Annotated in this window: 89 protein-coding genes and 3 pseudogenes (1 of these 92 only partly in view); 43 read left to right on the top strand and 49 right to left on the bottom strand. The window is 73.1% G+C overall.

Annotated elements, in window-relative coordinates:
* Nucleotides 1-1503: the 5' portion of a DEAD/DEAH box helicase gene (locus ACZ7HQ_RS16210; RefSeq protein ID WP_470989722.1), read on the bottom strand. 1011 nt of this gene lie to the left of the window's left edge; the window shows 1503 of its 2514 coding nt (coding positions 1-1503); its start codon is at nucleotides 1501-1503; the stop codon falls past the left edge of the window.
* 145 nt (nucleotides 1504-1648) lie between these two features.
* Between ACZ7HQ_RS16210 and ACZ7HQ_RS16215 the strand changes: the two genes are divergently transcribed.
* Nucleotides 1649-2443, top strand: coding sequence for a metal-dependent hydrolase (locus tag ACZ7HQ_RS16215; protein ID WP_470989724.1), 795 nt, complete (start codon nucleotides 1649-1651; stop codon nucleotides 2441-2443).
* Between the two features lie 35 nt (nucleotides 2444-2478).
* Here ACZ7HQ_RS16215 and ACZ7HQ_RS16220 read toward each other — a convergent pair whose 3' ends face one another.
* The 4 genes from ACZ7HQ_RS16220 to ACZ7HQ_RS16235 form a co-directional block, all read right to left on the bottom strand.
* Nucleotides 2479-2742, bottom strand: a complete 264-nt coding sequence (locus ACZ7HQ_RS16220; RefSeq protein ID WP_470989727.1) for a type B 50S ribosomal protein L31 — start codon at nucleotides 2740-2742, stop codon at nucleotides 2479-2481.
* 18 nt (nucleotides 2743-2760) lie between these two features.
* Entirely contained in the window at nucleotides 2761-3231 is a 471-nt protein-coding gene (locus tag ACZ7HQ_RS16225; protein WP_470989732.1) for a DUF5709 domain-containing protein, read from the bottom strand.
* 627 nt (nucleotides 3232-3858) lie between these two features.
* On the bottom strand, nucleotides 3859-5646 hold the full coding sequence (locus ACZ7HQ_RS16230; protein ID WP_470989736.1) for an ABC transporter ATP-binding protein: 1788 nt from the start codon (nucleotides 5644-5646) through the stop codon (nucleotides 3859-3861).
* The gene (locus ACZ7HQ_RS16235; protein ID WP_470989738.1) at nucleotides 5643-7448 is read right to left on the bottom strand and encodes an ABC transporter ATP-binding protein; all 1806 of its coding nucleotides are present in this window, start codon (nucleotides 7446-7448) and stop codon (nucleotides 5643-5645) included. Before ACZ7HQ_RS16235 ends, ACZ7HQ_RS16230 begins: the two co-directional genes overlap by 4 nt.
* Before the next feature lie 503 nt (nucleotides 7449-7951).
* On the opposite strand from ACZ7HQ_RS16235, the gene ACZ7HQ_RS16240 reads away from it, so the two are divergent.
* Nucleotides 7952-8470, top strand: a complete 519-nt coding sequence (locus tag ACZ7HQ_RS16240; protein WP_470989740.1) for a hypothetical protein — start codon at nucleotides 7952-7954, stop codon at nucleotides 8468-8470.
* Here ACZ7HQ_RS16240 and ACZ7HQ_RS16245 read toward each other — a convergent pair.
* Nucleotides 8467-10488: an N-acetylmuramoyl-L-alanine amidase gene (locus tag ACZ7HQ_RS16245; RefSeq protein ID WP_470989743.1), complete on the bottom strand. Its 2022-nt coding sequence runs from the start codon at nucleotides 10486-10488 to the stop codon at nucleotides 8467-8469. The two genes, ACZ7HQ_RS16240 and ACZ7HQ_RS16245, sit on opposite strands and share 4 nt — an antisense overlap.
* Before the next feature lie 159 nt (nucleotides 10489-10647).
* Complete coding sequence (locus ACZ7HQ_RS16250) at nucleotides 10648-12165, bottom strand: M1 family metallopeptidase (RefSeq protein ID WP_470989746.1); 1518 nt, start codon at nucleotides 12163-12165, stop codon at nucleotides 10648-10650.
* 164 nt (nucleotides 12166-12329) lie between these two features.
* Between ACZ7HQ_RS16250 and ACZ7HQ_RS16255 the strand changes: the two genes are divergently transcribed.
* The gene (locus tag ACZ7HQ_RS16255; RefSeq protein WP_470989749.1) at nucleotides 12330-13940 is read left to right on the top strand and encodes a peptide-N4-asparagine amidase; all 1611 of its coding nucleotides are present in this window, start codon (nucleotides 12330-12332) and stop codon (nucleotides 13938-13940) included.
* Nucleotides 13941-14025: 85 nt separating this feature from the next.
* Here the strand turns inward: ACZ7HQ_RS16255 and ACZ7HQ_RS16260 are convergent, their stop codons facing one another.
* A complete protein-coding gene (locus tag ACZ7HQ_RS16260; RefSeq protein WP_470989752.1) occupies nucleotides 14026-14475 on the bottom strand; it encodes a MarR family winged helix-turn-helix transcriptional regulator in 450 nt (149 codons plus the stop codon).
* Nucleotides 14476-14588: 113 nt separating this feature from the next.
* On the opposite strand from ACZ7HQ_RS16260, the gene ACZ7HQ_RS16265 reads away from it, so the two are divergent.
* Nucleotides 14589-16397 carry an ABC transporter ATP-binding protein gene (locus ACZ7HQ_RS16265; RefSeq protein ID WP_470989755.1) on the top strand — a complete coding sequence of 603 codons (1809 nt, stop codon included), beginning with the start codon at nucleotides 14589-14591 and terminating at the stop codon, nucleotides 16395-16397.
* Nucleotides 16398-16529: 132 nt separating this feature from the next.
* Nucleotides 16530-17435, top strand: a complete 906-nt coding sequence (gene mltG, locus ACZ7HQ_RS16270; protein ID WP_470989758.1) for an endolytic transglycosylase MltG — start codon at nucleotides 16530-16532, stop codon at nucleotides 17433-17435.
* A 12-nt stretch (nucleotides 17436-17447) separates the two neighbouring features.
* On the opposite strand, the gene ACZ7HQ_RS16275 is transcribed toward mltG, so the two are convergent.
* From ACZ7HQ_RS16275 to ACZ7HQ_RS16295, 5 genes are all read right to left on the bottom strand, one after another.
* A complete protein-coding gene (locus tag ACZ7HQ_RS16275) occupies nucleotides 17448-18524 on the bottom strand; it encodes an FAD-dependent oxidoreductase (protein WP_470989761.1) in 1077 nt (358 codons plus the stop codon).
* A gap of 73 nt (nucleotides 18525-18597) precedes the next feature.
* Nucleotides 18598-19611, bottom strand: a complete 1014-nt coding sequence (locus ACZ7HQ_RS16280) for an ABC transporter substrate-binding protein (protein ID WP_470989764.1) — start codon at nucleotides 19609-19611, stop codon at nucleotides 18598-18600.
* Between the two features lie 73 nt (nucleotides 19612-19684).
* Entirely contained in the window at nucleotides 19685-20431 is a 747-nt protein-coding gene (locus ACZ7HQ_RS16285) for an ABC transporter ATP-binding protein (RefSeq protein WP_470989767.1), read from the bottom strand.
* Nucleotides 20404-21306, bottom strand: coding sequence for an ABC transporter permease (locus tag ACZ7HQ_RS16290; RefSeq protein WP_470989770.1), 903 nt, complete (start codon nucleotides 21304-21306; stop codon nucleotides 20404-20406). The genes ACZ7HQ_RS16285 and ACZ7HQ_RS16290 overlap by 28 nt, the downstream gene beginning before the upstream one ends.
* A gap of 131 nt (nucleotides 21307-21437) precedes the next feature.
* Nucleotides 21438-21596 carry a putative leader peptide gene (locus ACZ7HQ_RS16295; protein WP_470989775.1) on the bottom strand — a complete coding sequence of 53 codons (159 nt, stop codon included), beginning with the start codon at nucleotides 21594-21596 and terminating at the stop codon, nucleotides 21438-21440.
* Between the two features lie 46 nt (nucleotides 21597-21642).
* Here ACZ7HQ_RS16295 and ACZ7HQ_RS16300 point away from each other — a divergent pair, with 46 nt between their 5' ends.
* Nucleotides 21643-22065, top strand: coding sequence for a secondary thiamine-phosphate synthase enzyme YjbQ (locus ACZ7HQ_RS16300; protein WP_470989778.1), 423 nt, complete (start codon nucleotides 21643-21645; stop codon nucleotides 22063-22065).
* A gap of 60 nt (nucleotides 22066-22125) precedes the next feature.
* On the opposite strand, the gene ACZ7HQ_RS16305 is transcribed toward ACZ7HQ_RS16300, so the two are convergent.
* Both ACZ7HQ_RS16305 and ACZ7HQ_RS16310 read right to left on the bottom strand, forming a co-directional pair.
* Nucleotides 22126-23313 (bottom strand): cytochrome P450, encoded by a 1188-nt coding sequence (locus tag ACZ7HQ_RS16305; protein ID WP_470989781.1) that lies wholly within the window; start codon nucleotides 23311-23313, stop codon nucleotides 22126-22128.
* A 265-nt stretch (nucleotides 23314-23578) separates the two neighbouring features.
* Entirely contained in the window at nucleotides 23579-23980 is a 402-nt protein-coding gene (locus ACZ7HQ_RS16310) for a DUF5997 family protein (RefSeq protein ID WP_470989784.1), read from the bottom strand.
* A gap of 82 nt (nucleotides 23981-24062) precedes the next feature.
* Here ACZ7HQ_RS16310 and ACZ7HQ_RS16315 point away from each other — a divergent pair, with 82 nt between their 5' ends.
* Nucleotides 24063-24836 (top strand): LysR family substrate-binding domain-containing protein, encoded by a 774-nt coding sequence (locus tag ACZ7HQ_RS16315; RefSeq protein WP_470989787.1) that lies wholly within the window; start codon nucleotides 24063-24065, stop codon nucleotides 24834-24836.
* A gap of 37 nt (nucleotides 24837-24873) precedes the next feature.
* Here the strand turns inward: ACZ7HQ_RS16315 and ACZ7HQ_RS16320 are convergent, their stop codons facing one another.
* Entirely contained in the window at nucleotides 24874-26337 is a 1464-nt protein-coding gene (locus ACZ7HQ_RS16320) for an MFS transporter (RefSeq protein ID WP_470989790.1), read from the bottom strand.
* Nucleotides 26338-26628: 291 nt separating this feature from the next.
* Entirely contained in the window at nucleotides 26629-27105 is a 477-nt protein-coding gene (locus ACZ7HQ_RS16325) for an Lrp/AsnC family transcriptional regulator (protein ID WP_470989793.1), read from the bottom strand.
* 229 nt (nucleotides 27106-27334) lie between these two features.
* Here ACZ7HQ_RS16325 and ACZ7HQ_RS16330 point away from each other — a divergent pair, with 229 nt between their 5' ends.
* Nucleotides 27335-28825, top strand: coding sequence for an FUSC family protein (locus ACZ7HQ_RS16330; RefSeq protein ID WP_470989795.1), 1491 nt, complete (start codon nucleotides 27335-27337; stop codon nucleotides 28823-28825).
* Between the two features lie 247 nt (nucleotides 28826-29072).
* Nucleotides 29073-30110, top strand: a complete 1038-nt coding sequence (locus ACZ7HQ_RS16335) for a lactonase family protein (RefSeq protein WP_470989798.1) — start codon at nucleotides 29073-29075, stop codon at nucleotides 30108-30110.
* Nucleotides 30111-30208: 98 nt separating this feature from the next.
* Here ACZ7HQ_RS16335 and ACZ7HQ_RS16340 read toward each other — a convergent pair whose 3' ends face one another.
* The 4 genes from ACZ7HQ_RS16340 to ACZ7HQ_RS16355 all read right to left on the bottom strand — a co-directional run bounded on the left by ACZ7HQ_RS16340 (nucleotide 30209) and on the right by ACZ7HQ_RS16355 (nucleotide 34493).
* On the bottom strand, nucleotides 30209-31135 hold the full coding sequence (locus ACZ7HQ_RS16340) for a sirohydrochlorin chelatase (RefSeq protein ID WP_470989801.1): 927 nt from the start codon (nucleotides 31133-31135) through the stop codon (nucleotides 30209-30211).
* Nucleotides 31136-31380: 245 nt separating this feature from the next.
* Nucleotides 31381-32355 carry an N-acetylglucosamine kinase gene (locus ACZ7HQ_RS16345; RefSeq protein WP_470989803.1) on the bottom strand — a complete coding sequence of 325 codons (975 nt, stop codon included), beginning with the start codon at nucleotides 32353-32355 and terminating at the stop codon, nucleotides 31381-31383.
* Nucleotides 32352-33029 (bottom strand): uracil-DNA glycosylase, encoded by a 678-nt coding sequence (locus ACZ7HQ_RS16350; RefSeq protein ID WP_470989806.1) that lies wholly within the window; start codon nucleotides 33027-33029, stop codon nucleotides 32352-32354. The genes ACZ7HQ_RS16345 and ACZ7HQ_RS16350 overlap by 4 nt, the downstream gene beginning before the upstream one ends.
* Before the next feature lie 375 nt (nucleotides 33030-33404).
* Nucleotides 33405-34493: a WD40/YVTN/BNR-like repeat-containing protein gene (locus tag ACZ7HQ_RS16355; protein WP_470989809.1), complete on the bottom strand. Its 1089-nt coding sequence runs from the start codon at nucleotides 34491-34493 to the stop codon at nucleotides 33405-33407.
* Between the two features lie 288 nt (nucleotides 34494-34781).
* Here ACZ7HQ_RS16355 and ACZ7HQ_RS16360 point away from each other — a divergent pair, with 288 nt between their 5' ends.
* A complete protein-coding gene (locus tag ACZ7HQ_RS16360) occupies nucleotides 34782-35372 on the top strand; it encodes an Rv1733c family protein (protein ID WP_470989812.1) in 591 nt (196 codons plus the stop codon).
* Between the two features lie 150 nt (nucleotides 35373-35522).
* Here ACZ7HQ_RS16360 and ACZ7HQ_RS16365 read toward each other — a convergent pair whose 3' ends face one another.
* Together ACZ7HQ_RS16365 and ACZ7HQ_RS16370 are read right to left on the bottom strand one after the other, a co-directional pair.
* Nucleotides 35523-37505 carry a HEAT repeat domain-containing protein gene (locus ACZ7HQ_RS16365; protein WP_470989815.1) on the bottom strand — a complete coding sequence of 661 codons (1983 nt, stop codon included), beginning with the start codon at nucleotides 37503-37505 and terminating at the stop codon, nucleotides 35523-35525.
* A gap of 167 nt (nucleotides 37506-37672) precedes the next feature.
* Nucleotides 37673-39358 (bottom strand): acyl-CoA dehydrogenase family protein, encoded by a 1686-nt coding sequence (locus ACZ7HQ_RS16370; protein ID WP_470989818.1) that lies wholly within the window; start codon nucleotides 39356-39358, stop codon nucleotides 37673-37675.
* Between the two features lie 72 nt (nucleotides 39359-39430).
* Between ACZ7HQ_RS16370 and ACZ7HQ_RS16375 the strand changes: the two genes are divergently transcribed.
* From ACZ7HQ_RS16375 to ACZ7HQ_RS16390, 4 genes are read left to right on the top strand one after another with little or no spacing between them, the layout of a single operon-like run.
* On the top strand, nucleotides 39431-40189 hold the full coding sequence (locus ACZ7HQ_RS16375; protein WP_470989820.1) for a PaaX family transcriptional regulator C-terminal domain-containing protein: 759 nt from the start codon (nucleotides 39431-39433) through the stop codon (nucleotides 40187-40189).
* Nucleotides 40186-40953, top strand: coding sequence for a DUF6221 family protein (locus tag ACZ7HQ_RS16380; protein ID WP_470989822.1), 768 nt, complete (start codon nucleotides 40186-40188; stop codon nucleotides 40951-40953). The genes ACZ7HQ_RS16375 and ACZ7HQ_RS16380 overlap by 4 nt, the downstream gene beginning before the upstream one ends.
* Nucleotides 40863-41633, top strand: coding sequence for a hypothetical protein (locus ACZ7HQ_RS16385; protein ID WP_470989825.1), 771 nt, complete (start codon nucleotides 40863-40865; stop codon nucleotides 41631-41633). Before ACZ7HQ_RS16380 ends, ACZ7HQ_RS16385 begins: the two co-directional genes overlap by 91 nt.
* Before the next feature lie 8 nt (nucleotides 41634-41641).
* Nucleotides 41642-45952 (top strand): HAD-IC family P-type ATPase, encoded by a 4311-nt coding sequence (locus ACZ7HQ_RS16390; RefSeq protein WP_470989827.1) that lies wholly within the window; start codon nucleotides 41642-41644, stop codon nucleotides 45950-45952.
* A 453-nt stretch (nucleotides 45953-46405) separates the two neighbouring features.
* On the opposite strand, the gene ACZ7HQ_RS16395 is transcribed toward ACZ7HQ_RS16390, so the two are convergent.
* A complete protein-coding gene (locus ACZ7HQ_RS16395) occupies nucleotides 46406-47485 on the bottom strand; it encodes an NADH:flavin oxidoreductase/NADH oxidase (RefSeq protein WP_470989829.1) in 1080 nt (359 codons plus the stop codon).
* 131 nt (nucleotides 47486-47616) lie between these two features.
* Here ACZ7HQ_RS16395 and ACZ7HQ_RS16400 point away from each other — a divergent pair, with 131 nt between their 5' ends.
* Complete coding sequence (locus ACZ7HQ_RS16400) at nucleotides 47617-47973, top strand: ArsR/SmtB family transcription factor (protein ID WP_470989831.1); 357 nt, start codon at nucleotides 47617-47619, stop codon at nucleotides 47971-47973.
* Here ACZ7HQ_RS16400 and ACZ7HQ_RS16405 read toward each other — a convergent pair.
* Both ACZ7HQ_RS16405 and ACZ7HQ_RS16410 read right to left on the bottom strand, forming a co-directional pair.
* Complete coding sequence (locus ACZ7HQ_RS16405) at nucleotides 47890-49281, bottom strand: nucleobase:cation symporter-2 family protein (protein WP_470989833.1); 1392 nt, start codon at nucleotides 49279-49281, stop codon at nucleotides 47890-47892. The genes ACZ7HQ_RS16400 and ACZ7HQ_RS16405 overlap by 84 nt on opposite strands.
* Before the next feature lie 127 nt (nucleotides 49282-49408).
* Nucleotides 49409-50743, bottom strand: coding sequence for an FAD-dependent oxidoreductase (locus ACZ7HQ_RS16410; protein ID WP_470989835.1), 1335 nt, complete (start codon nucleotides 50741-50743; stop codon nucleotides 49409-49411).
* Between the two features lie 201 nt (nucleotides 50744-50944).
* Between ACZ7HQ_RS16410 and ACZ7HQ_RS16415 the strand changes: the two are divergent.
* Together ACZ7HQ_RS16415 and ACZ7HQ_RS16420 are read left to right on the top strand one after the other, a co-directional pair.
* Nucleotides 50945-51172, top strand: a pseudogene (locus ACZ7HQ_RS16415) (DUF6214 family protein); the annotation flags it as partial.
* A gap of 474 nt (nucleotides 51173-51646) precedes the next feature.
* A pseudogene (locus ACZ7HQ_RS16420) lies at nucleotides 51647-51928 on the top strand (DUF6214 family protein); the annotation flags it as partial.
* Between the two features lie 17 nt (nucleotides 51929-51945).
* Here the strand turns inward: ACZ7HQ_RS16420 and ACZ7HQ_RS16425 are convergent.
* The 5 genes from ACZ7HQ_RS16425 to ACZ7HQ_RS16445 all read right to left on the bottom strand — a co-directional run bounded on the left by ACZ7HQ_RS16425 (nucleotide 51946) and on the right by ACZ7HQ_RS16445 (nucleotide 55964).
* Complete coding sequence (locus ACZ7HQ_RS16425; protein ID WP_470989838.1) at nucleotides 51946-52614, bottom strand: TetR/AcrR family transcriptional regulator; 669 nt, start codon at nucleotides 52612-52614, stop codon at nucleotides 51946-51948.
* Nucleotides 52615-52788: 174 nt separating this feature from the next.
* A complete protein-coding gene (locus ACZ7HQ_RS16430; RefSeq protein ID WP_470989842.1) occupies nucleotides 52789-53478 on the bottom strand; it encodes an HAD family hydrolase in 690 nt (229 codons plus the stop codon).
* Nucleotides 53479-53568: 90 nt separating this feature from the next.
* A complete protein-coding gene (locus ACZ7HQ_RS16435) occupies nucleotides 53569-54273 on the bottom strand; it encodes a phosphatase PAP2 family protein (protein ID WP_470989844.1) in 705 nt (234 codons plus the stop codon).
* A 74-nt stretch (nucleotides 54274-54347) separates the two neighbouring features.
* Nucleotides 54348-55283: a M56 family metallopeptidase gene (locus tag ACZ7HQ_RS16440; protein WP_470989847.1), complete on the bottom strand. Its 936-nt coding sequence runs from the start codon at nucleotides 55281-55283 to the stop codon at nucleotides 54348-54350.
* Between the two features lie 123 nt (nucleotides 55284-55406).
* Nucleotides 55407-55964: a DUF5134 domain-containing protein gene (locus ACZ7HQ_RS16445; RefSeq protein ID WP_470989850.1), complete on the bottom strand. Its 558-nt coding sequence runs from the start codon at nucleotides 55962-55964 to the stop codon at nucleotides 55407-55409.
* A 187-nt stretch (nucleotides 55965-56151) separates the two neighbouring features.
* Here ACZ7HQ_RS16445 and ACZ7HQ_RS16450 point away from each other — a divergent pair, with 187 nt between their 5' ends.
* Both ACZ7HQ_RS16450 and ACZ7HQ_RS16455 read left to right on the top strand, forming a co-directional pair.
* Nucleotides 56152-57867, top strand: coding sequence for an FUSC family protein (locus tag ACZ7HQ_RS16450; RefSeq protein ID WP_470989853.1), 1716 nt, complete (start codon nucleotides 56152-56154; stop codon nucleotides 57865-57867).
* Entirely contained in the window at nucleotides 57864-58508 is a 645-nt protein-coding gene (locus ACZ7HQ_RS16455) for a MarR family winged helix-turn-helix transcriptional regulator (RefSeq protein WP_470989856.1), read from the top strand. Before ACZ7HQ_RS16450 ends, ACZ7HQ_RS16455 begins: the two co-directional genes overlap by 4 nt.
* A gap of 55 nt (nucleotides 58509-58563) precedes the next feature.
* Here the strand turns inward: ACZ7HQ_RS16455 and ACZ7HQ_RS16460 are convergent.
* Nucleotides 58564-58644 (bottom strand): annotated as a pseudogene (locus ACZ7HQ_RS16460) (VOC family protein); the annotation flags it as partial.
* 121 nt (nucleotides 58645-58765) lie between these two features.
* Here ACZ7HQ_RS16460 and ACZ7HQ_RS16465 point away from each other — a divergent pair.
* Nucleotides 58766-59638 carry a class I SAM-dependent methyltransferase gene (locus ACZ7HQ_RS16465; RefSeq protein WP_470989859.1) on the top strand — a complete coding sequence of 291 codons (873 nt, stop codon included), beginning with the start codon at nucleotides 58766-58768 and terminating at the stop codon, nucleotides 59636-59638.
* Here ACZ7HQ_RS16465 and ACZ7HQ_RS16470 read toward each other — a convergent pair.
* Nucleotides 59635-60027, bottom strand: a complete 393-nt coding sequence (locus ACZ7HQ_RS16470) for a VOC family protein (protein ID WP_470989862.1) — start codon at nucleotides 60025-60027, stop codon at nucleotides 59635-59637. The genes ACZ7HQ_RS16465 and ACZ7HQ_RS16470 overlap by 4 nt on opposite strands.
* Nucleotides 60028-60098: 71 nt before the next feature.
* Here ACZ7HQ_RS16470 and ACZ7HQ_RS16475 point away from each other — a divergent pair, with 71 nt between their 5' ends.
* On the top strand, nucleotides 60099-60638 hold the full coding sequence (locus ACZ7HQ_RS16475; RefSeq protein ID WP_470989865.1) for a GNAT family N-acetyltransferase: 540 nt from the start codon (nucleotides 60099-60101) through the stop codon (nucleotides 60636-60638).
* A gap of 22 nt (nucleotides 60639-60660) precedes the next feature.
* Here ACZ7HQ_RS16475 and ACZ7HQ_RS16480 read toward each other — a convergent pair whose 3' ends face one another.
* A complete protein-coding gene (locus tag ACZ7HQ_RS16480; protein ID WP_470989869.1) occupies nucleotides 60661-61344 on the bottom strand; it encodes a glycerophosphodiester phosphodiesterase in 684 nt (227 codons plus the stop codon).
* A gap of 393 nt (nucleotides 61345-61737) precedes the next feature.
* Here ACZ7HQ_RS16480 and ACZ7HQ_RS16485 point away from each other — a divergent pair, with 393 nt between their 5' ends.
* From ACZ7HQ_RS16485 to ACZ7HQ_RS16500, 4 genes are all read left to right on the top strand, one after another.
* Nucleotides 61738-63135 carry a DUF6421 family protein gene (locus tag ACZ7HQ_RS16485; RefSeq protein WP_470989872.1) on the top strand — a complete coding sequence of 466 codons (1398 nt, stop codon included), beginning with the start codon at nucleotides 61738-61740 and terminating at the stop codon, nucleotides 63133-63135.
* Nucleotides 63136-63194: 59 nt separating this feature from the next.
* Nucleotides 63195-63950 (top strand): SDR family NAD(P)-dependent oxidoreductase, encoded by a 756-nt coding sequence (locus tag ACZ7HQ_RS16490; protein WP_470989875.1) that lies wholly within the window; start codon nucleotides 63195-63197, stop codon nucleotides 63948-63950.
* Nucleotides 63947-65017 carry a threonine aldolase family protein gene (locus tag ACZ7HQ_RS16495; RefSeq protein ID WP_470989877.1) on the top strand — a complete coding sequence of 357 codons (1071 nt, stop codon included), beginning with the start codon at nucleotides 63947-63949 and terminating at the stop codon, nucleotides 65015-65017. Before ACZ7HQ_RS16490 ends, ACZ7HQ_RS16495 begins: the two co-directional genes overlap by 4 nt.
* A gap of 78 nt (nucleotides 65018-65095) precedes the next feature.
* Complete coding sequence (locus ACZ7HQ_RS16500) at nucleotides 65096-65689, top strand: transglutaminase-like domain-containing protein (protein ID WP_470989880.1); 594 nt, start codon at nucleotides 65096-65098, stop codon at nucleotides 65687-65689.
* Here the strand turns inward: ACZ7HQ_RS16500 and ACZ7HQ_RS16505 are convergent.
* Genes ACZ7HQ_RS16505 through ACZ7HQ_RS16515 form a run of 3 tightly spaced genes read right to left on the bottom strand, consistent with a single transcriptional unit; the run spans nucleotide 65656 to nucleotide 69269 of the window.
* On the bottom strand, nucleotides 65656-66645 hold the full coding sequence (locus ACZ7HQ_RS16505; RefSeq protein ID WP_470989882.1) for an NAD-dependent epimerase/dehydratase family protein: 990 nt from the start codon (nucleotides 66643-66645) through the stop codon (nucleotides 65656-65658). The two genes, ACZ7HQ_RS16500 and ACZ7HQ_RS16505, sit on opposite strands and share 34 nt — an antisense overlap.
* Entirely contained in the window at nucleotides 66642-68336 is a 1695-nt protein-coding gene (locus tag ACZ7HQ_RS16510) for an AMP-binding protein (RefSeq protein ID WP_470989885.1), read from the bottom strand. The genes ACZ7HQ_RS16505 and ACZ7HQ_RS16510 overlap by 4 nt, the downstream gene beginning before the upstream one ends.
* A 3-nt stretch (nucleotides 68337-68339) precedes the next feature.
* Entirely contained in the window at nucleotides 68340-69269 is a 930-nt protein-coding gene (locus ACZ7HQ_RS16515) for an alpha/beta fold hydrolase (protein ID WP_470989888.1), read from the bottom strand.
* Between the two features lie 227 nt (nucleotides 69270-69496).
* Between ACZ7HQ_RS16515 and ACZ7HQ_RS16520 the strand changes: the two genes are divergently transcribed.
* The 4 genes from ACZ7HQ_RS16520 to ACZ7HQ_RS16535 all read left to right on the top strand — a co-directional run bounded on the left by ACZ7HQ_RS16520 (nucleotide 69497) and on the right by ACZ7HQ_RS16535 (nucleotide 73310).
* Nucleotides 69497-70522 carry a 3-oxoacyl-ACP synthase III family protein gene (locus tag ACZ7HQ_RS16520; protein WP_470989891.1) on the top strand — a complete coding sequence of 342 codons (1026 nt, stop codon included), beginning with the start codon at nucleotides 69497-69499 and terminating at the stop codon, nucleotides 70520-70522.
* A gap of 44 nt (nucleotides 70523-70566) precedes the next feature.
* Nucleotides 70567-70821, top strand: a complete 255-nt coding sequence (locus tag ACZ7HQ_RS16525) for an acyl carrier protein (protein ID WP_470989894.1) — start codon at nucleotides 70567-70569, stop codon at nucleotides 70819-70821.
* The gene (locus ACZ7HQ_RS16530) at nucleotides 70818-72038 is read left to right on the top strand and encodes a beta-ketoacyl-[acyl-carrier-protein] synthase family protein (RefSeq protein ID WP_470989897.1); all 1221 of its coding nucleotides are present in this window, start codon (nucleotides 70818-70820) and stop codon (nucleotides 72036-72038) included. Before ACZ7HQ_RS16525 ends, ACZ7HQ_RS16530 begins: the two co-directional genes overlap by 4 nt.
* Nucleotides 72039-72374: 336 nt before the next feature.
* On the top strand, nucleotides 72375-73310 hold the full coding sequence (locus ACZ7HQ_RS16535) for a hypothetical protein (RefSeq protein WP_470989900.1): 936 nt from the start codon (nucleotides 72375-72377) through the stop codon (nucleotides 73308-73310).
* Between the two features lie 48 nt (nucleotides 73311-73358).
* On the opposite strand, the gene ACZ7HQ_RS16540 is transcribed toward ACZ7HQ_RS16535, so the two are convergent.
* From ACZ7HQ_RS16540 to ACZ7HQ_RS16550, 3 genes are all read right to left on the bottom strand, one after another.
* The gene (locus ACZ7HQ_RS16540; protein ID WP_470989902.1) at nucleotides 73359-74282 is read right to left on the bottom strand and encodes a hypothetical protein; all 924 of its coding nucleotides are present in this window, start codon (nucleotides 74280-74282) and stop codon (nucleotides 73359-73361) included.
* A 210-nt stretch (nucleotides 74283-74492) separates the two neighbouring features.
* Nucleotides 74493-75221: a lysophospholipid acyltransferase family protein gene (locus tag ACZ7HQ_RS16545; protein WP_470989905.1), complete on the bottom strand. Its 729-nt coding sequence runs from the start codon at nucleotides 75219-75221 to the stop codon at nucleotides 74493-74495.
* A gap of 187 nt (nucleotides 75222-75408) precedes the next feature.
* Entirely contained in the window at nucleotides 75409-75837 is a 429-nt protein-coding gene (locus tag ACZ7HQ_RS16550; protein ID WP_470989907.1) for a DUF4395 domain-containing protein, read from the bottom strand.
* Nucleotides 75838-75912: 75 nt separating this feature from the next.
* Between ACZ7HQ_RS16550 and ACZ7HQ_RS16555 the strand changes: the two genes are divergently transcribed.
* The 6 genes from ACZ7HQ_RS16555 (at nucleotide 75913) to ACZ7HQ_RS16580 (ending at nucleotide 80546) form a co-directional block, all read left to right on the top strand.
* Nucleotides 75913-76326: a TlpA family protein disulfide reductase gene (locus ACZ7HQ_RS16555; RefSeq protein ID WP_470990685.1), complete on the top strand. Its 414-nt coding sequence runs from the start codon at nucleotides 75913-75915 to the stop codon at nucleotides 76324-76326.
* An 83-nt stretch (nucleotides 76327-76409) separates the two neighbouring features.
* Nucleotides 76410-76490 (top strand): putative leader peptide, encoded by an 81-nt coding sequence (locus tag ACZ7HQ_RS16560; protein WP_470990687.1) that lies wholly within the window; start codon nucleotides 76410-76412, stop codon nucleotides 76488-76490.
* A 44-nt stretch (nucleotides 76491-76534) separates the two neighbouring features.
* Nucleotides 76535-77044, top strand: coding sequence for a flavin reductase family protein (locus ACZ7HQ_RS16565; RefSeq protein WP_470989909.1), 510 nt, complete (start codon nucleotides 76535-76537; stop codon nucleotides 77042-77044).
* 218 nt (nucleotides 77045-77262) lie between these two features.
* Nucleotides 77263-78048, top strand: a complete 786-nt coding sequence (locus tag ACZ7HQ_RS16570; RefSeq protein WP_470989912.1) for an electron transfer flavoprotein subunit beta/FixA family protein — start codon at nucleotides 77263-77265, stop codon at nucleotides 78046-78048.
* A 54-nt stretch (nucleotides 78049-78102) separates the two neighbouring features.
* Nucleotides 78103-79065, top strand: coding sequence for an electron transfer flavoprotein subunit alpha/FixB family protein (locus tag ACZ7HQ_RS16575; RefSeq protein ID WP_470989914.1), 963 nt, complete (start codon nucleotides 78103-78105; stop codon nucleotides 79063-79065).
* A gap of 182 nt (nucleotides 79066-79247) precedes the next feature.
* The gene (locus tag ACZ7HQ_RS16580) at nucleotides 79248-80546 is read left to right on the top strand and encodes a DUF6986 family protein (protein ID WP_470989917.1); all 1299 of its coding nucleotides are present in this window, start codon (nucleotides 79248-79250) and stop codon (nucleotides 80544-80546) included.
* A gap of 113 nt (nucleotides 80547-80659) precedes the next feature.
* On the opposite strand, the gene ACZ7HQ_RS16585 is transcribed toward ACZ7HQ_RS16580, so the two are convergent.
* Together ACZ7HQ_RS16585 and ACZ7HQ_RS16590 are read right to left on the bottom strand one after the other, a co-directional pair.
* Nucleotides 80660-81421, bottom strand: coding sequence for a hypothetical protein (locus ACZ7HQ_RS16585; protein ID WP_470989920.1), 762 nt, complete (start codon nucleotides 81419-81421; stop codon nucleotides 80660-80662).
* Nucleotides 81422-81428: 7 nt separating this feature from the next.
* Nucleotides 81429-82478 (bottom strand): LacI family DNA-binding transcriptional regulator, encoded by a 1050-nt coding sequence (locus ACZ7HQ_RS16590; protein ID WP_470989923.1) that lies wholly within the window; start codon nucleotides 82476-82478, stop codon nucleotides 81429-81431.
* Nucleotides 82479-82696: 218 nt separating this feature from the next.
* Here ACZ7HQ_RS16590 and ACZ7HQ_RS16595 point away from each other — a divergent pair, with 218 nt between their 5' ends.
* Nucleotides 82697-83647, top strand: a complete 951-nt coding sequence (locus tag ACZ7HQ_RS16595; RefSeq protein WP_470989926.1) for an ROK family protein — start codon at nucleotides 82697-82699, stop codon at nucleotides 83645-83647.
* Between the two features lie 203 nt (nucleotides 83648-83850).
* Here the strand turns inward: ACZ7HQ_RS16595 and ACZ7HQ_RS16600 are convergent, their stop codons facing one another.
* The 3 genes from ACZ7HQ_RS16600 to ACZ7HQ_RS16610 form a co-directional block, all read right to left on the bottom strand.
* Nucleotides 83851-85872 (bottom strand): NPCBM/NEW2 domain-containing protein, encoded by a 2022-nt coding sequence (locus ACZ7HQ_RS16600; RefSeq protein WP_470989929.1) that lies wholly within the window; start codon nucleotides 85870-85872, stop codon nucleotides 83851-83853.
* 226 nt (nucleotides 85873-86098) lie between these two features.
* Nucleotides 86099-86866 carry a maleylpyruvate isomerase family mycothiol-dependent enzyme gene (locus ACZ7HQ_RS16605; RefSeq protein ID WP_470989933.1) on the bottom strand — a complete coding sequence of 256 codons (768 nt, stop codon included), beginning with the start codon at nucleotides 86864-86866 and terminating at the stop codon, nucleotides 86099-86101.
* Nucleotides 86863-87216 (bottom strand): hypothetical protein, encoded by a 354-nt coding sequence (locus ACZ7HQ_RS16610; protein WP_470989935.1) that lies wholly within the window; start codon nucleotides 87214-87216, stop codon nucleotides 86863-86865. Before ACZ7HQ_RS16610 ends, ACZ7HQ_RS16605 begins: the two co-directional genes overlap by 4 nt.
* A 253-nt stretch (nucleotides 87217-87469) precedes the next feature.
* Here ACZ7HQ_RS16610 and ACZ7HQ_RS16615 point away from each other — a divergent pair, with 253 nt between their 5' ends.
* The 3 genes from ACZ7HQ_RS16615 to ACZ7HQ_RS16625 all read left to right on the top strand — a co-directional run bounded on the left by ACZ7HQ_RS16615 (nucleotide 87470) and on the right by ACZ7HQ_RS16625 (nucleotide 88977).
* Entirely contained in the window at nucleotides 87470-87598 is a 129-nt protein-coding gene (locus ACZ7HQ_RS16615; RefSeq protein WP_470989937.1) for a hypothetical protein, read from the top strand.
* Nucleotides 87595-87786 (top strand): hypothetical protein, encoded by a 192-nt coding sequence (locus ACZ7HQ_RS16620; RefSeq protein ID WP_470989939.1) that lies wholly within the window; start codon nucleotides 87595-87597, stop codon nucleotides 87784-87786. The genes ACZ7HQ_RS16615 and ACZ7HQ_RS16620 overlap by 4 nt, the downstream gene beginning before the upstream one ends.
* 147 nt (nucleotides 87787-87933) lie before the next feature.
* Entirely contained in the window at nucleotides 87934-88977 is a 1044-nt protein-coding gene (locus ACZ7HQ_RS16625) for an NUDIX hydrolase (RefSeq protein WP_470989941.1), read from the top strand.
* A gap of 316 nt (nucleotides 88978-89293) precedes the next feature.
* Here ACZ7HQ_RS16625 and ACZ7HQ_RS16630 read toward each other — a convergent pair whose 3' ends face one another.
* Nucleotides 89294-89998, bottom strand: a complete 705-nt coding sequence (locus ACZ7HQ_RS16630) for an MBL fold metallo-hydrolase (protein WP_470989943.1) — start codon at nucleotides 89996-89998, stop codon at nucleotides 89294-89296.
* A gap of 227 nt (nucleotides 89999-90225) precedes the next feature.
* Nucleotides 90226-91581, bottom strand: coding sequence for a M20/M25/M40 family metallo-hydrolase (locus tag ACZ7HQ_RS16635; protein WP_470989945.1), 1356 nt, complete (start codon nucleotides 91579-91581; stop codon nucleotides 90226-90228).
* 131 nt (nucleotides 91582-91712) lie between these two features.
* On the opposite strand from ACZ7HQ_RS16635, the gene ACZ7HQ_RS16640 reads away from it, so the two are divergent.
* Nucleotides 91713-92954, top strand: coding sequence for a geranylgeranyl reductase family protein (locus ACZ7HQ_RS16640; RefSeq protein ID WP_470989947.1), 1242 nt, complete (start codon nucleotides 91713-91715; stop codon nucleotides 92952-92954).
* Nucleotides 92955-93308: 354 nt separating this feature from the next.
* Here the strand turns inward: ACZ7HQ_RS16640 and ACZ7HQ_RS16645 are convergent, their stop codons facing one another.
* Nucleotides 93309-93758 carry a nitroreductase family deazaflavin-dependent oxidoreductase gene (locus ACZ7HQ_RS16645; protein ID WP_470989949.1) on the bottom strand — a complete coding sequence of 150 codons (450 nt, stop codon included), beginning with the start codon at nucleotides 93756-93758 and terminating at the stop codon, nucleotides 93309-93311.
* Between the two features lie 125 nt (nucleotides 93759-93883).
* Between ACZ7HQ_RS16645 and ACZ7HQ_RS16650 the strand changes: the two genes are divergently transcribed.
* From ACZ7HQ_RS16650 to ACZ7HQ_RS16660, 3 genes are all read left to right on the top strand, one after another.
* Entirely contained in the window at nucleotides 93884-94570 is a 687-nt protein-coding gene (locus ACZ7HQ_RS16650) for a TetR/AcrR family transcriptional regulator (RefSeq protein WP_470989952.1), read from the top strand.
* Nucleotides 94571-94723: 153 nt separating this feature from the next.
* Nucleotides 94724-95938, top strand: coding sequence for a sensor histidine kinase (locus ACZ7HQ_RS16655; RefSeq protein WP_470989954.1), 1215 nt, complete (start codon nucleotides 94724-94726; stop codon nucleotides 95936-95938).
* Nucleotides 95935-96600 carry a response regulator gene (locus ACZ7HQ_RS16660; RefSeq protein WP_470989957.1) on the top strand — a complete coding sequence of 222 codons (666 nt, stop codon included), beginning with the start codon at nucleotides 95935-95937 and terminating at the stop codon, nucleotides 96598-96600. The genes ACZ7HQ_RS16655 and ACZ7HQ_RS16660 overlap by 4 nt, the downstream gene beginning before the upstream one ends.
* Here ACZ7HQ_RS16660 and ACZ7HQ_RS16665 read toward each other — a convergent pair.
* A complete protein-coding gene (locus tag ACZ7HQ_RS16665; RefSeq protein ID WP_470989959.1) occupies nucleotides 96561-96845 on the bottom strand; it encodes a DUF6332 family protein in 285 nt (94 codons plus the stop codon). The two genes, ACZ7HQ_RS16660 and ACZ7HQ_RS16665, sit on opposite strands and share 40 nt — an antisense overlap.
* Between the last annotated feature and the right edge of the window lie 104 nt (nucleotides 96846-96949).

A 96949-nucleotide genomic window follows, 5' to 3' on the forward strand; every position in this document is an offset into this window, starting at 1 on the left:
CGTGAGCCGGACGATGCGGCCCTCGGCGTCGGGCTTGTCGAGCTTCTCCACGATCCCGCCGTCGAGCAGCGAGCGGTAGATGGCGATCGCACGGCGGATGTGCCTCAGTTGCTGCCTGCGCGGTTCGTGGTTGTCCTCAAGAAGGTGGCGCATCGCCTCGAACGCGTTGCCCGGGCGCGCGATCACCGACAGCAGCATCGTGTGCGTCACCCGGAAACGCGAGGTCAGCGGCTCAGGTTCCGACTCGATCAGCTTCTGGAAGGTGTTCTCCGTCCAGCCGACGAAGCCCTCCGGCGCCTTCTTGCGCACCACCTTGCGCCGCTTCTTGGGGTCGTCGCCCGCCTTCGCCAGCGCCTTCTCGTTCTCGATCACATGCTCCGGGGCCTGCGCGACGACGAGGCCCGCCGTGTCGAAACCGGCCCGGCCGGCCCGGCCCGCGATCTGGTGGAACTCCCGGGCCCGCAGCGTGCGCACCCGGCTGCCGTCGTACTTGGTCAGCGCCGTGAACAGCACCGTACGGATGGGCACGTTGACGCCAACGCCGAGCGTGTCCGTGCCGCAGATGACCTTCAGCAGACCGGCCTGGGCGAGCTTCTCCACCAGACGCCGGTACTTGGGCAGCATGCCGGCGTGGTGGACGCCGATGCCGTGCCGGACGTACCGGGAGAGGTTGCGTCCGAACTTGGTGGTGAAGCGGAAGTTGCCGATCAGCTCGGCGATCTGGTCCTTCTCCTCGCGCGTGCACATGTTGATGCTCATCAGCGCCTGCGCCCGCTCCACCGCCTGCGCCTGCGTGAAGTGCACGATGTACACCGGTGCCTGCTTGCTCTCCAGCAGGTCGGTGAGCGTCTCCGTGAGCGGCGTGAGTTCGTACTCATAGGAGAGAGGCACCGGACGGGTCGCCGAGCGGACCACCGAGGTGGGCTTGCCGGTGCGGCGGGTGAGGTCCTTCTCGAAGAAGGACACATCACCCAAAGTGGCCGACATCAGGATGAACTGCGCCTGGGGCAGCTCCAGCAGCGGGATCTGCCAGGCCCAGCCGCGGTCGCCCTCCGCGTAGAAGTGGAACTCGTCCATGACGACCTGGCCGACGTCCGCGTCCTTGCCGTCCCGCAGCGCGATCGACGCCAGCACCTCGGCGGTGCAGCAGATCACGGGTGCGTCGGCGTTCACGGAGGCGTCGCCGGTGAGCATGCCGACGTTCTCGGTGCCGAAGAGTTTGCACAGCTCGAAGAACTTCTCCGACACCAGCGCCTTGATCGGCGCCGTGTAGAAGGTGACCTCGTCCCGGGCCAGGGCGGCGAAGTGTGCGCCGGCCGCGATCATGCTCTTGCCGGAGCCGGTGGGCGTCGAGACGATCACGTTCGCCCCGGAGACCACCTCGATCAGCGCCTCCTCCTGATGCGGGTAGAGGGTGAGGCCGCGCTCCTGCGCCCACGACTCGAAGGCTTCGTACAGGGCATCGGGGTCGGCGGTCGGCGGCAGCTGATCGATGAGGGTCACGCCCCCATCTTGCCTGTCCTTGTCCCCGAGAAGGGAATCGGCTGCGGACACGAAGATCACGGCCGCTACGCTGTGTCGCCGGCGCATGATCAGCGCACCAGGTCAACTGGACAGCGGCACACGAGGAATGGGGCGGGAAGCGGCCATGATGGGACCAGCACACTCACTGTCGGGGGCCGCGGCCTGGCTCGGCGTCGGGGCGGCCGCCGCCGCAGCCGGGCGGCCCATGCCCTGGCCGGTCCTGCTCGTCGGCGCTCTGATCTGTGCCGGTGCCGCCCTCGCCCCCGACCTCGATCACAAGGCGGCGACCATCTCCCGCGCCTTCGGGCCGCTCTCGCGCTGGATCTGCGAGATCGTGGACAAGCTGTCGTACGCCGTCTACAAGGCGACCAGGATGAAGGGCGACCCGCGCCGCTCGGGCGGCCACCGTACGCTGACGCACACCTGGGTGTGGGCGGTCCTGATCGGCGCCGGCTGCTCGGCGGCGGCGATCACGGGGGGCCGCTGGGCGGTGCTGGCGATCCTGTTCGCGCACATGGTGCTGGCGATCGAGGGCCTGCTGTGGCGCGCGGCGCGCGGCTCCAGCAGCGATGTCCTGGTCTGGCTGCTGGCGGCGACCAGCGCATGGATTCTCGCCGGCATCCTCGACAAGCCGGGCAACGGCTCCGACTGGCTGTTCACCGCGCCCGGCCAGGAGTACCTGTGGCTCGGTCTGCCGATCGTGCTCGGCGCCCTGGTGCACGACCTCGGGGACGCGCTGACGGTGTCGGGCTGCCCGATCCTGTGGCCGATCCCGGTGGGCCGCAAGCGCTGGTATCCCTTGGGGCCGCCGAAGGTCATGCGGTTCCGCGCCGGAAGCTGGGTGGAGCTGAAGGTACTGATGCCCGTCTTCATGCTGCTCGGCGGCGTGGGCTGCGCGGCGGCCCTCAACGTGATCTGAGGCGTCCCACACCCGGCCCGAGGCACCGCTCCGGGTCAGGTCGCGTCGCCTGCGTCGGCTCCGCCGTACCGGCGCTCGAAGCGGGCGATGCGGCCCTCGGTGTCGACGGTACGGGCCCTGCCCGTGTAGAAGGGGTGGCTCTCGGAGGAGATCTCCACGTCGATCACCGGGTAGGTCCGGCCGTCGTCCCACTCGATGGTCTGCTCGCTCTGCGCGGTCGAGCGGGTCAGAAACGCGTAGCCGGCGGCACGGTCACGGAAGACCACGGGGTGGTAGCCGGGGTGTTCGTCCTGCGGCATGGCGGCTCCTCGCGCGGGTCAGCCGGACAGGGAATCCTCGTCGACGATGTGCATCGCGGCCTCCTCCGCGGAGGCGGCGGCGCCGTCGATGCCGACGTCGGTGGCGACGAGGGCGGCCTCCTCGTCCTCGTGCGCTCCCTCGTCCGGGGCCACCAGCCTGCCGGAGCGAAGGTGGCCGACCTCGTTGTCCAGGAGTTCCCCGTCGGTTCCGGTGCAGTCACCGAGGCCGTCGTCCTCGGGCGTTGCCAGGTCGGGCAGCTCCTCGGCGAGCCGCTGGTCGAGCGTCTCGCCCGCCTGGCGTTCGGCCGCCGTGACCCCGCGGTGCTCCACCGCCCAGGGGCGCTCGGGAGGGGACCAGCCGCGGTCCAGCGGGTCGTTGACGCCGTCGAAGTCCAGTGTGTCCTCGACGTCGAGCACCCCCGAGTCCTCCCGGATCTCCGAGGGATCGGGCTGGTAGACGTCGTCCCCCCAGCCGTCGGCGCTGTCCACGAGTACCTCCAGGTGGTGAGGACGGCCGGGTGCCACCGCACGGGGTGGCGGGCCGTCGGCACGCACGGCACGGGTGTCGCACGCCGCGGACCGGGTGGCTTCACGGCGTTCCCCGAGCCTGTGCCCTTCTCCAGCCTTCCACCCCTGCTCGGGAGCGCGCAACGGCACGGACGCCGGTCAGGTCCCGCACTCGTGCACCAGCACCCGGCAGACGCCACCGAGCGCACGCCGCCCCCGGCCTGGCCGCCCCGAACGCCGGCGAATGCCACCGGCCGCTCCACCCGAACGCCGGTAGTCCCCGCCGCCCGCCGACCCGCCGTGGCCCGGCTGTCGCGAGCGCCGGTGCAGCAGCACGTCGGCGCTCTCACGGGTGGGGGACAGGGCCGGTCCTGCCCGGATGCGGCTGGCCTTGGGAAGAGGCCGGGAACAGCCACGCTGCCCCGACCCCCGACCCCCGACCCCCGGCCCCGGACCCCCGACCGCCGAGGCCGCAGCGCCTTCTGGCGGCGGCCGGCCACGGGCGGGTGGGGCGGGGTGACCGGTGCCACGGCGGGGTGGGGCGCGGTGATCCATGCCGCGGGCGGGCCCCACGCTGCAGTACCGGTCCTCCGTGTGCGCGGCAGGTTCTCAGCCGTGCCAGGACCGCCACAGCGCGGCGTACGCGCCGTCCGCGGCGACCAACTCGTCATGGCTGCCCAGCTCACTGATGCGGCCGTTCTCCACGACGGCGATCACGTCGGCGTCATGGGCGGTGTGCAGACGGTGGGCGATGGCCACCACGGTGCGGCCGTCCAGCACGCGGGCCAGGGAGCGTTCCAGATGCCGGGCCGCGCGGGGGTCGAGCAGCGAGGTCGCCTCGTCCAGGACCAGCGTGTGCGGATCGGCGAGCACCAGCCGGGCCAGCGCGATCTGCTGGGCCTGCGCCGGGGTCAGCGCGAGTCCGCCGGAGCCGACCTCCGTGTCCAGGCCGTCGTCCAGCGCCCGCGCCCAGGCGTCCGCGTCGACCGCGCCCAGGGCCGCCCACAGCTCGGCGTCCGTGGCACCGGCGCGGGCCAGCCGGAGGTTGTCGCGCAGGGAGCCCACGAAGACGTGGTGCTCCTGGTTGACGAGCGCGACGTGCGAGCGGACGCGTTCCGCCGGCATCCGGGACAGCTCCGTGCCGCCCAGGGTGATCCGGCCGTCCCGCGGGGCGTAGATCCCGGCGAGCAGCCTGCCGAGGGTGGACTTGCCCGCGCCCGACGGGCCGACCAGGGCCAGCCGGGTGCCCGGGGCGACCTGCAGGGACACCTTGCGCAGGACGTCGACGCCCTCGCGGTAGCCGAAGTGCACCCGGTCGGCGTGCACGTCCCGCCCGTCCGGCGCCAGCGAGGTGTCCCCGGCGTCGGGTTCGATGTCCCGCACCCCGACCAGGCGGGCCAGCGACACCTGGGCGACCTGCACTTCGTCGTACCAGCGCAGGATCAGGTTCACCGGGTCGACGAGCATCTGCGCGACGAGGGCGCCCGTGGTCAGCTGACCCACCCCGATCCAGCCGTGCAGGACGAACACGCCGCCGACCATGAGGACCGAGCCCAGCACGATGACGTGCACGGCGTTGATGACCGGGAAGAGCACGGACCGCAGCCAGAGCGTGTACCGCTCCCACGCCGTCCACTCCTTGATGCGCCGCTCCGACAGGGCGACGCGGCGGGCGCCGAGCCGGTGCGCCTCGATCGTGTGGCCCGCGTCCACCGTCTCGGCGAGCGCGGCGGCGACGGCCGCGTACCCGGCGGCCTCGGAGCGGTAGCCGGAGGGCGCCCGCTTGAAGTACCAGCGGCACCCGGCCACGAGCACCGGCACGGCGAGCAGCACGGCGGCCGCCAGCGGCGGTGCCGTCACCACGAGCCCGCCGAGCAGCAGCAGCGCCCACACGACACCGATGGCCAGCTGTGGGACGGCTTCGCGCATCGCGTTGGCCAGGCGGTCGATGTCGGTGGTGATGCGGGAGAGCAGGTCACCGGTACCCGCCCGCTCCAGGACGCCCGGCGGCAGTCCGACCGACCGGACGAGGAAGTCCTCGCGCAGGTCGGCCAGCATCCGCTCGCCGAGCATCGCGCCCCGCAGCCGCACCTGTCGTACGAACACGGTCTGCACGGCGAGTGCGAGCACGAACAGCCCGGCGGTCAGGCCGAGATGGAGCTCCCGGGCCCCGGCCCCGTCCGACACTCGCTCGACCAGGCCGCCGAGCAGGTACGGACCCATCATGGAGGCGATCACGGCCACCGTGTTGACCGCGATGAGCAGCAGGAACGCCCGGCGATGCCGGCGGAACAGCTCGGTCACGTAGGCGCGCACCGTCGCGGCCGCGCCCACGGGCAGGGTGGTGGCGGTCGTCGGGGCCGCCGGGTCGTACGCCGGCGGCGCAACGCCGATCATGCGCTCTCCTCGATCTCTTCCAGTTCCTGCCGCGCGCCCACCAGGGCAGCCTCGTCGGCCGCGGCCAGTTCCTCGTCCGTCTCCCGCGTGACCACGGCCCGGTACCGCGGCTCGCTGTCGACCAGCTCGCGGTGCACGCCGACCGCCACGGCCTCACCCTCGTGGACCAGCACGACCCGGTCCGCATGGTCGAGCAGCAGAGGTGAGGAGGTGAACACCACGGTCGTGCGTCCCGAGCGAAGCCGGCGCAGCCCTTCCGCGATCCGTGCCTCGGTGTGCGAGTCGACCGCGGAGGTCGGCTCGTCCAGCACCAGCACCTCCGGGTCGGTGATCAGTGACCGGGCCAGCGCGAGCCGCTGGCGCTGGCCACCGGACAGGGAGCGCCCGCGCTCGGTGATGCGGGCGTCCATCGGGTCCGCGGCGTCCAGCGATCCCTGGACGAGCGCGTCCAGGACGTCGCCGCACTGCGCGGCGTCCAGCGCGGCCGCGGCCCGTACGGTTCCGGCGGCAGGGACGTCGAGCAGTTCGCGCAGGGTTCCGGACAGCAGGACCGGGTCTTTGTCCTGGACGAGGACGGCGGTACGGGCGCTGTCCAGCGGTAGTTCGTCCAGGGGCACCCCGCCGAGCAGCACGGAGCGGCCCGGCTCGGTCGGGTGGCCGCCCAGCCGTTCCGCGAGCCGGCCCGCCGCGTCCGGGTCGCCGCAGACCACGGCGGTGAGACGGCCGGCGGGAGCCAGCAGGCCGGTGACGGGGTCGTACAGGTCGCCGCCCGGCACCTCCGGCCCGCGGGTGCCCCCGGTGGCCGTGGAGCGCTCCAGCGACAGCACGCGGGCCGCCCGTTTGGCCGACGGACGGGAGAAGGAGTACGCCATGGCGATCTCTTCGAAGTGCCGCAGCGGATAGTTCAGGATCATGACCGCGCTGTACACGGTGACGAGTTCGCCGACCGTGATCCGGCCCTGACGGGCCAGGTGGATGCCGTGCCAGACGACGGCGATGAGCAGCAGTCCGGGCAGCAGCACCTGGATGGCGGAGATCGCCGACCACATCCGGGCGCTGCGCACCGCGGCGTGCCGTACCTCCTGCGAGGCCTGGCGGTAGCGGTCGAGGAACAGTTCCTCGCCGCCGATGCCGCGCAGCACCCGCAGTCCGGCGACCGTGTCCGAGGCCAGCTCGGTGGCCCGGCCCGCCTTCTCACGCTGCACGTCGGCGCGGCGTGTCGCCCGGGGCAGCAGCGGAAGCACCGCGAGGGCCACCGCGGGCAGCCCGACGGCGACGACGACGCCGAGGGCGGGCTGGTAGACGAGGAGGCCGGCACAGACCACGACGACGGTCAACGCGGCCGCGGTGAACCGGGAGACGGCCTCCACGAACCAGCCGATCTTCTCGACGTCCCCGGTGGAGACGGCCACCACCTCGCCGGCGGCCACCCGCCGGGTCAGGGCGGACCCCAGCTGGGCGGCCTTGCGGGCCAGCAGTTGCTGGACGCGCGCGGCGGCGGTGATCCAGTTGGTGACGGCGGCCCGGTGCAGGAAGGTGTCGCCCAGGGCGATGCCCGTGCCGCACAGCAGCATCAGACCACCCGTCAGGGCGAGCCGGGTGGCGGAGTGGTCGACGACCGCCTGGACGGCGAGTCCGACGCAGAAGGGCAGGGCCGAGACGGAGATGAAGTGCAACAGGCCCCACGCGAGCGACTTCAGCTGTCCGCCCAGCTGGTTCCGCCAGAGCCACCACAGGAATCGGGGGCCCGAACGCGCGTCGGGGACGCCCGGATCGGAGTACGGAAGGTCTTGAATCTGCATGACGTCCCAGTGGCTCGTGTCAGGGGAGGGGGAAGCGACGATGAGTGCTGACAAGCCGTGACAGGTTCGCGTCGCTGAGTGGTGAATTTCAAACGGTTTTCCTCGACTCCATCCGAATCCACCGGCTTCCAGCCAAGGGAGCCAAGAGCCCGCGGCCCCGGCGCAGGGGGCGTCTCGGGTGGTCGATCACCCGACTCGGTGAATGCCCGGAAGATCACACAATCGGCCGATGTGCGCTGCCAGCATGGTCCGGTGCACATCGAGAACGACAGCGTGCGGCAGCATGTGAGGGTTGTGGCGGTGGCCTTCGGCGCGCTCCTCGCGACCCTCGCCGCCTGTGGCGGCCCCGCCTCCGGTCCGGCCCGCACGGGCGGCGCCCCCGCGCCTGGCGGCCGGATCACGCAGAGCCCGAGGGCGACCTCGGCCCCCACGGCCGGCCCGACCCGTGTCCCGGTGTCGGCGTCCGCCTGCACCGGCGGATCCCCGCCGACTCCCGCCAGATCGTGGCCGTCTACGGAAAGGGCGCGAACTCCGCCGAGTCCAGAGTGGTGCTGTACCTCCGGCGTGGTGCCGAGTGGCACCCGGTGGGCAGCTGGCCCGCCCACAACGGGCGGCACGGCTGGACCACCGACCACCACGAGGGAGACCAGCGCAGCCCGGTCGGTGTCTTCACCCTCTCCGACGCGGGCGGTGTCCTCCCCGACCCGGGTGCCCGGCTGCCGTACGATCACGACGTGGGCGCCTATACGCCCCCGGCCGGCTGGGACCAGGCGCACCAGCACGACTTCGACTACGTCATCGCCATCGACTACAACCGCCTTCCGGGCACCCCGCCGCGCGACACCGGCCGCCCCGGGGGCAAAGACAAGGGTGGCGGCATCTGGTTGCACATGGACCACGGCAGTGGCACCTCGGCCTGCGTCAGCGTCTCCCGGCAGGCCATGGAGTTCCTGCTGCGCACGCTCGACCCGGCAAGCGATCCGGTCGTGGTGATGGGGGACCGGGCGGAACTGGCCGGCTAACTCCCGGCCGGGAGACCCTGCTGCGGCGCCGGCGGCGGCCCTGCGGCGGCCGGGGCGCTCTCGACGACGTCCACGTCGCTCGCCCGGACGTAGCCGAGCCGGTGGCCGAACTGGATCTCGTAATACCCCTCGTGGCCCTCCACCACCGGCTCGGGCGAGTCGACGATGGACGACCGGGGGATGTACGAGCTGCGGACGAAGTCCTGGGTCACGTACCGCTGGTCCGCCCGGAACCGGTAGGGCAGCGGGGATGCGGGCTCCGCCTCCACGCCCTCGGGGTAGGCGTCCTCTTCGGGGAGGGCACGCCCGTACACCGGGACCTCGTCCAGGCCCTCCTTCGGTGTCACCATCCGGCCGCTCGCACCGACGGCCGTCGGGTTCTTCTGCGGGTTCTTGAACCATGCCTTGTTGCCCTGGAACCAGATCGCCGTCCAGTCGCCGCTGCGGTCGGCGACGGCGAAGGTCTGGCCGGCGGAGACGCGTGAGCCCAGGTCGTTGGCGTCCTCCGTGGACGGGTCGCCGTCGGGTTTGCGGCCGGGGTCCTGGATCAGCGGGGCGTTGTCGTCCGGTCGTGTGTGCAGGCGTACGGCGCTGGAGCCGTGCGCCGGACACAGCCGGCCGTCGCCCTTGCAGCCGGTGAACCGGGGCTTGTGGGTGGCGTAGTCCGGCAGAATCGTCACCATGTCGCTGTCCGGACCGGCGGTGGCCCGCAGCGGCGCGCCGAGCAGGTCGAAGTAGTGCCGCCAGTCCCAGAAGGGACCGGGGTCGTCGTGCATGTCGGGAATGCTGTCGGCGGTCGGCGACGGCACGTTGTCATGGCCGATGATGTGCTGCCGGTCTAGCGGGACCTGGTACTTGTTCGCGAGATAGCGCACCAGGCGCGCCGAGGCCCGGTACATCGGTTCCGTGAACCACTTGCCGGGCTGGGTGAGGAAGCCCTCGTGCTCGATGCCGATCGAGCGGGCGTTCACGAACTGGTTGCCGGAGTGCCAGGCTTCGTCCTTGGTCCGCACGTGCTGGGTGACGTGGCCGTCGCTGGAGCGGATCGAGTAGTGCCAGGACGCCTCCGTGGGATCCTGCACCGTCTTGAACATGTTCGGCAGATACGCCTCCGTGTCGTGGATGACGATGTAGTCGATCTTCTGGTCGATGGGCCGGTTGCCGAGGTCGTGGTTGCCGTAGTCGCCGTCCTCGTCGATCTCCTCGTACGGCGCGCTGAGCCAGTCGCAGGCCAGCTCCGCGGGGCACTCGACCTGCTTGGGCCGCGGGGGAGCCTGGGTGCGGGGGACGCGGGGGCGTACGCCGGGGCTGGCGGCGAGGGTGACGTCCTCTCCTTCGGCGGTGGTGCGGTGTGCTCCCTTGCGGATCACGTCGAACACGTCGTTCGCGTACGCCGTGGCCGCCGTGATGTCACGGGTGCCGGGGTAGTGCTGCACCGCCTCCCACCAGTCCGCCGGGTTGTTGCTGAGGGGCTTGCCGAGCTGGCGTTGGGTGGCCGCGAGGAGTGCCGCGCCGCCGCGGATGTTGGCGGTCGGGTCCGTCCGCAGGCGTTCGGCCGGGACGTCGATCAGGCGCGCGGCACGGTCCAGGTCCGCGGGCTGCACGGTGTGGCCGGGCGAAGGGACGGCCTCGGGAGCGGTGGGGGCCCCGGCCGCCCCCGCGCGCGGCCGGGTGTCGGCGCCGTGCTGGGCCGAGGGACCGGCCGCCACTGCGGGGGCCTCGGTGCGGCTGTTGTCCACCAGGTGCATCGGCCCGTAGCCGCCTGCGACGCTGGGAGCGCCCGGATGGGTGTCCCAGCGCGTCTGCATGTAGGACACGCTCATGAGGACGCTGCGCGGCACGTGGAACTCACGGGCGGCCTCCGCGAAGGTGTTCTGCAGCCGCTGGTCCGGTGTGTCGTCGTCGGCCAGCGGGATGAGCAGCAGCGGCACCAGCACCGCCGCCGACGCGATCACGCAGGCCGTCCGGCGGCACTCGCGAAAGGAGTTGGGAACACGTGGGGCGGCCGGTCTTCTCATTGCACGGTTCTCCAGACATGTCGTCACCACCAGAACACAGGGAGTTGTCCTGGACGCCACCCCTGGTACGTTTCCGTGCCTTTCGCGCCGTGTCGCGCCAAGCGTCACCGGGGTGGCCGAGCGGCCGGGCAGGGGCCACTCGGTCGGCGGCGTGCCGGCTCACTCCTCGACCGGGTCCACCTGCCAGTCTGGGTGGCCCGGCATGGGCGGGGTGTGCGGCCCGTACAGCCACGGGGTCAGGAACGGGCTCAGGTCCTCACCCGAGACCCGCGACGCGAGGGCGATGAAGTCCCGGGTGCCGGCCGCCCGGCCCTGATATGCCGTCACCCAGGAGCGCTCGATCCTGCCGAAGGTCTCCGCGCCGACCTTCTCCCGCAGGGCGTACAGCACCAGCGCCGAGCCGTCGTAGCGCATCACCTTGAACAGCGTCGGCTCGGTGGGCTCGGCGGGGGCCCCCTCGTCGTGCCGCCACTGGTCGTGCTGGGCGTAGGCCGCCCGCATCGCGTCCTCCAGGTTGATGCCGCCGTGCTCGGCGGAGTACAGGCGTTCGTAGAAACGGGCGTGACCCTCGCTCAGCCACAGGTCGGACCAGCGCCGGATGGCGACGCTGTCACCCGTCCAGTGGTGGGTCAGCTCGTGCACGAGGTTGCGCTCGGCGTTCATCCGGTCTCTCAGCAGGTCGTCCTTCGGTACGAGGGACAGCGACTGCGTCTCCAGGGCCACTGGCAGGTCGGTGGCCCCGACCAGCACGCCGTAGCGGTGGAACGGGTACGGGCCGAGCCGCTGTTCCAGCCATGCGAGATGCTCCGGGGTCAGCGAGCGGAAGTCCTTCGTGTCGCCGACGAGGTCGTCCGGGACCACGTCCCGGACGGGCAGTCCGCGCGGGCCGGTGCCGTCCACGAACGTGAACTTCCCGATCGCCATCTGGACCAGCTGTGCCGCGATCGGCTGCTCGGAGTCGTAGGTCCACCTGACGCGTCCGTCGGGTCGCCGGACGGTGCCGACGAGCCGGCCGTTGGCCGCCGCGCTGACACCGGGCGGGGTGGTGATGTGGAAGGTGACGGGCGCCCGCAGGCTCGGGTGGTCGTCCGCCGGAAAGATCAGTTTCGCGCCGTCGGGCTGGGCGCAGACCAACGTGCCGTCGGCTGTGGGCACCCAGCCGTAGTCCTGGATCGCGTCGCCGCGGTGCCGGCTCAGCGTCGGGTCGGCGGTGTAGCCGACGCGGACGGTGAAGGTGCTGCCGAGCGGGATGGGCCGCGCGGGGGTGATGACGAGTTCGTCGCCGTGACGCACGGCGGTGGCCGGTGTGCCGTCCACCGTGACCTGGTGCAGTGTGTTGCCCGCGAAGTCGAGGTCGAAGCGGGACAGGGACTGGGTGGCGGTGGCGCTGATGGTGGCGCCGGCCGTGAACGGCGTCCGTGGCGCCCGCCAGTCGAAGTCGAGCGTGTAGTGGCGGACCGTGTAGCCGCCGTTGCCGGCGAGCGGCATGAGCGGGTCGCCGATGCCGGGCGCGCCGGGGGAGGGCGCCGGGCCGGCGGAGGCGGTCGGGCCGGGAGCGGGCGAGCCGTGCGTTCCGTGCGAGACCAGGGCGGCGCACGCGGCGGTACCGGTGGCGGCACCGGCCAGGGCCAGGACGAGGGCTGCGCGAAAGGTGCGAGGGGTGCGCATGATCTCCATGACCGCACTATGTCAGCGAGATGTGCTTATAGCATCAAATGTTCCGCTGTGTGCGCGAGCTGGGTGGTGGGCCGGTGTGCGCTCCGGCCCGACCGATGCGCACCGCGGGTGTCGTCCGATCTCCTCGTTGCGGTCGGAGGTCAACTCCCCGTAGAACACGGGCCATGAGAAGATGGATAGTCATGTCCATGCTCGCCGGAGTGACCCTCCTGGCGAGCGCGCTCTTCGGTACCGGAGCCGCCGCCGCCCGGGCGGCCGACGTTCCGCCCGAGTTCGGCACCGACTGGCACGACCCGGTCACCGCGGCACCTCCCGTCGACCGGCCGCACACCACGTCCTGTCAGGTCACCCTCGCCGACGCACAGTTCCGTGACTTCACGCCCTACCGGGGTGCGTACATCCCGCCCCGGGGCTGCGGCGACCACTGGAGCAAGGTCGTGCTGCGGCTCGACGGCAAGGTGAAGGGGCGTCAGTACGACCGGCTCGGCTATCTGCACGTCGGAGGGGTCGAGATCCTGCGCACCTCCACACCGGAACCCTCGCCCGACGGCATCGCATGGCACGTCGAGAAGGACGTCACCCGCTACAGCGACACCTTCCGCAGCCCGCAGGACGTCGAGATGCTGATCGGCAACACCGTGGACGACACCTACACCGGCGTCATCGATGTCCACGTCACCCTGACCTTCTACGCCGGCCGTCCCGCACAGCGGACCCCCGACCGCGTACTCACCCTGGCCGACACGCCCGACGGCACGACCCTCACCACACCGCGCAACAGCGAGCGGATCGTCGCCGAGGTCTACGCGACCGGTTCGGGCGGCGGCTGCGAGGAGTTCTGGTACCTGACGGTGGCCGATCCGGCGTCGTACTCCTGCAAGGCCGACCACGGGCCCTACCGCGAGGTGCAGATCAAGGTCGACGGCCGGCTCGCCGGAATCGCCGCGCCGTTCCCGAACGTCTGGACCGGCGGCTGGTCCAACCCCTTCCTCTGGTACGTCCTCCCGGCGCCGGGCGCCTTCGACGTCCGGCCGATCACCTATGACCTCACCCCCTTCGCGGGCCTGCTCAACGACGGCCGCCCGCACCGCGTCGACGTCTCCGTGGTCGGCGTGCCCGCGGGCCAGTCGGGCTGGAGCGCGCCGGTGAACATCCTGGTCTGGCAGGACGCGCACCGCGCCCAGGTCACCGGCGAGTTGACCGCGGACCGGGCGACGGACCTCGCCAACTCCTCGACCTACACGCAGGGTTCGGAGAACCGTGTGACCACCGACGCCGGACACCGGCTCACCGTCTCCGGATACCTCGACACCTCGCACGGCCGCGTGACCACCACCGTCACCCGGACGCTCGCCAACACCTCCGTCCACCGCTGGACCGACGGCGAGAACACGGACGGACTGGAGGCGACCTGGTCCGACGACCAGACGGTCGGCGTCGCCGGGCACGGGCCGGAGCGGACGACACGCACGCACCGGACGTACACCATGAACGGCGCGACGACCATCGGCGCGGACGACCGGCTGCGCACCGTACTGACGCTCGGCGACCGTGCGACGGCCGTGGAACTGCTGGGCGGCCGGCGCACCACGTGGTCGCGGCTCGACGACACCTACAGCGGCGACGCGGCGTACACGATCAACGTCCCGCGCGACCAGCGGCACGCGGTCGGCACGTCGAGCGAGCGCTATCGGCTGTACGGCGCCGACGGCTGCTACGACCATTCGCTGACCACGGTTCAGGGCGTGCTGACCGAGGACCGCGAGCGCTGTTGAGCCCGGCGACACCGCATACCGGAGGGCCGTGCACCGAGGGCGGTGTGCGGCCCGCCGCGTTGTTCGCCCGGCCCCTGCGCGGTGTTCAGCAGCGCTGGGTGCCGTCCCCCTCGATGAGTGTGTCCAGCAGCACGCCGAGCACCTCGCGCTCCTTCTCCGTCAGCGGCGCGAGGATCTCCTCGGCCGCCGAGCGGCGTGCGCCGCGCAGCTCGCTCAGGGTCGAGTGCCCCTCGCTCGTCAGCTCGATCCGCGTCACCCGCCGGTTCGCCGGGTCCGGCACCCGCCGTACCTTCCCGCTCGCCTCCAGGCCGTCGACCAGCGTCGTCACCGCGCGCGGCACCACCTCGAGGCGCTCGGCGAGGTCGGCCATCCGTGGCGGCGAGGTGTAGTGCGCGAGGGTGCGCAGCAGCCGGGACTGGGCCGGCGTCACGCCCAGGTCGTTCCGTTCCAGGTGGCGCTTCTGGATGCGGTGCACCCGGCGGGTCAGCCGCAGCAACTGCTCGGCGAGCAGGCCGTCGGGATCGGGGGTGGTCATGCGGGAACAATATCAGGATGCCGTTCATTGTGAGTATAGGTAACAATGAGCTATGATCCGTTCGTCATCGTCGGCCGATCCTGGCCGGCGCCCGTTCACCTCCGTAGGAGCCCATGCATCCCGACCGTGAAACGTCCTGGACCCCGCCTGCCGACGCCAAGGAACAGCCCCGGCAGGTGCGCCGCATCCTGAAGCTCTTCCGCCCCTACCGCGGCCGGCTGGCGATCGTCGGCCTGCTGGTCGGCGCGTCCTCCCTGGTCTCGGTGGCCACACCGTTCCTGCTCAAGGAGACCCTGGACGTCGCCATCCCCAGGGGCCGCACCGGTCTGCTCAGCCTGCTCGCACTCGGCATGATCCTCAGCGCCGTCCTCTCCAGCGTCTTCGGCGTGCTGCAGACGCTGATCTCGACGACCGTCGGCCAGCGCGTCATGCATGACCTGCGCACCGCCGTCTACGGCCGGCTGCAGCGCATGTCGCTCGCCTTCTTCACACGCACGCGCACCGGCGAGGTGCAGTCCCGGATCGCCAACGACATCGGCGGCATGCAGGCCACCGTCACCTCCACCGCCACCTCCCTGGTCTCCAACGCCACCAGCGTCGTCGCCACGATCGTCGCGATGGTCGCCCTCGACTGGCGGCTCACGATCGTCTCGCTGCTCCTGCTGCCGGTGTTCGTGTGGATCAGCCGCCGCGTCGGCAACGAACGCAAGAAGATCACCACCCAGCGGCAGAAGCAGATGGCGGCGATGGCCGCCACCGTCACCGAGTCGCTCTCGGTCAGCGGCATCCTCCTGGGCCGCACCATGGGCCGCTCCGACTCGCTGACCGCGTCCTTCGCGGAGGAGTCGGAGCGTCTGGTCGGCCTGGAGGTCCGGGTGAACATGGCCGGCCGCTGGCGCATGGCCGTGATCACGATCGTCATGGCGGCGATGCCCGCCGTCATCTACTGGACCGCAGGTCTCGCCCTCCAGCTCGGCGGCCCGAAGGTCTCGCTCGGCACCATCGTCGCCTTCGTCTCGCTCCAGCAGGGACTCTTCCGCCCGGCCGTGAGCCTGCTGGCGACCGGCGTCCAGATCCAGACCTCGCTCGCCCTCTTCCAGCGCATCTTCGAGTACCTGGACCTGCCCGTCGACATCACCGAGCGCGAGCAGCCCGTCCACCTCGACCAGGTCAAGGGCGAAGTCCGCTTCGAGGACGTCGAGTTCCGCTACGACAACGACGACAGAACCCGGCCCGTCCTCGACGGCATCGACGTGACCGTGCCCGCGGGCGGCAGCCTCGCCGTCGTCGGTCCCACCGGCGCCGGCAAGTCCACGCTCGGCTACCTGGTGCCCCGCCTCTACGACGTCACCGGCGGTCGCGTCACCCTGGACGGAGTCGACGTCCGGGACCTCGACTTCGACACCCTCGCCCGCGCGGTCGGTGTCGTCTCGCAGGAGACCTACCTCTTCCACGCCTCCGTCGCCGACAACCTCCGCTTCGCCAAGCCGGACGCCACCGACGAGGAACTGCAGGCGGCGGCCAGGGCGGCGCAGATACACGACCACATAGCCGCGCTCCCCGACGGCTACGACACAGTCGTCGGCGAACGCGGCCACCGCTTCTCCGGCGGTGAGAAGCAGCGCCTCGCCATAGCCCGCACCATCCTGCGCGATCCGCCGGTCCTCATCCTCGACGAGGCGACCAGCGCGCTCGACACCCGTACGGAAGCCGCCGTCCAGGAGGCGATCGACGCCCTGTCGGCCGACCGCACGACGATCACCATCGCGCACCGCCTGTCCACGATCCGTGGCGCCGACCAGATCGTGGTCCTCGACTCCGGACGGGTCGCCGAACGCGGCAGTCACGAGGAACTGCTGGAACGGGACGGGCGCTACGCCGCGCTGGTACGGCGTGACGCGCAACTCGAGCCCACGAGCTGAGCGGTCCGGAAACCACGACCTGAGCGGGCTGGAACGCCCGAGCCGGGCGGCGCCGTGACCGACGAGCCGACGCTGTGACCGACAACTGAATATGTGCCGGGTTTATGGCGATATACGTATTACCGTGCCCGCATGCAGACGAAGATTCCGCCACGGGGCACGATGCGACTGACACGCAGGGGCAGACTCGCCTTCCTCGCGGCCGGCGCCGTCGTGGTCGGTACCGCCGTGGCGGTGCCGCTGCTGACGCTGGACAGCCGCCCCCCGGAGGCACCACCGCCCACCGCGCTGGTCGTCCCGGAGGGCTGGCGCTCGAGCCAGGTGTACGACGCCATCGACAACGCCCTCAGGCTGCCACCGGGCACCACGCGCAAGTCCATCGGAAAGGCGGGCCTGAGGCTGCCGGGCCAGGCCGCCGGCAACCCCGAGGGCTATCTCTTCCCGGCGACGTATCGCATCGACAAGGGGGCGACGCCCGAGTCACTGCTGCGCTCCATGGTCGACACCGCCAACAACGAGTTCAACGCGGCACCGGTCGCGGCCGGGGCGCAGCGCAACGCGATGAACGTCTACCAGGCCGTCACCATCGCCAGCATCGTGCAGGCAGAGGCCGCGACGCCGGTGGACATGGGCAAGGTCGCCCGGGTCGTCCTCAACCGGCTGGAGCGCGGAATGCCGCTGCAGATGGACTCGACGATCAACTACGCGCTGAACCGCAGCACCCTCCGCACCAGCCAGGACGACACCGCTGTCGACAGCCCGTACAACTCCTACCAGCGCATGGGGCTGCCGCCCACGCCGATCGACAACCCAGGGGAGGAGGCGATGCGCGCCGCGCTCAACCCGACGCCCGGCGACTGGCTGTACTTCGTCACGGTCAAGCCGGGAGACACCCGCTTCACCTCCGACTACGCGACGCACACGCGCAACGTGGCGGAATTCAACGCCCTGCACCAGGCCACGGGGACCGGGCAGGCACAGACGCCGAATCCGAGCCCGGGCGGATCCGCGGCCTTCCCGCAGCTTTCGGTGCGCTGAGCGGGCCGACGGTCACGCGGCGACCTGTTCCCCGGCCAGCAGCCGCCCGATGTCCCGGACGGCCGCGCGGCCTGCCCGGTTGGCGCCGATGGTGCTGGCCGAGGGGCCGTAGCCGACGAGGTGGACGCGCGGATCCGCCACCGCCCGGGTGCCGTCGACCCGGATCCCGCCGCCCGGCTCGCGCAGCCGCAGCGGACGGAGGTGGCCCAGTGCGGCCCGGAACCCGGTCGCCCAGAGGATCACGTCGGCGTCGACCTGCCGTCCGTCGTTCCACGCCACGCCGTCCGCGGTGATCCGGTCGAACATCGGCTGCCGGTCCAGGACGCCGTCCGCGAGGCCCTGTCGGACGGTGTCGTTGAGGGGCAGCCCGGTGACCGAGACGACACTGCGCGGTGGCAGGCCCTGGCGCACCCGTTCCTCCACCAGTGCGACGGCCGCCCGACCGGCCTCCTGGTCGAAGGGCCCCTCGCGGAAAACGGGAGGCCGCCGGGTGACCCAGGTGGTCGCGGCCGCGTACGGTGCCAGCTCCAGCAGGTGCTGGGTGCCCGAGGCGCCACCGCCCACGACCACGACCCGCTGCCCCGCGAACTCCTCCGGGCCGGCGTACTGCGCGGTGTGCAACTGCCGTCCGCGGAAGGTCTCCTGACCGGGACAGCGGGGCCAGAACGGCCGTTCCCAGGTGCCGGTCGCGTTGATCAGGGCCCGCGTCGACCAGGTGCCGGCCGACGTCTCCACGAGCAGCCGCCCGCCGTCCCCCTCCCGCACGACCCGTACGTCGACGGGCCGGCGCACGCGCAGGCCGAAGGTGCGCTCGTACCGGTCGAAGTACTCAGCGATCACCTCCGCCGAGGGCCGCGCGGGATCGGCGTCCGTCAGTTCCATGCCGGGCAGGGCGTGCATCCCGTGCACCTTGCCGTACGTCAGCGAGGGCCACCGGAACTGCCAGGCGCCGCCCGGCGCGGGGGCGCGGTCGAGGACCACGAAGTCGCGGTCTTGCCCGAAGCCGGCGCGCAGCAGGTGATAGGCGCTGGACAGCCCCGCCTGACCAGCGCCGATGACGACGACCTCGACCTCGCGTGATGCGTTCACGCATGTGCCAACCGGGAATCCGGCGCGGATCTTCCCGGGGCCCCGGGGGAGCTGCGAGGAGGCCCTCCGCTCCTCAGCCCTTGGCCGGGGTGGTGGACGGCGGCAGCTTGCCGTTGAAGCGTGTGTCCACGAAGTCGGCGAAGTCCACCTTCCTCGGTATGAGCTTCAGCGCGGTGAAGGCGTCGGCGATGTGCTGCTCGGAGGCGACCAGCGGCTTGTCGACGGCGACCGCGACCCGGGTGGAGTTCGACCGCTTCACCGAGGCCAGCGCCACGTCGTACGGCAGGCCGGTGTCCTTCGCCCACACCCTGGCCCACTCCTGCTGATGGCCGTAGACCCAGACCTGGGCCCTGCGCAGCCGGGCCAGGTAGTCCTTGACGGCGGCGGCCTTCTCCGGGTCCTTGAGCGCGGAGGGCGCGGCGACCTGGAAGGTGAGCCCGTTGGTGATGCCGTCACCCGTGGTCAGCACGCGGCCCTGCTTGGTCTGCAGGATCTGGGAGGTGTACGGGTCCCAGACCGCCCATGCGTCGACCTTGCCGGAGGTGAACGCGGCGAGGGCGTCGGCTGGCTGGAGGTACTTGACGTGGACGTCGGTCAGGCTCAGCCCGGCCGCCTTGAGCGAGGCGAGGAGCTGGTAGTGCGCCGACGAACCCTGCGCCACGGCGATGGACCTGCCCTTGAGCTGCCTCGGCTCGGTCAGCCTGGAGCGGTTGGGCACCAGGATGGCGTCGCCCTTGGAGGTGCCGTGCCAGGCGGCCACGACGGAGATCTTCGAGCCGGCGCCGGCCGCGAAGACGGGCGGGGTGTTGCCCACACCGCCGATGTCGACGGCTCCGGCGTTGACGGCCTCCAGCAGCGGCGGGCCGGAGGTGAAGGTGGACCACTTGATCTTGTAGTCGAGGTTCTTGAGTTCGCCGGCGGCGCGCAGGACGGCCTCGGAACCGCCCTTCTGGTCGCCGACGTCGAGGGTGACGGAGCCCTTCCCGTCGGTGTCCGTGCCGATGCCGGCGGACGAGTTCCCGCCGCAGGCGGTGAGCAGGAGCGCGAGTGGGAGAAGCAGCGCGGCGGGGACGAGGCGTCGTCGCATGACGGTTCCGTTCATGTGCGGGAGAGGGGAACGTTCGGGCAGGTCGGCAAGGATCGGCAAGGATCGGGAAGGTTCAGGCGGCTTCGGCGGCGGTGTTGACGCCGAGCCGTTCCAGCAGGCCGGCGCGGAGGGCGGCGAAGCGGGGGCCGGTGATGTCGCGTGGCCGGTCGAGGTCGATGCGCTGCTCGTGAGCGATCCGGCCGCCGTCCATCACCAGCACGCGGTCGGCGAGCAGTACGGCCTCCTCGACGTCGTGGGTGACCAGCAGCACGGCGCAGCCGCGACGCTGCCACACCTCCCCGACCAGGCGCTGTGCCCTGATCCGGGTGAGCGCATCGAGGGCGCCGAACGGCTCGTCGAGCAGCAGCAGATCAGGCTCGCGCACCAGGGCGCGGGCGAGGGAGGCGCGCTGCGCCTCGCCGCCGGAGAGGGTCTTCGGCCAGGCGTCGATCCGGTGACCGAGGCCGACCTCGTCCAACGCCCGCTCGGCGGCGACGCGTTCGGGCTTTCCGGGCAGGCCCAGGAGCACGTTGCGCCAGACCTTCTTCCAGGGCATGAGCCGGGGCGCCTGGAAGGCGACGGCCCTGCGGCGCGGGACCAGCGCGGTTCCCCGGATGTCGCGGTCGAGTCCGGCGAGGATGCGCAGCAGCGTCGACTTGCCGCAGCCGCTGCGGCCGAGCAGCGCGACGAACTCGCCGGGAGCGATGTCGAGTCGGAGGTCGTCGATGACGGCACGGCCGTCGAAGGAGCGGGTCAGCCCCTCGACATGTACAGCCGTGGCCGGCTTGGCGGTCACCGCCCGGTGAACGTCGGTCGCCATTGCAGCAGCAGCCTTTCGAGGGAGCGGACGATGAAGTCGGCGAGCAGGCCGAGGAAGGCGTAGACGATCAGGCAGACCACGATCACGTCGGTCCGCAGGAAGTCCCGGGCCTGCACCATGAGGAAGCCGATGCCCGCGTCGGCGTTGACCTGTTCGGCGAAGACCAGCGCGAGCCAGGCGATGCCGAGCGAGTAGCGCAGCCCCGTGAGCGCCCCGGGCAGGGCACCCGGCAGCACGACGTGCCGTACCAGACCCCACCGGGAGAGCCCCAACGACTCCCCGGCCTCGATGAGTTGGGAGTCGACCCCGCGGATCCCGGCATAGACGTTGAGATAGAGCGGGAAGGTCACGCCGAGTGTGATGATGGCGATCTTCGGGGCCTCGCCGATGCCGAACCAGATGATGAACAGCGGGATGAGACCGACGAACGGCACCGTCCGCAGCATCTGCACCGGTGCGTCCACCAGATCCTCGCCCACCCTGAACAGCCCTGAGACCAGGGCCAGTCCGGTGCCGATCACCGTTCCGAACAGCAGCCCGAACGCGACGCGCTGCAGCGAGGTCCCCATGGCCGACGGCAGTGAACCGTCACTGACCAGATCCCAGCCCACCTGCGCGATCCGGCCGGGCGAGGCGAGTACACCCGCCGCCAGCACACCCGTGGCACTGAGCAGTTGCCACAGGGCGAGCAGCAGGATCGGGCCCGCGGTACGGCGCAGCCAGCGGGGGACGCGGAGGCGGCGGGAGGAGGCGGGGACGACGGGCTGGAGGTCGAAGGGAAGGGCGTCCGAATGCCCTGTCCCGGTGGCCCTGGACTTGGATATACCGGAAATATCCGGATCAGGCGCGCTGGGTAGGGCATGGCTGATGCTCATGGATGCTCCGCGGGGAGGAGAGCGGCGTGCGGGAAGATGCGACTCGGTGGCGCCGACGCCATGCCCGCGTCAACGGCAGAGGACGGCTGAGACGGCGGGAGCCTGGGAAGTCAGCGAGAGGGAAAAGGGCGTCAGCAGCCGCGACGACACGCGGCGGAGGCCACCCGCAGCAGGTCGATGTGACCGCGCGTGGTGAGCAGGGCTGTACGCAACATGCGGCCGAACGTAGTCAGGCCGCCGCCCACGGTCAACAGCGTCTCGCAGAGTGGACCGCGCGTCTCAGGAGTCATCCGCGCCGGAGCGTGTGAAACCCGGCGTATGGGTCAGGATGGGGGCATGCCAGATGCCTTCACCACCCGAATGCTGAACGTCTCCACCGGATCCCGCGAACGGGTCGTCGACCTCACCGCCGACTGCGAGGACTTCCTGCGGCAGGCGGCGGCCGACCGCGACGGGCTGCTCAACATCTTCGTCCCGCACGCCACCGCCGGAATCGCCGTCATCGAGACCGGCGCCGGCAGCGACGACGACCTTCTCGCCGCCCTGCACACCCTGCTGCCCGCCGACGACCGCTGGCAGCATCGCCACGGCAGCCCCGGCCACGGCCGCGACCACGTCCTCCCGGCCATCGTCCCGCCCCACGCGACCCTCCCGGTCATCGCCGGCCGCCTGGAACTGGGCACGTGGCAGTCGGTGTGCCTGGTCGACACGAACAGGGACAATGCCGAGCGTCAGGTGCGGCTGAGCTTCTTCGGCTGACGCGTACGACGGAGCCGGCAGCGAGGGTGCGGCGCGACGCCGGCCTGACGGGGCGTCGAGTCAGCGCCGCGCCGGTACGTCCCAGAGGACGCGCAGCACAGGGGGCTTGCGGAAGACCAGGCCTCGGGGCGCGGCGGGCGAGGACGTGTCGAGCCGCAGGCCCGGCAGGCGGTCGAGGAGCGCGAGGACGCAGGCGCGGGTTTCCAGTCGGGCGAGGTGGGCGCCCAGACAGAAGTGTGGGCCGTGCGCGAAGGCCAACTGGAGGCGGTTGTTGCTCCGCCGCAGGTCGAAACTGTCGGGTTCTTCGAAGACATCGGGGTCGCGGTTCGCGCCGGCGAGGGAGACGACCACCAGATCACCACGCCGGACCTCGGCCTCGCCGATCCTCACGTCGGCGGTGGCGTAGCGGTCCACCACCGCCGCGGCGGGTTCCAGGCGGAGCGATTCCTCGATCGCCGCGTCGACCAGGCTCGGATCGGCACGCACCAGAGCGAGTTGATCCGGGTGCGCCAGCAGGTGCAGTACGACGTTGGCGATCATGCCCTCGGTGGTCTCGATGCCGCCGAACATCAGCACGGCGGCGTCGGCTACCACCTCCGGCAGCTTCAGGCGCCCGGTTCCGGCCGCCGCGACCAGCAGCGACGCATGGCTTCCTGCGGCGACCGTCGCCTCGACGCTTCCTCGCAGCTGGTCGAACGCCGCCGACCCGGCGGGGTTCGCCGACAGCCCGGCGGTGATGTCGCAGACCGCGCTCACGATGGCGTCATACCAGGACAGCACCGCCTCGGCGTCCGCGTCGACCAGGCCCAGCGCCTCGGCGACGACGGCGACGGCCAGCGGCCCGGCCACCTCACGGCGCAGTTCGGCGCTGCCACGCGGCCGGATGCCCGCCACGAGCCGGGCGGCTTCCCCTTCCACGAACCCGGTGAACCGGTCGTCCACGTCTTGCCTGCGGAACGGGTCGGTGAAGGGATCGCGATGCCGTCTGTGCTCGGCACCTTCCAGGGAGAGCATGCTCGGACCGACCACCTGGGCGGTGGAGAAGCGGGGGTCGTCCACCGTGAAGGCCGCCGCGTCGCGCATCACGCGCAGTGCGAGATCACGCCGGGTCACCAGCCAGCCGCCCAGCACGGGTAGCCACGAAACCGGTTCGCGGGAGCGCAGCAGGGCCAACCGCGGGTGAGGGTCCTCCTCCAGCTCCGTGAGCGTGGTCGTGGAACCGAGCGGAAACCGGCGCGCTGTCACCATGGAAGCTGTCCCCTGTCCCGTTCCCGGAATTCCGGCCGCGCACGGGGTCACGGCCCATTGGGCTCATCGTCGCGGATGGGCCGGCCGCAGATGAAACACGGGCGACGGGGAGAGCGCGGCAGGCCGCGTCGCCGATCAGACCGGCGCCGGGGTGCGCCGCCTGCCCCCTCCGGCAGGGCAGGCCACTGACAGCGCCCCCCGGTGAGGCCGGAGGGCGCGGTGGAAGAACGGCTCTGGTGAGCGGTTCTCCGAGGAACCGGGAAGCTCACTCGCGCCCGGCGGCGCGATCCTGCTTCTCCTTCTTCAGCTGCTTGATCCGCGCGCCTTCCTTGCGGACCTCGGCCTGCGTGGCGCGCTCCTTCTCCAGCCACTCGGGCCGCTCCTGCTTGAGCACCTCGATCTGCTCGGTGGTCAGCGGCTCGGTGACCCCGCCGCGCGCGAGACCTGCGATGGACACGCCGAGCTTCGCGGCGACCACCGGACGCGGGTGGGGGCCGTTGAGCCGCAGCTCGCTCAGCCACTCCGGCGGGTTCGCCTGCAGCTCGTTCAGTTCGGCGCGCGAAATGACGCCCTCCTGGAACGAGGCGGGGGTGGCGGGGAGGTACACACCCAGCTTCTTTGCCGCGGTCGCGGGCTTCATCGTCTGGGTGCTCTGCTGCGAACTCATGAGGTCAAGGGTATCGGCCGCCTGCCCGACGGCCGACCACGGCCGGTGCCGGCCAGTCCGCCACGGCCGGTAACCTGGCCTGGTGACAGGCTCGGAGGAATCACCGTCGTTCCGGCTCGCATACGTTCCCGGAGTGACGCCCGCCAAATGGGTGAGGATCTGGAACGAGCGCCTGCCGGACATCCCGCTCACCCTCGACCAGGTCCCGGCCGCCGAGGCACCCGGGGTGCTGCGCGCGGGTGACGCCGACGCGGGCATCGTCCGGCTCCCCGTGGACCGCACGTACTTCAGCGCGATCCCCCTCTACACCGAGACCACGGTGGTCGTCGTCCCCAAGGACCACCTGATCACGGCCGTGGACGAGGTCGAGCTCGCCGACCTCGCCGAGGAAGTGCTGCTGCACCCCCTGGACGACGTCTTCGGCTGGGACGCCCCGCCCGGCGAGCCCGCCTTCGAGCGCCCCGCGACGACGGAGGACGCGATCGAGCTGGTGGCCGCGAACATCGGCCTCCTCGTCGTACCGCAGTCCCTGGCCCGCCTGTACCACCGCAAGGACCTCACCTACCGCCCGGTCACCGACGCCCCTCAGTCGAGCGTCGCCCTGTCCTGGCCGGAGGAGGCCACCACCGATCTGGTGGAGGACTTCATCGGTATCGTCCGCGGCCGCACCGCCAACAGCACCCGGGGCCGTACCAGGCCCCCGGCCGACGCACCGGCCGAGCAGAAGCGGAAGCGTTCCGAACCGGGCGGCACCCGGCAGAAGCCGGCGGCGAAGTCCACGGGCCGCACGGCACGCGCCCGTGCGGCGGGCGGCAAGCAGACACCCCAGCGGGGCAAGCCGCGCCGGAGGTCGTGAGGGCGACGGCGTGCCGCCATCGCCCAGCCGCCACCACCTAAGCCTCCTGCCGTGCCGTCGGCCTCGACTGCTCGGACTGCGGAAGGCTCCGTCGTTCCCGCAGGTCGGCGAAGGCCAGGCAGAGGGCCAGCAGGATGATGCCGACACAGGTCAGCAGGCCGTACTGGAGTGCGGCGCCGGGGTCGCCGTGATTGGCCAGGTGCGCGAAGAACACCGAGCCCACCACCGCGACGCCGGCCGCGGAGCCGACGCGCTGCCCGGTCTGCAGCACCCCGCCCGCCGCCCCGGCACGCCGAACCGGCACGAGGGACAGGGTCAGCGTGGTGTTCGGCGAGGTGGTCAGGCCCGAACCGATCCCCGCGAGCAGCAGCGGGAGCGCGGCAGCCCAGGCAACGCCCCGGCCCGGCACCCAGTGCACGGCCGCGACGACGCCGAGAACGCCCACCGTCACCGTGCACAGCCCGGCGATGACGAGCCTGCGCCCGAAGCGCACGACCATGCGGCCGCCGGCCGCGGCACCCACCGCCGTGCCCGTCGCGAAGGGCATGGACGACAGCCCCGCCGCCAGCGCGCTGTAGCCCATGCCGTTCTGCAGGAAGAGCGTGTAGACGAAGAACAGCGTCGTGAAACCGCCGAAGTACACCAGGCTCAGCAGCGCACCGAGCGAGAAGGAGCGCAGGGTGAAGAGCCGCAGGTCGACCAGGGGAGCCTTGTCGCGGCGTGTCTGGCGCAGCTCCCAGGCCCAGAACGCGGCCAGCAGCCCGGCGCCCGCCGGCAGCAGAGCCCACTTCAGCCGCCCGTGCCACTGCTGCTCCTGGACGAGGGGCAGCATCAGGGCGAGCACACCCGCGCCCAGCAGCAGGACACCCGGCACGTCGAAGTACTCCCGCCTGCCCGGTGCGCCGGGGAAGCGGGGCAGCAGCCGTAGCGCCGCGCAGAAGGCGGCGACCCCGATGGGCAGGTTGACGTAGAACACCGAGCGCCAGCCGTCGTCCCCGCTGGACGCGTGGATCAGCAGGCCGCCCGCCAGCGGGCCGAGGGCCGTGGAGAGGCCGATGGTGGCGCCCATCATGCCGAACGCGCGGGCCCGTTCCGCGCCGTGGAACATCTGCTGGATGAGCCCCGTGGTCTGCGGCGCGAGCATGCCGGCCGACGCCCCCTGGACCAGTCGGAAGAACACCAGCCAGGCCGGATCGGAGGCCAGCCCGCAGGCCGCCGAGGCGAGCGTGAACAGGGCGAGTCCGGTCAGGAAGGTCTGGCGCTGCCCGCGCAGGTCGCCGAGCCGTCCCGCCGGGACCAGGACCAGGCCGAAGGTGAGGGCGTAACCGGACACCACCCAGGAGAGGTCGGCGGGGGTGGCGGAGAGCCCGCGCTCCACCGAGGGAAGCGCCACGTTCACGATCGACGTGTCCAGCAGGGACATGAAGGACGCGGTCAGACAGACGGCGAGCGCCTTCCACCGTCGGTCGCCCAGGGCGGAGACGGCCTGGTCTGTAGTCATGTCATCACGCTATGCAGCCGTCGCGTCCCCCGCACGGCGGGAACGACGTGCTCCACGCCGAGAAGCCGGGCCCGCAGCCGTCAGGGCGCGTACGACGCCCTCCGCACCGTCCGCAACACCGCCGCGCCGTCCACCCGTTCGAGCAGAGCCTTTGTCACCCACGCGTCCTTCACGCCTCGGAGGTGCACGAGCAGCGCACCCTTGCTCCGGACGGGTGGTCCGTGGCCCAGGCCCGGCCGAGCCGTCCCGCGCCTTCCAGAGCTCGGCCCTGTGAAGCCGGCACGCCACGGGTCAGGTGCGGACCGCCCGTCCCACCGCCTCCACCAGGGGCAGCAACCGGTACGGGACGCGCTCGCGCAGCGCCACCTCCGTGCGGGTGCGCACCACCCCGGGCAGGCTGATCAGCTTCTGAATGACGTCCTCCAGGTGGGCGTTGTCCCGCCCCACCACCCGGGCGAGCAGGTCCCCGCCGCCCGTGATCGAGAACGCCTCCACGATCTCGGGTACGGCGGCCAGCGCGTCCCCCACGTCGTCCAGGTGGCCCTGTGTGACCTCGATGTGCACGAACGCCAGCACCGGATGGCCCAGGGCGGCGGGGGAGAGGGAGGGGCCGGTGCCGGTGATCACACCCTCCCGCTCCATCCGCTCCAGCCGGGCCTGGAGCGTGCCGCGGGCGACGCCGAGGACCCGGGCGTACTCGCGCACGCTGGTGCGGGGCTGCTCCAGGAGCAGTCGCAGGATGCGGGTGTCGAGTTCGTCCACGGCCATGATGGACGACTGTACCAATGGCTCAGCCAGTGCACCTCCGCGCCTGCCGCCCCACCTGGTCCGTTGGTATTCCGGTCGGCGGGAGCGCCCGGTCAGGGCAGTACCAATGGCCCAGTGATTCGGATGACACTTGAGCCAGTGACCCCGGTGATGCTCTCATGGGACCGTCGATGGCGCTGCGGACCCCGCGGCGCCTTTTCTGTGCCGGTGTTCCATGGGGAGGGCAGCAGTGCTGAAGAGGATGTTCGTGGCTCCGGACCCGGGCCGGGCGCGGTTGCGCTTCGCCGCGCGGGCCGTCCTCGGCATCGGCCTCGCGGTCGTCGTCTGCCTCCTCTCCGGACAGTGCCTCGCGGGTGCGGTCGCCGGCGGTCTCGCCGCGCTGCTCACCCTGTTCACCGTCGCCGACCCGACCGTGCGCGGCCAGGCGGTCACCACCGCGCTGCTGCCCGTCGTCGGCGTGCCGGTGCTCGCCGCCGCGGCCGAGCTGCACGCCGCCCCCGTCGCCCGCGACCTGGCCTTCCTGGCCGTCGTCGGCGCCGGGGTCTACGCCCGCCGCTGGGGTCCGCGCGGGCACAGTCTCGGCGTGTTCGCGTTCATGACGTTCTTCGTGGCCCAGTTCCTGCACGCCACCCCGGCGCAGCTGCCCGAGCTGTACGCCGCCGTCCTGCTGTCCGTGCTCAGCGCGGCCGTGGTGCGCTTCGGCCTGTGGTGCTACGAGCGCCGGCTGCCCCCGGCCGCCGTACCCGCCCCGTCCGCCGGGCGCGGTCTGGCCCGGGTGACCACGCGGCAGGCCGTCCAGGCGACCGCGGGCGCGGGCTTCGCGCTGGTCGTGGGCCAGCTGGTCTCCGGACAGCGCTGGTACTGGGCCGTCGGCGCCACCTGGTGGATCTTCGTCAACACGGCCTCGCGCGGCGAGACGCTGGTGCGCGGATTCCGGCGAGTCCTCGGCACGGTGATCGGCATCTGCCTGGGCTTCCTCGTCGCCGTCCCCGTGAACGGCGCGCCGGTCCCGACGGCCGTCCTCGTCGCCGTGGCCGTCTTCGGCATCTTCTACACGGCCGCCCTCTCCTACACCTGGATGATGCTCTGGGTGACCGTGCTCGCCGAACTGCTCTACGGCCTCCTCGGCGTCCTCAGCCCCGGCCTGCTCGCCCTGCGCCTCGCCGAGACCGGCGTGGGCGCGCTCGGTGCCGTGCTCGCGGTGCTGTTCGTCCTGCCGGTCACCACCCACGCCATCACGGACGCCTCGATCCAGCGCGTCCTGCGCTGCGTCCACGCGTGCACGGCCGAGGCCGCGGCGCGGCTCGCCGGCTCCCCGACGGCAGACCCGGCGCCCCTGGTGGCCGAGCTGGAGCAGTTGCTCGGGCGGGTCCGGCTGTCGGTGGCCCCGCTGGTGCACCCGCTGAACCCGGCGCCGGCGCGCAAGCGGCGTGCCCGCAGGGTGCTCGCGCTCCTCGACGACTGCGCCCGCGAGGTCCGTGGTCTGGTGGCGGTCGCCGCCGACCCCGAGGCCTCCCACGACGCCCGCCTTGCCGCGGCCTGCTGGCGGGTGGAGGCCGCCGTCGAGGCCTTGACCGCAGGCCGCCCCGAGCCCCTCCACAACCCCGCCGAACCTCCCGCCGAACCGGCCCTCGCCCACCTCCACGGCCTGGAACGCGCCCTCGCCGACCTGGCGGAACCCCTGCGGGCACCGTCGGGGTCACGACTGGTGGGCGCGTGAGCCGGTCAGCCGGGGGTGCGGCACCGGGGCGCGCGGGTCATGTCCGGGAAGCACTCGGGCGCGTGAGCCGGTCGCGTCCCGGTCCCCGCTGACGGCCGTGTGAGCCTGTCCGTGGTGGCCGCGAGGCTTGCGGACGAGGCCGTGCGAAAAGAACCGTCTTGCATGGCCGCCGTTGGTCTAGACCGCCTTGGCCGACTGCTACCGTCGGCCACGGACGTGCTCCACCGACGACCGAGAGGGGACAGCGGTGGCAGAGGGCGGCAGGTCCGGCAGGCGCCGGGCGTTCATCGGCTCGTTCACGGCAGCGGGCGGACCCGGTCTCCTGACCGCCGAGGTCGCGCGGGAGGGGGGTGCCCTCACCCTCGGCCCGGCCGTGAAGGACGTACCCGACCCGTCGTACCTGGTCCTGTCGCCGGACGGCGAGATGCTCTACGCGGTCAGCGAGACGGCCGAGGGCGCCGTCGCCGCCTACCGTGTCGACGGCGACAGGCCGGTGCTCGCCGGACCGCCCGTGCCGGTCGACGGCAGCGGACCGACCCATCTCGGGCTCTACGCCGGGCACGTGCTCACCGCCAACTACGGCTCCGGCAGCGTCACCGCCGTACCCCTGCGCTCTGACGGCACGCTCGCCGCCAAGCCCTCCGGGTGGCTGCAGCACACCGGCTCCGGCCCGCACGACCGGCGCCAGCGCGGCCCGCACGCCCACCAGGTGCAGTCCGACCCCAGCGGCCGCTGGGCCGTCAGCGTGGACCTCGGCACTGACTCGGTGCGGGTCTGCACCCTCGCGGACGGAGCCCCCGCCCTGCACCGCGAGTTCGCCCTGCGCCCCGGCTCCGGCCCCCGCCACCTGGCCTTTCACCCGGGCGGCGGGCATGCCTACGTCGTCAACGAACTCACGCCCACGGTGACCGTGTGCCGCTGGGACGCCGAGGCCGGCTCCCTCAAGCCGCTCACCGAGGTCCCCGTGCTGCCCGGTGCCCCCGCCGGAGACGCCTACCCTTCCGGCATCGCGGTCTCGCCCGACGGCCGCTTCGTATGGACCGCGACCCGCGGGGAGGACGTCCTGTCGGTACTCGCCGTCGAGGGCGAGGCACTCCGGCTGACCGGCACCGTGCCCTGCGGCGGGCACTGGCCACGCGCGCTCGCCGAGCACGACGGCTTCCTCTACGCGGCCAACGAACGCTCCGGCGAGGTGACGTGGTTCGCCCTGGACGAGGCGACGGGGCTGCCCCGCTACGACGGTTCCGTGCCGGTTCCCGCCGCCTCCTGCGTCGTCTTCGGCTGAGCCCCGCGAGATCCGGGCGCCCGGCACGGCGAAGGGCCCGCTCCGGGGTGTGGAGCGGGCCCTGTGTCGTACGCGTGCTGTGGAGTGCCTGCGTCCGGTCAGCGGACCGGCATGCCCTGCGGCTGCTGCGGGGAGATGCCCAGCGCCGTCGTGTACTTGGCGAGGGCGAGCTTGCCGATCGCCGGGTACGCCCCGAGCGCCTCGGCCGTGGCGCAGCCCGCCTCCGCGGCGGCGGCCGCCAGCAGCGCCGGGTCGATCTCCGGGCCGATCAGATACGGCGCCAGGGCCAGCTGCTGCGAGCCCGAGGAACGCAGCTGGTCGGCGACCGAGGAGATCGAGCCCTCCTGGTCCAGCGCCGCCGCCATCACCGGCACGGCCAGGCGCGCGGCGAGCAGCATGCCGGTGATTCCGGCCGCCTGCACGGCCTCCTCGCCGCCCACGGACGCCAGGATGATGCCGTCCGCGGCGGTGGCCACGGTGAACAGGCGCGCGCGGTCGGCACGGGCCAGGCTTGCCTCGGACAGCCGCACGTGCAGTGCCTCGGCGAGCAGCGGGTGCGGGCCGAGCGCGTCGGTCAGCTCGGCGGCGACCCGGCTGTCCATCACGGACTGGCGGATCTGCCGCAGCAGGGCGCTGTCCGGTCCGGCCAGCAGCGGGACGACGACCGCGACCGGGCCGTCGGGCTCCTTGACCCCTTCGACGCCGGCGGCGACGGCCTGCTCGTAACGGGCCGTGCGCTCCTCGGAGGCGCGCACGAGCACCGACCGGAGCGTGGGGAACTCGGCGTCGTCCCCGTCCAGGTAACCGATCCGGGCGTCCAGACCGGGCAGCTCGGAGCGGGCGATGCTCACGACCTCCTCGGCGAGGGCGCGCGTGGCGGCACTGGGCGCACCGGGCACCGCGAGGGCGAGCGCGGGCGCACCCTCGGGAGCCACCAGCGGTTCCGGTCGGCGGTGCCGTCCGGGCTGACGGGGTCGCGGCATTCGTACTGGCAGGCCGGACTCGGGCCCAGTGGGGGTGCTCATGCGGCCGCATGTTACTGGCTTCGGGGGTTCCTCCGTTCGGGGAGGGTGCAGGTGAGCGGTTTCCGTCCGGTTTTGTCTGATGAGTGACAAGCGGATGACACATGTTCGGAGCACGTGCCGAGAACATGGGCCGACAAAAGCACAGCAAGGGACGGCAAGGGTGGCAGGGGGCGGCAAGGGGTGACAGGGCACGGCAAGGGGTGACAGGGCGGTGACAAGGGGGGAGATCCGCTTTTGCCGTGACCTCATTCGCCTTGTGTCGTGACGACACACAGCATGACCGTTTCGCCCGGCAGGGTGAGCCGGTCGGCCGCGAGGTCGGCCGCGATCCGTACCGAGCCGTGCAGGGGATCACCCTCGGCAGGCACCTGCCGCGCGTGCGGCAGCCTGCTGGTCAGCTGCTCGCGCAGGGGGACGAGGAGAGGCTCGCCCAGGCGGAACAGGCCGCCGGTGAGCGCCACTCGGGGCGCCCCGTCCACCGGGCACACGGCCGCGACGGACTCGGCCATGTGCCGGGCCGCCGCGCGCAGGATGTCCACGGCGACCGGATCGCCGGGGGCACAGGCGGCCACCCGGGGTGCGAAGGAGGCCAGTACGGCGGCCCGGTCGGAGCGGGGGTACAGCTGCCCCGGCAGGTCGCGCACCGGCCCGAACTGCTCCTCCGCGCAGGTCAGCAGCGGTGCGGAGCCGCCCTCGCGGCCGTCGTGGGCGCGCAGCGCCGCCTCCAGGCCGGCCCGTCCGATCCACGCGCCGCTGCCGCAGTCTCCGAGCAGATGCCCCCACCCGTCGGCCCGGCGCCAGGCCGTCAGATCGGTGCCGACCGCGATCAGCCCGGTACCCGCGGCGAGTACCGCGCCCGGCCGGGGTCCGAGGGCCCCGGCATAGGCGGTGACGGCGTCGGCGGCGAGAGCCAAGCGCCGCACGCCCAGCTCCCGGGCGAGGGCGCCCGGCAGTTCCGCGCGCAGGGCGTCGCCCAGGGTGGCGAACCCGGCGGCGCCGACGACGGCCGTCTCCAGCCGGCCGATGCCCGCCTCGGCGGCGGACGCGCGCGCCAGCGGGACGAGTTGGGCCATCAGATGGGCGGGATCGATGCCATGCGTACCCGTGCGGACCGGTTCCCGTGACTCCCGCTGTGCGGCGGGCGCCCGGCCCGGCACGCCGACGGCGACCCGCAGACCGGAGCCGCCGGAGTCCACCGCCAGGTAACCGGGGACGGTCACGGCAGTTGCCAGTCCACCGGCTGTCCACCCTGCTGGATCAGCAGGTCGTTGGCCCGGCTGAACGGACGCGAGCCGAAGAACCCGTAGTCGGCCGACCGGGGCGACGGATGCGCGGACTCCACCGCCGGCAGTCTGCCCAGCAGCGGGCGCAGATTGCGGGCCTCCCGGCCCCACAGGATGGCGACCAGCGGCTTGCCGCGCGCCGCCAGGGCCCGCATCGCCTGCTCGGTGACCTCCTCCCAGCCCTTGTCGCGGTGGGCGCCCGGGCGGCGCGGAGCCACGGTCAGCGCTCTGTTGAGCAGCAGGACACCCTGTTGGGTCCAGGGGGTGAGGTCGCCGTTGGACGGCTGGGGCAGGCCCAGGTCGGCGTTGAGCTCGCGGAAGATGTTGATGAGGCTCGGCGGCAGTGGGCGTACCTCGGGCGCGACCGAGAACGAGAGGCCCACCGCGTGGCCCGGAGTGGGGTACGGGTCCTGACCGACGATCAGGACCCGTACCTCGTCGAAGGGCTGCTGGAAGGCCCGCAGGACGTTCGGCCCGGCCGGGAGGTAGGTGCGTCCCGCGGCGATCTCCGCGCGCAGGAAGTCGCCCATCTCGGCGATCCGCCCGGCCACGGGTTCGAGGGCCTTCGCCCAGCCCGGTTCGACGATTTCATGCAAGGGTCGTGGTGCCACGGGCGTCACCCTACTGCCCGGGGGCAGGCGGGTGATCAACCGATGGCCCAAGCACGGCCGGGCCCGCCCCTGCGGCCGGCCCGCACCTCTCAGCCGCCCACCGCACCGCCCCGGCAAGCCGGCCGATCATCGCCTCGGCGGCCGGCCCTCAGCCCGCACGTGAGCCGACCACCGCCCCGGCACGTCAGCCGGCCCTCGGCCCGACCCTCCCTGCAGGTCAGCCGACCCCAGGAGGACCGGCCCCCATGTCGGCCGAGTCCTCCGCGCATGTCAGCCGATCCCAGGCCGACCGCCGCCCATGTCGGCCGGGCCCTCCGCGCGCGTCAGCCGGTCCAGGCCGAACCGGCCCCGTGCCGGCCGGTGCCTCGCCCCGCGTCAGGCGATCACCGCCGCCCGCACGCACAGCACATCCGGGAGGTGGGACGCCAACTGCTGCCAGGTGTCGCCGGCGTCGGCCGAGGCGAACACCTCGCCGTTGCGGTTGCCGAAGTACACCCCCGCCGGTTCGGCGTCGTCGGTGCACAGGGCGTCCCGCAGCACCGTGCCGTAGTGGTCCTCCTCCGGCAGCCCCTTGGACAGCGGCTCCCAGGTCCGGCCCGCGTCCGTGGTGCGGAAGACCCGGCAGCGGTGCTCGGCGGGCACCCGGTCCGCGTCGGCGTTGATCGGGAAGACGTACGCCGTGTCGGCCTGGTGCGGATGCGTGGCCACCGCGAAGCCGAATGTGGAGGGCAGATCCGCGCCGATGTCGGTCCAGTGGGCGCCCGCGTCGTCGCTTCGGTACACTCCCCAGTGGTTCTGCAGATACAGCCGGTCCGGATCGCCCGCGTCCTTGGCGATCTTGTGCACGCACTGGCCGAAGTCCGGGTTCGGATCCGGCAGGAACACCGCGGACACACCGGAGTTGGACGGCACCCAGCTGGCGCCGCCGTCGGTGGAGCGGAACACCCCGGCCGTCGAGACGGCCACGGTGACCGCCTTCGCGTCGCGGGTGTCGGTCACCACGGTGTGCAGGCCCTCACCGCCGCCGCCCGGCACCCACCGCGAGCGCGTCGGATGCTCCCACAGCGGCCGGACCAGCTCGAAGCTCTCGCCGCGGTCCTCCGAGCGGTACAGCGCCGCCGGTTCCGTGCCCGCGTAGACCACGTCGGGCTCGGCGGCGGCCGGGTGCAGCTGCCAGACGCGCTCCAGGGAAGCGCCGGTGTCCTTGGGGAACTTGACGGCCGGCTGCGGCGGTTCGGTCCAGGTGCGGCCGAGGTCGTCCGAGTGGAAGACGGACGGGCCCCAGTGCGCGCTGTCGCCGCCCGCCAGCAGGCGTGGCCGGTCCCCGCGGGTGTCGATCGCGACCGAGTAGACCGCCTGGGCGTTGAAATACGGGCTGTCGTCGAACTCCCAGGCGCCGCCGCCCCTTCGGCGTCCGATGAACAGGCCTTTGCGGGTGCCCACCGCCAGCAGTACCTCGGTCATGCCGATCACCTCCGGGACGCCTTCGTCCAGGTAGTCGTGAGTCAGGTAGTCGTCAGTTATCGGCCAGTGTGCACCCGGCCACTGACACTCTCCCCCGGGGAGTGCGTTCTCGCAGGTCACAGCGGTGTTGTCGGCCTGCGACGAAGGTCCGTTGAGGCCCGTTGCGGCATGCGCCTGCGCGAACGGGGTGTCTCGTGCGACCGTCGAGGAGACGGCTCGTCGTGAGCAACGGAGCGATCTCCCGCGTATGGGAGGGCGATCCGGCCGGTCGGTGCGCTCGTGAGGAGGATGCCTTTGAAGGCGTTCCGTGGTCCGAAGGTGTGGCTGTGGCGCTGGCGGCGCAACCCGCTCAGGCGCCGGGCCGACGTGATGGAGGCCTGGGTGGCGCTCGGGGCCTGGCTGCTGACCGTCCTCGCGGGGGTCACCGCCGGACTCGTGGCGGCCGGGTCGGTGGAGCACGGGCTCGCCAGGGAGCGGGCGGCCTGGCGTCCGGTGGTGGCCCGCGTCGTGGCGCGGGCACCGGGCAGTTCGCCCGCGCACGGCCACGCCTCGTCCGGTGAACAGGTCTGGGCCAAGGTGCGCTGGGCGGTGCCCGACGGCTCCGCCCGCACCGGTCAGGTCCGGGTCCAGCCCGGCAGCAAGGCCGGCACGCCGGTCAAGGTCTGGACCGACCCGCAGGGCCGTCTCGTCGGCCGCCCCACCTCCGTCGCCGAGGCCGCCTTCCGCGGCACCCTGATCGGCTGCCTGGTGGGTGTGAGCACCGCGGCCGTTCCCTTCGTCGGCGGTCTCGCCCTGCGCAGCCGTCTGGAACGCCGCCGTATGGACGCATGGGACACGGAATGGGCACGCCTCGGACCGCAGTGGGGACGGATGGTCTGACCAAGGGCGCCGGCGCGTCTCGACCGGGGCCCCGGACCGTCACGCCGCCCGAGACGGAGCCGGGCGGGCCGAGCCGCGCATGGCGCCCGGCGCCGGCTCCCGCGCGTCGGTCGGTGGGCGCGGGCGGACGGGCTGTCTTCGCACGGTGGGCTACATCGCCGCCAGCGCCTCCCGGCACGCTTCCAGCAACGCCTCGTCCTCCGGTATGCCCTCGCCGCCGTAGCCCCCCGTGTGAGCCAGATGGCGGCGGGGGGCGGTCAGTTCCGCTGTCATCAGCTGACGTAGCGGCGCGGCGGCCGGGCCCATCGCGGTGAGGCACCGGGCGATCGGGGCGCGGGTGTGCGGATCGTCCGTCCAGGCTGCCCGGAACACGGGCAGGACCGGCTCCGGGTCCCTGTCGATGCGCCACAGCGCGCAGGCGGCCGACATCCGCTCCTGCGCCGGCCACGAGCAGGCCATCCGGCGCAGCGCGGGCAGCGCGGGGCGCGCGGCCGGTCCCAGTCTGCCGAGCTGTCCGGCGGCCAGGCACCGGCGCTCCGGATCGGTGTGGGTCAACTCCCGAAGGAGTACGGGGAGTACGACGGAGGCGTCCTGGTACGCCGACCAGAGCGCCCCGGCCGCCTCGGCGGCGTGCCGGGTGTGCAGGAGTGCGCGGAGGGCCGGAACGGCCTGCGCGCCGGCACCCAGCGCCTCCAGCGCCCTGACGGCCTGGCGTGCGACCGGGTCCGGCACCCCGGAGCCGTCGGGAGCACCCGACAGCAGCCGCAGCACCTCCGGGACCGCGGCCTGGTCTCCCAGGGCGCCGACCGCAGCCAGCAGCGGGACGGCGAGCCGGACGGTGGAGGGGGAGTCCGCCGGGACCAGGCCGAGTCGGTGCCGCACCGCCTCGGCGAGCGGGGCCGCGGCGGCGCCCAGGCGGGCCAGTGCGAATCCCAGGTCCACCGGGGCGGCCGGGCCGGCCAGCAGTTGGGCCAGGGCCGGGACCGCGCGGGGATCGCCGCTCCTCGCCAGGGCCTTCAGCGGCCCTCCCAGCGTGGGCAGGTCGCGCTCGAAGCGGTGCGTCCACAGATCGGGCCGGGCACACACCAGCGCGTGCAGATCGTCCGCGGCGGGCGCGGCCAGCGTGTACAGCTCGGACAGGACCGCCACCGCCGCGTCCCGCAACCGGTCCTGCTCCGCGGGCAGTTGGCTGCCGAGCAGCCGGACCGTGCCGCTGTGGTCGCCGCGCCAGCCGCGCAGCAGCGCCGCAGCCATCCACACGGCGTTGCACCGGTCCAGCGGGTCCGGACTGGTCAGCTGCCCGCCGAGCAGCGCGGTCCGGTCGTCCACGCGGTCGCCGAGCGCGCTGTGCAGGGTGCGCAGCAGACGGGAGCCCTCCTCGTCGGACGGGCGCAGCCGCCGTAAGCGTCCTACGAGGGTGTCGACGGCGGAGGGCTCGGGGAGCCGGGCGCGGTGTGCGGAGCGCTCCCGGAGCAGCCGGACCGCTGTCGGCACCACATCGTCGGGCAGCCGGGCGGGCGCGACGAGCGCGAGCTGGCCGAGCGCGGCGAGCCGCAGTCCCGGGGAGTACGGCGGCGCGCTCTGCTCGGCCAGGAGGTCCACCGCGGCGTCGGCGTGCGCGGGGTTCCGGCGGACGAACAGTCCGAGCGCCTCCGTGAGGGCGAGCAGGACACGGTCGTCGCGCTCGGCGCGCAACCGCTGCCGCAACAGGCCCAGCACGCGCGCGGGCGCGGCCACGAAGTGCACGAGGGCCTCGGCAGCCGCCCGCCGTACCGCCGGGTCCGGGTCCCCGGCGAGCCGGACGAACACCTCGGCGCCCGCGCACACCGCCTCCCTGGCGCGCGGGTCTCCGTCCGCGCTCTCCGCGCCGATGCCGACCAGCAGTTCCACGACGCCGCCCCGGTCCGGCAGTTCCTCGCGGGCCACGAGCGTGAGCAGGATGGGGACGCAGGCCAGCGTCGAGTCGTACACACACCCCGGGTGGTGCAGTGCGTCGTACATCCCGTCGAGCGCGGTCGCTCGCTCGGCGGTGTCCGTGGACGCCAGCGCCCGTAACCATCCGGGCACGTCCTCCGCGGTGCCGTACGCATGCCGCAGCGAGGCCCAGTCGACCTCGTCGATCCCCGTGACCACGTTGTCCTCCCCAGACGAAAGCCACCTGATCGCGAGTGTGCACCACGGCACCGACAACGGTATGGAACCGTGCGCTGACTGTGTGCGATCCGTCGGCTGTCACCGGCCAGGGCGGCAGCGGCCCGCGCTCGCCTGCCGGGTGAGTCACGGGGCCCTGGTGGGAGGCGTCAGTTCAGGCCGGGCAGGGCCCGCTCCAGGATCGCGTCGAGGCCCGCCCCGGTGGGCAGTGTGCCGAACGCGTGCCCCCAGTCGCCGCCCAGCCGGCTCGCGCAGAAGGCGTCCGCGACCGGGTGGGGGGCGTACCGGACCAGCAGGGAGGCCTGCAGGGCGAGCGCCATGCGCTCGACCAGCCGGCGGGCGCCCACCTGGTCCGTTTCGGCCAACTGGTCCCTGAGCGCCGCCACGGTCGCGTCCAGCCGCGCGTCCGCCCCGCGCGCCAGGGCCAGTTCGGCGAACAGGGACTCGGCGGTGTCCGGTTCCCGGCCCAGGGCGCGCAGCACGTCGAGCGCGTTGACGTTGCCCGAGCCCTCCCAGATCGACAGCAGCGGTGCCTCCCGGTAGTGCCGGGGCATGCCGGAGTCCTCGACGTAGCCGTTGCCGCCCAGGCACTCCAGCGCCTCCGCGGTGAACGCCGGGCCCCGCTTGGTCACCCAGTACTTGCCGATGGCGGTGGCGATCCGCCGGAAGCCGCGCTCGCCGGCGTCCCCGCGCACCGCGCGGTCGGCCGCGCCGGCCAGCCGCAGCGTGAGCGTCGTCGCCGCCTCCGACTCCAGCGCCAGATCGGCCAGGACGTTCCGCATCAGCGGCTGGTCGAGCAGCCGGGCGCCGAACGCGCTGCGGTGCCGGGCGTGGTGGCCGGCCTCCACCAGCGTCTTGCGCATGAGGGTCGCCGAGGACATCACACAGTCCAGCCGGGTGCAGTTGACCATCTCGATGATGGTCTTCACGCCCCGGCCCTCCGGCCCCACCAGCCAGGCCACCGTCCGGTCGAACTCCGGCTCGGAGGAGGCGTTGGACCGGTTGCCCAGCTTGTCCTTCAGGCGCTGGATGCGGAACGTGTTGCGGCTGCCGTCCGGCAGCACGCGGGGTACGAGGAAGCAGGACAGCCCGCCCGGGGCCTGTGCCAGCACGAGGAAGACGTCGCACATGGGCGCCGACGTGAACCACTTGTGCCCGCGCAGCGTGTACACGCCCGGCTCGCCGGTGGGGGTCGCCGTGGTGGTGTTGGTCCGGACGTCCGAGCCGCCCTGCTTCTCGGTCATGCCCATCCCGGCGAGCAGTCCGGGCTTCTCGGTGGGCACGCGCAGCACAGGGTCGTACTCCCGGCTGGTGAGCAGCGGTTCGTAGACCTTGGCCAGATCGGGCTGGGCGCGCAGCGCGGGCACGGCGGCGTACGTCATCGACGTCGGGCAGCCGTGTCCGGCCTCCGTGTGTCCCCACACCAGTCCGCCCGCGGTGCGCGCCACATGGGCGCCGGGCCGCCCGTCCGCCCAGGGGGCGCCGGCCAGGCCCTCGGCGACCGCCGTGCGCATCAGGTGGTGCCAGCTGGGGTGGAAATCGACCTCGTCGACGCGGTGGCCGTAGCGGTCATGGGTGCGCAGGACCGGCTCGTACCGGTTCGCCAGCTCCCCCCACTCCTGCGCCTCCGCGCTCCCGGCGCGCGCCCCCAGCCGCCGGATGCCGTCCTCGGCCCACCCGGCGCCCTCCCGGCGCAGCCCCTCCAGGAGGGCCGGGTCGTCGGAGGCGTCGTAGGGAGCGAGGGGCGGGGCCTGGTTGGTGACGTCGTGCGTGCCGTGCGTCGGCTGGGGCTGCGGTCGCGGCTGTGAAGGCGACTGCGCGGGAATCGAGACCATGGAAGCATGTTGCACTCTTCCTGCGATTGTAGCAATGATGCAACAAGGAGGTCGCACGTACAGTACGTGCCCATGCGCATGAACGTCCCGACCGAGCCCGAGGGGGCAGCCCTGCGGCCGTTGTCCGCGCGGTCGGTCGTGCTGAGCCTGCTGCTCGGCGCCCATCCGGCGGAGCTGCCGGTGAAGGACCTGGTCCGGCTGGTCGAGCCGTTCGGCGTCGGCGGCTCCACCCTGCGGGCCGCGCTGAGCCGGATGGCGACCGCGGGGGACCTGCGCCGCACCGACGCCGTCTACCGGCTCAGCGACCGGCTGCTCGCGCGCCAGCGGCGCCAGGACGAGGCGCTGCGGCCCGGCACGCGCGCGTGGGACGGCGACTGGGAGATGGTCGTCATCACGGCAACCGGCCGCGGACCCGCCGAACGCGCCGAGCTTCGCGCCCGGTTGACCGCCCTGCGGCTGGCCGAACTCCGCGAGGGCGTGTGGCTGCGCCCGGCCAACCTCGACCGCGGCCTGCCGGACGCGCTGCACTCCGTGGCCCGGACCTACACCGCGCGACCCGACGAGCCCCCGCAGGACCTGGTCGACCGGCTCTGGCCGCTGGACGCCTGGGCCGCCGGCGCACGCACGCTGCTCGCCCGCACGGCGGCCGCCCGCAACCCGGCGGACCGCCTCACCGCCTACGCCGCGGCCGTGCGCCACCTGCTCACCGACCCCGTCCTGCCGCCCGGCCTCCTGCCCGCCGACTGGCCGGGGGAGGCCCTGCGCACGGCCTACGCCGGCTACCAGCGGGAGTTGGCCGCGTCGCTGGGGCCGGGGGAGCGTGCCGCATGACGGCGGTGCCCCTGCAACGGTTCCTCCGGGCCCGGTTCGAGGAGGAGGAGCGGGTGGCCCGCGACGCGATCGCCGGTGCGCCGGGCGCGGTGTGGGGCGTCATGGCCGACCACATCGAGCAGGTGCTCACCTCCCGGGACCGCGGGACCACGCACACGCCACTGGTGCAGTTCGGCGCAGAGGACCCGGTGCTGCTGCTGACCCATGTGGCGCGTCACGATCCCGCGCGCGTCCTGCGGAACGCCGAGGCCGGACGGGCACTCCTCGCGGAGCACCTGCCGGCGGCGGACGGCCGCTGCCCCACCTGTGCCGTGGCCGCCGGACAGGGCCGGCGACCGGCCCCGTGCGCCACGCTCCGTCTGCTCGCCCTGCCGTTCGCCGGTCATCCCGACTACGACGAGACGTGGCGCCCGGACTCCGGTGGCGTTCCCCCCACACCACCCGCCGGCACCGCCCTGGACGACGACCCGGCCGGGGATCCGAAGCCCCCGGCAGCGCGTGAACGCCCGGATCCGGCCGCCGGGACATGGGGCGCCCGGGCGGCGCGGGTGGCGCGGGCACGGTCCGGGGGGTTCCCTGTAAGGAGTGGGCTCCCCGGGCGGAAACGGGGGATGACCAGCGCCGTGGCGGGCACTCGGTGGGGCACGCAAGGCGAACTCACCCGAGGAGAGTCATGGCTGAGCAGAAGTCGTCGTCGGCCCTCACGGCGCCCTGGCGCGGCGCGTCCTCGGTCCTGCGCAGGGTGCCGGGCGCCGGGATGGTGAGCAGGGCCGCCGAGGAGACGTTGGACAAGGTCGGCGCGGTGTCCCCCCGCGGCCGGCGCCTCGCGGTGTACGCCGGGGCCGGAGTGCTCGGCGCCGCGGGCGTGGTGGAGTGGCCCGTGGCCCTCACGGGCGCAGCCGTGGCCTGGCTCACCCAGCCGCGGCCCGCACACCCGGCCGAGAACGCGAGCGGGGCCTGGCGGAGCACCGACCCCGCCCATGACCTCGGCACCGCGGCCCTGAGGTCCGGCCACGGCCCCGGCCCGCGAACGGCCGGCGCGAGCGCGATGGCACCGCCGGGGGCGGGGAGCCGGGCCGGCTCGGGCGCGGCGGTCTCCGGCGGGGGCGGTACGGCGGCGGCCGGAGGCGGTGGGGATTCGAGCGGGGCCGGCGCCGCAGCCGTCGGTCGTGCCGGGACCTCCGCGGGCGATCGGGCATCCGGCAGCGCTCGGACCCATGGAGACGGCGGCTCGGCCGGCGGCGCCCGGACTTCCCGCGGCTCCCGGACCTCAGCGGGTGATCGGACGTTCCCCGGCGATCGGACATCCGGCAGCAGCCGGACACACGGAAGCGGCAGGTCGGCCGGTGGCGCCCGGATCCCGCGCGGTGCCGAGGGCTCGGCGGCCAAGCCGTCCACCGGTCCGCTCGGTCCCACGGCGCGGCCCGACCGCACCACGCTCTGAGGAGGGCCATGGTGGTCGGACTGCTGACGGCGCCCTCAGCCGCCGCACGGCTGTTGCCCGCCGCACCACGGCTGCTCGCCCGGGCCGCCGCGCCGCTGGTCGGGGTGGCCGCCGGTGCCGCCGCGGGAACGGCGCGCGCCGGAGTGCGCGGCGCGGACGCCGCCGTACGGGTGGCACGGGTCGCCCGCAACGCCCTGCCCGGCGCCGGTGACCACTGGCGGGCGGGTGCCCGTGCCCACCTGGCCCTGCGGCCCGTGGACCAGGGACACGCGCGGCGCGCGGGCGGCACGGCACATCTGGCGCGCCGGGTGGCCGAGGCACTGGCCGAGCGGCCTGACGTGCTCGTCGCGTACTGGGACCAAGGGCTCGCGCGCCTGGTGGTGACGGCGACCGGTGAGGAGGCCACCGACCGGGTCGTGGAGCACGCCGCCGAACTGGCCGAGCGGCACGGACTGCTGCTGGCCGGCGAGGACGTCGAGGAGACCACGCATCCCGCCGACCCGGCCGGGGTGCGCGCCGCCGTGGCCGCGCTCGCCGCCGACGCGGTGGGCATCGGCGCGGCCCTCACCGCGTACGGGCTCCGGCTGCCGCCCTCCCCCCGCATGGTCACCGCGGTGGTGACGCTGCTGCGCGAGAACCCGCGCTTTCGCGCCTGGCTGCGCGCCCGGCTGGGCGACACGGGCATGGATCTCGTCCTGGCCTGTGCCAACGCCGCCGTCCACGGCGCCGGGCAGACCCCCACCTCGCTCGTGCTCGACGGCGCCCTGCGGGCCTGCCAGGTGGCCGAGACGGTGGCCCGCGCCGCCGCCTTCGACTCCGTCCACGACCAGTTGTGCGCGCCCGGCCGCCTCAGCCTCCCGGCGGACGGCGATGCGCAACGCCCGCCGCTGCGCGAGTCCCCGGCCCAGCAGTACGCCGCCCACGCCTCCGCGGGCAGCGTGCTGGGCGCCGCCGCCACCCTCCTGGTCAAGCACGACGGCGCCGAGGCGGCGGAGGCGGTGCTCGCCGGTTCGCCGAAGGCCGCCCGCTACGGCCCCGCCGCCTTCCACGCCGTCCTGAGCGCCGCGCTGGCCCGCACCGGCGTGCTGGTCCGCGCCCCGGACCGGCTGCGCGAGCTGGAGATGGCCGGCACGGTCGTGCTGCACCCCAGCGTCCTGCGCACCGACGAGGGCGAGGCCGACCCGTGGGCCGAACCGGTCCTGGACGCGGCCCGCCGGGCGGGCCTGCGGGTGGTCCTCGTGGACGACCCCGCCCTGGAGGACTTCACCGGCCTCGCCGACCAGGTGGTGGACGCGCGCCGGCCGCTGGACGACGTGGTGTACCAGGCGCGCGGCGACTCGGGCGCGGTGCTCGCCGTCGCCCGGGTGCGTTCCGCCGACGAGCACGACGTCCTGGCGGGGCTGCGCGCCGCCGACATCGCGCTCGCCCTCACCGACCACGACGGCGCCGTGGTCTGGGGCGCAGACATCCTGGCCCTGCACGGGCTGCCCGACGTGTGGCGGGTGCTCACCGCGATACCGGCCGCCCGTACGGTCGGCCGGCACGCCCAGACCCTGGCCCGCTCCGGCGCCGCGCTCTCCGGTCTGCTCGTGGCCGTCGGCGAGTCGGGCGGCGGTCACGGCCGCCTCGCCGCGCTGCCCGGCATGCGGCACGCCCCCGTCGACGTCGGCGCCGCGTCGGCCCTGCTCTCCGGGATCAGGGCCGCGCTCGGCGTGGCGTCGGCCCGGCCTCCGCACCCGCGTCCGCGCGTGCACTGGCACGAGCTGGATCCCGAGCAGGCCCGGGACCGGCTGGAGCACGAACCGGCCGCCGAGAGCGCCGAGTCCGAGGGGTTGGCCGCCCGCGTGCGCAGGGCCACCGCCGGTGTCGCCCGGCACCCGCTCGCCGCGCCCGTGCGCTGGTCGTACCGGCTCGGTGGTGCCGTGCGCGGCGAACTCCACGACCCGCTCACCCCGGTTCTCGCCGTCGGGTCGGCGGCGTCGGCGATCCTCGGCTCGGTCGTGGACGCCCTGCTGGTCGTCGGCGCCCTCGACCTGAACGCCCTGGTCGGCGGTATCCAGCGGCTGCGCGCCGAACGGGCGCTGTCCGGACTGGTCGCCGAGCAGCAGCAGAAGGCGCGCGTCGTGCCGCCAGAGGCGGAGGCACCGGCCGGAGGCACGCGCACCGTGGACGCGGGCAAGCTGCATCCGGGGGACGTGATCCAGCTGAAGGCCGACGACGTGGTGCCCGCCGACGGCCGGCTGCTGTGGCAGGACGGTCTGGAGGTCGACGAGTCGGCCCTGACCGGCGAGTCGCTCCCGGTGGAGAAGCAGACGGACCCGACCCCGCACGCACCGGTCGCCGACCGGCGCTGCATGGTCTTCGAGGGCACGACCGTGGTCGCGGGCGAGGCCCGGGCCGTCGTGGTCGACATCGGTGAGCGCACGGAGGCCGCCCGAGCCGTCCACCTCGCCGCCCGTACGCCCCCGGCCGGCGGCGTGCAGGCCCGGCTGCAGGAACTCACCCGCAAGGCCCTGCCGTTGACCCTGGCGGGCGGCGCCGCGGTCACCGGACTGGCGCTGCTGCGCGGCACTCCCATCCGGGAGGCGGTCAGCGGGGGTGTGGCGGTGGCCGTGGCGGCCGTACCGGAGGGGCTGCCGCTGGTGGCCACGGTCGCACAGCTGGCCGCGGCCCGGCGGCTGAGCCGCGGCGGCGTCCTCGTCCGCACCCCGCGCACCCTGGAGGCGCTGGGCCGCATGGACACCATCTGCTTCGACAAGACCGGCACGCTCACCGAGAACCAACTGCGCCTGGTGCGCACCTCCGACGCCGACGGCAACGTCCTCGCGGTCGACGACAGCGGGTCCGCCGGTACGGTCAGGGCCGCCGCACGTGCCTGCCCGCAGCTCAACGGCGACAGCGACCGTCCGGTGCACGCCACCGACGAGGCCGTACTGGCCGCGGCCGGTGACGACCCGGACTGGACGCAGCTCGCGGCACTCCCGTTCGAGGCGGCACGCGGATACGCCGCCGCCGTGGGCCACAGCGGGGACGGCCCGCCCGTCCTCGTGGTCAAGGGTGCCCCGGAGACCGTACTGCCCGCCTGCTCCGGTCTTCCTGAGCACGCCTCGGAGGCGGCCCACGCGCTGGCCGCGGACGGCCTCAGGGTGCTGGCGGTGGCCGAACGGCGGCTCGGGACGCGGGAAGAGGCGGCCGACGAACTCGAACAGCCGCTGCGCGAGCTGGAGTTCACCGGCCTGCTGGCGCTGTCCGACGTACCCCGCGAAACGTCCACGGCGCTGGTGGAGGGGCTGCACGAGGCGGGTGTACGACCGGTCATGCTCACCGGCGACCATCCGCAGACCGCCCGGGCCATCGCAGCCGATCTCGGCTGGCCCGAGGAGCCCGTCGTGGTCACCGGGGACGAGCTGGCGGCGGCGGACCGGGCGGCCAGGGCCCGGATGCTGCGCGACGCGGGGGTGGTGGCTCGGGTGGCACCCGAGCAGAAGCTCCAGGTGGTCGAGTCGCTGCGGGACGCGGGCCGGGTCGTCGGCATGGTCGGCGACGGCGCCAACGACGCCGCGGCCATCCGTGCGGCCGACATCGGCGTCGGCATCAGCGCGCGCGGCTCGGCGGCCGCGCGCAACGCCGCCGACATCGTCCTCACCGACGACGATCTGACGGTCCTGATCGACGCGGTCGGCGAGGGCCGGGCGCTGTGGCACAGCGTGGCCGACGCGATCGCCATCCTGATCGGCGGCAACGCGGGCGAGGTCGGGTTCGGCATCCTCGGCACGCTGCTGTCCGGCCGGGCGCCGCTGTCCACCCGGCAGATGCTCATGGTGAACCTCTTCACCGACCTGTTCCCGTCGATGGCGGTGGCGGTGACCGAGAAGGACGACGCGCCCGGCACCGTACGCACCCGCAGCGGATCGCCGGAGGACGCCTCCGCCGTGCTCGGCGCGCCCCTGCTGCGGCAGATCCGGCACCGCGCGCTCACCACCTGCCTGGGCGCACTGACGGCCTGGCTGATCGGCCGGTTCACCCCGGGCACCGTGCGCCGTTCCGGCACGATGGCGCTGTGCGGGGTGGTCGGTACCCAGCTCGTGCAGACATGGCTGGACCGGCGCGACAGCCGTCTGGTGCAGATCACCTGCCTGGGCTCGGCCGTGGCGCTGGTCGCGGCGGTACAGACCCCGGGCGTCAGCCACGCGGTCGGCTGCACCCCGCTCGGCCCGCTCGCCTGGGCCGGGGTCCTCGCGGCGATCGCCCTGGCCCTGGCGGGCCAGCGCGTACTGCCCCGCCTGGAGGAGACGGTCGGCCGACTGCTCCCGGGCTGAGCGCGGGGTGTGCCGGTGCGCCGACTGGTGCGGGGTCGGGCGCCGCATGCGCAGCCCTGCGGTGACCGCTGAGGGGTTCGCGCCACAGGTGAGCCTGCCTGCCGGCTGCTTGCGGGGGCCGGCGGTGGAGGGGCGGCCGACTGTGGCAGGGACCGGTCTGCTGCTGCGGGGTGTGCGGACCGGGCCCGCGGGGCCGGTCGGTCGGCTGTTGCGGGGATGCGGGGGCGAGGAACTGGTCGGTTTGCTGCCGCCTGGCAGCCGGGGTTGCAGCCGTGGGACCCCACTGTCGTCCCATAGCGGGCTTGCAGCCGATCGGCTTGCCGCCCCGTGGCACGGGCTGCAGCCGGCCAACGTGTCACCCCGCGGCGGGCCGCAGCCGACCGGCTTGTCGCGTCCCACGCCGGGAAAGGAGCCGACCGGCTTGCCGCCCCGCAGCCGACAAGCCTGCCGTGTTCAGACCGACCGGTGATACTGGTCGGGAACCCGGACCTCGCCGCCGAGTTCGCGGGCCGCGTGCCGGGCCCAGGACGGGTTGCGCAGCAGCTCGCGGCCCAGCAGTACGGCGTCCGCCTCGCCGTTCGTCACGATCTTCTCGGCCTGCTCGGCCTCGGTGATCAGGCCCACGGCCGCGACGCGCAGCGGGGTCTCGGCCTTCACCCGGGCGGCGAACGGCACCTGGTAGCCGGGGCCGGTCGGAATCGTCACCCCGGAGGCGTTGCCGCCGGTGGAGACGTCGAGCAGGTCGATGCCGTGGGCGTGCAGGTCATGGGCGAAGCGGACCGTGTCGTCCGGGGTCCAGCCGTTCTCCTCGAGCCAGTCGGTGGCGGAGATGCGGAAGAACAGCGGCTTGTCCTCGGGCCACACCGCGCGCACGGCGTCCACGACCTCTAGCGCGAACCGGGTGCGGTTCTCGTACGAGCCGCCGTAGGCGTCGGTGCGGTGGTTGGAGTGCGGGGACAGGAACTCGTTGATCAGGTAGCCGTGGGCGCCGTGGATCTCGGCGACCTGAAAGCCGGCGGCGAGCGCCCGGCGGGCCGCGGCGGCGAACTGGCCCACGATCTCGGTTATCTGGTGCACCGTCAGCTCGCTGGGCACCGGGTGGCGTTCGTCGAAGGGCACCGCGCTCGGGGCGACCGGCTGCCAGCCGTGCTCCCGCGGACCGACCGGCGCACCGCCCTTCCAGGGCCGGTCGGTCGACGCCTTGCGTCCACCGTGCGCGAGCTGGACCGCCGGCACCGTGCCCTGGGCGGCGAGGAAGCGGGTGATCCGGCGGAAGGCCTCCACCTGCGTGTCGTTCCACAGGCCGAGGTCGTACGGGGAGATCCGGCCCTCCGGCGCGACCGCGGTGGCCTCCACGACGACCAGGCCGGTGCCGCCCGTGGCACGCGCCGCGTAGTGCGCGAAGTGCCAGTCGTGCGGGGCGCCCGCGAGCGGGCCCTCCGGCTCGGCCGAATACTGGCACATCGGGGGCATCCACACCCGGTTCGGGATGGTCACTTCGCGCAGGGTGATGCTCTCGAAGAGCGCGCTCACGACAGACTCCGTTCGTCACGGCACCAATGACCGGCTCGTACGATAACCCTCGTACTACGAGGAGTGTCAAACTACGATGCCCCTCGTACAATGCTCACGGCCGAGGAGTTCCGCGACGAAGGGCAGCCGCCGTGACCGACACCCCCACCACCGGCCGTGCGCTGCCGCACCCGGAGCGGGCGGAGATCCGGCTGGAGTCCGTGCTGCACGCGCTGTCCGACCCGATGCGGCTGCAGATCGTGCGTGAACTGGCCGCCCAGGAAGCCGAGTTGACCTGCTCCCAGTTCGACCTGCCGGTGACCAAGTCCACCACGACCCACCACTTCAGGGTGCTGCGCGAGAGCGGGGTCGTCCGGCAGATCTACCGGGGCACCGCCAAGATGAACGGTCTGCGCCGGGACGATCTAGACGGGCTCTTCCCGGGCCTGCTCGACAGCCTCCTGGCCGCCGCCGACCGGCAGGCCGGCCGACTCGGCGAGCGCACCTGAACCCGCCTCACCGCGAAGGTGGTTGAAGAGCAGGTTCAGTACGATCGCGGACAGACAGCCCGCGCTGATCCCGCTGTTCATCACCGTCTGGAACCAGTCGGGGAACTTCTCGTAGACCGCAGGCACCCCCACCGGCAGCATGCCGATCGCCACCGACACGGCCACCACGGTCAGGTTGTCGTTGCCACGGAAGTCCACCCGTGCCAGCGTCCGCAGCCCGCTCGCCGCGACCGTCCCGAACATCACCAGACCCGCGCCGCCCAGCACCGGCGCCGGGATCGCCGCGACGACCGCGCCCAGCTTGGGCAGCAGACCGAGCAGCACCAGGATCCCGCCGGCCACGGCGACCACCCAGCGGCTGCGCACCCGGGTCATGCCGACCAGGCCCACGTTCTGCGCGTACGCCGTGTACGGGAAGGTGTTGAACACGCCGCCCAGCACGGTCGACAGGCCGTCCGCACGCAGCCCGTCGGACAGGGAACGCGGCTCGACCTTCCGCCCGGTCAGCTCGCCGACCGCGATCAGATCACCGGTCGTCTCGGTCATGGTGACAACGGCCACCACCAACATGGACACGATCGCGGACGCCTTGAACTGCGGCGCCCCGAAGTGGAACGGCGTGCTGACGCCCACCCAGTCGGCGTCCCCGACCCCGCTGAAGTCCGTGAAGTGGAAGGGCACGGCGACCGCGAGACCGACCGCGATGCCGATCAGTACGGCGACACGGCCGAGCGAGGCAGGACCGAACCGCTGCACGGCCAGCACCACCACCAGCACGAAGGCGGCCAGCGCCAGGTTCTTCGGCGCGCCGAAGTCCTTCGCGCCGGCGCCGCCCGCCGCCCAGTTGCCCGCGACCGGCAGCAGCGAGATCCCGATGATCAGGATCACCGTGCCGGTCACCAGGGGCGGGAAGAAGCGCAACAGCCTGCCGAAGACGGGAGCGAGCAGCATGATCGCGAGGCCGGCGACGATCACCGAGCCGTAGATCGCGGGCAGTCCGCCGCCCGTCGTCCCGATGAGCACCATCGGCGACACGGCCGCGAACGTACAGCCCTGCATGATCGGCAGCCGGACGCCGAACCGCCAGAAGCCGACACACTGGATCAGCGTGGCGATCCCGCACACCAGCAGATCGGCGGTGATCAGGTACGCCAGGTCCGCGGGGGACAGCCGCATCGCGCCGCCCACGATCAGCGGCACGGCGACGGCCCCGGCGTACATCGCGAGCACGTGCTGCAGCCCGAAGGCGGTCAGCTGCCGTGCCGGGGGGATCTCGTCGACGGGATGGACGTCAGCGGTCGTGGTCATGGGGACTCCGTGAGCGGCGGGGGGAGTGGCATCCGAACAGGACGAGACCGTAAGCGCCTTGAACAGTTTGTTGATTTCCGGTCTGTTGCCGGTGTGTGTCATGCCGCCGGGCGGACGGGCCGTGGCACTACGCCGAGCGGGCCGCCGTGAGCAGCGCGTCCCAGTCGGCCAGCTTGACCACGCTCCGCCCCAGCTGCGCGCCCAGCGCGGCCTCGGCCTGCTCGATCGCCAGCCACCCCGCCCAGGGCACGGGTTCCACCCCGGCCGCCCGCAGCGCCGTCACCGGGTCCTCCGGCAGCTGCCTGCCGAGCAGCGCGGGGGCGTCCGCGAGCAGGGACGCCGCCGTCTCCTTGGCGCAGGGCCGGTTGGTGCCGATGACACCCGTCGGGCCGCGCTTGATCCATCCGGCGACGTACTCACCGGGGGAGGGGACACCGTCGCGTACGACACGCCCCTGTGTGTTCGGCACCGTGCCGCTCGCCGGGTCGAACGGCAGCCCGTCCAGCGGAACCCCGCGATAGCCCACCGAGCGCAGCACCAACTGGGCGGGCACGTCCTCGAACCGGCCGGTGCCCGTCACCCCGCCCAGCCCGTCCGGAACCGTGCGCTCGAACCGCACGGCGCCCACCCGGCCCGCGTCCTCCAGCAGCTCCACGGGGCGCAGGAAGAACCGCAGCCCGATGCGCCGGGCGGCGGTGACCGGCGGCCGGGCGGCCCAGTCGCGCAGCACCTCCAGATTGCGGCGCTGTACGGCGGGCAGCGCGCCGGCGTCGACCGGATCCAGCGCCAGGTCCGCCGGCTCGACGGTGACCTCGGTACCGGGCAGCGCACCCAGCTCGCGCAGCTCCTTGGTGGTGAAGCGGGCCTGTGCGGGGCCGCGCCGGCCCACCATGTGCACGTCGGTGATGCCGCTCGCCGCCAGCGTGTCCAGCGCCGCCTGCGGGATGTCCGTCGGGCGCAGCTCCGCGGCACCCCGCACCAGCATCCGGGTCACGTCCACCGCGACGTTGCCCACGCCGATGACGACGGCCGACCGCGCCCCGCGCAGGAAGCCCGCGTCGGCCGCGTCCGGATGCGCGCTGTACCAGGCCACGAAGTCGGTCGCGGACCAGCTGCCCGGCAGCTCCTCGCCCGGGATCCCCAGCCGGCGGTCGGTGGCGGCGCCCACGCAGTACACCACCGCGTGGTACGCCTCCCGCAGCCGCTCCACCGGCAGCCCGCCGGGGCCGCCCACCCGGATGCCGCCGAGGAACCGCACCCGCTCGTGCTCCAGCACCGTCCTGAGGCTGCCCTGCAGGGACTTGATCTTCTCGTGGTCCGGGGCGACGCCGTAGCGGACCAGGCCGTAGGGGCACGGCAGCCGGTCCAGGACGTCCACGCACACTCCGGGGTCCCGCTGAACCAGGGTCTGGGCGGTGTAGCACCCGCTCGGCCCCGAACCGACGACGGCGACACGCAGCACAGCGGTACTCCTTGCCTCGAAGGAGGAGTGTGCGGACGGCTCCAGCATGGCACCCCCCGGCCCGTGGCGGCAGGGGCCGGCGGGGTGACCTCGACGCGTGTCCGTTCGTATGGAATGCGATCATGAGGTTACGTTGCGTGTGTGCTAGAAGCATCCTTTCTTGATCTTTCTGATCGGAATGCGAAGGACGGCGCGGTGTCCGTGTGGCCTGCGTGGAAGGTGCGGGAGCACGGTGGCGCCACCACGTCCTGGTACCACGTCCAGCTGGCGTTCCGTGACGGCGCCCGCGTCGACGCCCTTGCCGTCCTGCGCGACGGACGCGTGTCCATCGAGGACGTCAGCGCGCAGCCGGCCCTGTCCCTCGCCGACCTGACGGTGCTCGCGAACTGGATCGAGGGGCCGTTGTTCGCGTCGTGCGGTCTGGCGCCGGAGCGGCCGCACGAGGGCCAGGGCCAGGGACAGGGCGAGGGACAGGGACAGGGCGAGGGACAGGGACAGGGCGAGGGACAGGGACAGGGCGAGGGACAGGGACAGGGCGAGGGACAGGGACAGGGACAGGGCGACCGCGACTGGGACGGCGACCGACACCCGGAGGGGCGGCACGAGTTGGCGGCCGACGGCCGGGAGCACGGGCCGGTGGCCGACGGCCCGGATGACACGCTGGTGATCGACGGGGCGCTGCCCGAGCGGGTGGCCGCCCGCCCGGAGCGCGAACCGATGGCCGACCACCCGGTTCACGAGCCGATGCCGTACGGCACGGTTCACGAGCCGATGCCGTACGGCACGGTTCACGAGCCGGGAGGGGACAGCGCAGTTCACGAGCCGGGAGCGGACAGCGCAGTTCACGAGCCGTTGGTGTACGGCACGGTTCACAAGTCGGCACCGGACGGCGCTGTTCACAAGCCCCTGCTCGACGGCACCGTTCACAAGCCGGTGGCCGGCGGCCATGAGGAGAGTGGCGTGCTCTGGGTGGGGCCGCGCCGCGCCCGGCCCGGCTGGCCGCGGGGCGCCGAGGGCCGGCGGCTCGTCGCTCAGGAGTACCGCACCGCACAGGAGCGGGGCTCCGACCCGGTGCTCGCCGTGATGAGCGCGACCGGACACAGCCGTCGCCGCTCCCTGAGGCTGATCGCCCGGGCACGGGACGCGGGTTACCTGACGCCCCGTCATGCGCGCCGTCGCCACTGAAGTCAGCTGGCTGCCCGTCAGGGGCGGCTCGGGCGCTCCTCCGTGGCGAAGAACCGGGACAGGTCCTGATCCCGCGCCTCCCCGCGCGGCACGCTCTCCGGCGGCACTCCCGACTGCCAGTCGAGCCCGTACCGCTGGAACAGTTCGGCCCGCAGCACCGGCACGGGCATCGGCGCCCCCGGGATCAGCGCCGCGTACACCGCACCCATCAACAGGGACCGCAGCAGCGGATAGTCGCCGGCGACGTCCTCGGAGCCGTACCGGGCGACGGTGTCGCTGAGCAGCTCCGACAGCCGGCGCTGCTCCGGGCACTGGACAAAGCCCTCCGCCTGAAGCAGCCCCGCCATGTGCTGACGCATCAGCACCGGACGGTCGCGGGCCAGCCCCAGGATCGCGTCGATGGCCCGGGCGAGCCGTTCCCGGCCGTCCTCGGTGCGCGGTTCCCGCTCCAGCGCCTCCTCCAGCGTCCGGTGCATCAGCCGGTGCACGGCGGACTGCACCAGCCGGCGCTTGCCGGGGAAGTAGTACGACACAAGGCCGCGCGCCGATCCGGCCCGGTCGGCGATGTCACCCAGTGTGGTGGCCTCGTAGCCGCGCTCGTCGACCAGTTCCACCGCGGCCTGCAACAGACGCTCCCGGGAACGTCGTCGCAACTCTTCATTGACCGAGGCGCTGCGCGGGGACATCCTGTAACTCCTGCGTTGACTGGCTAGCAGCCAACTATACTCACCGCAGGGGGTATCGCCGTGCGCGGACCCTGTTCCGGGCTGCCGTCCGTCTGGGGCGACGCGGGGGATCGTCTCAGGCGGATGGCGCAGGAACCAGCCGTTTGTCGCCGACCGGTCGGTGGCTTCCGGGTCTCAGACCACCAGGTCCAGTACCGGCAGCAGTGCGTCGGGCCGCTCCGTCACCGGCAGGTGGTCGACGAGGTGCACCCGGCACCCGAGCGCGGCCGCGCCGCCGTCCGCCTCCTTGCTGTCGCCGACCATCAGCACCTGCCGCGGATCGGCGCCCAGTGCCGCACAGGCGACCGAGAACAGCCGCGCGTCCGGCTTCTGCACGCCGTGCTCGTACGACAGCACGTACGCGTCCACACAGGGGTCGAGCCCGTGCTCGCGGAACACCGGCCGCAGGTCCCAGCCGACGTTGCTGACCACGCCGACGCCGATCCCGCGCTCGCGCAGCGTGCGCAGCACCTCGGCGGCGTCCGGGTACGGGGCCCAGGCAGCGGGCGTCATGTGCCGTGCGTACAGCGCGTCGTGGAGTGCGGGGTCGGGCAGCGGCACCCGCCGGGACAGGCCCGTGTAGGCGGCCCGGTGCAGCGCCGCGCTCTCGTCCCGCACCGCCCAGACCTCGGCCAGATCCTCCGGCAGTCCCCTCGGCGAAGCGCCGCCCGCCAGCGCCCCGGCCTCCTCCAAGGCCCGCGCCGTCCGGAGCAGTTCGGGTTCGGGCAGGATGTGTCCCGTCTCGGCCAGCACCGCACGCAGCCAGGACTCGGTGGACTCGACGCGGAACAGCGTCCCGGAGAAGTCGAACAACACGGCAGTCATGCGCCCGACCCTAGGGCCTGTCGGCGGATCATGCGGGAGTCGCCGGCAGGAAGCCGTTGCCCGGAGCCGGCCCGATCCGCCGGACGGGCCCTAGCGGGGACCGCCGACACCCGTACCCCGGGCGTGGCGGCGCCGGGGCCACTCGAGCACCACCACGGCCAGGGCCACCGCCAAGGCCCCGAACAGCCAGCCGCCGAGCACGTCCGAGGGCCAGTGGACGCCCAGCCACACCCGGGTGACGCCCACACCCAGCACCGAGACCACGGCCGCCGCCACGGCCGTACGCCACAGGGCGCGGCCCGCGCCGAAGCGGTGCAGCAGCCACAGCAGCAGTCCGCAGACCACGGTGGCCGTCATGGCGTGCCCGGAGGGGAAGGCCCCGTAGTGGGCGGAGTCGACCGGGTCCGGCCACACCGGACGCGGCCGGCCGACGGCGTCCTTGACCGTCTGCTGCACGAACGCCGCCACGGTCACGGTGGCCGCCAGCCACAGCGCCGTCCACCAGGAGTGCCGCCACACCAGCCACACCACGGCCGCCGCGCACACCAGACGCATGGTCAGCGGATCCCAGACCCAGTCCGTCAGCACCCGGAAGACGTGCGTGAGAGCGCGGTCGCGGACCGCCCGGTGATGGGTCGTACGGGAGATGGCGCCGTCCAGATCGAGCAGCGGATGCCAGTCGATCACGACCAGGGCCGACAGCAGGGCGCAGCACACACCGAGGGCGGCTGCGAGGAGGGCGGCGGTGCGCAGGGTGTGTCGGCGGGGCGGGGTCGCGGTGGGGCTGGGGTGCATGCCGCGATCCTTGTCGATCGGGCGGCCATGTCGCCATCGACCGGCCGATCGCACGGCGTACCGTGCCGCCGGACTCAGCCGAGCGCCCGCAGACCCGGAACCAGGGCCACCAGCACCGGGATCGCCGGCACCAGCGCCGCCACCGCCGTCAGGCGCAGCCGGCGCAGGGCCGGGAGCCGGTCCGGGGGAGTGAGCAGTCGGTCCACACGCTGGGGCACATGGGCCTGCGGGGTGGGGCAGGGCCCGAACACGCCCCGCTCCTCGTTGAGTTCGACCAGTGCCAACGCGGTCGTCAGCCGGCCGAACCGCCGGGAGGCCATGTCGTCGGCGGCCAGTTCGACCAGGCGGTGCATCTCGTCGCGGAACGCGGCGAACACCGGAACCTGCGGGAAGCCGCCCGCCAGCGCCGCCGAGCAGTGCAGCAGCCAGTCGTGGCGGGCCTGGGCGTGGCCCTGCTCATGGGCCAGGAGCGCGTCCAGCTGACGCCCTTTCAGGCGGCGCAGCGCGGCTGTCGTGATGACCAGCCGGGGTGCCGCACCGGGCAGCCACCAGGCGTCGGGCCGCTCGCCCTCCAGCACCACCAGCCGGCCGCTCGCCGGTTCCTCGCCCGGCAACAGCGGAGCTCGCACGAGGAGTTCGGCCCGCCCCGCGCGCCGCCGGGTCCGGGCCCGTGCGACCTCGCGGACCAGCATCGTGAGGCTCCACAGGCCGCCGGCGGCGAGCAGTACGGCGGTGGGCGCCGCCCACGGGCCGGCCGTGCCGAGGGCGTAGGCGTCCACGACCGTGTGCGGCGCCCGGGCGAACACATGGCCGCGTACCGCCTGCCAGGCGGCCGACGCGCTCAGGGTCATCGACAGCAGACAGCACAGCAGGACGGCCGCCACGACGCACTGCCACACCCAGAGGGCGACGACCGGTTCACGGTCCGGCCAGTCGGCCCGGGCGAGCAGCCGCGGGGCGACGACGGCGGTCAGGGCGCCGAGCAGCAGCAGGGTCACGGGGACCATCATGGTCAGCACCCTATGAGCGCGGAGCCGCTCACGGGTACGGTCCGCGCCACCGAAGTGACGCAGGCAACGCACGCGCTCGCGCCACCGTGACGAGCGGCATCGACCACGCCCTGTGCGGCGCGCTCACAACGTGAGCAGCATGGCCACCATCCCGATCCCCATGGACAGCCGGCAGGCCCGCGCCAGCTCCGGCCGGTCGCCCCAGCCGGCCGGGCCGCCGCCGGCGCCGGCCACCGCGACGGCGGCCGGCACCAGACGGGCGCCGGCGAGCAGTACGTACCCCGTGAAGTACGCGAGGAGCGCCCCGGTCAGCAACGGCACCCCGGTGTCGCCGTGCGCATGGTGCGCGCCGGGCGGGGCCACGGCCATCGTCACCGACATGTAGACCATCGCGGCCGCACCCACCAGGTGGTGCAGATGGTGCGGGGCGGCGCGCGCGGCCCACAGCGCACGCAGCGCCGCCGCGCCGAACACCGCCGCGTACAACGGCCACGCCCACCTCGGCGGCGTGAACGCCGCGGCCGGTACGGCCATCACGGCCATGCCGAAGCCCATGAGCGCCTCGCCGCCCGCGGCCCGGCGCTGCTCCTCGACACCGCTGCGCATCCGCAGCAGGCAGTAGGCGCCGGTCGCGGCGCACAGTGCGACCAGCAGCCACGCTGCCGGCACCGGTCCGTGCACGCGCACCTCCCCGCTCGTCGGTCGGTCGAGGAATGCGATGCCCGCGCCACGCGGAGCGCACGCAAGCGCAAGGGTGTACACGGGGAGCACGCGGCGTAGCACGCCAGGTGAGCGCGCCCCCTGGGGAAGGGGCACGAAGGGCCCGGCGAAGGAATTTCACGAGTAAAACACATGTTAAGTTGATGGTATGAGCAGTGCGACCCGTCCTCGACTTCCCCTCGCCGGAGTGCTCCGCCTCGGGCGGCCCTCCGACATCTGGTTCAAGCCCGCGCTGAGCGTGGTCGCCGCGGTCGCCCCGCCCAACCTGGTCCTGCTGGCGCTCGGCCGCCTCGACCTCGCGATGTACACGATGGCCGGGTCGCTGTGCGCCCTCTACGGCCACAACCGGCCCTACTCCGCCCGCGCCCGGGTCCTCGCCTGGGTGGTGCTCGGCATGGTCGCAGGTCTGGCCGTCTCCCTGCTCGCCGCGTCGCTCACCGCCGACCCCGTCGTCCTGGTCACCGTCGGCGCCGTCATGGCGGCCGTCCAGAAGACCGCATGCGACGCCACCCGGCTCGGACCCCCCGCGCACGTGGTCCTGACCTTCATCAGCTCCGCCTCGCTGTTCGCACCCCAGACCCTCGGCCAGGTGCCGGGACACGTGGGGCTGGCCCTGGCGGCCGGCGCCTGGGCCTGGCTGGTCGGCATGGCGCCCGGACTGCTGCGCCCGTACGGCCCGGAGCGGCGCGCCACCGCCCAGGCGCTGCGCACCGCCGCCGGATACGCCGACACGCGCGGCACCGCCGAGGGTCACGCCCGGGCCCGTGCCGCGGCCGCCGCCGCGATCCACGCCGCCTGGCAGTCGCTGCTCGCCGCCGGCGCCCGGCCCGACCGCACCCGGCGCGCCCTCGAACGGCTCCTCGTCCGCGCCGAGGTCGCCCTCGCCGCCCCCGCCGACACCGACCCCGCACGGCTGCGTGCCTGGGCCCGCGCGCTGCGCGGCACCGGCCGCATCCCGCGCGTCCACTCCCCGCGCGAGGCCGCCGACGAACTCCTCGGAGTGGAGACCGAACTCGCTCATCCGCGACGGCCGTTGCGTCACCGCCTGGCCCCTCTCGCCCCGATCGCCGCACGCACCGCGATCGGCTGCGCCCTCGCCGGGTACGCCTCGCTGGCGCTCGGGGTCGGCCGCCCCTACTGGGCGCTGGTCACCGCCGCCTCCCTCTACCAGGCCAACGTCACCCTCACCTGGAGCCGCGGCATCCAGCGCGTCGTCGGCAACGTCGTCGGGGTCCTCCTGTTCGCCGTACTCGCCCCGCTGGCCCACCTCCACCCGGCCGCCCTGGTGCTGTGCACCCTGGCCCTCAACTTCGGTGCCGAGGCGCTCATCGGCCGCAACTACTGGCTCGGCAGCGTCTGTGTGACCCCGATGGCCCTGCTCATCACCGAGTTCACCCGCGCCCAGAACCCGGCCGAGCTGATGACCGAGCGGGTCGCGGACACCGCCGTCGGCGCGCTGGTCGGCTTCGTCGCGGCCGTCGCCGTCACCAACCGGCGCGCAGGCGACCGGCTCGAAAACGCGCTGACCGCCGCGGAACGCGCCCGCGAGAACGCCGCCCGGCTGCTGGCCGAGCCGCACCCCGCCCCCCGCGCCCTGGAGTCCGCCCGGCGCACCCTCGCCGCCGCCCTCGTCGACCTGCGCGCCACGGCCGACGCCGCGTACGGCGAGTGGTGGCAGCGCGCCCTGCCCGAGGAGCGGGTCGTGCTCGCCGAGCAGTCCGGACACCGTACGCTCGCGGCGACGGTACGACGCCAGGGGTTCGCACCGCGGACCCAGGACCAGGACCAGGGCCAGGCGCACCAGCCCCAGGGCCAGAACCCCGGCCAGAACCCGGACAGGACGACGGAGGACATACGGCCATGAGGGCGACGAACGGCGGACGCACGCCGGCGAAGGACACGGCCGGCACGGACCCCGGTCCCGACATGGACGCCGCCGCCGGCACGGACATCGGCAGCGGCACGGACAGCGCCCCCGGCGCGGGCACCGGCACCACCGGCCGCCGTGACACCGTGTCCGCCGTCGTCCGGCAATGGCAGGCCGTACACCCCGAGCTGGACACCGGGCCCATGGAGGTCATCGGCCGGATCAACCGCTGTGCCGCGCTGCTCCAGCAGGCGGAGGACGCGCCGTTGCGCCGGGCCGGGCTCAGTCGTCCCGAGTTCGACCTGCTGGGGGCGCTGCGCCGCACCGGCCACGAGCTGACGCCCGGGGAACTGGCCCGTGAGACCTTCTCCTCCGGGGCCGCCGTCACCAAGCGGCTCAAGCAGCTGACCGAACGCGGTCTCGTCGAGCGGCGCGGTGACAGCCGCGACCGCCGCGTCGCCCACCTCCGCCTCACCGACACCGGACGCGACCTGGTCGACGGCATCCTCCCGGAGCAACTCCACTACGAAACGGCCGTGTTGTCGGTGCTGGCTCCAGAAGGTCAGGGCGAACTCGCGGGCCTGCTGGCCGAGTTGCTGAGCCACTTGGAGGGCCACATGGGCGCACTGCGCGCCTAGGGTCTGTCCGGCGGCCGCCGCATGTGCCGCTCAGCCCGCCTTCCCGGCCCGGTGGCAGGTGCGCCACCGTGCAGCCGCCCGCCTCCTGCCGCGGATCGGTCGTCGGCCGCCACCCGAACAGCTCGGCGCAGGACCTCCACACCGTGCACAGACCCCTCCCGGCACGCTGACCCCGGCTCCCCGCCACGGCTGTCCGGGACAGTCCCGGGAGTCCAAATCGCTTGCCGGTGCGCAGGGGGTGCGGAAAGACTCCGGCCATGGACACCGAGGGCACCACGGCACCGTCGCTGGCCGAGGAGATCGCCGAGTACTACGGCCGGGACCAGGAGGACGCCCGGCTGCGCGCGGGTGCCGGACGCCTGGAGTTCTGGCGTACCCAGGACGTTCTGCGCCGGCTCCTGCCGCCCGCTCCGGCCAGGGTCCTCGACGTGGGCGGAGGCAGCGGTGTGCACGCCGAGTGGCTCGCCGCCGACGGCCACGACGTGGAACTCCTCGACCCGGTACCCCTGCACGTCGCACGGGCGGCACGGCTGCCGGGCGTACGGGCCCGCCACGGCGACGCGCGCGCCCTGGACGCGCCGGACGCCTCCGTGGACGTCGTACTGCTCCTCGGCCCGCTCTACCACCTGCCCGAGCGCGCGGACCGGGTGCGTGCCCTCGCCGAGGCGCGGCGGGTGGTACGCCCGGGCGGTCTCGTGGTCGCCGCCACGATCAACCGGTTCGCGGGACTGCACGACACGCTGGCCCGGGGCATGTACTTCGACGCCGACCGGCGTCCGCACATCGAGGCGGCGGCCGCGGACGGACGGCTGCGGCCGGGCCGCGGGCCGAAGGCGATGTTCACCACGGCGTACTTCCACGCACCGGAGGACGTCCCCGCGGAGTTCACCGACGCCCGTCTGGCGCCGCACGGGCAGTACGGCCTCGAGGGCGCGGCCTGGCTGATGGGCGACGTCGACTCCTGGCTCGAGGACCCGGAGCGCCGGGCGCTGGTCCTGGCGGCGATGCGGCAGACCGAGTCCGTGCCCTCGCTGCTCGGTGTCAGCGGTCACGTGCTCACCACGGGGACCAGGCCCAGGGACCCGGCGGGACGCCAGGGCCTCCGGCGGGGATCGTCGGACCGGCCCTAGATTCCCGGCCGGTACCGCAGCGGATGGTCCGCCGGGACCTCCACCAGTGCGATGCGGGTGCCGTCCGGGTCCGCGATCCACATCTCGACCAGGCCCCACGGCTCCTTCACCGGCGGCCGGACGATACCGACGCCCTTCGCCCGCAACTCCTCGTGCGCGGCCCTCACGTCGTCGACCTGCAGCCAGAGCCGGACCGGGGGCGACGGCGGCGTCTTCGAACTCCCCGAGACCTCCAGGAAGCCGCCGCCCAGGAAGTAGACCGTCCCGCGCTCGGGCCCCGTGCCGAACTCGCGGTAGACGGCGAGCCCCAACTGGTCGCCGTAGAAGGCCCGGGAGCGCTCGGGGTCGGTGGGGGTGAGCAGGGTCCGGCTGCTGAGTACGTGCACCATGCAGGCGGAGCCTAGTAGCAGGGTTACCCTCGACCCTGGCTCAGCCACGCCCGAGACCGAAAGGCAGCCCCATGGACACCGCCGCACCCGGACCCACCTTCCGCGACGCCACCGACGCCGACGTCGACGCGCTGGTCGCGCTGATCGAGTCGGCCTACCGCGGGGACGCCAGCCGGGCCGGGTGGACGACCGAGGCGGACATCCTGGAGGGCCGGCGGACGGACCCGGAGGGCGTGCTGGAGGTGATCAAGTCACCCGACAGCCGGCTGCTGACCGTGGAACAGGGCGACCGGATCGTCGCCTGCTGCCAGCTCGAACACCGCGGCGACCACGCCTACTTCGGCATGTTCGCGGTCAGCCCCACCTTGCAGGGCGCGGGCCTCGGCAAGACGGTCATGGCGGAGGCCGAGCGCCGGGTCCGCGAGACCTGGGGCGTCACGGAGATGCACATGACGGTGATCTCCGTACGGGACGACCTGATCGCCTGGTACGAGCGCCGCGGCTACCGCCGTACGGGAAAGATGTCGCCCTTCCCGTACGGGGACGAGCGCTTCGGCATCCCGCAGCGCGCGGACCTGCAATTCGAGCTGCTGGTCAAGAAGCTCGCGTGAGCTTTGCCCCCGCGAGGGGGCCCTACGCGGTGAAGCGCCCGGTGCGCTTGATCTCCGGGAAGTCGGTCGTCGCGCCGTCCAGTTCCAGGGCGCGCACCAGCCGCAGATGATCCTGGGTGTTGACGACCCAGCCGATGATCCGCAGCCCGGACGCGCGCGCGTGCTCGACGACCTCCAGGGTGAGCCGCCGGATGTTGAGGCAGACGGTCGCCGCGCCCACGGCGACCGCGCGCTCCACCACGTCCGTGCCGTAGCGGCTCGCGATCAGCGCCGTGCGCACGCCCGGGACCAGCCGGGCGATCTCGGCGACCGCCTCGTCGTGGAACGAGGACACCTCGACGCGCCCGACCAGGTCGCGCTCGTGCATCACCTTCGCCAGTGCCCGGGCCGCCGCCACATCCTTGATCTCGGCCTGCAGCGGCTTGTGCACCGCGTCCAGCACCTCCTCGAACACCGGCACCCGCTCCCCGCGGCCCGCGTCCAGGGCACGCAGCTCGGCCAGGGTCTTGTCGGCGATCAATCCGGTGCCGTCGGTCGTACGGTCCACCTCTGCGTCGTGCATGACGACCAGGGCGCCGTCCTTGCTCAGATGCAGATCCAGTTCGATCAGGTCGAGGCCGGCGATCTGCGCGGCGACGAAGGAACGAAGGGTGTTCTCGGGCTCGACACCCATGACCCCGCGGTGACCGATGGTAAGGAAGTTCAAGGTTCGACTCGCTTCCGTCGACGGCGGTTCGGCACGCGCGGGACGGGCGGACGCCGTCGTCCGCGCGAGCAGAGTCGCAGCCTAATGGCCGGGCCCCGCGATGAACCCGCACGTGCATGAGGCATCCGGGTGCGTGGCGGCGGTCAGCTGGCCGGTATTCGCCTTGCCGTCACCCTGTCGTGGGCGAGTCCCCGCACGCTTGACCGTCCCCGCGGCGCACGGCGCGACGGGCGGGCGTCGTCGGTGAAAGTGAGCGCCGTCACGGTTTACGGCAGGAAAAACAGCGGTGACCAAGGGAGGTCACAGAATAATTTCCTGAGCTTGCCTCTTGCTGGCTGAAACGGGGTAGGCATACGGTGTCCTGACGCGAGCTTCTCCCGTGGAGGATGGGACATGACGGAAATTCTTGTGCAGGCGGGTGCGGAGGGACAGGTTTCTTCGCTGACCAGGGTGGTCGAGCACCCGGCCTGGCCCGTGCTCAAGGATGCCGTGGAGCGGATCCGGCCATGGCAGTCCACGGACGGATCGATCGACTTCGAGGCCGAGGGTGCCCCGGCCAGGACGGACGCCGAGGCCGCCGTACGGCGTGTCGTCGACGCGGTCGAAGAGCTGTCCCCGCTGCTCCCGCACGACGCGGCCTACCACCAGGCCCTCGTGAAGGACCTGCACCGCTGGGCCGAGGGCGGCTTCCAGGTGCCGGACTTCCTGGACTCCCTGCTGGCCTTCCAGCCCGCCGCGCAGCGCGCGGACGGCCTGCAGCACCTGGTCGTCTTCCCGATGTACACGCAGAACGGCAACCCGGACCGCAACCTGGAGGCGGTCGTGCTGCGCATGGTCTGGCCCGAGTGGCTGGCCGAGCTGGAGCGCACCCGCTACGACAACCCGCTGTTCTGCGGCATCACGTTCGAGGACTTCACGTCCGGCTACGACACGAACTCGGCCGTCCTCTTCCCGGAGACCATCGCCGTCCGTGAGGCGCCGGAACGATTCTCCTGGGGCGGCATCTTCTGTGACCGCGAGGCCGCCCGCTTCCGTCGGGTCACCGACGCCGCCGTCGGCATCCTGGGCCTCCAGCTGCCTGAGGACATCGCCGCCATGGTCCACGACCAGAAGCGCTGCGAAGAGGCCTTCGTGCTGTGGGACATGGTCCACGACCGCACCCACAGTCACGGTGACCTGCCGTTCGACCCGTTCATGATCAAGCAGCGCCAGCCGTTCTGGATGTACGGCCTGGAGGAGCTGCGCTGCGACCTCACCGCCTTCAAGGAGGCCGTGAAGCTCCAGGCGGACGGCGTCCCGCAGGCCCGTGACGTGCAGTACGCGGTGCTCTTCGACCGTATGTTCCGCTTCCCGGTCACCGGCGACCGCAACCGCAACTACGACGGCCTCGGCGGCCAGCTGCTCTTCGCCTACCTGCACAAGCACGACGTCATCCGCTGGACCGACAACAAGCTCTCCATCGACTGGGAGCGCGCCCCGCAGGTCACCAACCAGCTGTGTGCCGAGATCGAGAAGCTCTACAAGGACGGCATCGACCGCCCGAAGCTGGTGCACTGGTTCGCCGGCTACGAGCTGGTCCGCACCTACCTCGCCCCGCACCCCGGCTCCAAGTGGGCCCAGGGTCCTGACGCCCTGGACCTGACCCAGCCGCCGCGCAAGCTCGTGGACGACGTGCTTCCGGACGAGTTTCCGCTGAGCATGTTCTACGAGGCCCTGTCCAAGAAGCTGAAGAATGTGATCGCCTCCACCAAGGGCATCACGGCGGACAGCGCCGAGCCGGTCGCCGCGTGAGCGACCGCGTCGAGAACGCTGCTTCACGCGTCCAGAACACTGCTGCAGAGGGGAAGACCATGGGGAACGGGGCGAACGGGCCGCTCAGCGGTGCGGTGATCGCGGTGGCCGGCGCGGGCGGACCCGCCGGTCGTGCCACGCTGCTGCGCCTGGCCGAGGCCGGGGCGACCGTCGTAGGCGCGGACAACGACCCGCAGCGGCTGTCGGAGGCCGTGGACGCGGCCCGGTACGCCTCCGGTGGCGCATCCGTCACCGGTGACACGGTGGACCTGCTGAACCTGCAGTCCACCCGGGACTGGGCCGCACACATCGAGAAGGACTTCGGGCGGGTCGACGGCCTGGTGCACCTGGTCGGCGGCTGGCGCGGCAGCGAGACCTTCACCAAGACCAGCCTCGACGACTGGGACTTCCTGGAGCTGCTGCTGGTCAAGACCGTGCAGCACACCTCCCTCGCCTTCCACGAGGCGCTGCAGCGCAGCGAGCGCGGCCGGTACGTCCTGATCAGCGCGGCCGGCGCCTCGAAGCCCACCGCCGGCAACGCCGCCTACTCCGCGGCGAAGGCGGCCGCTGAGGCGTGGACGCTGGCCATGGCCGACTTCTTCCGCAAGGCGCAGGCCGCCGGGGAGCTGACGTCGGCAGCTACGATCCTGGTGGTGAAGGCGCTGGTGCACGACGCGATGCGCGCCGAACGCCCCAACGCGAAGTTCGCGGGTTTCACGGACGTCAAGGACCTCGCCGAGGCCATCGAGGGCGTCTGGAGCAAGTCCGCCGCCGAAGTGAACGGAAACCGTCTGTGGCTGACCGAGAAGCCGTGAACCCTCCCAAGACCGACGCGCGTCGCCACCACGACCCGCAGGTCCGCGGTTTCGCAAGTGACAACTACGCCGGAGCCCACCCCGAGGTGCTGGCCGCCCTGGCCCTGGCCAACGGCGGCCACCAGGTGGCGTACGGCGAGGACGAGTACACCGAGAACCTCCAGCGGATCATCCGCGGCCACTTCGGGGCCACCGCGGAGGCCTTCCCGGTCTTCAACGGCACCGGCGCGAACGTGGTTGCGCTCCAGGCGGTCACCGACCGCTGGGGTGCGGTGATCTGTGCCGAGAGCGCGCACATCAACGTCGACGAGGGCGGCGCTCCCGAGCGCATGGGCGGCCTGAAGCTGCTGACCGTCCCCACGCCCGACGGCAAGCTCACGCCCGAGCTGATCGACCGGCAGGCCTGGGGCTGGGAGGACGAGCACCGCGCCATGCCGCAGGTGGTGTCGATCACCCAGAGCACGGAGCTGGGCACGCTCTACACGCCCGAGGAGATCCGCGCGATCTGCGAGCACGCCCACGCCCGCGGTATGAAGGTGCACCTGGACGGCTCCCGGATAGCCAACGCGGCCGCTTCGCTGAACGTGCCCATGCGGACGTTCACCAACGCGGTCGGCGTCGACATCCTCTCGCTGGGCGGGACGAAGAACGGCGCCGTCTTCGGCGAGGCGGTCGTGGTCATCAACCAGGACGCGGTGCGGCAGATGAAGCACCTGCGGAAGATGTCGATGCAGCTGGCCTCCAAGATGCGCTTCGTGTCGGTCCAGCTGGAGGCGCTGCTGGCGAAGGACCTGTGGCTGCGCAACGCCCGGCACGCCAACGAGATGGCCCAGCGGCTCGCCGAGGGCGTGCGTGCGGTGCACGGCGTGGAGCTCCTCCACCCGGTGCAGGCGAACGGTGTCTTCGCCCGGCTTCCGCACGATGTGAGCGAGCGGCTGCAGAAGCGGTTCCGGTTCTACTTCTGGGACGAGGCCGCCGGAGTGGTCCGCTGGATGTGCGCCTTCGACACCACGGAGGAGGACGTGGACACCTTCGTGGCCGCGCTCAAGGAGGAGATGGCGCGCTAGTCGACAGTAACGCATAGATATGCGGTCACTCGAAAAGTCATTGACCATCGAGTGATCGCATTTCTATGCTCTGCGGGCATGGAGCTGATCCAGAACACCGCCGACCTGTCCGCCTACTTGGCCGCCGACGAGGTCATCGACCATCACCAGCCCGTAGTCCGGGAGACGGCAGGACGGCTGGCCGCAGGGGCGGCCGACTCGTATGCCTATGCACGAGCCGCCTACGAATTCGTCCGTGACACCATCCCGCACTCCCAGGACTCCGGCGACCTGCGCGTCACCTGGCGCGCCTCCGACGTGCTGACTCTGGGTACCGGCATCTGCCATGCCAAGGCCCACGCCCTGGTCGCTCTGCTGCGCGCCGAGGACATCCCCGCCGCCCTGTGCTACCAACGGCTGGCGCACGACGACGGCAGCGGCCACGTCCTGCACGGTCTGGTAGCCGTCCGCTTCCACGGCGCCTGGCACCGGCAGGACCCCCGCGGGAACAAGCCCGGCGTCGACGCCCGGTTCTCCCTGGACGGTGAACGCCTGGCCTGGGTCCCCGACCCCGCCTCCGGTGAGGTCGACTATCCGGTCCTGTACGCCGCGCCGCACCCGGTCGTCCTCGAGGCCCTGACGTCGGCTCCGGACCGCCCCTACCTGTGGAAGACGCTCCCCGACTCGTTGTGAGGCGGCGCGTGCCAGGAGTGCTCGGCGGGGGCGTAGCCGAGATCGCGGCGCGCCGCGGAGATGTCGAACCAATGCGCACGGGTCAGTTCCGCCGCGAGGAAGCGCGTCAGCAGGGGACGGCGTCGTCTGCGCGTGGCCTGTGCCGCGGCTTCCAGGAGTGCGGCGACGGCGAGCGCGGCCGGGGCGGGGACGCCGCGCACCTCCACCGGGCTGCCGCCGTGCGCGAGCAGGCCCCGGACGGTGGCGGCGAGGGTGCAGGGGCGGCCCTGAGTGATGAAGTAACTCGCCCCCGCCAGTGGGGAGTCCGCGGTCAGTCGCTCCACGGCGAGCACATGCGCCTCGGCGGCGTCGGCGACGTGGACGGTGTCCACGCGGTTGCCGCCCCCTCCGGGCAGCAGGAGCGTCCCCCGCCGTACCGCGGCGCGCAGGCCGGGCAGCAGGTGGGGGTCGCCCTCGCCCCAGATCAGGTGGGGGCGCAGGGACACGGTGGCCAGACGGGCGCTGCCGGCGGCCAGGACCAGTTGCTCGGCCCGGGCCTTGGACCAGGGATACGGGGCGAGGAACCGCCGGGGGTACGGGGCGGACTCGTCGGCGCCTTCCAGGTCGCGGCCGGCGAAGACCACACTCGCGCTGGAGCAGTTGACCAACCGGGGCACGCCGTGGCGTCGGCAGGCGTCGAGCACGGCTGCCGTTCCCGCGATGTTGACGGACGCGAAGTCGCGGCGCGGCCCCCATGCGTCGGCCAGCGCGGCCGTGTGGACGACGGCGTCACACCCGCGTACGGCGGCCGCGACCGCCTCCGTGTCGCGGATGTCTCCCCGGACGGCCTCGGTCCCGGGCGGTGGCAGCGCCCGGTGGCCCCGTTGCAGGGAACGCACCTGGTGACCGCGGGCCGTGAGGCGTCGGCAGATCTCGGCGCCGAGGAACCCGCTGCCGCCCGTGACCAGGATCTTCATGCGCCGTCCTCCGCGCCCGGACCGTCCTTCGCCACCCTCGTGGCCGCGTTGTCCGCCGTCAGACGGCGCCGCGCCCACTCGCCGAGCACGGCTCTGTCGATCTTCGAGTTGTGCCGGATGTCGACCGGAAGACGCGGATGGAAGACGATCGCCCGCACCTGGCTTCCGCGTTCCAGCGCGGCGAGGGCACGCCACAGGTCCCCGACGATCCGTCGCCGCTCGGCGCCGCAGCGCGGTCCGTCCGTCTCCACGCACAGCGCGGGCAGGGGCCGTTGGCCGCCGCCGGCGTCGACCAGCGCGGTCCGCCGGACTCCGTCGACCGCGTTGCACGCCGGCTCCACGCACTCGGTGTACACAGGGCCGTCCGGGCTCGGTACGGCGTGAGCCTTGCGCCCGTAGTACCAGAGGTTGCCCTCGTCGTCCGTACGGCCCAGATCGCCCGTGCGGTGCCAGACGTGCGGGCCGTCGGGGATCTTCGCCCGGGCGTCGGCGTCCGGGCGGCCGTAGTAGCCGCGGCTGACCAGAGGACCGCGCACCGTGATCTCGCCGACGGTGTGCGCGGGCAGCGGCTCGACCTCGGACCAGTCGGCGAGCGGTCCGGCGCCGGCCGGGATGACGCGCACGGACAGGGCCGGCACCGCCCGGCCCACGCACCGGCCGCCGCCCCGTTCGGAGGCGGCCCGCGTGGCCCGCAGGTCCCGGCCGTCGATCGCGCTCACCGGCAGGCTCTCGGTGGCGCCGTAGACGCTGCGGATCACGGCCTGGTCCGGCAGGGTGGCGGCGAGGCGGTCCAGCAGGCGGTACTCCAGCGGGGCACCGAAGGCGGCGACGGATCGCACGGTCGCCAGGGCCGGTTCCCGGCGGCCGTCCCCGGCGAGCACGCCCAGCAGCGCCGGGGAGCCGAGCACGCAGGCCGCACCGGTCTGCGCCGCCGCCCGCAGCAGGTCGGTACGGCGGGTGCGGGCGGGCCTGCGGAAGTCCATCCGGGGAACGACGACGGTGACGCCGAGCGCCGGGCCACCCAGGGCGAAGGGCAGGAAGCCGACCAGCGCCACGGTTCCCGGCCGCGTCCCGAGCACGCCGCCCGTGGCACCGCACTGACGCACCAGCTGCTCGCCGGTGTAGACCGCGCCCTTCGGTGTGCCCGTGGAACCCGAGGTGTAGGCGATCAGAGCCATGTCGTCGCCGGTCGCGGCCGGCGCGGTGCGGGGCGCCGTGCGGGCGAGTGCCGCGATCGTCGGCCAGGGCCCGGGACCGGACCCGGTGGAGACCGCCGTGCGCACCGTGGGCGCCCAGTCACCCAGCACCCGGGCCACCTGCGCCAGCGGTTCCGCCACACAGACCTGGGGGGCGGCCTCCCGCAGGCACCGGCGCAGCGCCGCACGGGGCAGACCGGGGTCGATCAGCACCGCGCAGGCGCCCAGCGCGGACACCGCGTAGACCGTCGTGATCAGGTCCAGCGGGCGGCGGGTCATCACCACCGCACGCGTGCCCGGGCCGACGCCCGCGGCCGCCAACGCGTCCACGGTGCGCAGGCATCGGGTGTGGAGGCCGGCGTAGGTGATCCGTTCCCGGCGCCGGCCGGAGAAGGTGTCGAGTGCGATCATGCCGGGCTGGGACTGCCGCCAGTGCGACAGCCGGCGCAGCAGCCCGCCCTGCGTACCGGTCATGCCGGCGGCGACCACGGACACGGCTCAGCCCCTCCCTTCCGCCGCGTGCCGGGCGAGGAAGTCCCGTACGCCCGCGATCACTTCGTCGCGGGCGTCCTCCTGGACGAAGTGCCCGGCCCGGGCGAACAACATCACCTCGGCGGCGGGGAAGCGGCGCATCCACTCGGCGAGGAAGTGGTGGCCGAAGACCGGGTCACGGCCGCCCCAGCACACCAGCATGGGCAGCGAGGCCATGTCCGGTGCTTCGGCAGGGCCCACGTCGATCAGCGGCCACGCCGGATCGGCGGGGCTCAGCGGGATGTCCTGGACGAAACGCAGTACCGCCAGCCGCCGGTGCCTGCCGCGGTAGGGAGCCGCATAGGCCCGGCGCACGGGTGCGGGCAGCGGCGATGTCACCCCGAGGCGGCAGGCGGCCAGGACGAACGCGTTGGTGCGGTGCACGAACCAGGCCGGCAGGCGTCCGCCGTCCCGGATCAGGTGGAGGTACCACGGCAGCCGGGCACCGGCCGGCAACGGAAACGCCGCGGAGTTGAGCATGACGAGGCGGGACAGCCATGCGGGCCGGCGGCGCGCCCAGGCCATGCCGATGACGCCGCCCCAGTCGTGCCCGACCAGGGTCCAGCCCCGGTCCGGCAGACCACGTTCGGCGACCAGATGCTCCACCAGTCGCTCCAGGTCCGCCAGGCGGCGGGAGGCGGTGTAGGGGTAGGCGGACTCGCCGGGGCGGTCGGACAGGCCCATGCCGATGTGGTCGGGGACGATGCAGCGGTGGTCCGGGCGCAGGGCCCGCACCAGATCCCGCCACATGTAGCTCCAACTGGGGTTGCCGTGCAGCATCAGCAGCGGCGCGCCCGTCCCCTCGTCCAGGTAGTGCTGACGCACACCACCGTGCTCGAACCAGTGCGGGGCGAAGTCGTAGCCAGAGGCGAGGAGGTGGGCTTCGGTCGGCGGCATCGGAGCATTGTCGGGGCCGGAAGGGCCTTCCCGTGCCCCGCGTAACTCCCCCGTGTGAAGCCCTGGACCGTGATCACTCCAACGGGTGCATACGGACCGGCCTCCGTTTGCGGTGCGCCGCCCCCTCTCACTTCACTGACCCGGGCCGCCTCGTGCCCCCGGCCCGAACCTCCGACGGGCGGCACCCGACGACGACTGCGGCCTGCCGCGGAGACGACACGACTTCCATGACCAAGCCCCGCTACAGCACGATCCGTCGGGTCGCCGTCCATGTGCCCGCCGACCGGCAGACCGGCACCGAGATCGAGGACGAGGTCCGCTCCCGTAACCCCGGCGTACGGCTCGTGCCCGGAATCCTGCGGCAGATGTACGGCTTCGAGGAGCGCCGGGTCGCCCCGCCCGGCACCTGGCCATCCGACCTGGCCGCCGCGGCCGGCCGTCGCGCCCTGCAGCAGGCCGGCGTGGCCCCCGACGCCGTCGACCTGCTGATCTTCGCTTCCGCGAGCGAGGACGTCGAGGAGCCGGCCACCGCCCATGTCGTGGCGCACAAACTCGGCGTCACCGCACCGGTCTTCGACGTGCAGAACGCCTGCAACGGCGTCCTGAACGCGCTGGAGATCGCCGACGCCCTGATCCGGGCGGGCCGTTACGCACGCGTCCTCGTGACCACCGGGGAGCGCGGCAGCAGGCTGTCCGCCCTGCCGGTCCGCGACCGCCGCGAACTGGCGCTGATGCTGCCCGCGTTGACGCTGGGCGACCTCGGAGCCGCCCTGCTCGTGGAGGCGAGCGACCGGCCCGGGATCCTCGCCGCCACGTTCTGCGCCAACTCGTCGAGCTGGCCGGCCGCGACCGTCGCCAATCCGTACTTCACGCAGGCAGCCGACGCTCCCGCAGCCGGCACTCTCGCGGTCCGGTTCGACTCGGCGGCCCTCGCGGCCGCCTTCCCGGGCCTGGAAGCCGCCGCCTTCGACCTCCTCCACGCGGCCGGCCGCAAGACGGGAGACCTGGATCTCGTGTGCGTGCACCAGGCGTCCGTCGCCTTCACCCGCACCATCCTCGACACCCTCGGCGTGCCCGAGGACAGGGCCGTACCCGTCTTTCCGGCCTACGGCAACACCGCCACCGCCGGCCTGCCCCTGCAACTCGTGGAGGCCGCGGGGCGGGGCCGGTTGCGCCCGGGAGACCTCGTCGCCCTGTTCGGGATGGCCAGCGGTGCCTCCGGCGGGCTGGTCCTCCTGGAGTGGAGGCCCTGAGACACCTCCGCAGTCCCGACGATCGCGCCCCTGAGGAAAAGGCCATGACCGACACGTACGACACCATCCGCTCCGTACTGACCAGGAGCTTCCTCGTTCCGGAGACCGAACTCGGCCCCGATGTCACCCTGGAGCAGCTCGAACTGGACTCGCTCGCACTGGCCGAGTTCGCGCTGATCCTGGATGAGCGACTCGGCGTCAGGATCAACAGCGAGCACGCCACCCGGACCACCACACTCGCCCAGGTCACCGAGTACGTCGACACGCTGCGCACCTCCCGAGTGGTGACGGCCCCATGACGTCCGCGATCGCCGTCACCGGTCTGGGACTGGTCACACCTGCCGGGATCGGGGTCGACGACACGTGGAGCGGAGTGTGCGCGGGGCAGGCCACCGCCGCCCCGGACCCCCTGCTCGCCGGGCTGCCCGTGGACTTCTCCTGCCGTGTCCCCCTCGCGGCGGGGGATCTGGACCGGCGGATCGGCCGCAAGGCCTGGCGCATGGGCCGCTTCGCCAAGCTCGCCGTGCTGGCCGCCCGGGAGGCCGTCCGCGACGCCGGGCTCGACCCCGCCACCTGGGACGGGGCCAGGGTCGCCACGGTCGTCGGCTGCGGGATGGGCGGGCTGGAGAAGTTCGAGGAACAGTACGAGCGCCTCGAACACCGGGGAGCCGACCTGACGTCACCCCTCGCCATCCCGATGATCATCCCGAACCTGGCCACGGGCGAGGTCTCCATCGACCTCCAGGCGCGCGGCCCCGGGCTCAGCCCGGCCACCGCCTGCGCCTCCGGCGCCAGTGCCGTCGCCACGGCCCGGGATCTGCTCGCCGCCGGCCTGTGCGACATCGCGGTCGCGGGAGGCGTGGAAGCGGCGGTCAGCCGTATGTGCGCCGTCGGCTTCTGGCGCATGGGCGCACTCTCCGTACGTGCCGACCGGGCTGCCGCCTCCCGCCCGTTCGCCGCCGACCGGGACGGCTTCGTCATGGCGGAGGGCGCCGGGATCCTCGTCCTGGAACGCGCCGCCGACGCCACCGCCCGCGGTGTGCGCCCCCGCGCCCTGCTCGCGGGCTGCGGCAGCACGTCCGACGCCCACCACCCGACGGCCCTGCCCGAGGACGCCCACGGTGCCGAGGCCGCCCTGCGCACGGCGCTCGCCGAGGCCGGCCTGGCCCCTCACGACGTGGATCACGTCAATGCGCACGGCACCTCCACTCCGCTCAACGACGCCGCGGAGGCCGCGCTGATCGCGCGCGTACTGCCGCACCGCCCGAGCGTCACCGCGGCCAAGGGGGTGCTCGGGCACACCCTCGGCGCGTCCGGGGCGATCGAGGCGGCGCTGACGGTCCTCACCCTCCAGCACCGCCGCGTCCCGCCCGTCGCGAACCTCCAGGCGCCCGCGCCGGGGTTCGACATCGACTGCGTCACCAAACAGCCCCGCCACCAGGACCTGCGCACCGCGGTCAGCCACTCCTTCGGCTTCGGCGGCCACAATGTCGTCCTCGCCTTCACCACTCCCTGAGCACCCCCACCTGACGCCGTCTCGGTCGCACTCGCTAATCTCCCGGCCATGAGCAACGGGGGAGCAGGAGACGGCGACATCACCCCCCGGGGGACCGATGCCGTCGGCGCACGAGCGGCAGGGCACACGGGTGATGGCTCCGATGGGCGGTTCGCCTGGGCGCGCAGGCACCGGGGGTCTGCCTCCGGGGTGGCGCTGGCCCTCGTCGCCGGTGCCGTCGCGGTGCCGCTCGCGGTCGGTGCGGGGAGCGGTTCATGCCAGAAACTTCCCTCTGGCACACGTGAGTTGGCGAAGTCTCCGGCGTCTGCCACCCGCGCTCTCGATCCCGGTGACGACATGTCCCGCTACGACGCCGTGCGCGCGCTCCTGCCGTCCGGCACGCTGTGCGGCGACGGCGGCCGGGCGCTCGGCGAGGTGATGACGACCGCCACCGGTGCCGGCCGCGGGAAGCCGCACAGCACGGCCCAGGCCCGCGTCGTCTACGCGATCAGCGCGGTCTACCACGAGGCCGACGTGCCGCCAGGCGCCGAGCCGGGCCTGGCCCGTGTGCTCGCCGAGTACGTCGTCGACACCACTGCCTTCGTCCTCGACTCGCCCGATGCCAGTACCCCGGCGGCCTCCGGTGCGCAGGCCGCGCCCGACCAGGCCGGCCGGTCCCCCTTCGGCCGGTTCCTCGCGCCCGGCGAAGCCCATCCGGACTTCGGCTTCGACCAGACCGGCACGCTGACGGCCGATCCGGCACGGCTGTTCGAGGAACTGGCCAGCGACCCGGAGGCGTTCGCCATCCTCTACGACGCCGAACGGGCCTACCTCGCCCACTACCTGGAGCGGCTCACCGCCCGGGGCACGGACCCGGATTACCGACCCGAGAAGGAGCCGGGAGAGAGGAACACGCCGCCCACGACGGGCCCCGACAACGATCTCGAGGACATCGCGAGCCGCATCGGCACCCTCATGTACGCCAGGGCGGACGGCGCCCGCGACGGCGGCATCGACGATCTCGACTCCTTCGACGCGTCCGTACGCCGGCACACCCGGGGCGCCTACCGGGCGGCCCGGGAGCAGGTGACCAGCCGGCCGCCGATGGGCAGTGTCGCCGGGCGGGCGGTGAGCGGGCCCGTGCGGGGTGATCTCATGGACGGGCGCCGGCAGCTGTTCCTGACCGTGGACGCCTGGGCGAAGGACCGCAAGGTACCGGCCGCGCGGGCGTCGGCGGTCCGCCAGCTCCTCGACGACGCGTACCTGAAGGCGTTCCGGTACGGGGCACTGTGACCGTGCCGTGCGGGCGGGGGGCTGCCCGTACGGAACGCGCGGCGGACGTCAGCCGATCAGGCGCAGCCCCGTGCAGCCGCGCCGCTCGGCCTGGTCCTCGGCGAACGCCTTCAGCAGCCTGAGCTTCTCCGCCGTACCGACGCCCGGGATCTGCTCCGACGCGCTGACCGCGAAGTTGGCCGCCTCGCCGGCACAGCGTGCGGTCGCCGTCAGGGCGCTGCGCACCCCGTCCGACGAGACCACGCGATTGCTCCAGTCGCCGTACCAGGCGGCGAAGTTCAGGTACTTCGGGTCCCGCGACCCGTTCCTGTCCAGGTCGCAACGACCCACCGGAGCCGTGTCGTTCACCAGCGACTCGACCTGCCTTGCGGCGCCCCCGGGGATGTGCGCGCGGGCCACCCAGCCGCAGCCCGTGCCGCCGGCCTCGGTGACCGGGACCGCGTGCCGCCCCTTGCCGCCGTCCGGCGGGGCCGCGTCGCCCTTCGGCACCGGCAGCGGCCTCGCGCCGCAGCCCAGGTGCCGTGAGGCGGAGTTGACGAGCGGGACGACCGTCTCGTAGACGGCGTGGCTCGTGCGCGCGGTGGAGTGGCCGAGGCCCGCGCTCACCAGCATCCTGCGCGGTCTGCCCGCCACGTCCTTGCCGAGGGCCGGGCAGCGCAGCAGGAACCGCAGGTCACCGGACTTGTCGACGAATCCGGGCAGGTTCTGCGGCATGGGATACACGCGCGAGAAGCCCTGCTGCGGGAAGGCGTCGAGGAACTCGGCGTCCTGGTCGTCCCGCCCGGTGTAGGCAGTCATCCGCACCACCAGCGCGGAGTCGCCGTGGCCCTCGAAGTCCAGACTGCAGCCGTAGTCACCGAGCCGGGGGTGCGCCGCTGAGCGGGCGTGGGTGAAGTGGCCGCCGCCGGCGGCGAGTTCGTGCACCGGTCCGGAGGGCAGTGCGCCGTCGCAGGCGGTGCGAACACCAGCCACCAGTCCCTCACGTACGGCGCGCCGATCCAGCCGGCCAGGGCCAGCACGGCCGCAGCCGCCCATGCCACCTTCCACCAGCGACGCATCGTCGAGCCCCCGTACAGCCGTCGGCACACGAGAGCCCTCAGACCCTCCCGTCACGACCGCGAACCCTATCCTGGGGGCGCGGGGAACTGCGCGGCCGGCTCCACGTGGCCGAAGCGCCGAAGGCTAGCGCGCCTCGGCCGTCCGCAGCTGCTCCGCCGTCGGTGCCGTACCTCCCAGGTGGGCGGGCAGCCACCAGGAGTCCTCGGAGCCCCTGGGGCGGCCCGGGTAGGCGCGCTGGGCGGCCTCCAGCAGCTCCTGCACGGCCTCGCGCAGCCGACGGGTGATGGCACCGGCGTACTGGTCGCGGGGTGCCTCGACCGCCTCGCCGACGCGGATGGTGACGGGGAGGTGGTCGCGCTTGAAGTTGCGGGGCTGGCCCTTCGTCCACAGCCGCTGGGTGCCCCACACCGCCATCGGGATCAGCGGGACACCGGCGTCCTGGGCGAGGCGGGCCGCGCCGGACTTGAAGCTCTTCAGCGTGAACGACTGCGAGATGGTGGCCTCCGGGAAGACCCCGACGACCTCGCCGGAACGCAGCGAGTCCAGCGCGTGCGCGTAGGCCGCCTCGCCCTGCTTGCGGTCCACCGGGATGTGCTTCATACCGCGCATCAGCGGCCCGGAGACCTTGTGGCGGAACACGGCCTCCTTCGCCATGAAGCGCACCAGCCGCTTCTGCGGCAGGGCCGCCAGGCCGTTGAAGACGAAGTCCAGATAGCTGATGTGATTGCTCACCAGCACGGCGCCGCCCGAGCGTGGGATGTTCTCCGACCCCTGGCAGTCGATCTTCAGATCCCAGACCTTGAACAACGTCTTGGCGAAACCGATGACGGGACGGTAGACCAGCTCTGCCATGGGCGGGGTGGGCCCTTTCTGCTCTGCTCGGGAAAGGGGATCCCGGCGGGAAAGTTACGCAGCCGTAGGTTTACGGCGTCTCGCAGATCGTGCCCGAAGAACGGACCGGTAGCCAGCCCTGGTGCCCCGGGGCGGCGAGATCCTCGTCACGTCGGCCTACATCCCACCTCGGATCTTCAGGTCCCCTTTACCCCGCGTTACTCTCCGTCCGCACGGTGGCCCTCTTCAGAAGCAGGAACATCTCGCACCCCAGGCAGTACCCGAACGCCGCGTTCAGGAACGCCGCGGCGAGCGCCGCCCCCGTCGCGGCCAGCCCCAGCCACTGCGGTCCCACGGTGAACCCGACCAGCCCGAGTCCTGCGAAGACCAGGCCCACCGCCTGCGCGAACCGCGGCGGCTCCGGCGCCTCGAACTCCTTCGGCGGTCCGAGCCGCGGCCGTACGGCCGTGCGGAACGCCCAGCCGTACGGCGACCGCTGCACGCCCGCCGCGGCGCCGAGCGCGAACACGAGCGTCTGCCAGCCCAGGACCCAGGTGCTCTGCAGGCTCACGGCCACGGCCAGAACGGCCGTCGTCACGGCCGCCCCGAAGCGCGGCCCCCTCACGTCGATGTCCATGAATCAAGCATTCCGCAACGGAAACTCCCGCGGGAGGCGGGAATTCTTGCAGTCTTGTGAATGCTTGTGCAGATGATGACCGGACTGATGGTGTGCGTGGCGGTGCTCGCCCTGGCGAGCGCCTTCGGAGTGCTGCACAAGCGGCGGAGCGGGAGAGTACGGGTGCGCGGGCGGGACGGGGACAAGCGGCTGGGAGCGGCCGAACTGGGCGGCGACCTCGGTGAGCGGGCCACACTGGTCCAGTTCTCCAGCGCCTTCTGCGCGCCCTGCCGGGCCACCCGGCGCATCCTCGGCGAGGTCGCGGAGATGGTCCCCGGGGTGGCCCACGTCGAGATCGACGCCGAGGCCCGTCTGGATCTCGTACGCGAACTGGAGGTCCTGAAGACGCCCACCGTCCTGGTCCTGGACGCCGACGGCCGCGTGGTGCGGCGCGCCACCGGCCAGCCGCGCAAGGCCGATGTCATCGCGGCCCTGGGGGAGGCGGTGTGAGGGGGCCTCAGGCGGGGGCGCGGCTGCTTCCGGAACCCGGACCGTGCTTGACTGTGCGCACCATCGATCGTCAGCCTGACGGTATGCCGAGCGAACTCCTTCTCCACGGGCGGGTCCACGTCGACCTCGTCCGCACCGCGAGCGCCACCTGTCCGGCCTGTTGAGCACCGACGGCCCAGCTCGCGACCTCCAGCAGAAGGACAACTCCATGACGGCCTCGCCCGACCTCGACACCGTTCAGCTCGCCTCTCCCGACCTGTTGCGCTCCACCTTCCGCCGGCACGCCGCCGGTGTGGCGGTGATCACCGCGCGGGGGGAGTCCGGCCCGGTCGGCTTCACCGCCACCTCCCTCACCTCCGTCTCCGCCGAGCCCCCGCTCGTCTCCTTCGGCATCGGCACGGGTGCCTCCAGCTGGCCCGCGATCGCCGAGACGGAGTACATAGGCGTCCACATACTCGGCGAGCACCAGGGCGAACTGGCCGCCACCTTCGCCCGCAGCGGTGCCGACCGCTTCGGCGCGCCGACCGCGTGGCGCGAGGGCCCGGAAGGCGTACCGGTGCTCCACGGCGTGCTGGCCTGGCTGGTCTGCCGGGTCGTCGGCCGTGTTCCCGCCGGTGATCACCGGATCGTGCTCGCCGAGGTGGTCCTGGGCGACCCGACGGGCGCCGGCCGCCCTCTCCTCTACCACCAGGGCCGCTTCAACGGCCTGCGGGATTGATCACGCACCCGGCGTCCTGCGAAGCCGTCGAGTTCCGGTTACGCTGCGTTGCGAAGGTCACAGTTCAAAGCGCTTGCTTAGCGGGCATGAACTGGGTGTACTGGCGAGTAATATTTCGGACGGAGCGCGCGGACGCCCCGACCGGGATCGGCCGCTTGAGGCGCCTATGCTGCCTCCAAGAGGCAGCCCGGAAATGACGATGCAGTAGGAGAGCCGGCGTGAGCTTGAGGATCGTTGTCACTGTGAAGTACGTGCCCGACGCCACTGGCGACCGGCACTTCGCCGATGACCTGACCGTCGACCGCGACGACGTGGACGGTCTGCTCTCCGAGCTGGACGAGTACGCGGTCGAGCAGGCGCTGCAGATCGCGGAGAACGCGGACGACGCCGAGGTCACCGTCCTGACGGTCGGCCCCGAGGACGCCAAGGACGCGCTCCGCAAGGCCCTTTCCATGGGTGCCGACAAGGCCATCCACGTCGAGGACGACGACCTGCACGGCACCGACGCCATCGGCACCTCCCTGGTGCTCGCGAAGGCGATCGAGAAGGCCGGGTACGACCTGGTCATCTCCGGCATGGCCTCCACCGACGGCACCATGGGCGTCGTCCCGGCCCTGGTCGCCGAGCGCCTGGGCGTCCCGCAGGTCACCCTGCTGTCCGAGGTCTCGGTCGAGGACGGCACCGTCAAGGGCCGCCGCGACGGCGACGCCGCCTCCGAGCAGCTGGAGGCGCAGCTGCCGGCGATCGTCTCCGTGACCGACCAGTCGGGCGAGGCGCGCTACCCCTCCTTCAAGGGCATCATGGCGGCCAAGAAGAAGCCGGTGGAGTCCTGGGACCTGTCCGACCTGGACATCGAGGCCGAGGAGGTCGGCCTGGACGGCGCGTTCACCAAGGTCGAGGCCGCGAACGAGCGCCCGGCCCGCACGGCCGGCACCATCGTCAAGGACGAGGGCGAGGGCGGCAAGCAGCTCGCTGAGTTCCTCGCGGGCCAGAAGTTCATCTAAGGCCCCCTGAGTCGCTGACCGCCCCTCAACTTCTTTACGCAGGAGAGCAATCCCATGGCTGAAGTCCTCGTCTACGTCGACCACGTGGACGGTGCCGTCCGCAAGCCGACCCTCGAGCTGCTGACCCTGGCCCGCCGCATCGGCGAGCCCGTCGCCGTCGCCCTCGGCAACGGCGCCGCCGACACCGCCGCCACGCTCGCCGAGCACGGCGCGGTGAAGGTCCTCACCCACGACGCCTCCGAGTACGCCGACTACCTGGTCGTGCCGAAGGTGGACGCCCTGCAGGCCGCCCACGAGGCCGTCTCCCCGGCCGCCGTGCTGGTCCCGTCCTCCGCCGAGGGCAAGGAGATCGCCGCCCGTCTGGCGCTGCGCATCGGCTCCGGCATCATCACCGACGCCGTCGACCTCGAGGCCGGCGACGAGGGCCCGGTGGCCACCCAGTCGGTGTTCGCCGCGTCCTTCACCACCAGGTCCCGCGTCATCAAGGGCACCCCGGTCATCACGGTCAAGCCGAACTCGGCCGCCGTGGAGGCCGCCCCGGCCGCGGGCGCCGTCGAGTCCCTGTCCGTCTCCTTCTCGGACAAGGCCACCGGCACGAAGGTCACCGGCCGTACGCCGCGCGAGTCGACGGGCCGCCCCGAGCTGACCGAGGCCGCGATCGTGGTCTCCGGCGGCCGTGGCGTCAACGGCGCCGAGAACTTCTCGATCATCGAGGCGCTGGCCGACTCGCTCGGTGCGGCCGTCGGTGCCTCGCGTGCCGCCGTCGACGCCGGCTGGTACCCGCACACCAACCAGGTCGGCCAGACCGGCAAGTCGGTCTCGCCGCAGCTGTACATCGCCAACGGCATCTCCGGCGCCATCCAGCACCGCGCCGGCATGCAGACCTCCAAGACCATCGTGGCCGTCAACAAGGACGCCGAGGCCCCGATCTTCGAGCTGGTCGACTACGGCGTGGTCGGCGACCTCTTCGACGTCGTCCCGCAGCTGACCGAGGAGATCAAGGCCCGCAAGGGCTGAGCCCCTCCCCGCTCCACAAGGCCCCGGTGACCGAAGCGGTCACCGGGGCCTCGGTGCATCCTGGTGGCGACCCGCCGGGTCCCGACCACCGTGCGGACGGGGTGTTGACCAGCGAGAACCACCCGGATAACTTCATTCTACGGATTGTTGATTCCGTACAGCGGAAAATAGGAGGGTGTGGGATGGGTCAGCAGGAGAAGGTGGCGACGAGCCTCGCGGGCGCCGTCAGCGAGGAGATCAGCGCCTCCCTCGCGCCGGTCGACGCGGAGCTGGAGCGCCGCTACCCCGGGGACCCCGGCACCCGGCAGCCCGTCCACACCGTCTACGTCCCCGGTGACGCCTTCGCCGCCGACACCATCCGCTCCTGGGGCGACCAGGCTCTCGCCGCGCTCGACGAGCACGCCCCGGACGCCGCCTCCTTCGCCGCGGTCCTCGGCCTGTCCGGCGAACTGGCCGAGCCGGTCTACTCCCGCGTCCGCGCCAAACTGGAGCGCGAACCCATCGAGGACCTGCGTGTCGACTTCGAGGACGGCTACGGCCCCCGCCCCGACGCCGAGGAGGACGAGGCGGCGGCCCGTGCGGCCCGTCTGATCGCCCAGGCGTACGAGAACGGCACGGCGGCGCCGTACATGGGCATCCGCATGAAGTGCATGGAGGCGGCGGTACGCGACCGGGGCATCCGCACCCTCGACGTCTTCCTCACCGGCCTGATCGAGTCGGGCGGCCTGCCCGAGGGCCTGGTGCTGACCCTGCCCAAGGTGACCTACCCCGAGCAGGTATCGGCGTTCGTCCGCCTCGTGGAGGCCTTCGAGAAGGTGCACGGCCTGGACGCCGGCCGGCTCGGCTTCGAGATCCAGATCGAGACCAGCCAGTCCATCCTCGCCACCGACGGCACCGCCACCGTCGCCCGGATGATCCAGGCCGCCGAGGGCCGCGCCACCGGGCTGCATTACGGCACCTTCGACTACAGCGCCTGCCTCGGCGTCTCCGCCGCCTACCAGGCCAGCGACCACCCGGCCGCCGACCACGCGAAGGCGATCATGCAGGTGGCCGCCGCGGGCACCGGCGTCCGGGTCTCCGACGGTTCGACCAACGTCCTCCCCGTCGGCCCGACGGAGAAGGTCCACGACGCCTGGCGCCTCCACTACGGCCTCACCCGGCGCGCCCTCGCCCGCGCCTACTACCAGGGCTGGGACATGCACCCCGGCCACATCCCCACCCGCTACGCCGCGGTCTTCGCCTTCTACCGCGAGGGCTTCGAGCAGGCTGCGGGCCGCCTCGCCCGCTACGCCAACCGCGCGGGCGGCGACGTCATGGACGAGCCCGCGACCGCCAAGGCGCTCAGCGGCTATCTGCTGCGCGGCCTGGACTGCGGCGCCCTCGACATCGCCGAGGTCGCCCGCCTCACCGGCCTGACCCGCGCCGACCTGGAGGGCTTCGCGGCGCCCCGGCGCGGTGACCTGACGGCCTTTGCGAAGTAGCGCCCACCGGCGGCGGGCCACGGCCACGGTGGCATCGGGGCGACGGGGGAGGGGACGCCGAACGGCACCGTTCGCCACGGCCGGCTCCACGGGGCAAGCCGGCCCGGGCCACGTCAGGGACCGGCCCGCCGGCCGTCGGTGTACGGCTCCAGACCCGACTCCGTCACCCACTTCTGCTCCGCGAACAGCCGCGTGCCCCGCGCGCACAGCACCGCGTCCCGGCGTGCCCGGGTGCAGAACTCCTCGGGCGTGACCCCGAACAGTTCCCGCAACGGAGCCGATGCCACGAGGAGTTCGGTGATCAGGGCACGCTGGTCACCGGGGTGGCGGCGCGGCGCGGCGGAGCCGTTGTGGAGCACCCCGTGCCGGTTGACGTAGGAGTACGCCCCCGCGAGCACGGAGCCGTCCGGCAGCTCGATCCGCACGTCAGGGGCGGGCAGCCAGGCCCGCCGGAAGTTGCCGTCGGGCAGCGGGACGCCCTCGCTGGCGTCGATCACCTCCAGCTGGCGCGGATCCAGCCACAGGACGAACAACTCACGTAAGGAACCAGGGCACTTGAACGGGGATGCCGAGACATAGCCCAACCGGCTGACGTGCGCGGAGACTCCCACGTCCACGCCGGTCACCCGGGTGCGCACCATGGGCAGCGCAGTGTCGAGCCCGAACTCCGCGAGCTTGTGCCGCAGTTGGCCGGGGCAGGCGTTGGAGCCGACGGCGAGCACCGGCACCCGGTCGTCGTACACCAGGCGCTCCAGCGGGAGCATCCGGTCGCCGTGCAGCAGGCCGGAGTCGGCCGGCCAGGCGCCGGGATAGGTCAGCGGCTGGTCGCGGGGAGCGCCGGCGAGACCGAGTTCCTCCAGGGTGCGTCCGGTCACGGGCGGCTCAGTCGGCCGGCGGCAGCTCGCCCGAGCCGCGCGTGATCAGCCGGGTGGGCAGCTCGATGCGCTCCGGCGCCACGAGCGCGCCGTCCAGCTGGCGGAAGAGGCGCTCGGCGGCGGTACGGCCCAGGGCGGCCGCGTCCTGGGCGACGACCGTGACGCCCGGCTGCAGCAGATCGGCCAGCTCGATGTCGTCGAAGCCGACGAGGGCGACTCGGCGGGCGTGCTCGGCCAGGACCCGGATCACGGTGACCGTCACCCGGTTGTTGCCCGCGAAGATCGCGGTGACCGGCTCGGGCCCGGAGAGCATCTCCTCGGCCGCCCGGCGCACCCGCTCCGGGTTCGTCTGCCCGAGGGACATCCAGGCGTCCTCGACCGGTATCCCCGCGTCCTCCATGGCCGCCCGGTAGCCGCGCAGCCGCTCGGCGGCGGTGTGGATGCGGGGCATGTCCCCGATGAAACCGATCCGGCGGTGGCCGTGTGCGATGAGGTGGGCGACGCCGTCCCGGGCACCGCCGTAGTTGTCGGACAGGACCACGTCGGCCTCGATCCGTCCCGCCGGACGGTCCACGAACACGGTCGCCACGCCCGCCCTGATCTCCGGCTCGAGGTAGCGGTGGTCGTCACCGGCCGGGATCACCACCAGACCGTCCACCCGCCGTGCGCACAGGGCCAGCGCCAGCTCCTGCTCGCGCTCCGGGTCCTCGGCGCTGGAGCCGTTGATCAGCAGGGCGCCGTGTGCCCGGGCCACCTCCTCGACGGCGCGGCTGAGCGGGCCGTAGAAGGGGTCGGCGAGGTCCTCCAGGACCAGGCCGATGCTCGCCGTGCGGCCCTTGCGCAGCACCCTGGCGCTGTCGTTGCGGCGGAAGCCCAGCGCCTCGATCGCCTCCTGGACCCGGCGCTCGGTGTCCGGGGTGACACCGGGCTCGCCGTTGACCACCCGGGAGACCGTCTTCAGCCCGACCCCGGCCCGCGCCGCCACGTCCTTCATCGTCGGGCGGTTGCCGTAACGGCTGCCGTGAGGGGTGTCTGCGCGGCGGGTGGTCTCGGGCACGGTGCGGTGTCCTGTCCTGTCGTACGACTTGTCTGACGTGTCAACGGGATGGTGCGTCGATCCTCGGTTTGTATGAGGATGTGGCGTCGAGCATAGAGCCTGGACAACGTTGTCAGCTGCGAGAGACACTGTCCACCGCTGTCTCCGGCCTGCGCCCCCACCGCTTGACCGGCCTGCTTTTCCTTGGTTCGCGAGCTTCAACGGGGAGTCTGACTCTGATGCACACCGACCTCGTGGCCGCCCTGGACATCGGCGGTACCAAGATCGCCGGCGGTCTCGTGGACGGCCACGGACGGATCCTGGCCCGGGCCCAGCGCGCCACACCCGCCCAGCAGAACGGCGAAACGGTCATGCGGGAGGTCGAGGCGGTACTCGCCGACCTCGCCGGTTCGCCGCTGTGGGGGAGCGCGCACGCCGTCGGCATCGGCAGCGCCGGCCCGGTGGACGCCTCGGCGGGCACCGTCAGTCCGGTGAACGTGCCGGGCTGGCGCGACTTCCCGCTGGTCGAGCGGGTGCGCGCGGCCACCGGCGGTCTCCCGGTCGAGCTGATCGGCGACGGCGTGGCGATCACGGCCGCCGAGCACTGGCAGGGCGCCGCCCGCGGCCATGACAACGCGCTGTGCATGGTGGTGTCGACCGGGGTCGGCGGCGGCCTGGTGCTGGGCGGGAAGCTGCATCCCGGGCCCACCGGGAACGCCGGGCACATCGGACACATCAGCGTCGACCTCGACGGGGACCCCTGCCCGTGCGGTTCGCGCGGCTGCGTCGAGCGGATCGCCAGCGGGCCCAACATCGCCCGTCGCGCCCTGGAGCAGGGCTGGCGCCCCGGTCCGGACGGCGACACCTCGGCCGCCGCGGTGGCTGCCGCGGCCCGCCGCGGCGACACGGTCGCCGTGGCCTCCTTCGAGCGGGCGGCGCAGGCGCTGGCCGCCGGCATCGCGGCCACCGCGACCCTGGTCGAGATCGACATCGCGGTGATCGGCGGGGGGGTCGGCAAGGCGGGCGACATCCTCTTCGCACCCCTGCGCAAGGCACTCACCGACTACGCGACCCTGTCCTTCGTCCAGCGGCTGACGGTCGTGCCCGCGCAGATGGGCACGGACGCGGGGCTGGTCGGCGCGGCGGCTGCAGCGCTGGCGCGCCGACCGGATGCGACGGCGTCGGTCTGACCCGGGGCCGGGCGCGGCGCCGGAGGAGGCGAGGCTGCCCGCGGGCTGCGGCGCGTTGAGGACTGACGGCGCCGCAGCTCCCAGGGGTGCATTGGGCTGACGGCGCCGCAGCTCTCCAGGGGTGTGTCGAGGGCTGGCGGCGCCGCGGCTCCCCAGAGGCGCGGGGAGCCGCACGGCAGCACCCCTCGGAGGGTGGGCCGCCGTCAGCAGCTCAGCCTGGCATCCGCCCAGTCCGCGTGGTCGGAGTCGTTGCCGTCCCCCGCGTCGGTCACGACCAGGTGGACCACCTGGGCGCCGGTGACGTCCGCGGTGATCGGCTGGGCGGGCATCGCGTTGGTCAGGACGCCTGTCGAGGCGACCTTCGTGCCGTCGGCCCAGATCTCGAAGGTGACGGTGCCCCTGGTGCCTTTCTCGTCGTCGACGCCGACGTCCGCGGTGACCTTCTCGCAGGCCTTGCCGGTGTAGAAGGAGATGTCACTCGGCGCGTGGGCGCCGAGGCCCTTGGCGAAGACGGTGCCGCCGACGGTGATCGGATGGCCGTCGCCGGCGTCACTCTCCCCGTTGCTGGTGTCCCGTTCCACCGGTCCCCAGCCGCTCGTCGCCGACAGCCAGGTCAGGTCGCTGAGGTACGACGTCCCGGCGGGCGGACGTACCACGACGGACGCGGTCAGCGGGAGCGTGCTGGTGACGGCCTCTCCGGCCGGTGACCGGTAGCTCGCCCGCAGTGTGAGGTCGTAGGGCCCGGTCCGCGTCCCGGGCGGGGCGGTGACCGTCCATGCGGTGCGCAGCGCCTGGCCGGTGGCGAGGGCGCTGGACGTGGTCGCTGACGTCGGCCTCACGGTCCACCCGTCGGGGCCGGTCAGGGACACGGACACACGCTGCGCGGAGGTACGGCCGAGATCGGTGACCGTGCTGGTGAGGGTGGCCGGGGTGGCGGCCTCCAGCAACGGGCTGCCGTCCAGGCCGAGTTCTGCGGCGGGCGGATGCGCGGCCCAGTGCGGGTCGGCCGAAACGCGCAGCAGGACCGTGCCGTGGGCGGGCACGGTGGCCGCGATGGTGCCGGCGGTGTTGTAGCCGCGGTGCTGCCACAGGTTCCGCAGGGTGTAGGCGGGGGCGCCGGGCAGGCCGACGGCGGCCGCGGTGGTGGCGATCCGCTGGGCGGTGCCCGACTCGTTGAACAGGGCCACCGCGCGGCTGCCGTCCTTCATCTCCTTGGCGATGACCCAGCGTCCGCCGGCGGAGGAGACGACCGTGCCCTGCTTGCCGAGCGGGTCCTGGTCGACGGCGATGACCTCCTTGTTGTCCAGGATGTCGAAGGTCGCCGGGGAGGCCTTGCGCAGGTCGGTGCCGATGAGCAGCGGGGCGGCCATGACCGACCAGAGGGAGAAGTGCGAGCGGTACTCGGTGTCCGACATGCCGCCGTTGCCGACCTCCAGCATGTCGGGGTCGTTCCAGTGACCGGGTCCGGCGTACGGCGCGAGCGGGAGGTTCTGCTTCAGGTTCGAGACCATCGAGGACCAGCTGTCGCTGATGTCACCGGTGGTCCGCCACAGGTGGCCGACGCCGGAGGCCCACTCCCAGGGCTTGTTCTCGCCCCATTCGCAGATGCTGTAGACGATGGGCCGGCCGGTCGCCCTGAGCGCGTCCCGCATGGTCGTGTAGCGCCGCTTGGCGTCCACACCCTGGTTGTTGCAGTTGTCGTACTTCAGGTAGTCCACGCCCCAGTCGGCGAACTGCTGGGCGTCGCTGTACTCGTGGCCGAGCGCGCCCGGGAAGCCCGCGCTGTTGCAGGTCTTGGTGCCGGCGCTGGTGTAGATGCCGAGCTTGAGCCCCTTGGAGTGGACGTAGTCGGCGACGGCCTTGATGCCGCCCGGGAAGCGGGCCGGGTCGGGCACCAGCTTTCCCGCGGCGTCGCGCTGCGGCAGCGCCCAGCAGTCGTCCAGGTTGACGTACTGGTAGCCGGCGTCCTTCAGGCCCTTCGCCACGAACAGGTCGGCTATGCCCTTCACCATGGTCTCGTTGAAGTCGGCGCCGCAGTGCGTGGAGTTCCAGTTGTTGAAGCCCATCGGCGGGGTGAGGGCGAGACCGTCGGCCAGGGCGGGGGCGGCTCGGTCCCGGGCGGGGGCCGCCACGGCGGGGGTGGCGATGCCCGCCGCGCACAGCAGGCCTGCGGTGAGTGCTCCCGCCACTCTCCGGCGGGTTGTGCGGGTGTGAGGGTGACGCATCGTTGACGTTCCTCCGACTCGCGAAAGGGGGATGACGGCATGCGGCAGCAAGGCGACATGTACGTGCCATCGGTGCGCGTTTACGGTAGAACGTGTCGGACTCTGTTGGAAGAGCTGTGTCCTGACTGTGCGACAACCCATGAAGAGCCGTAACGGCAGCGCGGGTTCGCCCCGCGGTCGCGATCGGGCGTTCGGATGTGTTCGCTTCCTGCTTCGTTTCGGGGGCTCAGGCGTCGCCCACGCGCCCCCACCCCGGCAGTGGCGGCTGAGGCCAGGCGGGCGGGTGCGGCAGGAGCCGTGACGGGCGGTCGCTCGTCAGCGCGCCCGACGGAACCCGTCCGCTGAGCCAGCCGAGCACCTGGTGCCCGGCCCCGGCGACCGAGGGGCCGTGCGCCGCCACGGACCAGTGGCGCCCGAGATCGACGGCCTCCACCGAGGCGAGGGGGAACCCTTGGGCGCGCAGCGTGGTGAGGGTGTCGTCCAGCGCCCAGGCGACGTACCGGTCGGGCCAGTGCTCCGTACCGTGGCCGATGTCCAGGTCGAGGTGGTGCGTCTCCACCTCGCGCAGACAGCGCAGCAGGAGGTACCAGGCCGGGTGTCGCCAGCCGGCCAGCGCCGGGACCAGGCGCTCCCAGGCGGGGGCGGGCATCGCGCGTGCCCGTTCCGCGAACCGGTCCAGGCTCTCCCGCAGCCGCGCCACCAGCCCGTCGGCGCCCAGCGCCGCATCCCGCTCGACCGCCGCGGACAGTGTCGCCGCGTCCGCGCGCGGTCCCGGTTCACGGTCGGTGTGCGCGAGCCCCAGCAGCCACACATAGGCGTCGACGCTGTGCACGACATGGGCGAGGACATGGCCGCGCGTCCAGCCGGGCAGCCCCGACGGGGCGCGCAGTGCGGCGTCGGACAGACCGGCGGCGCCCCGCACGAGGCGAGCGCCCGAGCGTACGGCGTCCTCGACGGGCTCCTGCCCAGGGCCGAAAGCCGGCAGCCCGCTCACCGGAACTCCCGCACGACTTCGATGCGGCCGGCGATGTGTGCGTTGAACTCGTCCAACTCCTCGGCGGGTACCCAGAGTTCCAGGATCGTCTCGCCGCCGGCCTGCCGAACGGGATAACGGCCGAGGAATTCCGTGTCGACCTCGAAGCGGGTCACGAAGCCGGCGCCGTCGTGCTTGACGTTCCAGTCCCGGGCGATCCGGATCGCGTAGTCCTCGTTGAGGACCGGGTAGAAGATCGGCTGCTCCGGGAGCCGGGGCGGCCAGGCCCGCCAGTCGAGGGCGCGGACCAGGTCGAGCTCCTTGGGGCCGGTGGGGCGCCACAGGGTCGTCGTCGGGGGCGGGCTGGTCATGATGTCGCGTCTCTGGTCGGGGCCCGGCGCGGGAGCGCGCGGGGCGGGACGCCGGACGATACCGGCGCCACGCGGGGCGGGCCAGCGGATTTCGGCACGGCCGGTTCGTTCACGGTGCCGCGAAGTGCCGAGTGGGGTCGCGGTGTCGGGCGGCTGCCCGCTCCGTCCGGGCCCGATATGCGGTCGGGCCGGCCGGCCCGCAGGCCATGGTGAGCTCGGCGCAGAGCGTGCCGACGAGACCGGACGCGGCGGCGTGGACGTTGCGCACAGCCGCCGCGTCGCCCTGCGCCTCGACGTGGAGGGCCGGGCCGGTGACCCGAGTCGTCTGCTCGCGGGTATCCGCGTGACCCCGGACCGGCTCGCGCAGTTGACCAGCGCATGAAGAAGCGCAGCATGCTCGCCCTCGCCAGCCTGGCCACCGGCTTCGTCGTGGCCGCCGTCACCCCCTCCCACGGGGCGGGCGACCGCCCCGTCGGTGACCTCAAGGTCTCGGACACCGTCGACTCGGCCGGTCACCCCCTCGGCGGGGAGGGCCACGCCGTCGACGACGACACCCACGGCCAGGAATAGGTCCACCGGTTCAGGGTGTGGGTGCCGGCGTCCCCCGCCGCAGGGGGCACCGGCACCCACGCCGTCCGGGCACCCTCACCGGGGCGGGGTTTCCGTGGCAGGGTGGAGCGGGCAAGCCTCAGGGGGCCAACACAAGAGGGGGAGTCCGTGACCGTCGTCTGGATCAACGGCGCGTTCGGTGCGGGGAAGACCACCACCGCACGGGAGCTGATCGAACTGATCCCGAACAGCGCGCTCTTCGACCCCGAGATCGTCGGCGGGGCGCTCACGCACCTGCTTCCGGCCAAGCGGCTCGCCGAGGTGGGCGACTTCCAGGACCTGCCGATCTGGCGCCGGCTCGTGATCGACACGGCGGCCGCGATGCTCGCCGAGCTGGGCGGGACCCTCGTGGTGCCCATGACCCTGCTTCGCCAGGACTACCGCGACGAGATCTTCGGCGGCCTCGCCGCCCGCCGAATCCCCGTCCACCATCTGTTGCTCGCCCCGGCTGAAACGATCCTGCGTGAGCGGATAGCCGGGCGGGAGGTCCCGCCCGACCTGCCCGACGGTGAGATGCGCGTGCGGCAGTGGTCGTACGACCACATCGAGCCCTACCGCGCCGCCCTCGCCTCCTGGCTCACCGCCGACGCCCACCCCGTGGACACCAGCGCACTCACCCCGCACGAGACCGCCGTCCGCATCGCCGAAGCCGTCGGCAGCGGTGCGGTACCGCCCTGCGACATCGTGCAGACGCCGGAGCCGACCGCCGAGACCCTGGCCGCCGGGGTGCTGCTCTTCGACGAGCAGGACCGGGTGCTCCTGGTGGACCCCACCTACAAGCCCGGCTGGGAGTTCCCCGGCGGTGTCGTCGAGCGCGGCGAGGCACCGGCCCGCGCCGGGATGCGCGAGGTCGCCGAGGAGACGGGGATACGGCTGAGGGAGGTGCCCCGGCTGCTCGTCGTGGACTGGGAACGGCCCGTACCGCCCGGCTTCGGCGGACTGCGGCTGCTGTTCGACGGCGGCCGGCTGGAGTCCGGCGAGGCGTCCCGGGTACTGCTGCCCGGCCCGGAGCTGCGCGGCTGGCGCTTCGCCAGCGAGCAGGAGGCCGAAGAGATGCTGCCACCGGTCCGCTACGAGCGGCTGCGCTGGGCACTGCGCGCCCGCGAGCGCGGAACGGCACTGTACCTGGAGGCGGGCGTACCCGTCGGCTGACCACCGAGCACCAGGCGGGCGGGGGATGGGCGGGCGACGCGGTGGGGGTGGTTGCCCGGCTGGCTGAGGTGGGTCGGGTGAGAGCCGTCGGAGCTGGGTGCGGTGACGGTGGCTGGCTGGGGCCGGTCGGGCGGCAGCTGTCGGAGCCGCGCACCGTAAGGCGGCTGACCGGCGTGGGTGGCGGCCGTTGATCCGGTCACGTCTCCAAGACGCCTGAGGGATCCGCGAGCGTTCGCTGTCCTGCGTGGAGTGATGAGCGGCGGAAGGGTCAGCGGGCGGCAGCCGCTTCGAGGAGAGGGAGTGAGTGACGGGGATATCAGGCCGCGCTCGCCGCCCTAAGGAGCGCGGCGGCCGCGCCTTTGACCACCGGGTCTCCGTGGCCGAAGCACGCCACGTCCGCGTCCAGCTCGGCCAACCGGCGCAGAGAGTCCAGGAGTTGGGGCGTATCGAGGTTGAACACCCCCGGTATCACCGTGCCGTCGACCGGTGAGGCCGCCACCGTGTCCCCGGCGAAGAGCACGCCCTCCTCGGGCAGGAACAGGGCGATGCTGCCGTCCGTGTGTCCGGGGACGTGGATCACCTGGGCGCCACCGCCGAAGTCCAGCACATCGCCGTCCGCCAGGCCGGTGACCGCGGCCGGCGGCACCGGCGTCCCCTCGGGGAGGTGCTGGACCGCCGCCGCGTGGATCGGCAGCTCCCACTCCTCGAACCGCGGGGACGGGCCGGGGAGTTCACCCCGGACGAACGGCGCGTCCAGGTGGTGCGCCAGCACCTCGGCACCGCTCAGCGCGGCCAACTCGCCGGCCCCGCCGACGTGGTCCTCGTGGAAGTGGGTCAGCACGATCCGCCGTACGTCCGCGGGCGCTCGTCCCAGCGCCGAGACCGCGTCGGCGATCGCGCGGCCGGCACCGATCGTGCCCGCGTCGATCAGCGTCAACTCGTCCTGGTCACACCAGAGATAGGCCTGGCCCACGGGGAACCGCAGGAGACGGAGACGGGGCAGCAGTTCGACAACGTCCATGCGCCGACCGTAGGCGGCGCCCCCGCCCATGGACGAGGGCGCTCTGCCGAGGGCAGACGGGTGACGGCCCTGTCGTGCCGTTCCCGCCCGGCCGGCGACGCCTTCGACGCCCTCGCCCACTGCCCGCCAGGAGGCGGGGGCATCCCGTCGAGGGCACTGCGCCCACGCACCCGGACGTACGGCCGGATGGCCCGGAACTCGACCGCGGGCAGCGTGCCGACGCCGGGCTAGCCGGCCGCGTAGTTGCGCAGGAACAGCGCCTCGGCGACCGACAGCCGCTCCAGTTCCTCGGGCGACACGCTCTCGTTGAGGGCGTGGATCTGCGCCTCCGGCTCGCTCAGGCCGATGAGCAGGATCTCCGCCCCGGGGTACAGGCCCGCCAGGGTGTTGCACAGCGGGATGGAGCCGCCCTCACCGGCGTACTGCATGGTCTCGCCGGGGTAGGCGACCGCCATCGCGTCGGCCATCGCCTGGTAGGCCGGGCTGGTGGCGTCGGCGCGGAAGGCCTGGCCCTGACCGATCTGCTCGGTGGTGACCCGGGCGTTCCAGGGGGTGTGCGCCTCGAGGTGGGCCTGGAGCAGCTTGGTCGCCTCCGCCGCGTCCACACCCGGCGGCACCCGCAGGCTGATCAGCGCGCGGGCGCTCGAGTGCACGGACGGGGTGGCGCCGACGACCGGCGGGCAGTCGATGCCGAGGACGGTGACGGCCGGGCGGGCCCAGAGACGGTCGGCGACCGAGCCGTCACCGATCAGCCCGACCCCGTCCAGCACCTTGGCGTCCGCGCGGAACTGCTCCTCGGTGTACTCCAGGCCGTCCCACCTCCCCGTGGCGTCCAGGCCGTCGACCGTGGTCGAGCCGTCCTCGGCGCGCAGCGAGTCCAGCACGCGGATCAGCGCGGCCAGCGCGTCCGGGGCGGCACCGCCGAACTGGCCGGAGTGCAGGTTGCCCGCGAGGGTGTCGATCCGCACCCGGACCAGGGTCATGCCGCGCAGCGTGGTGGTCACCGTGGGCAGGCCGACGCGAAAGTTGCCCGCGTCGCCGATCACTATGGTGTCGGCCTCCAGCAGCTCCGGGTGCTTCTCGGCGTACCGCTCCAGGCCCCCCGTGCCCTGCTCCTCGGAGCCCTCGGCGATCACCTTGACGTTCACCGGCACGCCGCCGTTCGCCTTCAGGGCGCGCAGCGCGAGCAGGTGCATGATCACGCCGCCCTTGCAGTCGGCGGCCCCGCGGCCGTACCAGCGGCCGTCGCGCTCGGTCAGCTCGAACGGCGGGCTGGTCCAGCCGGCCTCGTCCAGCGGCGGCTGCACGTCGTAGTGCGCGTAGAGGAGAACCGTTTTCGCACCCTCGGGGCCCGGCAGGTAGCCGTAGACGGACTGCGTGCCGTCCGGGGTGTCGAGCAGGGCCACGTCGGCAAAGCCCTCGGCGCGCAGGGCGTCGGCGATCCAGCTCGCCGCGGCCTCGCTCTCGCTCTTCGGGAACTGCGTGAAGTCCGCCACCGACTTGAAGGCGACCAGCTCGGCCAGCTCCGCCTTCGCCCGGGGCAGCAGCGAGGCGACGGTCTCGGCGACCGGATTCGACGACATGGGCACGCTCCTCGTGGGTGCGACGTTGTACGGGGTGATACCCCCGATACTCCCACAGTGGCCTGCGACGACGACCGCCGTAGGATGCGGGGGAGACTACGGCAGCGGCTTGATCGGAGCAGTAGACCATCGTGAGCGGCGAGAACTCTTCGGCGGACGGCGTGCAGCGGGTGTGGGACGTCGTCGTGGTGGGCGCGGGACCCGCAGGGGCCTCGGCCGCCTACGCGGCGGCGGTCGCGGGACGGCGCGTGCTGTTGCTGGAGAAGGCCGAGTTGCCCCGCTACAAGACCTGTGGCGGGGGCATCATCGGCCCCTCGCGTGACGCGCTGCCCCCTGGCTTCGAACTGCCCTTCCGCGACCGGGTGCACGCGATCACCTTCTCGAACAACGGCCGCTTCACCCGCACCCGCCGTTCCAAGCAGATGCTGTTCGCGCTGATCAACCGGCCCGAGTTCGACCAGCAGCTGGTGGAGCACGCCCAGAAGGCGGGCGCCGAGCTGCGTACGGGCGTCATGGTGCAGCGCGTCGAGCAGCACGGCTCGGCCGTCCCCGACCGGCGCACGGTCGCCGTCGTCCTGCAGGGCGGCGAGACGGTGCTGGCCCGCGCGGTCGTCGGCGCCGACGGCAGCGCCAGCCGCATAGGGGCACACGTCGGGGTGAAGCTGGACCAGGTGGATCTCGGCCTGGAGGCGGAGATCCCCGTGCCCGAGTCGGTCGCCGAGGACTGGAAGGGGCGGGTCCTCATCGACTGGGGCCCGATGCCGGGCAGTTACGGCTGGGTGTTCCCGAAGGGCGACACCCTGACGGTCGGCGTGATCTCCGCGCGTGGTGAAGGCGCCGCCACGAAGAGGTACTTGGAGGACTTCACCGCCCGCCTCGGCCTGTCGGGCTTCGAGCCGTCCCTGTCCTCCGGGCATCTGACCCGCTGCCGCGCGGACGACTCACCGCTCTCCCGGGGCCGGGTACTGGTCTGCGGTGACGCGGCCGGGCTGCTGGAGCCGTGGACCCGTGAGGGCATCTCCTTCGCGCTGCGCTCGGGCCGGCTCGCGGGGGAGTGGGCGGTCCGTATCGCCGAGGCGCACGACGCGGTCGACACCCGGCGCCAGGCCCTGAACTACGCGTTCGCGATCAAGGCCGGCCTCGGCGTCGAGATGAGCGTCGGCAAGCGGATGCTGACCGTCTTCGAGAAGCGTCCCGGCCTCTTCCACGCGGCTCTCACCGGCTTCCGTCCCGCCTGGAAGGCGTTCCGGGACATCACACAGGGCTCGACCTCGCTGGGCGAGATCGTCCGCTCCCACCCGCTCGCCCAGCGCGCCCTGACCGCGCTGGACCGGGGGCAGCCCGTCGCGACGGAGGAGCCGGTCGGCTCCTGACCGCGCCGAGTGATTCCCGCCGGGCGGGGACCCGCGGAGGACCGGGCGGGGACCTGCGGAGGACTGGGCGGGGACCTGCGAGGGACCCCGGGCGGGGACCTGGGCAGGACCGGGTGGGGACCTGCGGAGGACCGGGCGGGGACCTGCGAGGGACCCCGGGCGGGGACCTGGGCAGGACCGGGTGGGGACCTGCGGAGGACCGGGCGGGGACCTGCGAGGGACCCCGGGCGGGGACCCGCGGAGGACTGGGCGGGGACCTGCGGAGGGACCGGGCGCGGACCTGCGGAGGACCGGGCGGCCGGTGGGGGACGGCGCCGGTCCCGAACCGCTGCGGCAGCCTGCCGCAGGGACCCGTCAGCTGGTGACCGTGATGTGGAAGACCGGGTGGTCGGGGGCGATACGGCGCAGGTCCTCGTCCGGGGACTCGGGGCCGACGCCGTCGAAGAAGACGCCGACCTCCGCCTTCCAGCGCTTGAGGTAGGCCCGCAGCAGCGGGACCTTGTCGTCGTCGGCGACCTCGGTGGCGGTGAAGACGTCCACGTTCTTGCCGAGCCGCAGCTCGCCGCCGCCGGCCGCCCGCATGTTGTGGGTCCACTGGACATGGCCGCGCGGGGCGAGCAGGTACTGCCGGCCGTCCACCGTCAGCAGGTTCACCGGGGTGGTGCGCCACTGCCCGCTCTTGCGCCCGCGCACCGCGAGGACCCGGGACCCCCAGACGCTGATGCCGCGCCGGGTGATCCAGGCGACCGCCCGGTTGAAGACATTGATCGTGAACCAGCCCGGCTTCTTGACGTGTGCCGACATGGTGACCCCCACGGTTGGGAGAGCGGTGCTCTCGCTTGGCTTCAGTGTGGGGCAGACAGGCGCTCCAGGGCAAGAGCAGTGCTCTCATTCGTGTGCACTGCTCTCGGTCGTGGCACACTGCTGGCATGAGCACCGCACAGGGCGCCCGCGCGCGGGCCAGGACGGAAGTGACGGCAGCCATCAAGGAAGAGGCGCGCAGACACCTTGCGAAGGACGGCGCGGCCAAACTCTCGCTGCGGGCCGTCGCCCGCGAGCTGGGCATGGTCTCCTCGGCGCTGTACCGCTACTTCCCGAGCCGTGACGAGCTGCTCACCGCCCTGATCATCGACGCCTACGACTCCCTCGGCGAGGCCGCGGAACAGGCGCGCGACGCCGTGGCCGACGCCGCGCCCACGGCCCGCTGGACGGCGGTGTGCGAGGCGGTGCGGGTCTGGGCCCTGGCCCGACCGCACGAGTACGCCCTGATCTACGGCTCCCCCGTGCCGGGCTACGCCGCCCCCCCGACCACCGTCCCGCCCGCCGCCCGCGTCGGTCTGGTCTTCATCGGCATCGTCCGGGACGCCCGCGAGCACGCCGGCCTCACCGACGTCCCCCTCCCCGCCGAGGTGCGCCCCGAGGCCGAGCGCATGGCCGCAGACCTCGCTCCCGACCTTCCCCCCGGGGCGATGGCGGCCCTGGTGGCGGCCTGGGCCCAGCTGTTCGGGCTGGTCAGCTTCGAACTGTTCGGCCAGTTCCACCAGGTGGTCGAGGACCGGGAGGTGTTCTTCCGGCACGCCGCCGCGGGGCTGGCGCGCGGGGTGGGGTTGCGGTGACCGCCGAGGCCGTCGGCGTACCCGCGAGACACCTGGGCCCGCTGCCGGGGCCTTGTGCCCTACCGCCGGAGGTCTCGTACTTCCCCGGGAGTACGGGGGATCACCTCGCTCGGCCGACGTCGGCGTCGCCCGGGGGCGTCTACCGTGGCCCGCATGGAAGAGCAGCGCGCGCCGTGGCAGTGGTGGCGGCACGGCCCGCCGTGGTGGAGCGCCCCGGACGAGTCGGAGCCGCACCGGGTCCACCGGCCCTGGCGGTCCACCGTGCTGTTCACCGCGTTCGTCCTGATCGGCACCAACTTCGCCGCGCACGGAGAGCCCCACCGCGTGCCGCTGAACGGGTACGCGCGCGCCCTGCTCGTCGTCGCCTGCGTCCTGCTGCTGTGGCGCCATCGGTACCCGGTGGCCGTGGCCTTCGGCTCCGCGGCGGTGACCCTCGGCTACCTGGCCGCGGGCTACCCCTACGGGCCGGTCTTCCTGACCGTCGCCGTCAGCTGCTACAGCGCGGTCGTCGCCGGGCACCGGTGGGCCGCATGGGCGTCCATCGGCCTGCTCTGGGCCGGGCATGCCCTGGTGGCCCTCTGGCTCTACCCGTGGCTGCCGCCTGCGGGCGACACCAGAGGGGGCCTCGCCCAGGAGATCGTCATCGCCACCTGGGTGCTGGCCGTCGTCGCCCTGTCGGAACTGGCCCGGGTGCGGCGCGAACAGTGGGCGCGGGAACGCGCCGACCGTGCGCAGGCGGCGCGGCGCCGCGCGGACGAGGAACGCCTGCGGATCGCCCGTGAGCTGCACGACGTCCTCGCGCACAGCATTTCCGTCATCAACGTCCAGGCCGGCATGGGGCTCGCGCTGCTCGACAGCGACCCCGAACAGGCACGGGCGGCGCTCACCACCATCAAGGCCGCCAGCAAGGAGGCGCTCGGCGAAGTGCGCCAGGTCCTCGACACCCTGCGCGCCTCCGGTGCCGCACCGCGCGCCCCCGCCCCCGGCCTGGACCGACTGCCGGAACTGGTGGAGCAGGCGGCCGCCGCCGGGCTGACCGTGGAGATCGGGGGCGAGCCGCCACAGCTGCCGCTCGGCGCCGGCCTCGCCGCCTTCCGTATCGTGCAGGAGGCCCTGACCAACGTCGTACGGCATTCCGGATCCCGGCACGCGCGCGTGCTGTTCGCCCTCGAAGGCGGCCTGCTCCGACTCCGCATCGACGACGACGGTCCGGCCACCGACGCGGACGCCGGGGGCAGCGGGAACGGACTGGCCGGCATGCGGGAGAGGGCCGCCGCGCTCGGTGGCACCATCGAGGCGGGCCCCCGCCCCGACGGGGGCTTCCGGGTGCTCGCCGTACTGTCGACGCACACCGGGGAGGACGAGTGATCCGGGTACTGCTGGCCGACGACCAGTCGCTCGTGCGGGCCGGTTTCCGGGCGCTGCTCGACGCGCAGCCGGACATCGAGGTGGCGGGCGAGGCGGCCGACGGCGAGGAGGCGCTGCGCCTGGTGCGCGAACTGCGGCCGGACGTCGTCCTGATGGACATCCGCATGCCTGCGCTGGACGGCCTCGGTGCGACCCGGCGCATCACCGGCGACGCGGATCTCACGGACGTGAAGGTGGTCATGCTCACCACCTTCGAGCTGGACGAGTACGTCTTCGAGGCGATCCGCTCAGGCGCCTCCGGCTTCCTGGTGAAGGACACCGAACCGGACGAACTGCTGCGCGCGGTACGGGCCGTGGTCCAGGGTGACGCGCTGCTGTCGCCGGGCGTCACCCGCCGGCTGATCGCCGAGTTCGCGGCCCGCTCCAAGGAACCCGCGACGGCGGACGCCCTCGGCCGGCTCACCGAGCGGGAACGGGAGGTCATGGCGCTCGTCGGCATCGGCCTGTCCAACGAGGAGATCGCCCGTCGGCTCGTGGTCAGCCCGCTCACCGCCAAGACGCATGTGAGCCGTACGATGGTGAAGCTGGGCGCGCGGGACCGCGCCCAACTCGTCGTGCTGGCCTACGAGTCGGGGTTGGTACGCCCTGGCTGGCTCGGCTGAGCCGCCCGCCGGAAGCGCACCAGCACGCTCACCACCCGGGCCACGAACACGACCGGTGCGACCGCCGTGCCGAGCCGCAGCAGGACCTCGGACAGCAGCGGTGGCAGATCGAAGAGCAGTGCCGGTCCGGCCACGGCCCCGAACAGCACCGCCGCCGCGAAGGCGGCGCTCACCAGCGCGTAGCCGATCTCGACTGTGACCGCGTCCTGTTCGGCTTTGGTGCGGCGTCCCCCGTATGCGTACATTCCCCCAGTTTCACAGAGGCGGGGGGGGGGGGGGGGGGGGGGGGGGGGGGGGGGGGGGGGGGTGGGGGGGGGGGGGGGGGGGGGGGAGGGGGAGGGAGCAACCA

This window comes from Streptomyces sp. NPDC037290 (genome assembly GCF_055603245.1).

Bases quoted from the DNA above. Each gene is read 5' to 3' on its own strand.
- ACZ7HQ_RS16215 (WP_470989724.1), top strand. From the start codon at position 1,649: ATGATGGGACCAGCACACTCACTGTCGGGGGCCGCGGCCTGGCTCGGC.
- ACZ7HQ_RS16220 (WP_470989727.1), bottom strand. From the start codon at position 2,742: ATGCCGCAGGACGAACACCCCGGCTACCACCCCGTGGTCTTCCGTGAC.
- ACZ7HQ_RS16230 (WP_470989736.1), bottom strand. From the start codon at position 5,646: ATGATCGGCGTTGCGCCGCCGGCGTACGACCCGGCGGCCCCGACGACC.
- ACZ7HQ_RS16235 (WP_470989738.1), bottom strand. From the start codon at position 7,448: ATGCAGATTCAAGACCTTCCGTACTCCGATCCGGGCGTCCCCGACGCG.
- ACZ7HQ_RS16245 (WP_470989743.1), bottom strand. From the start codon at position 10,488: ATGAGAAGACCGGCCGCCCCACGTGTTCCCAACTCCTTTCGCGAGTGC.
- ACZ7HQ_RS16250 (WP_470989746.1), bottom strand. From the start codon at position 12,165: ATGGAGATCATGCGCACCCCTCGCACCTTTCGCGCAGCCCTCGTCCTG.
- ACZ7HQ_RS16255 (WP_470989749.1), top strand. From the start codon at position 12,330: ATGAGAAGATGGATAGTCATGTCCATGCTCGCCGGAGTGACCCTCCTG.
- ACZ7HQ_RS16260 (WP_470989752.1), bottom strand. From the start codon at position 14,475: ATGACCACCCCCGATCCCGACGGCCTGCTCGCCGAGCAGTTGCTGCGG.
- ACZ7HQ_RS16265 (WP_470989755.1), top strand. From the start codon at position 14,589: ATGCATCCCGACCGTGAAACGTCCTGGACCCCGCCTGCCGACGCCAAG.
- mltG (WP_470989758.1), top strand. From the start codon at position 16,530: ATGCAGACGAAGATTCCGCCACGGGGCACGATGCGACTGACACGCAGG.
- ACZ7HQ_RS16280 (WP_470989764.1), bottom strand. From the start codon at position 19,611: ATGCGACGACGCCTCGTCCCCGCCGCGCTGCTTCTCCCACTCGCGCTC.
- ACZ7HQ_RS16285 (WP_470989767.1), bottom strand. From the start codon at position 20,431: ATGGCGACCGACGTTCACCGGGCGGTGACCGCCAAGCCGGCCACGGCT.
- ACZ7HQ_RS16290 (WP_470989770.1), bottom strand. From the start codon at position 21,306: ATGAGCATCAGCCATGCCCTACCCAGCGCGCCTGATCCGGATATTTCC.
- ACZ7HQ_RS16295 (WP_470989775.1), bottom strand. From the start codon at position 21,596: ATGACTCCTGAGACGCGCGGTCCACTCTGCGAGACGCTGTTGACCGTG.
- ACZ7HQ_RS16300 (WP_470989778.1), top strand. From the start codon at position 21,643: ATGCCAGATGCCTTCACCACCCGAATGCTGAACGTCTCCACCGGATCC.
- ACZ7HQ_RS16305 (WP_470989781.1), bottom strand. From the start codon at position 23,313: ATGGTGACAGCGCGCCGGTTTCCGCTCGGTTCCACGACCACGCTCACG.
- ACZ7HQ_RS16310 (WP_470989784.1), bottom strand. From the start codon at position 23,980: ATGAGTTCGCAGCAGAGCACCCAGACGATGAAGCCCGCGACCGCGGCA.
- ACZ7HQ_RS16320 (WP_470989790.1), bottom strand. From the start codon at position 26,337: ATGACTACAGACCAGGCCGTCTCCGCCCTGGGCGACCGACGGTGGAAG.
- ACZ7HQ_RS16325 (WP_470989793.1), bottom strand. From the start codon at position 27,105: ATGGCCGTGGACGAACTCGACACCCGCATCCTGCGACTGCTCCTGGAG.
- ACZ7HQ_RS16340 (WP_470989801.1), bottom strand. From the start codon at position 31,135: ATGAGCACCCCCACTGGGCCCGAGTCCGGCCTGCCAGTACGAATGCCG.
- ACZ7HQ_RS16355 (WP_470989809.1), bottom strand. From the start codon at position 34,493: ATGACCGAGGTACTGCTGGCGGTGGGCACCCGCAAAGGCCTGTTCATC.
- ACZ7HQ_RS16360 (WP_470989812.1), top strand. From the start codon at position 34,782: ATGCCTTTGAAGGCGTTCCGTGGTCCGAAGGTGTGGCTGTGGCGCTGG.
- ACZ7HQ_RS16370 (WP_470989818.1), bottom strand. From the start codon at position 39,358: ATGGTCTCGATTCCCGCGCAGTCGCCTTCACAGCCGCGACCGCAGCCC.
- ACZ7HQ_RS16375 (WP_470989820.1), top strand. From the start codon at position 39,431: ATGCGCATGAACGTCCCGACCGAGCCCGAGGGGGCAGCCCTGCGGCCG.
- ACZ7HQ_RS16380 (WP_470989822.1), top strand. From the start codon at position 40,186: ATGACGGCGGTGCCCCTGCAACGGTTCCTCCGGGCCCGGTTCGAGGAG.
- ACZ7HQ_RS16385 (WP_470989825.1), top strand. From the start codon at position 40,863: ATGGCTGAGCAGAAGTCGTCGTCGGCCCTCACGGCGCCCTGGCGCGGC.
- ACZ7HQ_RS16390 (WP_470989827.1), top strand. From the start codon at position 41,642: ATGGTGGTCGGACTGCTGACGGCGCCCTCAGCCGCCGCACGGCTGTTG.
- ACZ7HQ_RS16405 (WP_470989833.1), bottom strand. From the start codon at position 49,281: ATGACCACGACCGCTGACGTCCATCCCGTCGACGAGATCCCCCCGGCA.
- ACZ7HQ_RS16425 (WP_470989838.1), bottom strand. From the start codon at position 52,614: ATGTCCCCGCGCAGCGCCTCGGTCAATGAAGAGTTGCGACGACGTTCC.
- ACZ7HQ_RS16430 (WP_470989842.1), bottom strand. From the start codon at position 53,478: ATGACTGCCGTGTTGTTCGACTTCTCCGGGACGCTGTTCCGCGTCGAG.
- ACZ7HQ_RS16435 (WP_470989844.1), bottom strand. From the start codon at position 54,273: ATGCACCCCAGCCCCACCGCGACCCCGCCCCGCCGACACACCCTGCGC.
- ACZ7HQ_RS16440 (WP_470989847.1), bottom strand. From the start codon at position 55,283: ATGATGGTCCCCGTGACCCTGCTGCTGCTCGGCGCCCTGACCGCCGTC.
- ACZ7HQ_RS16450 (WP_470989853.1), top strand. From the start codon at position 56,152: ATGAGCAGTGCGACCCGTCCTCGACTTCCCCTCGCCGGAGTGCTCCGC.
- ACZ7HQ_RS16455 (WP_470989856.1), top strand. From the start codon at position 57,864: ATGAGGGCGACGAACGGCGGACGCACGCCGGCGAAGGACACGGCCGGC.
- ACZ7HQ_RS16465 (WP_470989859.1), top strand. From the start codon at position 58,766: ATGGACACCGAGGGCACCACGGCACCGTCGCTGGCCGAGGAGATCGCC.
- ACZ7HQ_RS16470 (WP_470989862.1), bottom strand. From the start codon at position 60,027: ATGGTGCACGTACTCAGCAGCCGGACCCTGCTCACCCCCACCGACCCC.
- ACZ7HQ_RS16475 (WP_470989865.1), top strand. From the start codon at position 60,099: ATGGACACCGCCGCACCCGGACCCACCTTCCGCGACGCCACCGACGCC.
- ACZ7HQ_RS16485 (WP_470989872.1), top strand. From the start codon at position 61,738: ATGACGGAAATTCTTGTGCAGGCGGGTGCGGAGGGACAGGTTTCTTCG.
- ACZ7HQ_RS16490 (WP_470989875.1), top strand. From the start codon at position 63,195: ATGGGGAACGGGGCGAACGGGCCGCTCAGCGGTGCGGTGATCGCGGTG.
- ACZ7HQ_RS16500 (WP_470989880.1), top strand. From the start codon at position 65,096: ATGGAGCTGATCCAGAACACCGCCGACCTGTCCGCCTACTTGGCCGCC.
- ACZ7HQ_RS16505 (WP_470989882.1), bottom strand. From the start codon at position 66,645: ATGAAGATCCTGGTCACGGGCGGCAGCGGGTTCCTCGGCGCCGAGATC.
- ACZ7HQ_RS16515 (WP_470989888.1), bottom strand. From the start codon at position 69,269: ATGCCGCCGACCGAAGCCCACCTCCTCGCCTCTGGCTACGACTTCGCC.
- ACZ7HQ_RS16520 (WP_470989891.1), top strand. From the start codon at position 69,497: ATGACCAAGCCCCGCTACAGCACGATCCGTCGGGTCGCCGTCCATGTG.
- ACZ7HQ_RS16525 (WP_470989894.1), top strand. From the start codon at position 70,567: ATGACCGACACGTACGACACCATCCGCTCCGTACTGACCAGGAGCTTC.
- ACZ7HQ_RS16530 (WP_470989897.1), top strand. From the start codon at position 70,818: ATGACGTCCGCGATCGCCGTCACCGGTCTGGGACTGGTCACACCTGCC.
- ACZ7HQ_RS16535 (WP_470989900.1), top strand. From the start codon at position 72,375: ATGTCCCGCTACGACGCCGTGCGCGCGCTCCTGCCGTCCGGCACGCTG.
- ACZ7HQ_RS16545 (WP_470989905.1), bottom strand. From the start codon at position 75,221: ATGGCAGAGCTGGTCTACCGTCCCGTCATCGGTTTCGCCAAGACGTTG.
- ACZ7HQ_RS16550 (WP_470989907.1), bottom strand. From the start codon at position 75,837: ATGGACATCGACGTGAGGGGGCCGCGCTTCGGGGCGGCCGTGACGACG.
- ACZ7HQ_RS16555 (WP_470990685.1), top strand. From the start codon at position 75,913: ATGACCGGACTGATGGTGTGCGTGGCGGTGCTCGCCCTGGCGAGCGCC.
- ACZ7HQ_RS16560 (WP_470990687.1), top strand. From the start codon at position 76,410: ATGCCGAGCGAACTCCTTCTCCACGGGCGGGTCCACGTCGACCTCGTC.
- ACZ7HQ_RS16565 (WP_470989909.1), top strand. From the start codon at position 76,535: ATGACGGCCTCGCCCGACCTCGACACCGTTCAGCTCGCCTCTCCCGAC.
- ACZ7HQ_RS16575 (WP_470989914.1), top strand. From the start codon at position 78,103: ATGGCTGAAGTCCTCGTCTACGTCGACCACGTGGACGGTGCCGTCCGC.
- ACZ7HQ_RS16580 (WP_470989917.1), top strand. From the start codon at position 79,248: ATGGGTCAGCAGGAGAAGGTGGCGACGAGCCTCGCGGGCGCCGTCAGC.
- ACZ7HQ_RS16595 (WP_470989926.1), top strand. From the start codon at position 82,697: ATGCACACCGACCTCGTGGCCGCCCTGGACATCGGCGGTACCAAGATC.
- ACZ7HQ_RS16600 (WP_470989929.1), bottom strand. From the start codon at position 85,872: ATGCGTCACCCTCACACCCGCACAACCCGCCGGAGAGTGGCGGGAGCA.
- ACZ7HQ_RS16610 (WP_470989935.1), bottom strand. From the start codon at position 87,216: ATGACCAGCCCGCCCCCGACGACGACCCTGTGGCGCCCCACCGGCCCC.
- ACZ7HQ_RS16620 (WP_470989939.1), top strand. From the start codon at position 87,595: ATGAAGAAGCGCAGCATGCTCGCCCTCGCCAGCCTGGCCACCGGCTTC.
- ACZ7HQ_RS16630 (WP_470989943.1), bottom strand. From the start codon at position 89,998: ATGGACGTTGTCGAACTGCTGCCCCGTCTCCGTCTCCTGCGGTTCCCC.
- ACZ7HQ_RS16635 (WP_470989945.1), bottom strand. From the start codon at position 91,581: ATGTCGTCGAATCCGGTCGCCGAGACCGTCGCCTCGCTGCTGCCCCGG.
- ACZ7HQ_RS16645 (WP_470989949.1), bottom strand. From the start codon at position 93,758: ATGTCGGCACACGTCAAGAAGCCGGGCTGGTTCACGATCAATGTCTTC.
- ACZ7HQ_RS16650 (WP_470989952.1), top strand. From the start codon at position 93,884: ATGAGCACCGCACAGGGCGCCCGCGCGCGGGCCAGGACGGAAGTGACG.
- ACZ7HQ_RS16655 (WP_470989954.1), top strand. From the start codon at position 94,724: ATGGAAGAGCAGCGCGCGCCGTGGCAGTGGTGGCGGCACGGCCCGCCG.
- ACZ7HQ_RS16665 (WP_470989959.1), bottom strand. From the start codon at position 96,845: ATGTACGCATACGGGGGACGCCGCACCAAAGCCGAACAGGACGCGGTC.